Annotated in this window: 107 protein-coding genes and 2 tRNA genes (2 of these 109 running past the window's edge); 75 read left to right on the top strand and 34 right to left on the bottom strand. The window is 45.0% G+C overall.

Annotated elements, in window-relative coordinates:
* Both QQL66_RS08885 and QQL66_RS08880 read left to right on the top strand, forming a co-directional pair.
* A protein-coding gene (locus tag QQL66_RS08885; RefSeq protein ID WP_284380818.1) for an Mpo1 family 2-hydroxy fatty acid dioxygenase crosses the window boundary here: on the top strand, nucleotides 1-324 show its 3' portion. The gene continues 153 nt to the left of window position 1, outside the view; the window shows 324 of its 477 coding nt (coding positions 154-477); its start codon lies off the left edge, out of view; it ends in the stop codon at nucleotides 322-324.
* Nucleotides 325-433: 109 nt separating this feature from the next.
* On the top strand, nucleotides 434-1,471 hold the full coding sequence (locus QQL66_RS08880; protein WP_284380817.1) for a 2-dehydropantoate 2-reductase: 1,038 nt from the start codon (nucleotides 434-436) through the stop codon (nucleotides 1,469-1,471).
* Between the two features lie 137 nt (nucleotides 1,472-1,608).
* On the opposite strand, the gene bioA is transcribed toward QQL66_RS08880, so the two are convergent.
* Entirely contained in the window at nucleotides 1,609-2,961 is a 1,353-nt protein-coding gene (gene bioA / locus QQL66_RS08875; RefSeq protein ID WP_284380815.1) for an adenosylmethionine--8-amino-7-oxononanoate transaminase, read from the bottom strand.
* Between the two features lie 102 nt (nucleotides 2,962-3,063).
* Between bioA and QQL66_RS08870 the strand changes: the two genes are divergently transcribed.
* Nucleotides 3,064-4,287, top strand: a complete 1,224-nt coding sequence (locus tag QQL66_RS08870; protein ID WP_284380813.1) for a saccharopine dehydrogenase family protein — start codon at nucleotides 3,064-3,066, stop codon at nucleotides 4,285-4,287.
* 73 nt (nucleotides 4,288-4,360) lie between these two features.
* Here the strand turns inward: QQL66_RS08870 and QQL66_RS08865 are convergent, their stop codons facing one another.
* Both QQL66_RS08865 and QQL66_RS08860 read right to left on the bottom strand, forming a co-directional pair.
* Nucleotides 4,361-4,924: a nucleotidyl transferase family protein gene (locus tag QQL66_RS08865; protein ID WP_284380811.1), complete on the bottom strand. Its 564-nt coding sequence runs from the start codon at nucleotides 4,922-4,924 to the stop codon at nucleotides 4,361-4,363.
* Nucleotides 4,925-4,964: 40 nt separating this feature from the next.
* Entirely contained in the window at nucleotides 4,965-5,813 is an 849-nt protein-coding gene (locus QQL66_RS08860) for an HDOD domain-containing protein (protein ID WP_284380810.1), read from the bottom strand.
* A 336-nt stretch (nucleotides 5,814-6,149) separates the two neighbouring features.
* On the opposite strand from QQL66_RS08860, the gene QQL66_RS08855 reads away from it, so the two are divergent.
* Together QQL66_RS08855 and QQL66_RS08850 are read left to right on the top strand one after the other, a co-directional pair.
* The gene (locus tag QQL66_RS08855) at nucleotides 6,150-7,307 is read left to right on the top strand and encodes a serine hydrolase domain-containing protein (RefSeq protein ID WP_284380808.1); all 1,158 of its coding nucleotides are present in this window, start codon (nucleotides 6,150-6,152) and stop codon (nucleotides 7,305-7,307) included.
* 287 nt (nucleotides 7,308-7,594) lie between these two features.
* Nucleotides 7,595-8,113: a SixA phosphatase family protein gene (locus QQL66_RS08850; protein WP_284380806.1), complete on the top strand. Its 519-nt coding sequence runs from the start codon at nucleotides 7,595-7,597 to the stop codon at nucleotides 8,111-8,113.
* 372 nt (nucleotides 8,114-8,485) lie between these two features.
* Here QQL66_RS08850 and QQL66_RS08845 read toward each other — a convergent pair whose 3' ends face one another.
* Nucleotides 8,486-9,340 carry a hypothetical protein gene (locus QQL66_RS08845; RefSeq protein WP_284380804.1) on the bottom strand — a complete coding sequence of 285 codons (855 nt, stop codon included), beginning with the start codon at nucleotides 9,338-9,340 and terminating at the stop codon, nucleotides 8,486-8,488.
* Between the two features lie 217 nt (nucleotides 9,341-9,557).
* Between QQL66_RS08845 and fldB the strand changes: the two genes are divergently transcribed.
* Together fldB and QQL66_RS08835 are read left to right on the top strand one after the other, a co-directional pair.
* On the top strand, nucleotides 9,558-10,073 hold the full coding sequence (fldB, locus tag QQL66_RS08840) for a flavodoxin FldB (RefSeq protein ID WP_284380802.1): 516 nt from the start codon (nucleotides 9,558-9,560) through the stop codon (nucleotides 10,071-10,073).
* Nucleotides 10,074-10,150: 77 nt separating this feature from the next.
* Nucleotides 10,151-11,089 (top strand): GGDEF domain-containing protein, encoded by a 939-nt coding sequence (locus tag QQL66_RS08835; protein WP_284380800.1) that lies wholly within the window; start codon nucleotides 10,151-10,153, stop codon nucleotides 11,087-11,089.
* On the opposite strand, the gene QQL66_RS08830 is transcribed toward QQL66_RS08835, so the two are convergent.
* From QQL66_RS08830 to QQL66_RS08805, 6 genes are all read right to left on the bottom strand, one after another.
* Nucleotides 11,086-11,451 carry a DUF2069 domain-containing protein gene (locus QQL66_RS08830; RefSeq protein ID WP_284380798.1) on the bottom strand — a complete coding sequence of 122 codons (366 nt, stop codon included), beginning with the start codon at nucleotides 11,449-11,451 and terminating at the stop codon, nucleotides 11,086-11,088. The two genes, QQL66_RS08835 and QQL66_RS08830, sit on opposite strands and share 4 nt — an antisense overlap.
* 57 nt (nucleotides 11,452-11,508) lie before the next feature.
* Entirely contained in the window at nucleotides 11,509-12,105 is a 597-nt protein-coding gene (wrbA, locus tag QQL66_RS08825) for an NAD(P)H:quinone oxidoreductase (RefSeq protein ID WP_284380796.1), read from the bottom strand.
* Nucleotides 12,105-12,458: an arsenate reductase (glutaredoxin) gene (gene arsC, locus QQL66_RS08820; protein WP_284380795.1), complete on the bottom strand. Its 354-nt coding sequence runs from the start codon at nucleotides 12,456-12,458 to the stop codon at nucleotides 12,105-12,107. Before arsC ends, wrbA begins: the two co-directional genes overlap by 1 nt.
* Before the next feature lie 101 nt (nucleotides 12,459-12,559).
* Complete coding sequence (locus QQL66_RS08815; RefSeq protein WP_284380794.1) at nucleotides 12,560-14,092, bottom strand: PilZ domain-containing protein; 1,533 nt, start codon at nucleotides 14,090-14,092, stop codon at nucleotides 12,560-12,562.
* A gap of 202 nt (nucleotides 14,093-14,294) precedes the next feature.
* Entirely contained in the window at nucleotides 14,295-14,840 is a 546-nt protein-coding gene (locus tag QQL66_RS08810) for a lytic transglycosylase domain-containing protein (protein ID WP_284380792.1), read from the bottom strand.
* Between the two features lie 87 nt (nucleotides 14,841-14,927).
* On the bottom strand, nucleotides 14,928-16,658 hold the full coding sequence (locus tag QQL66_RS08805) for a proline--tRNA ligase (protein ID WP_284380790.1): 1,731 nt from the start codon (nucleotides 16,656-16,658) through the stop codon (nucleotides 14,928-14,930).
* Nucleotides 16,659-16,878: 220 nt separating this feature from the next.
* On the opposite strand from QQL66_RS08805, the gene QQL66_RS08800 reads away from it, so the two are divergent.
* From QQL66_RS08800 to nadA, 20 genes are all read left to right on the top strand, one after another.
* Nucleotides 16,879-18,201, top strand: a complete 1,323-nt coding sequence (locus QQL66_RS08800) for a DUF1329 domain-containing protein (RefSeq protein ID WP_284380789.1) — start codon at nucleotides 16,879-16,881, stop codon at nucleotides 18,199-18,201.
* A 128-nt stretch (nucleotides 18,202-18,329) separates the two neighbouring features.
* Entirely contained in the window at nucleotides 18,330-18,791 is a 462-nt protein-coding gene (locus QQL66_RS08795; RefSeq protein WP_284380788.1) for an HIT domain-containing protein, read from the top strand.
* 47 nt (nucleotides 18,792-18,838) lie between these two features.
* Nucleotides 18,839-20,059: a transglycosylase SLT domain-containing protein gene (locus QQL66_RS08790; protein ID WP_284380787.1), complete on the top strand. Its 1,221-nt coding sequence runs from the start codon at nucleotides 18,839-18,841 to the stop codon at nucleotides 20,057-20,059.
* 82 nt (nucleotides 20,060-20,141) lie between these two features.
* The gene (locus QQL66_RS08785; RefSeq protein WP_284380786.1) at nucleotides 20,142-20,546 is read left to right on the top strand and encodes a hypothetical protein; all 405 of its coding nucleotides are present in this window, start codon (nucleotides 20,142-20,144) and stop codon (nucleotides 20,544-20,546) included.
* A 216-nt stretch (nucleotides 20,547-20,762) separates the two neighbouring features.
* Nucleotides 20,763-22,535 carry an aspartate--tRNA ligase gene (aspS, locus tag QQL66_RS08780; protein ID WP_284380784.1) on the top strand — a complete coding sequence of 591 codons (1,773 nt, stop codon included), beginning with the start codon at nucleotides 20,763-20,765 and terminating at the stop codon, nucleotides 22,533-22,535.
* A gap of 155 nt (nucleotides 22,536-22,690) precedes the next feature.
* Nucleotides 22,691-23,434 carry a YebC/PmpR family DNA-binding transcriptional regulator gene (locus QQL66_RS08775; protein ID WP_284380782.1) on the top strand — a complete coding sequence of 248 codons (744 nt, stop codon included), beginning with the start codon at nucleotides 22,691-22,693 and terminating at the stop codon, nucleotides 23,432-23,434.
* Between the two features lie 10 nt (nucleotides 23,435-23,444).
* The gene (gene ruvC, locus QQL66_RS08770) at nucleotides 23,445-23,969 is read left to right on the top strand and encodes a crossover junction endodeoxyribonuclease RuvC (RefSeq protein WP_284380780.1); all 525 of its coding nucleotides are present in this window, start codon (nucleotides 23,445-23,447) and stop codon (nucleotides 23,967-23,969) included.
* Nucleotides 23,970-24,008: 39 nt separating this feature from the next.
* A complete protein-coding gene (ruvA, locus tag QQL66_RS08765; RefSeq protein ID WP_284380778.1) occupies nucleotides 24,009-24,623 on the top strand; it encodes a Holliday junction branch migration protein RuvA in 615 nt (204 codons plus the stop codon).
* A gap of 85 nt (nucleotides 24,624-24,708) precedes the next feature.
* Nucleotides 24,709-25,722, top strand: a complete 1,014-nt coding sequence (gene ruvB / locus QQL66_RS08760) for a Holliday junction branch migration DNA helicase RuvB (RefSeq protein WP_284380777.1) — start codon at nucleotides 24,709-24,711, stop codon at nucleotides 25,720-25,722.
* A 222-nt stretch (nucleotides 25,723-25,944) separates the two neighbouring features.
* Nucleotides 25,945-26,628 carry a protein TolQ gene (gene tolQ / locus QQL66_RS08755; protein ID WP_284380776.1) on the top strand — a complete coding sequence of 228 codons (684 nt, stop codon included), beginning with the start codon at nucleotides 25,945-25,947 and terminating at the stop codon, nucleotides 26,626-26,628.
* Between the two features lie 62 nt (nucleotides 26,629-26,690).
* Nucleotides 26,691-27,137 (top strand): protein TolR, encoded by a 447-nt coding sequence (tolR, locus tag QQL66_RS08750; protein WP_284380773.1) that lies wholly within the window; start codon nucleotides 26,691-26,693, stop codon nucleotides 27,135-27,137.
* Between the two features lie 8 nt (nucleotides 27,138-27,145).
* Nucleotides 27,146-28,117, top strand: a complete 972-nt coding sequence (tolA, locus tag QQL66_RS08745; RefSeq protein ID WP_284380772.1) for a cell envelope integrity protein TolA — start codon at nucleotides 27,146-27,148, stop codon at nucleotides 28,115-28,117.
* A 5-nt stretch (nucleotides 28,118-28,122) separates the two neighbouring features.
* Nucleotides 28,123-29,457, top strand: a complete 1,335-nt coding sequence (gene tolB, locus QQL66_RS08740) for a Tol-Pal system beta propeller repeat protein TolB (RefSeq protein WP_284380770.1) — start codon at nucleotides 28,123-28,125, stop codon at nucleotides 29,455-29,457.
* Between the two features lie 84 nt (nucleotides 29,458-29,541).
* Complete coding sequence (locus tag QQL66_RS08735) at nucleotides 29,542-30,132, top strand: OmpA family protein (protein WP_284380768.1); 591 nt, start codon at nucleotides 29,542-29,544, stop codon at nucleotides 30,130-30,132.
* 60 nt (nucleotides 30,133-30,192) lie between these two features.
* On the top strand, nucleotides 30,193-31,173 hold the full coding sequence (locus QQL66_RS08730) for a tetratricopeptide repeat protein (RefSeq protein ID WP_284380767.1): 981 nt from the start codon (nucleotides 30,193-30,195) through the stop codon (nucleotides 31,171-31,173).
* Between the two features lie 150 nt (nucleotides 31,174-31,323).
* The gene (gene queE / locus QQL66_RS08725; protein ID WP_284380766.1) at nucleotides 31,324-32,007 is read left to right on the top strand and encodes a 7-carboxy-7-deazaguanine synthase QueE; all 684 of its coding nucleotides are present in this window, start codon (nucleotides 31,324-31,326) and stop codon (nucleotides 32,005-32,007) included.
* A 70-nt stretch (nucleotides 32,008-32,077) separates the two neighbouring features.
* Nucleotides 32,078-32,749 (top strand): 7-cyano-7-deazaguanine synthase QueC, encoded by a 672-nt coding sequence (queC, locus tag QQL66_RS08720; RefSeq protein WP_284380764.1) that lies wholly within the window; start codon nucleotides 32,078-32,080, stop codon nucleotides 32,747-32,749.
* A 129-nt stretch (nucleotides 32,750-32,878) separates the two neighbouring features.
* Nucleotides 32,879-32,954: transfer RNA gene (locus QQL66_RS08715), tRNA-Lys, on the top strand.
* 52 nt (nucleotides 32,955-33,006) lie between these two features.
* Nucleotides 33,007-33,082 (top strand) — tRNA-Lys (locus QQL66_RS08710).
* A gap of 137 nt (nucleotides 33,083-33,219) precedes the next feature.
* A complete protein-coding gene (gene nadA / locus QQL66_RS08705) occupies nucleotides 33,220-34,266 on the top strand; it encodes a quinolinate synthase NadA (protein ID WP_284380763.1) in 1,047 nt (348 codons plus the stop codon).
* Between the two features lie 57 nt (nucleotides 34,267-34,323).
* Here the strand turns inward: nadA and QQL66_RS08700 are convergent, their stop codons facing one another.
* A complete protein-coding gene (locus QQL66_RS08700; RefSeq protein ID WP_284380761.1) occupies nucleotides 34,324-35,769 on the bottom strand; it encodes a M48 family metalloprotease in 1,446 nt (481 codons plus the stop codon).
* A 143-nt stretch (nucleotides 35,770-35,912) separates the two neighbouring features.
* On the opposite strand from QQL66_RS08700, the gene QQL66_RS08695 reads away from it, so the two are divergent.
* Both QQL66_RS08695 and QQL66_RS08690 read left to right on the top strand, forming a co-directional pair.
* On the top strand, nucleotides 35,913-36,173 hold the full coding sequence (locus QQL66_RS08695) for a sulfurtransferase TusA family protein (protein WP_284380759.1): 261 nt from the start codon (nucleotides 35,913-35,915) through the stop codon (nucleotides 36,171-36,173).
* Nucleotides 36,166-37,245 (top strand): AI-2E family transporter, encoded by a 1,080-nt coding sequence (locus QQL66_RS08690; RefSeq protein ID WP_284380757.1) that lies wholly within the window; start codon nucleotides 36,166-36,168, stop codon nucleotides 37,243-37,245. The genes QQL66_RS08695 and QQL66_RS08690 overlap by 8 nt, the downstream gene beginning before the upstream one ends.
* 53 nt (nucleotides 37,246-37,298) lie before the next feature.
* Here QQL66_RS08690 and QQL66_RS08685 read toward each other — a convergent pair whose 3' ends face one another.
* Nucleotides 37,299-37,766 (bottom strand): peroxiredoxin, encoded by a 468-nt coding sequence (locus tag QQL66_RS08685; RefSeq protein WP_284380755.1) that lies wholly within the window; start codon nucleotides 37,764-37,766, stop codon nucleotides 37,299-37,301.
* 134 nt (nucleotides 37,767-37,900) lie between these two features.
* Nucleotides 37,901-38,431: a glycine cleavage system transcriptional repressor gene (locus QQL66_RS08680; RefSeq protein WP_284380754.1), complete on the bottom strand. Its 531-nt coding sequence runs from the start codon at nucleotides 38,429-38,431 to the stop codon at nucleotides 37,901-37,903.
* A gap of 220 nt (nucleotides 38,432-38,651) precedes the next feature.
* Here QQL66_RS08680 and dapA point away from each other — a divergent pair, with 220 nt between their 5' ends.
* The 3 genes from dapA (at nucleotide 38,652) to QQL66_RS08665 (ending at nucleotide 41,517) form a co-directional block, all read left to right on the top strand.
* Nucleotides 38,652-39,530 (top strand): 4-hydroxy-tetrahydrodipicolinate synthase, encoded by an 879-nt coding sequence (dapA, locus tag QQL66_RS08675; protein ID WP_284380752.1) that lies wholly within the window; start codon nucleotides 38,652-38,654, stop codon nucleotides 39,528-39,530.
* Between the two features lie 14 nt (nucleotides 39,531-39,544).
* Complete coding sequence (bamC, locus tag QQL66_RS08670) at nucleotides 39,545-40,660, top strand: NlpB/DapX family lipoprotein (protein WP_284380751.1); 1,116 nt, start codon at nucleotides 39,545-39,547, stop codon at nucleotides 40,658-40,660.
* Between the two features lie 86 nt (nucleotides 40,661-40,746).
* Complete coding sequence (locus tag QQL66_RS08665) at nucleotides 40,747-41,517, top strand: MBL fold metallo-hydrolase (RefSeq protein ID WP_348524839.1); 771 nt, start codon at nucleotides 40,747-40,749, stop codon at nucleotides 41,515-41,517.
* Between the two features lie 119 nt (nucleotides 41,518-41,636).
* Here the strand turns inward: QQL66_RS08665 and QQL66_RS08660 are convergent, their stop codons facing one another.
* Entirely contained in the window at nucleotides 41,637-44,048 is a 2,412-nt protein-coding gene (locus tag QQL66_RS08660) for a Lon protease family protein (protein WP_284380749.1), read from the bottom strand.
* A 114-nt stretch (nucleotides 44,049-44,162) separates the two neighbouring features.
* Entirely contained in the window at nucleotides 44,163-44,765 is a 603-nt protein-coding gene (locus tag QQL66_RS08655; RefSeq protein ID WP_284380747.1) for a YigZ family protein, read from the bottom strand.
* Nucleotides 44,766-45,051: 286 nt separating this feature from the next.
* Here QQL66_RS08655 and QQL66_RS08650 point away from each other — a divergent pair, with 286 nt between their 5' ends.
* A complete protein-coding gene (locus QQL66_RS08650) occupies nucleotides 45,052-45,963 on the top strand; it encodes a hypothetical protein (RefSeq protein WP_284380746.1) in 912 nt (303 codons plus the stop codon).
* Nucleotides 45,964-46,136: 173 nt separating this feature from the next.
* Here the strand turns inward: QQL66_RS08650 and QQL66_RS08645 are convergent, their stop codons facing one another.
* Nucleotides 46,137-47,624 carry a 3-oxoacyl-ACP reductase gene (locus QQL66_RS08645; RefSeq protein ID WP_284380744.1) on the bottom strand — a complete coding sequence of 496 codons (1,488 nt, stop codon included), beginning with the start codon at nucleotides 47,622-47,624 and terminating at the stop codon, nucleotides 46,137-46,139.
* A gap of 137 nt (nucleotides 47,625-47,761) precedes the next feature.
* Between QQL66_RS08645 and QQL66_RS08640 the strand changes: the two genes are divergently transcribed.
* Nucleotides 47,762-47,998 (top strand): CDGSH iron-sulfur domain-containing protein, encoded by a 237-nt coding sequence (locus tag QQL66_RS08640; RefSeq protein WP_284380743.1) that lies wholly within the window; start codon nucleotides 47,762-47,764, stop codon nucleotides 47,996-47,998.
* 21 nt (nucleotides 47,999-48,019) lie between these two features.
* Here QQL66_RS08640 and QQL66_RS08635 read toward each other — a convergent pair whose 3' ends face one another.
* Nucleotides 48,020-48,772, bottom strand: coding sequence for a tRNA-uridine aminocarboxypropyltransferase (locus tag QQL66_RS08635; protein ID WP_284380740.1), 753 nt, complete (start codon nucleotides 48,770-48,772; stop codon nucleotides 48,020-48,022).
* A gap of 145 nt (nucleotides 48,773-48,917) precedes the next feature.
* On the opposite strand from QQL66_RS08635, the gene QQL66_RS08630 reads away from it, so the two are divergent.
* Nucleotides 48,918-50,021 carry a phosphoribosylaminoimidazolesuccinocarboxamide synthase gene (locus tag QQL66_RS08630; RefSeq protein WP_284380739.1) on the top strand — a complete coding sequence of 368 codons (1,104 nt, stop codon included), beginning with the start codon at nucleotides 48,918-48,920 and terminating at the stop codon, nucleotides 50,019-50,021.
* 93 nt (nucleotides 50,022-50,114) lie between these two features.
* Here the strand turns inward: QQL66_RS08630 and QQL66_RS08625 are convergent, their stop codons facing one another.
* Nucleotides 50,115-50,930: a DUF1338 domain-containing protein gene (locus QQL66_RS08625; RefSeq protein ID WP_284380737.1), complete on the bottom strand. Its 816-nt coding sequence runs from the start codon at nucleotides 50,928-50,930 to the stop codon at nucleotides 50,115-50,117.
* Nucleotides 50,931-51,110: 180 nt separating this feature from the next.
* Nucleotides 51,111-51,923, bottom strand: coding sequence for a crotonase/enoyl-CoA hydratase family protein (locus QQL66_RS08620; RefSeq protein ID WP_284380736.1), 813 nt, complete (start codon nucleotides 51,921-51,923; stop codon nucleotides 51,111-51,113).
* Nucleotides 51,924-52,253: 330 nt separating this feature from the next.
* Between QQL66_RS08620 and QQL66_RS08615 the strand changes: the two genes are divergently transcribed.
* Genes QQL66_RS08615 through QQL66_RS08605 form a run of 3 tightly spaced genes read left to right on the top strand, consistent with a single transcriptional unit; the run spans nucleotide 52,254 to nucleotide 55,089 of the window.
* Complete coding sequence (locus QQL66_RS08615) at nucleotides 52,254-52,763, top strand: TIGR03546 family protein (RefSeq protein WP_284380735.1); 510 nt, start codon at nucleotides 52,254-52,256, stop codon at nucleotides 52,761-52,763.
* A 10-nt stretch (nucleotides 52,764-52,773) separates the two neighbouring features.
* Nucleotides 52,774-54,450, top strand: coding sequence for a TIGR03545 family protein (locus QQL66_RS08610; RefSeq protein WP_284380734.1), 1,677 nt, complete (start codon nucleotides 52,774-52,776; stop codon nucleotides 54,448-54,450).
* A 3-nt stretch (nucleotides 54,451-54,453) separates the two neighbouring features.
* The gene (locus tag QQL66_RS08605) at nucleotides 54,454-55,089 is read left to right on the top strand and encodes a nucleoside 2-deoxyribosyltransferase (protein ID WP_284380732.1); all 636 of its coding nucleotides are present in this window, start codon (nucleotides 54,454-54,456) and stop codon (nucleotides 55,087-55,089) included.
* Between the two features lie 106 nt (nucleotides 55,090-55,195).
* On the opposite strand, the gene plsB is transcribed toward QQL66_RS08605, so the two are convergent.
* Nucleotides 55,196-57,727 (bottom strand): glycerol-3-phosphate 1-O-acyltransferase PlsB, encoded by a 2,532-nt coding sequence (plsB, locus tag QQL66_RS08600; protein WP_284380731.1) that lies wholly within the window; start codon nucleotides 57,725-57,727, stop codon nucleotides 55,196-55,198.
* 417 nt (nucleotides 57,728-58,144) lie between these two features.
* On the opposite strand from plsB, the gene QQL66_RS08595 reads away from it, so the two are divergent.
* Genes QQL66_RS08595 through QQL66_RS08585 form a run of 3 tightly spaced genes read left to right on the top strand, consistent with a single transcriptional unit; the run spans nucleotide 58,145 to nucleotide 61,727 of the window.
* Nucleotides 58,145-59,062 carry an ABC transporter ATP-binding protein gene (locus tag QQL66_RS08595; protein WP_284380729.1) on the top strand — a complete coding sequence of 306 codons (918 nt, stop codon included), beginning with the start codon at nucleotides 58,145-58,147 and terminating at the stop codon, nucleotides 59,060-59,062.
* 1 nt (nucleotide 59,063) lies between these two features.
* On the top strand, nucleotides 59,064-59,792 hold the full coding sequence (locus QQL66_RS08590; protein WP_284380728.1) for an ABC transporter permease: 729 nt from the start codon (nucleotides 59,064-59,066) through the stop codon (nucleotides 59,790-59,792).
* Between the two features lie 12 nt (nucleotides 59,793-59,804).
* Complete coding sequence (locus QQL66_RS08585; protein ID WP_284380726.1) at nucleotides 59,805-61,727, top strand: GldG family protein; 1,923 nt, start codon at nucleotides 59,805-59,807, stop codon at nucleotides 61,725-61,727.
* Between the two features lie 86 nt (nucleotides 61,728-61,813).
* Here QQL66_RS08585 and QQL66_RS08580 read toward each other — a convergent pair whose 3' ends face one another.
* A complete protein-coding gene (locus QQL66_RS08580) occupies nucleotides 61,814-62,014 on the bottom strand; it encodes a SlyX family protein (protein WP_284380724.1) in 201 nt (66 codons plus the stop codon).
* A gap of 282 nt (nucleotides 62,015-62,296) precedes the next feature.
* Between QQL66_RS08580 and QQL66_RS08575 the strand changes: the two genes are divergently transcribed.
* Nucleotides 62,297-62,761, top strand: coding sequence for a cold-shock protein (locus QQL66_RS08575; RefSeq protein ID WP_284380723.1), 465 nt, complete (start codon nucleotides 62,297-62,299; stop codon nucleotides 62,759-62,761).
* 156 nt (nucleotides 62,762-62,917) lie between these two features.
* Here the strand turns inward: QQL66_RS08575 and QQL66_RS08570 are convergent, their stop codons facing one another.
* A complete protein-coding gene (locus QQL66_RS08570) occupies nucleotides 62,918-63,484 on the bottom strand; it encodes a hypothetical protein (protein ID WP_284380722.1) in 567 nt (188 codons plus the stop codon).
* A gap of 262 nt (nucleotides 63,485-63,746) precedes the next feature.
* Between QQL66_RS08570 and QQL66_RS08565 the strand changes: the two genes are divergently transcribed.
* Nucleotides 63,747-64,100, top strand: a complete 354-nt coding sequence (locus QQL66_RS08565) for a DUF4112 domain-containing protein (protein ID WP_284380986.1) — start codon at nucleotides 63,747-63,749, stop codon at nucleotides 64,098-64,100.
* 326 nt (nucleotides 64,101-64,426) lie between these two features.
* Here the strand turns inward: QQL66_RS08565 and QQL66_RS08560 are convergent, their stop codons facing one another.
* Both QQL66_RS08560 and QQL66_RS08555 read right to left on the bottom strand, forming a co-directional pair.
* Entirely contained in the window at nucleotides 64,427-66,049 is a 1,623-nt protein-coding gene (locus tag QQL66_RS08560) for a HAMP domain-containing sensor histidine kinase (RefSeq protein WP_284380721.1), read from the bottom strand.
* Entirely contained in the window at nucleotides 66,046-66,582 is a 537-nt protein-coding gene (locus tag QQL66_RS08555) for a YfiR family protein (RefSeq protein ID WP_284380720.1), read from the bottom strand. Before QQL66_RS08555 ends, QQL66_RS08560 begins: the two co-directional genes overlap by 4 nt.
* Before the next feature lie 419 nt (nucleotides 66,583-67,001).
* On the opposite strand from QQL66_RS08555, the gene lepA reads away from it, so the two are divergent.
* The 8 genes from lepA to acpS all read left to right on the top strand — a co-directional run bounded on the left by lepA (nucleotide 67,002) and on the right by acpS (nucleotide 73,670).
* Nucleotides 67,002-68,801, top strand: coding sequence for a translation elongation factor 4 (gene lepA / locus QQL66_RS08550; protein ID WP_284380719.1), 1,800 nt, complete (start codon nucleotides 67,002-67,004; stop codon nucleotides 68,799-68,801).
* A 7-nt stretch (nucleotides 68,802-68,808) separates the two neighbouring features.
* A complete protein-coding gene (gene lepB, locus QQL66_RS08545; RefSeq protein WP_431356907.1) occupies nucleotides 68,809-69,633 on the top strand; it encodes a signal peptidase I in 825 nt (274 codons plus the stop codon).
* A gap of 62 nt (nucleotides 69,634-69,695) precedes the next feature.
* The gene (locus tag QQL66_RS08540; protein ID WP_284380717.1) at nucleotides 69,696-70,067 is read left to right on the top strand and encodes a DUF4845 domain-containing protein; all 372 of its coding nucleotides are present in this window, start codon (nucleotides 69,696-69,698) and stop codon (nucleotides 70,065-70,067) included.
* Nucleotides 70,068-70,090: 23 nt separating this feature from the next.
* A complete protein-coding gene (rnc, locus tag QQL66_RS08535) occupies nucleotides 70,091-70,792 on the top strand; it encodes a ribonuclease III (RefSeq protein ID WP_284380716.1) in 702 nt (233 codons plus the stop codon).
* A gap of 11 nt (nucleotides 70,793-70,803) precedes the next feature.
* Nucleotides 70,804-71,727 (top strand): GTPase Era, encoded by a 924-nt coding sequence (gene era / locus QQL66_RS08530; protein WP_284380715.1) that lies wholly within the window; start codon nucleotides 70,804-70,806, stop codon nucleotides 71,725-71,727.
* An 8-nt stretch (nucleotides 71,728-71,735) separates the two neighbouring features.
* Entirely contained in the window at nucleotides 71,736-72,521 is a 786-nt protein-coding gene (gene recO / locus QQL66_RS08525) for a DNA repair protein RecO (protein ID WP_284380714.1), read from the top strand.
* Nucleotides 72,522-72,561: 40 nt separating this feature from the next.
* The gene (gene pdxJ / locus QQL66_RS08520) at nucleotides 72,562-73,296 is read left to right on the top strand and encodes a pyridoxine 5'-phosphate synthase (protein WP_284380712.1); all 735 of its coding nucleotides are present in this window, start codon (nucleotides 72,562-72,564) and stop codon (nucleotides 73,294-73,296) included.
* Nucleotides 73,293-73,670 carry a holo-ACP synthase gene (acpS, locus tag QQL66_RS08515; RefSeq protein ID WP_284380711.1) on the top strand — a complete coding sequence of 126 codons (378 nt, stop codon included), beginning with the start codon at nucleotides 73,293-73,295 and terminating at the stop codon, nucleotides 73,668-73,670. Before pdxJ ends, acpS begins: the two co-directional genes overlap by 4 nt.
* 22 nt (nucleotides 73,671-73,692) lie before the next feature.
* Here acpS and QQL66_RS08510 read toward each other — a convergent pair whose 3' ends face one another.
* Complete coding sequence (locus QQL66_RS08510; RefSeq protein WP_284380710.1) at nucleotides 73,693-76,620, bottom strand: response regulator; 2,928 nt, start codon at nucleotides 76,618-76,620, stop codon at nucleotides 73,693-73,695.
* Between the two features lie 237 nt (nucleotides 76,621-76,857).
* On the opposite strand from QQL66_RS08510, the gene cysM reads away from it, so the two are divergent.
* The 4 genes from cysM to mazG all read left to right on the top strand — a co-directional run bounded on the left by cysM (nucleotide 76,858) and on the right by mazG (nucleotide 82,530).
* Nucleotides 76,858-77,754, top strand: coding sequence for a cysteine synthase CysM (gene cysM, locus QQL66_RS08505; protein ID WP_284380709.1), 897 nt, complete (start codon nucleotides 76,858-76,860; stop codon nucleotides 77,752-77,754).
* 89 nt (nucleotides 77,755-77,843) lie between these two features.
* Nucleotides 77,844-79,256, top strand: a complete 1,413-nt coding sequence (gene rlmD, locus QQL66_RS08500; protein ID WP_284380708.1) for a 23S rRNA (uracil(1939)-C(5))-methyltransferase RlmD — start codon at nucleotides 77,844-77,846, stop codon at nucleotides 79,254-79,256.
* Nucleotides 79,257-79,411: 155 nt separating this feature from the next.
* Nucleotides 79,412-81,643: a GTP diphosphokinase gene (gene relA / locus QQL66_RS08495; protein ID WP_284380707.1), complete on the top strand. Its 2,232-nt coding sequence runs from the start codon at nucleotides 79,412-79,414 to the stop codon at nucleotides 81,641-81,643.
* Nucleotides 81,644-81,696: 53 nt separating this feature from the next.
* On the top strand, nucleotides 81,697-82,530 hold the full coding sequence (gene mazG, locus QQL66_RS08490) for a nucleoside triphosphate pyrophosphohydrolase (protein ID WP_284380704.1): 834 nt from the start codon (nucleotides 81,697-81,699) through the stop codon (nucleotides 82,528-82,530).
* 138 nt (nucleotides 82,531-82,668) lie between these two features.
* Here mazG and QQL66_RS08485 read toward each other — a convergent pair whose 3' ends face one another.
* Nucleotides 82,669-83,016: a type 1 pili tip component gene (locus tag QQL66_RS08485; RefSeq protein WP_284380702.1), complete on the bottom strand. Its 348-nt coding sequence runs from the start codon at nucleotides 83,014-83,016 to the stop codon at nucleotides 82,669-82,671.
* 344 nt (nucleotides 83,017-83,360) lie between these two features.
* Between QQL66_RS08485 and adk the strand changes: the two genes are divergently transcribed.
* Genes adk through QQL66_RS08465 form a run of 4 tightly spaced genes read left to right on the top strand, consistent with a single transcriptional unit; the run spans nucleotide 83,361 to nucleotide 86,466 of the window.
* Nucleotides 83,361-84,017, top strand: coding sequence for an adenylate kinase (gene adk, locus QQL66_RS08480; RefSeq protein WP_284380700.1), 657 nt, complete (start codon nucleotides 83,361-83,363; stop codon nucleotides 84,015-84,017).
* Nucleotides 84,018-84,068: 51 nt separating this feature from the next.
* Entirely contained in the window at nucleotides 84,069-84,785 is a 717-nt protein-coding gene (gene tsaB, locus QQL66_RS08475) for a tRNA (adenosine(37)-N6)-threonylcarbamoyltransferase complex dimerization subunit type 1 TsaB (protein ID WP_284380698.1), read from the top strand.
* A 23-nt stretch (nucleotides 84,786-84,808) separates the two neighbouring features.
* Complete coding sequence (locus QQL66_RS08470; RefSeq protein ID WP_284380697.1) at nucleotides 84,809-85,618, top strand: undecaprenyl-diphosphate phosphatase; 810 nt, start codon at nucleotides 84,809-84,811, stop codon at nucleotides 85,616-85,618.
* 11 nt (nucleotides 85,619-85,629) lie between these two features.
* Entirely contained in the window at nucleotides 85,630-86,466 is an 837-nt protein-coding gene (locus QQL66_RS08465; protein WP_284380696.1) for a class I SAM-dependent methyltransferase, read from the top strand.
* Nucleotides 86,467-86,572: 106 nt separating this feature from the next.
* Here the strand turns inward: QQL66_RS08465 and QQL66_RS08460 are convergent, their stop codons facing one another.
* The 8 genes from QQL66_RS08460 to map form a co-directional block, all read right to left on the bottom strand.
* Nucleotides 86,573-86,950, bottom strand: coding sequence for a hypothetical protein (locus QQL66_RS08460; RefSeq protein ID WP_284380695.1), 378 nt, complete (start codon nucleotides 86,948-86,950; stop codon nucleotides 86,573-86,575).
* A 267-nt stretch (nucleotides 86,951-87,217) separates the two neighbouring features.
* Nucleotides 87,218-88,369 (bottom strand): succinyl-diaminopimelate desuccinylase, encoded by a 1,152-nt coding sequence (dapE, locus tag QQL66_RS08455; RefSeq protein WP_284380694.1) that lies wholly within the window; start codon nucleotides 88,367-88,369, stop codon nucleotides 87,218-87,220.
* 92 nt (nucleotides 88,370-88,461) lie between these two features.
* The gene (locus QQL66_RS08450; protein WP_284380693.1) at nucleotides 88,462-91,581 is read right to left on the bottom strand and encodes a beta strand repeat-containing protein; all 3,120 of its coding nucleotides are present in this window, start codon (nucleotides 91,579-91,581) and stop codon (nucleotides 88,462-88,464) included.
* Between the two features lie 237 nt (nucleotides 91,582-91,818).
* Entirely contained in the window at nucleotides 91,819-92,847 is a 1,029-nt protein-coding gene (dapD, locus tag QQL66_RS08445) for a 2,3,4,5-tetrahydropyridine-2,6-dicarboxylate N-succinyltransferase (RefSeq protein ID WP_284380692.1), read from the bottom strand.
* 41 nt (nucleotides 92,848-92,888) lie between these two features.
* Nucleotides 92,889-93,239 (bottom strand): ArsC family reductase, encoded by a 351-nt coding sequence (locus tag QQL66_RS08440; RefSeq protein WP_284380691.1) that lies wholly within the window; start codon nucleotides 93,237-93,239, stop codon nucleotides 92,889-92,891.
* Between the two features lie 53 nt (nucleotides 93,240-93,292).
* Entirely contained in the window at nucleotides 93,293-94,495 is a 1,203-nt protein-coding gene (dapC, locus tag QQL66_RS08435; protein ID WP_284380690.1) for a succinyldiaminopimelate transaminase, read from the bottom strand.
* Between the two features lie 76 nt (nucleotides 94,496-94,571).
* Complete coding sequence (locus QQL66_RS08430) at nucleotides 94,572-97,256, bottom strand: [protein-PII] uridylyltransferase (RefSeq protein WP_284380689.1); 2,685 nt, start codon at nucleotides 97,254-97,256, stop codon at nucleotides 94,572-94,574.
* Nucleotides 97,257-97,321: 65 nt separating this feature from the next.
* Nucleotides 97,322-98,092, bottom strand: a complete 771-nt coding sequence (gene map / locus QQL66_RS08425; protein WP_284380687.1) for a type I methionyl aminopeptidase — start codon at nucleotides 98,090-98,092, stop codon at nucleotides 97,322-97,324.
* Between the two features lie 280 nt (nucleotides 98,093-98,372).
* On the opposite strand from map, the gene rpsB reads away from it, so the two are divergent.
* The 16 genes from rpsB to dnaE form a co-directional block, all read left to right on the top strand.
* On the top strand, nucleotides 98,373-99,104 hold the full coding sequence (gene rpsB / locus QQL66_RS08420) for a 30S ribosomal protein S2 (protein ID WP_284380685.1): 732 nt from the start codon (nucleotides 98,373-98,375) through the stop codon (nucleotides 99,102-99,104).
* Nucleotides 99,105-99,196: 92 nt separating this feature from the next.
* Entirely contained in the window at nucleotides 99,197-100,057 is an 861-nt protein-coding gene (gene tsf / locus QQL66_RS08415) for a translation elongation factor Ts (RefSeq protein ID WP_284380683.1), read from the top strand.
* Between the two features lie 106 nt (nucleotides 100,058-100,163).
* Nucleotides 100,164-100,895, top strand: a complete 732-nt coding sequence (gene pyrH / locus QQL66_RS08410; RefSeq protein WP_284380682.1) for a UMP kinase — start codon at nucleotides 100,164-100,166, stop codon at nucleotides 100,893-100,895.
* 94 nt (nucleotides 100,896-100,989) lie between these two features.
* The gene (frr, locus tag QQL66_RS08405) at nucleotides 100,990-101,547 is read left to right on the top strand and encodes a ribosome recycling factor (RefSeq protein WP_284380681.1); all 558 of its coding nucleotides are present in this window, start codon (nucleotides 100,990-100,992) and stop codon (nucleotides 101,545-101,547) included.
* Nucleotides 101,548-101,687: 140 nt separating this feature from the next.
* Nucleotides 101,688-102,434 carry an undecaprenyl pyrophosphate synthase gene (gene uppS, locus QQL66_RS08400; protein ID WP_284380679.1) on the top strand — a complete coding sequence of 249 codons (747 nt, stop codon included), beginning with the start codon at nucleotides 101,688-101,690 and terminating at the stop codon, nucleotides 102,432-102,434.
* A gap of 19 nt (nucleotides 102,435-102,453) precedes the next feature.
* A complete protein-coding gene (locus tag QQL66_RS08395; RefSeq protein ID WP_284380678.1) occupies nucleotides 102,454-103,260 on the top strand; it encodes a phosphatidate cytidylyltransferase in 807 nt (268 codons plus the stop codon).
* A gap of 2 nt (nucleotides 103,261-103,262) precedes the next feature.
* On the top strand, nucleotides 103,263-104,447 hold the full coding sequence (ispC, locus tag QQL66_RS08390; protein WP_284380677.1) for a 1-deoxy-D-xylulose-5-phosphate reductoisomerase: 1,185 nt from the start codon (nucleotides 103,263-103,265) through the stop codon (nucleotides 104,445-104,447).
* Nucleotide 104,448: 1 nt separating this feature from the next.
* The gene (rseP, locus tag QQL66_RS08385) at nucleotides 104,449-105,807 is read left to right on the top strand and encodes a sigma E protease regulator RseP (protein ID WP_284380676.1); all 1,359 of its coding nucleotides are present in this window, start codon (nucleotides 104,449-104,451) and stop codon (nucleotides 105,805-105,807) included.
* 27 nt (nucleotides 105,808-105,834) lie between these two features.
* Nucleotides 105,835-108,444 carry an outer membrane protein assembly factor BamA gene (gene bamA / locus QQL66_RS08380; RefSeq protein ID WP_284380675.1) on the top strand — a complete coding sequence of 870 codons (2,610 nt, stop codon included), beginning with the start codon at nucleotides 105,835-105,837 and terminating at the stop codon, nucleotides 108,442-108,444.
* A gap of 63 nt (nucleotides 108,445-108,507) precedes the next feature.
* Nucleotides 108,508-109,020, top strand: coding sequence for an OmpH/Skp family outer membrane protein (locus tag QQL66_RS08375; protein WP_284380674.1), 513 nt, complete (start codon nucleotides 108,508-108,510; stop codon nucleotides 109,018-109,020).
* 93 nt (nucleotides 109,021-109,113) lie between these two features.
* Entirely contained in the window at nucleotides 109,114-110,145 is a 1,032-nt protein-coding gene (gene lpxD, locus QQL66_RS08370) for a UDP-3-O-(3-hydroxymyristoyl)glucosamine N-acyltransferase (protein ID WP_284380672.1), read from the top strand.
* 19 nt (nucleotides 110,146-110,164) lie between these two features.
* A complete protein-coding gene (gene fabZ / locus QQL66_RS08365) occupies nucleotides 110,165-110,611 on the top strand; it encodes a 3-hydroxyacyl-ACP dehydratase FabZ (RefSeq protein WP_284380670.1) in 447 nt (148 codons plus the stop codon).
* Nucleotides 110,604-111,374, top strand: coding sequence for an acyl-ACP--UDP-N-acetylglucosamine O-acyltransferase (gene lpxA, locus QQL66_RS08360; protein ID WP_284380668.1), 771 nt, complete (start codon nucleotides 110,604-110,606; stop codon nucleotides 111,372-111,374). The genes fabZ and lpxA overlap by 8 nt, the downstream gene beginning before the upstream one ends.
* Before the next feature lie 84 nt (nucleotides 111,375-111,458).
* The gene (gene lpxB / locus QQL66_RS08355) at nucleotides 111,459-112,604 is read left to right on the top strand and encodes a lipid-A-disaccharide synthase (protein ID WP_284380667.1); all 1,146 of its coding nucleotides are present in this window, start codon (nucleotides 111,459-111,461) and stop codon (nucleotides 112,602-112,604) included.
* Nucleotides 112,605-112,708: 104 nt separating this feature from the next.
* Nucleotides 112,709-113,323 carry a ribonuclease HII gene (gene rnhB, locus QQL66_RS08350; protein ID WP_284380666.1) on the top strand — a complete coding sequence of 205 codons (615 nt, stop codon included), beginning with the start codon at nucleotides 112,709-112,711 and terminating at the stop codon, nucleotides 113,321-113,323.
* A gap of 164 nt (nucleotides 113,324-113,487) precedes the next feature.
* Nucleotides 113,488-115,343, top strand: the 5' portion of a protein-coding gene (gene dnaE / locus QQL66_RS08345; protein ID WP_284380665.1) for a DNA polymerase III subunit alpha. 1,651 nt of this gene lie beyond the right edge of the window; only the first 1,856 of its 3,507 coding nucleotides appear in the window; its start codon is at nucleotides 113,488-113,490; its stop codon lies beyond the right edge, outside the window.

Genomic DNA, 115,343 nt, shown 5'->3' with positions numbered 1-115,343 from the left:
GGCGAATCGGTCTGGATAAACTGGGCGACTGTGGCAATGGTGCCAGCCATGATTTTCTATTTTCGTATGTCAGTATCCATCATGGTCGGCATGGCGTTGTTTACCGCAGGATGCTTCTATCTGGCGTATTGGCTGTCTGTCTCTGTTGCGATGCCATTGTGGCAACTGAGCTTACTCATCTTTGTAGTGGCTTGGGTGTTTCAATTCATTGGTCATAAGATCGAAGGTAAAAAACCGTCTTTCTTTAAAGATCTTCAGTTTTTATTAGTCGGCCCTGCTTGGCTGATGGGCTTCATTTATCGTAGTTTAGGTATCAAGTACTAATTAGCGTTCAATCGTTCGCTTCAAGTGTGCGCGATGACTTAAACACCTTACGGCTTTCTTACTCCCGTAACTGAGAGTGAAGGTCTTTCTATATGCGATGAGTGACTCCATGAATAACAACATGACTACGGAACGTATTAAAACAGAGCGCCCTTCGTCTTCAGCTGTTACTAAGTCTGATGGACAGCATTGGGTGATTGCTGGTGCCGGGGCCATCGGTATTTGGATTGGCGCGCACCTGGTAGCGGGGGGACAGAAGGTTACCTTTCTGGCTCGCCCGAAAGTGATTTCAAATATTCAGCAGCACGGTGTTCTACTGACAAGCTGGGCGGGTGAAGAGACACAACTCTCTGCTCTGCAAATGCAGATGACGGAAGACGAATCCTGCTTGGCTGATGCCGATGTGATTGTGGTGGCGGTTAAGAGTAAAGATACCTTTGCGATGGCGGAGCAGATCTCCCGGCACATAAAGCCTCATGCTCGGGTGATCAGTGCTCAGAACGGTATTAACAACGCGTCGGCGCTGAGTAATATCTTACCGGATCATCCGGTGGCTTCGATGATGGTGCCGTATAACGTGTTACCTATGGACGCAGGGCGATATCACTGCGGCACTCAGGGGCATCTGGTGATCGATCGGATCTTTACGGATTTGGCCAAGGTGATCAGGTCTTCGGGGCTGGAAATTCAGACCGCAGATGACATGCATGAAATCTTATGGGGCAAACTGTTATTGAATCTGAACAACCCGCTCAATGCTTTGTCGGGTGTGCCGTTAGTGGAAGAGTTGAGTGATAAACGCTGGCGGAAACAGTTAGCGGATTGCATTGATGAGACCCTGACGATTCTCGATGAACTGGGCATTCAGCCTAAAGTTCAGGCGCCCATTCCTGCCAGTTGGTTGCCGGCCATTCTTAAATTACCAACCTTCATCTTTAAACGGGTTGCTAAAAAAATGTTGCAAATGGACCCGTTGGCTCGTTCGTCGATGCAGGAAGATATTATGTTGGGACGTCCAACCGAGATTGACTATATAAATGGTGAGGTCGTTCGGTATGCGAGAAGTCTGGGGATGAATGCGCCATTCAATGAGATGGTGATTTCTCAAATAAAGCGTTTGGAACAAACAGCGCAAAGCGCGTGTTAAGCATAGAGTTTAGTTCGATTTACCTGAAGCCTTTCGGCATTATGGCGATGTACAGAGTCTCTGCACATCGCCTTTTTTTATCCTCTCAATCTCAATTAGTCGACAGAGATCGATGGATGTTGGAGACATCAACATGCCTAGCGAGGGCGGGCAAACCAAGCTTTCATCACACCCGTTATTTTTCTTAATTCTTCAGGGGTAATCACAAATGGAGGCATGGTGTAGATATAACGCTCGAATGGACGAATCCATACGCCTCGTTCTGCTGCGAACTGTTGAATGCCTTGATGGAATTTGGCGTCTTTGACTTCAATGGCACCTGTAGCGCCAAGCACTCGGGTTTCCACAATTTCTTCATGTTCAAAGCCCAGCAGTTCTTCCTTGAGGATCGACTCGATGGTTTCGATGTTGCCCAGGAAGTTGTCTCGTTCGAAAATCTCAATGGCTTTCAGGCCAATGGCGCAGGCTAATGGATTCCCCATAAAAGTTGGACCGTGCATGAAGGCTTTCGAATAACTGTCAGAAAGAAACGCTTCAAAGATTTTGGTACTCGCTAGTGTCGCCGCATGGCCAACATAGCCGGCAGTCAGCCCTTTTGCGAGCACCATGATGTCCGGCACAATGTCTGTATGGTTGGTTGCGAAGAGTTTACCTGTTCGACCAAAGCCGGTAGCTACTTCATCAAAGATCAACAAAATGTCGTGCTGTTCGCACAGAGCCTTTAACCGGTTTAGGTATTCTGGTGAGTAAATATTAAAACCACCAGCGCCTTGCATTAGCGGCTCGACAATCACGGCAGCAATACTTTCTCCGTGTGTTTGGAATAGGGTTTCTGCTTTCGATAACTCTTCATCGATTGTTTCAGTCGAGGCATTGAAACCACCCTTAGGTGCAGGTAGGAAAAACTGTTCTGGGGTGATGCCATGAAACATTTTGTGCATCCCTTCTGCCGGATCACAGACCGACATACATGCCGTGGTGTCACCATGATACGCGCGTTCCAATGCAACAATCCGGGTTTTCTTCTGGTTGCCTTGGTTGAAGAAATACTGAAGCGCCATCTTGATGGCTACTTCCACACCGACAGAACCACTGTCGGAGAAAAATACGTGGTTCAAGCCTTCCGGTGTGATCTCAACCAGCTTGCTGGCAAAGGCCTCTGTGGTGCTGTTTTTCAATCCCCCCAACATCACGTGGCTGAACTTCTGTGCCTGATCAAACATGGCCTGGTTCAGTTCGGGGTGGTTGTAACCGTGACTGACACACCACCAAGAAGAAATACCGTCAATGAGTCGTTTACCGTCGCTCATGGTAAGGTAAACGCCGCTTGCTTCTACAACCTCAAGGTTGAGTTCAAGACTCTTCATTTGGGCATAGGGATACCAGAGCTTTGAATATTCAGGGGTGTTTGAACCCTGGCTATTAGCTGCGTGCTTATTCGATGCTTGGCTAGTGGATTCTTGGCTATTATTAGTATCTGGTGTCAGCATGGATTGAATGGACTCGTATGGAAAACGTGTATTTAAGGATAGGACTCATCCCAGCTTCAGCAAAAACCCGGACAGTATATCACTTTAAATCAGAGGGAACGTATGACAGCCCGACGCTATGACATAACTTTGTATGGAGCAACAGGATATACAGGCCGGCTAATTCTTATTTATCTGTGTGAATCATTGCTTGAAAACAGCGCGTTGAAACATCCGGTTTCTCTCGCAATCGCAGGGCGGGATCGCAATAAGCTGGAACTGTTAAAGCAAGAGATGGTAGAAGCGGATCGGGCCAATGAGGCTATCGCTGTTGAAGTGGCGGATTGTCATGACGAAGAAGCATTAATGGGATTGGCAGAAAAGACACAGGTGATGATCTCAGCGGTAGGCCCTTACATGGAATTAGGGGAACCTGTAATCAAAGCCTGCGCGGAAAAGGGGACGGATTATCTCGATATCACGGGCGAAAATGAATTCGTAGACGCTATGTATCCCAAGTACGACATGGTTGCCCGTTCCACCAAGTGTCGTTTAATTCATGCTTGTGGCTTTGACAGTGTTCCCCACGACCTGGGTGTGTTGTTTGCTGTACAACAACTTAGCGAGCAGGTGGGGGAGTTAGTTCGTGAAGACGTGGTGGTGGATACTTTCGTTAACTTGGGTGGGCGAATATCCAGTGGTACCTGGAAATCGATGATTTCCATCATGTCGAGATTGAGGCATTCAATTCACCCTAAACAACTATGGCGGTCTCTTGTGTCGGGTAAGTTTGTTGATGGTCGAACGATTCGAATCGCTCGGCCGCGAATGGAATATCGCTCTAAATTACGAAGTTGGATCGTTCCTTTGCCTAGTATCGATAGTCAGGTGGTACGTCGATCCGCTGAGTTGTTTGAACAATACGGTCGAAGCTTCACTTATGGACACTATTTGCAGATACGTTCTTTGCCTAAGTTGTTAGTGGCTTTGGGCGGTGTGTCCACGATGATTGGTTTATCGCAATTGCCTTGGACTCGGGAAAAATTACTCTCTCTGTTTCCTGAGGGGGATGGCCCCTCTGATGGTGACCGAGAACGGGCTTGGTTTAAGGTGACGGTAGATGCCCGTTGTGGCCCTCATCAGGTATTGGCCAGTGTCCGAGGAGGCGATCCAGGTTATGGGGAAACGGCTAAAATTGTTTCGCAAGCGGCTCTGGCGTTGATTCAGGACAGAGAACATCTGGAGCCTGTTTATGGCGTTCTTACTCCTGCAGCTGCTTTTGGTGAATTGTTGATTGAGCGGCTGATTGCATCCGGCATCCAATTCACTTTATTGGATGAGTACTAGCCAATGCTTACAGGCTAATGGCTACTGACAATGAATACTCGCGTATGTATGTGAGCTTGAGAGATGGTGGCTATTAGTTATCCGTGCTTAATGGGGCGTCCAAATACAAGCCTTCCGATCGAATGACATCCACCACCGAGGCGGTGGTGAAGTTCAGTAGTCGGTCATCTGTTGCGCCTTCGGCTACGGTTTGGCGAAGGCGTGTGCTGCGGATCGGTTGCTGCTCTTCACAGAGGATTTTATTCCAACGCTGATCAATTTCCTGATGTTTGTAGAACTTCTGCCAGGTCTCGGGATTGGCATTATCGGGGCCCATGATAAAGGCGAGTTCTGACGTTCCCAGCTCCTTTTCCAGTCGTGCTAATACATCAAAGGTGTAAATCGGGGAGAACCCTTCATGAAACATTTGCTGTTCGATGTCTGATACGTCAATAGGGCAGGGAATCTGAGACTGAATGTCATGCACGAAGCCTAAGAGCATTCGATATCTAAGTTCGAATGGCAGCATTTGTTTGCCAAAGGCATGACTGGCGGAAGGCACTAAGAGAATGGTTTGGCATGAGCGAGATGCCTGAATAATCGCGTTTTTATGTCCTAATGTGGGAGGATTAAATGCGGAACCAAAAATACCAATCATAGCTGCTTACCCGTGTGACTAAGCAGCTACTCTACTGGGATTAGATCAAGCTTTCCATATATTCGGAAAACTCTTCGTAGGTGGCTTCCTCCATCATCAATTCTTCACGGGCTGAATCGTGGAATTTCAGAAACTCCATGCTCTCCGGCACTTTAATCATTCTCACTTCTTCCATATGGGCCGTAGCCGTACGAACCACTGAAATAAGCGCTCCTAAATCATCGACGCCAGAAGGCGTGATGTTGGTATCGTGAAGATGATAAATGGATTTACAGACACGCTCGGGAAGACTCCATAATTCGGCCACAATGAACCCGACCACTGAGTGATTGGTATTCATTAATCGTGCTTCCAGCTCGTGGGTAGTCAATGGATAAGCCCGTGCTTTTTCATACAAAATTTCATACTTCAGATTGCCTTGTGATAACAACATGCAACCTATGTTTGAAAACAGTCCGGCCAAGTAGGCTTCGTCCCGATCAACATGGCCTGACGCACTGGCTAGCCAAGCGGACCCGGCAGCAATCATCAGACTTTCATCCCAAAGTTTGGCGTGGAATTCATTCATTGGGTTTAAGGAGGCTTTAAGTGCTACGGCAATGGTTATTTCATTTAAGCGCTTTATACCCAGCACTTTCACCGCGTGAAAAATTGTAGTGACGTCTTCAGACAGACCATATAGGGGGGAACGGGCTGCTTTTAACACTTCACCGGTCAACGTGGCATCCTGGCTGATTAAACTGGTGATTTCGTCAATACGCAGATGGGGTTCCTGGAGTAAGCGTTGCACTTCGGTAATGATGTCCGGCACCGAAGGCATTCTTAACTTACGTATGACTTCATAGGCGGCTTCCATTTCTTGTTTTGTCGGTATACTTGCTGCACCCATAAATCGTTCTTTCCTCTACCACTTTAAGTACTTGCCTTGCGGTTACGGCGTCGTTCGGTGTTTCTCGTTCAAAACCTTGTATGTGATGTTTAGTAAGATCAATCTACTGGTAATAGTAGTTCAAAGTTTTGAATGAGGCATTTTCAGACAGTGGCAAGACAGTACAAATACTTCATACTTTTAATTTGAGCATTACTCAGCATAGATCAAAAATCCAAGTTTGCGCCTAATAACATGAATTTATCTCGTACAGCTGATTAATTGCTTTAAAAGCATGTCAAAACCATTTGTGGTAAAACAATTTCTCGGAAACAAAAAGTAAGGTGTTGTAACGGTATGTCGATGGTGAATGGATTTGTAACACCCGAATTTTATTCGGTCAGAGAAGCGTTTGAGCAGTTGCTGTTGAGTGATGATAGCCGAGGTGCCTCCTTGGCATTGGTTCACAAAGGCGAGCTGGTGGTTGACCTTTGGGGTGGCATGTCTGATGCCGATGAACAACAAGGTTGGCAGCAAGATACCATCGCCAATGCTTTCTCATGTACCAAGGGCATTGCTGCTATTTGCGTGTTACGGGCCGTGGAACAAGGGCTGTTGAGCCTGAATGACCGGATCATCGATTATTGGCCGGACTTTGCCCAGGAAGGCAAATCGCATCTCAAGGTGTCCGACATCCTTTCCCATAAAACGGGCGTATCTGCTATTGATGCGATGATTCAGGCCGACCATCTTTATGACTGGGATTACATGTGTCATGCGGTGGCAGAGCAAGCACCCTGGTGGCCATACGGCCAACATGGCTATTCACCATTAACCTTTGGTTGGATGATCGGCGAAGTCTTCCGTCAGGCAACGGGTCAGACAATGGGGCAATACCTTCAGAAAGAAATTGTGGCTCCTATGGGGTTGGATTGTTTTATCGGGACGCCGGAGTCGGAGTTCCATCGTTGTGCCAAGATTGAGCGCGGTCGTCCGGTGAAAGGTGATCCAATGGTGGATGGCCTCTTTAAAGAAATTATGAAAAATCCAACCGGAGTGTCGTCGAAAGCATTCGCTAACCCGCCGTCGGCACAGCGGGGTACGAACTCGAAAGCCTGGCGCTCGATGGAATTACCGTCTGCTAATGGACACACCAACGGACGTTCGTTGGCGAAGTTGTACGGAGCGTTGGCGAATGGTGGTTCACTGGATGGTTTCCGTTTGTTAAAACCCGAGTCGCTTTCTTTGTGCTGGTCTGAAACGGCGCGAGGCTATGACCCTGTGTTGCACACCGATACCCGATTCAGTATGGGCTTTATGATGTCTCAGCCCAGTCGCTTGGCGCAGTTTGGTGGCCCTCGATCATTCGGACACCCAGGCGCGGGAGGCAGTATCGGTTTTGCTGATCCCGATGCACAATTGGGCTTTGGTTATGTTCATAATTATATGGGGCCTTATATTCTGGTTGATCCAAGAGCGGAAGGATTGATTACCGCTGTGTATGAATGTCTATAGATTGGCCCTTATGTGGCTCTTGGTTCTGATTATGTGATTCTTAGTCTTGGGTTCGTAACTTGGGACATTGTCATAAAAAAGACATATAGCCTTGATAGGATTCCACACCAATGTGAACAGCCGGTGAGCTTGTTGTTCATATGACTGAGCTGGATTTGTGATTGTCGAAAGAGGTCACGCTTCGACTCGGTTTCCTTGTTGATGTGAGATAATTGTTGGGGGCCAATGAAAATACCTATTTTCACAGCCCCTTTTTTTATTCGCATTATTTACGCAGGATGTTCTATATGAAGCAGTTGATATTGATTCGTCACGCTAAGTCCAGCTGGAAATTCGATGGATTAGCCGATAAGGATCGGCCTCTCAATAAGCGAGGTATTCAAGATGCTCCGATGATGGCATTGCGTACCTCAAAAGCTCTGGAGAAAACCGATCTCTGGTTATCCAGCCCTGCCACCCGAGCAATCCGAACCGCTGAAATCTTTGGCCAGTACTGTAATCGTTCACTGAGTAGTTTGAAGCTCAATGAGCAGTTGTATGATGCCAGTTATTTGCATTTGATCACGGAACTTCGACAGATCAAAAATAAATGGAAGAACGTGGTGCTTTTTGGACATAACCCTGGGCTAACGGATCTCATTTTTACCCTCACCGGGGAAGATCTGGATAACTTACCCACCTGTGGTATGGCATTCATTGAATTTGCACTGGATGATTGGTCTGAACTTGCATCAGATACTGGTAAGCTGACCCGCATCGAGTATCCCAAGAAGTACAAGCAGTTGTCTTCGGGAGTAAGCGCTTAACTCGCATTTACGCACTTTTCTTAACTATCCGTGCTCTTATGTAATGCGATGGTTAAAAAGTGTACTGATGTGACTTGCGTCACATTTGTGTTTCGCTATCTCGTCTACTTTTTAAACAGTGACTACCGACTGAGTCGATAGCTCTCAATCTAAATAACAAAAAATTGGCCTCTGGGTTCCTATGACAAGTGATCATCCTTGTGCAGAACCAATGAAGGTCAGGCACTTAGGAGTAGAGTCATGCAGTACGATGCACAGTGGAAAGTCTTTGTAGCCCATTCAAAAGAAGAACAATTGAATTGCCAAGCCTTATCGCTTTATCTTGAGGATCTACTGGCCATTTGATCATCAAATGGTGTCTTCTCTCGGAATTTAAGCTACTTCAACACACGGATGTGTCACCACCTCCTCATTAACCCTGCTTGAGTGATCCGAATATTCGCCTGCTGTTGCTTGTGTTAACAGTGAATCGTAGTGAGTCTGCATCATAGAACGGATTTTTCTGGCTTCCAGTTCAATCAATTCCTTAGCAAAGGGTTTGTCCCGTAAGGCGGAGGGATGGATGCTGGGTTGATATATCTTGCACATGACGTTCATCTGAGGGATGCAGCCTTTCAACATGTGTGGAATATTGATTAACCGGTTTTGTTCGATGCCATCTCGATAACGTTTGGGCAGCAATCGGGTCATCGGGATGAGCGCTTTGGGAAGGTGAACGGTTTGGCTCCAGTGCTCACTGCCTTGATGTACAAACAATAACAGCGGCGTTTGGGTTTCAATACTGAGTTCAATGAATCTTGGACTTACAAAAGGCTGTAGCGTTTTTCCATCGAAATAATGACAGTTCGTACCTTCCGGTAAAATGATTAAGTCATTAAATGTCTGGTTTAGCAGCAGCTCTTTGAACCCGGGGTAATCCAGAGGGCGATCAAGTTGAGTGAGGTATTGTGTTATCTGCTTATGAATGGGCAGAGAATAAAAACCTCGCCAGGCAACGCCCGTCGGTTTTCGGCCTTGACCACCGTGGGTCAGGAGTAAGTAATGGAATGCCAGTGCTGCAGCCCAAGGGCCATAAAATCCGCCGTGATTCATAATGCAGAGTAGTTTGCTGTGGCGTGTCAGCAGACTTCTTAAACAGTCGGATTCCTCGTTTAATCGTATGTCTTTAATAAACCAGGGGCGGAATTTTTTGCCGATACTTTCTTCAAACTGGGCGATATCCTTCATGGTACGCATCCTTGTGCAGACCGATATTAAATGAATTCCAAATCATTGTTGCGAATAAATATTACGACTCTAAGACATCGGCCAATCTGGCGTGTTTCAGGCATCACTTTGCTGTAGAATGTCGAGCCAAAATATTGGTTCGGGAACTTTTTCTTACCTTAATAAATCTCAACGAGTGAGAAAAATCCCGAGTTATTACGTTTCAATGAGGTGTTGTTTGGCTACGATTGGATTGTTTTATGGTTCGAGTCTCGGAAATACCGAAACGGTTGCCGAGAAGATTCGAGACCTTTTGGAAGGGCACTCAGTTGAAATGCACGACATTGCAGCTGTAACCAAAGACAGTTTTGCTGAGTATGATTATCTGATTTTGGGGATTCCTACCTGGGACTACGGTCAAATTCAAAGTGATTGGGGTGAATTTTGGCAGGAGTTAGGCACGGTTGATTTCTCTGGCAAGCTAGTCGCGCTGTTTGGTCTAGGTGATCAATTCGGATACGCCGATTACTTCCTGGATGCAATGGGAATGCTTCATGATGTGGTGATCGAGCAAGGTGGTGCAGTTGTCGGTTACTGGCCTATTAAGGGCTATGAATTTGAAGAGTCCAAAGCACTGACCGAAGACGGTAAAGAGTTTGTTGGGTTGGCCATCGATGAAGATCAACAACCTGAACTAACCGACGAGCGTGTTGAAGCGTGGGTTGCTCAGATAGAAGATGAGTTTGATTTTTAAAACAGTCTCGCAAGCGTAATGATATATACTCAAGATAATCATTTACCCGTTGGAGACGTCATTTGCTAGAGCCCTCGGTGCAATATCGTTCAGTGATTCGGTTAACCGAAACGCGTGATATCCAGAGTGTGAATACTACTTTTCTGGATATCCTCAATTCGGTGATTCATGGACGATTTGTTCTCTATGTCTTGCAGGGTATTGGACGAGAAAACCGGTTTGTTCTTTCGTCAGAAGTAAACCCGTTTGGTCCGGATGCAGAGAGCATTTTGGCTTTGTTCAATCCTAAAGCCGAAACTCGTCCGAGCTTACCTAAAGATCTGCGTCCTTTCCCTCTGGCCTCTGTTAATGGGCTGCATGCGGTTTTGATCGTAGATCGAAAAGCCCAAATCCAGGATGAAGTTTTTCTCAACTTCATCATCACTGTGTATTGTAATCAATTTAACTTGGTTGAAGCGTGTTCCTACGACGCGCTTACCGGGCTGATGAACCGTGGTGAGTTTGACAAGAAGCTTTACCAACTGTTGGATAATCACGGTCAATCCAATCGACGTAATGAGGCGGTGAACTCCTGTCTGGCGTTACTCGATGTAGATCACTTCAAGCAAATCAACGATAGGTTTGGTCATCTGTATGGGGATGAAGTGCTTCTGCTGTTAGGTCAGCAATTGCCCAAAGTATTCCGTGAGGATGATTGGTTGTTCCGATATGGCGGCGAAGAGTTTGCCATCATCCTGAGAGGGGTGACGGAAGATCAGTGTGAAGCCATTCTTGAGCGTGCAAGGTCTGCAATTGAAGCTTACTGCTTCCCTCAGGTGGGGAAGGTGACGGTCAGTATTGGCTATACTTACGTGGATCAGATCGAAACCAGCAGTGGTCTGATTTCTCAGGCGGATGCCGCTTTATATTACGCTAAGAGTAATGGTCGAAACCAAGTGCAGCGTTATCAAGCGCTGATTGACCAAGGAGCATTAGAAAAAGGCTCCGAGGTCGTTGGCGATATCGATTTGTTCTAATCCGATACCTTATCCATACCACGCATTTTCCAGCGTCCTAGCATCATTGCTGCGGTGAACAAGAGTCCAACTGTTACGCTTTCTGCCAATCCGATGTAATACATTCCCGGAGAGAAGATGTTAACGACGGCAATAATGAAGTAGAGCAGCAGCATAAAGCAGAACCATTGAAAGGTTCTGGACGTTGGCTTTAACAGGAAGGGTACAAACAACAACAGTGGTACTGATTGAATCGCCAGTAGCACCCATTGAATACGTTCAACTTGCTCCGGCATGATCAACTTGTTGTAGCCAAATATGCCAAGCAGAGCGATGAACAGAATCCAAAAGGCAACGTAGGTTTTTTGATAAAAAGGGGTCATAAAGAACTCATTAACTGGGGTTATGTTAGGTGTTGAATACCGGGGTGTCGATATAGGTTAGTTGCTTAACTTCAGCGCAAGCTGTGCCAATCGTTTCCCTTGGGCATAGCACAAAGACTTCTCTTCTTCGCTAAGTGCATGTTCACCCTGAGAACCCGCTAAATGTGAGCTTCCGTAAGGCGTGCCACCCGTTTGAGTGGACGACAGCTCAGAGTGAGAATAAGGAAGACCTGAAATCACCATACCGTGATGAAGCAGCGGAAGCATCATCGTCAGTAATGTGCTTTCTTGCCCGCCATGAAGGCTGCCGGTCGAGGTAAACACTGAAGCTGGCTTGCCTTCCAAGTCTCCGGATAACCAAACCGAGGTGGTACTGTCCAGAAAGTATTTCATGGGGGCGGCCATATTGCCGAAACGTGTTGGACTTCCCAGAATCAATCCGCTGCACTCTCGAAGATCATCAAGTGTTGCATAGAGGGCACCTTGATCGGGAATAGCTGGTTCGGTTTGTTCTGTAGTTGCAGAGACTGCCGGCACGGTACGAAGTTTGGCTTCGATACCGTCTACGGATTCTACGCCTCGTGCAATGTGGTCAGCCATTGTGGCTACGTGACCATTTCGGCTGTAGTAAAGTACCAACACATACGGTTGCATTACAGAATCTCCAACACCTGCTCTGGTGGGCGGCCAATGCGTGCTTGCTCTCCTTTAACCACAATCGGACGCTCGATCAGTTTAGGGTGAGCAATCATTGCAGCCAGAATATCTTCTTCCGTTTTATTGGTATCTTTTAACTCAAGATCTTTGTATTCCTGTTCTTTCGTACGCAGTAATTCACGAGCGCTAATACCTAATTTTGCCAATACGTCTTTAAGCTCATCTTGGCTTGGAACCTCAGTTAGATACAGACGTACCTCAGGAGTAATCCCTTGTTCTTCTAATAGTTGCAATGTTTGGCGGGACTTAGAACAACGCGGATTGTGATAAATGGTTACGGAAGCAGACATATCAAACCTCGAAAGATAAATTTCGAGGTATTCTACTGAATTCTCAGAGAGGGAGAAATGCCTAGCTTAAAGATTAAGGTTTAAAGGCTAAGGCGTTACGGTTAATGCGCTGCATGGAATTTAAAATGATCCAATGAACGAGTGTGGTTCAGTAAGCTACTGGCCTTAATCAGATACCGGCGTTGAGGGTGAATGGTGGTTAATTCATAGGTTCTGCCGCAAAGGTATAGGTGGGGGCTGGTAATGATGGAGTAATCCCGATCGCTGTCTTGATCAACGATAACCACCGCCGGATGTGTCTTTTGAGCCATATCTGAACCGGACAGGCTACGAATGAATCCGGTTCGAATGATCCCCGGAATAAACTTAATACCGACTTTAGAGCCTTTGTATTTGTCTTGGGCAACCCAACGAATGATGCCGGCCATTGTGTCTACTTTTTGGTTTTGGCTCGTTCGAGACAGGTGTATCACTACCAATTGGCCAATAAGTATTTCTTGTTGAGTATTGCCTGCCACCCTTAAGCAGCAACCGTGAGGGCTTGAATCTATTAATTGAACATCGATTAAGGAGTTCTCGCTCTCAATGGTGGCTTTGGAAAGATCTTTATGACAATGATAAAGCCCCATAGTCATAGAGGCTGGAACGGTGCAGCGACTTCTTGTTTCTCCTCGCTTGAATTTTTGTCCCCAGTGATTCAACGCACTATCGAGAACTTCTTCTGCATCCGCCCGGTTTGGATTCAGGATGAAGCCCAGAGAGTGTGTATCAATACCATGATGTAATTGATCTATATGTTTGCTCGCTATGTTGACCAGGTTGTCCGTCAGCAATGTTCTTAGATATTCGGAATCGTTCGAATCCTGAATTCTAGAGATCACTGCATCATTGCGACTGAGGTCGATATCGAAATGAGTACCCTGAATATTTCGCTGATAAGGGATCAGGTCGGCGCAATAACTCCACTTGCTCAAGTAGTGGTTCAGCATCCAGTTTTGCGCGGTTTCCATATGATAAGGATCGGCGGTAAACATCAAGAGTGATTTCTTATACAGCCACTCTAGAGTCATGCCTTTGGCCAGAGTTATGTACTTTTGAGGCATGCGCGTCCATTCCATCTCTTCGGCTAATTTATATAGCCGGTGCATTTCTCCCCAGATGTTTAACGGTTGGATTTGATGCACGCTGTAAAACAGCATGAGTAAGGTCGACATGTAATAGAAAGACGCAAATAAGGCTACAAAGGCACGTTTTTTGTCGTTGTGAGCCAACGCATCCATCAATACTTCTTTGTAGCCGTAGCTCATTTCCTGGGTGAATTCCCGAAAGGCATCTTGTTCCTGAAGGGAACGGGATCTGATGATGCCTAACTGTTCGGGGCATTGAGGGGTATAGAATAAGTGACAGACACCATAGGGAACATCGAACGCTAGCATTAGCTTTAAGCGTAATTGATAAGAAACCTGACTTCGATTGATGACAGACAGAATGTTGACTGATTTCATCACGGCAGAGGGCATATCCGCGAAGGGCAGGTTTCGTAAAATCAGTGCAAGTTCATGTGGATCAGAGTAGAGAGTCCCCTGATCAGATGCATGTACTTTTGGAACGGTCAGTCGTAACGACTGCTGCATATGATCTCCTTATCCCGCAGCATACGGCCTAAAATGTGTCTGATCGACATAACGTATTTCTATTGGAAATAAACCTATTTCAAAGCCTAAAAGTTATTTATATAGAGACTAGACTGAAATGGTGTTGATAGGGTGGGAAAACAGATGGGTGGTATGTAAGAGATAAGCTAGACATTTAAAAAGAGTGAACGGAGTCAAATGATTAGTTAACTTGCCAGTATTTATCCCAGAACTTAAAGACCTTTTCCGGGTACTTGGTTCGACCGAGACTTCCGTTATAGCGAGCTAATCCCCGCTGCAAATTCCCTTTTTCCTTATCGATATAGTACTTCAATATGGTGCAGCCATATCTAAGGTTAGTGGCTTCGTTCATGAGATTGTCGTTTGTACGGCCTAATTCTTTCTTCCAGAACGGCATGACTTGCATGTACCCTTGAGCCCCAACCCGCGACAAAGCAAACCGGTCAAACGCACTTTCCACATGAATAACCGCCATAACCAGCTGAGGGTTGAGCTCTGCAATGCTGGCTTCTTTGTGGATATTAATCAGAAGTTCCATACGGGTTTGATCGTCTTTAATAAAACGTTTCAATCGGCTGGACATATCTGTTAACCAGACGTCAGCATCGAATCGGTCTTTAAAACCGTGATTGGAATTAACGGCCGACAATAATCGCTGTTTGAGTTCAGGATCTGGCTGTTGGCTGGCAGACGTAATAGAAGGGAGCAGCGTCGATAGGGCAATCAATATGACGCAAAAAACGAGATGAAAATACCGCCCTCCCAACAGGAGGGCGTATGTGTTCAATGATGGACTGCTCATTGAAATAATTGTTTATCGCTGGATGGTATCCGTCAAGAACTGAATGATGTCATCTTTTGCGATGTCTTTGGCATCTTCTTCACGACGGTTCTTATACTCAATGGTTCCGTTTTTCAAACCACGGTCACTGATTACGATACGATGTGGAATACCGATCAGATCCATGTCTGCGAACTTAACACCTGGGCTGGTTTTCTTGTCACGATCATCCAGTAGTACGTCGTAGCCCATGTTAGTAAGTTGCTGATAAACACTTTCGGTCAGTTCTTTTACTTCGTCAGATTTACCCATAGGTACGATACCAACCTGGAACGGCGCAATGGCGTCAGGCCAGATCATGCCACGATCATCGTGGTTCTGTTCGATGGTTGCAGCAACAACACGTGATACACCGATACCATAACAGCCCATGATCATCGTTTGAGCTTTACCGTTTTGATCCAGTACATTGGCACCTAAGGCTTCACTGTATTTTGTGCCTAGCTGGAAGATGTGACCCACTTCAATACCGCGTTTGATGGTAAGCGTACCTTGACCGTCCGGGCTGGCATCGCCTTCAACAACATTACGAATATCAACCACCTCGGTGATGTTGGCATCGCGTTCCCAGTTCACACCTGTCAGGTGGAAACCGTCTTTGTTGGCACCAGAAACGAAGTCAGACATAACCGCCGCTGAACGATCAACATAAATCGGCAGATCCAAACCAGCAGGACCGATAGAACCGGCTGAACAACCCAAGGCTTGTTTGATCTGTTCATCGCTGGCAAAGGTGAGAGGTTCAGCAACGGCTTCAATGTGCTCAGCTTTGATTTCATTCAGTTCGTGATCACCACGTACTACCAGAGCAACTAATGGTGCAGATCCTTCGTGATCTTCTGCAACCGCGCCTTCGACGATTAAGGTTTTAACAACCTGATCCGCATTGATGTTGAGGAAGGCTGTCACTTCTTCAATTGTTTTTTGATCCGGTGTCGATACGTCTGTTTTTTCTTGCGTCGGCGCCTGACGTTCGGTGGTTGGTGCTACCGCTTCGGCCTTTTCAATATTGGCTGCGTAAGGGCTGTCAGTACTGAATACGATGTCGTCTTCACCCGATTGAGCCAATACGTGGAATTCGTGAGAGCTTGAGCCGCCAATGCTTCCGCTATCTGCTTCTACAGGGCGGAAATCCAAACCTAGACGATTGAAGATATTGCAGTAGGTTTCGTGCATTTTGTCATAGGTTTGCTGCAAACAGTCTTGTGAAACGTGGAATGAGTACGCGTCTTTCATCAAGAATTCGCGGCCACGCATCAAACCAAATCGTGGACGAATTTCATCACGGAATTTCGTTTGGATTTGATACAGGTTCATCGGCAATTGTTTGTAGCTGGATAGCTCATTGCGCGCGAGGTCAGTAATAACTTCTTCGTGAGTTGGGCCAACACAGAAATCGCGGTTGTGGCGATCTTTAAAACGAAGTAGTTCCGGGCCGTATTGTTCCCAACGGCCACTTTCCTGCCACAGTTCGGCCGGTTGAGCTGCTGGCATCAGTACTTCCAATGCGCCGGACTTGTTCATTTCCTGACGAACAATGTTTTCAACTTTTTGAAGCGTCTTTAAACCCAAGGGAAGCCAAGTGTATAAGCCTGCAGCAATTTTTCTGATCATGCCTGCACGAAGCATCAGCTGGTGGCTGATTACCACTGCATCAGATGGGGTTTCTTTTATGGTAGGAATCAGATATTGGCTTGTACGCATTGGATTTCCTGAGAAATTAACAAATTTAAAGGTTGAACGTTAAACAATCGGCTATTGTAAAAAGACTCATGCATTTGGTATAGCCCTAAGTGCCAAAAAGCAGTGTTTATTTCTGGTGATGGTTACAAAAAGTAAACAAAAGTGCGGCTAAAACTCGATAGAATTCAGACGTTTGGTATCTGGGTTTTGCGAGTCGGCTGTCTTAAGGTAGGTGTAGTAGATGTTTAAAGTGATTGCTTTGTCTGGAATGGCGGTAATGTCATCCGTTCTCTTTTCATCAACGGCTTTGGCTAATGAAACGCCAATGGGAAGCCCGGTAGAAGGCGATGGAAAAGATATTCCTCGCTGGGAAGGTGGGTTAACTACACCGCCTGAAGGGTTTGATGGTGACTATATTGACCCCTTCAAGAGTGACACGGCGTTATTCACCATCACGCACAAGAACGTGAATGAATATGCAGAGTATTTAACCGAAGGCCAGAAAGCGATGTTTCGGAAGTACCCTGACTATAAGCTTCCCATCTATATTTCTCGTCGTACCGCCGCCTATCCTCAAAATGTTTATGATGCACTTGCTTCAAACGAAAAGAATGCTGAACTGTTGCCACGAGGTACCGGGGTTCGGAATTCTGATTTAACCAGCCCGTTTCCAAACGCCCAAACCGGTGAAGAAATGATTTGGAATCATATTCTTCGGTATCGTGGTGAGACCTCAAAAGCGGTCGTTTCTGATGCGGTTGTGTTTGAAACGGGTGCCAAGAAAGTGATGCGTAAAGACATTGAGATTTATGGCGTTTACTTTGATCCAGAGGTTTCTCATTCAGATCGCAAGAACAAAATTTTCTTACGAAAAACCAAAAATCTATTCCCGCCTTCTGTCGCTGGTCAAATTACCTTAGTTCATGAAACTTTGGATCAGGTTTTGTCGCCTCGTAAAGCATGGTATTACGCACCAGGTCAACGACGCGTTCGTCGTACGCCGGATTTGGAATACTCGGATGAATTGTTTAACAGCGATGGCTATAAAACCGTAGATCAGGTGGATTTGTATAACGGTGCACCGGATTTGTATGAGTGGAAGGTAGTCGGAAAAACCAAAAAATACATTCCTTACAACTCGTATCGCATGGTGGGTGAGAACGTTTCTGCCGACTCGTTGTTAGGTGAGAAAACGTTGAATCAGGATTACACACGCTATGAGCTTCATCGGGTATGGCATTTAGAGGCGGTGCTTAGGGAAGGTATTCAGCATCAGTACGCGAAACGCGTCTTTTATATCGATGAGGATACCTGGCAAGTGGCTTATTCTGAGGAATACGCAGAACCACAAGGTGAGGTTTGGCGTTTCAGTGAAGCTCATGCGATTAACTTCTATGATGTGCCGCTGGTGTGGACTGCCGGTAATATTACCTATGACCTTCAAAAGGGCGGGTATTATGCTGAGTGGTTGATTACCAACGAAGATAAACACCCTGAATTTAATACTAAACTGAATAAACGGGATTTCAGTGCTTCAGCCATGAGGCGAGAAGGGCGGCGTTAAGTTGAACTATTCAAGGGGCGCTTCGGCGCCTCTTTTGTTTTTAGAGTCCACGAATTAGGTTGAATACTTGCGAATCCCTTAATGACGTGGAAAATACTTGGAAAAGTAAGCGCTTTAAAGGAGCGAAAATGGACGGTCCAGTAAATTTCGAATTGCATGAACGACTTGAAGCCGATACCTATCACATTGGGGATTTTCCATTGTGTAAGGTGTTGCTGATGAATGATCAGCGTTTCCCTTGGTTTATTTTGGTCCCTAGAAAGGGGCAAATGACCGAGTTATATCATCTAACCGAAGAAGATCGTGTTTCTTATATTCAGGAAACATCGTTTTTATCCCAAAAAATCATGGATGCGTTTTCAGGGCATAAACTGAACGTGGCGACCTTGGGCAATGTTGTTCCTCAATTGCATATTCATCATGTCGTACGTTATCGCGATGATGCCGCGTGGCCTGGTCCGGTTTGGGGATTTGGCGAAGCGGTTCCTTACACTGATGAGGTTTTGAAAGAACGTTTGTCTCGCTTGAGCTTGCTGAAAGGAGAACTGTTTACGCCGACTCAGTTTTTAAAAGATCTGTTGGAAAACTAAGACGGTTTCTTTCTAAAAGGGATGTATGAGCAGTAGGGGAGAGAGCAGTGAATCCTTCAATTCGAAATAAGTCTGGCAAGATTGTTTCTAGACGAATGATGTCAGGCCTGATTTTGTCCGGTTTATTAACGGGTGCTCCAGCGCTCCAGGCTCAGGAAGACTATCAGTTACAGCAAAGCTATCAGCCTCAGGAAGATTATCTCGATGTTGTTCAAGAGTTTGAACAGTATCAAGAAGACACTGAGGCTGAGTTCCGTGCGTTTGAGGAAGCAATGGAATCGGCTTATCAGGATTTTCTGGGAGATATTGAGAAGGAGTGGGGGGACACACGTTTTACCGATCAGTATCAATGGGTTCAATATTCGGGTGATCTGAAACAGCGTACCATCGTTGATTATCAGAATGATTCGGTCGTCATTGAATACATGGATGTGGATTCCAAAGAAGTCACTTATCAGGATGTGACCCAGCAGCTGAACAAAACGCTTCAGACCAACATCCAAACGGCCATCGACAGTGATCCGGTGTTGCAAGCGGCGTCAAGAGCATCCGGCTTGGTTATTGAGGTAGAGGCCGATACTGCGGTGGAGGCTATGCTGCCTTCGTCTTCGGTCAGTAAGAGTACCAACTCTATGGCAGTGGCGGAGGAATTGGTCGATAGCGAGGGTGTGAGCACCAGCTATTTACCCGTTTCCCGACGTTTGACGGTCGTTATTAAATTGCCTGAAGAATTTGGTATGCACAAAGCGGAACGCTATTGGAAGGCTACTGCCGAGTACGCTAAAGCGTGGAAGTTGGAGCCTGCGCTCGTGATGGCAATTATTCACACGGAAAGCAGTTTTAATCCTATGGCTCGCTCCAGAATTCCTGCCTATGGTTTAATGCAGATTGTGCCGAGAACAGCAGGGCGGGATGCTGCCAGGATGATTTTCGGAAAAAGCAAAATGTTAAAACCCAAGTACTTGTTTGATCCGAACAATAATATTCAGGTGGGCGCTGCTTATCTGCATGTGTTGAATCATCGGTATTTAAAAGGGATTTATAACCCGGAAAGCCGGTTGTATTGTACGATTGCGGCCTATAACACGGGTACCGCAAACGTCGCAGCTGCTTTTATCGATCAGAAAAGTATGCAAAAAGCCTATGATCGAATTAATCAGCTGGAACCAAGTGAAGTCTATGACATCCTTGCCACGAGATTGCCGTATCGTGAGACGAGAGATTACCTCAAAAAGGTGGTCGGTAGATATCAACTCTACATCAATTAAAAAGATCGCCTAAAAAGGCGACATCATAATTAAGTTAGATATTTGGATTGAGATAATACCCGCAAGGGATTCGAGGAAATACATGAAGAAACTTACACTGTTTATTACGAGCTGTTTAATTGCTCTTTTGATGGGATGTCAAAGTCAGCCTGTAGCACAGCAACCGCTTCCACCACAAATGCCAGACTGGATTGATAATCCTGGGAATGGGGTGGTTGGATCGTCCGTAACCCATGTAAAAGGGCGTCATTTCCAGGAGCAGCTTGCTATTTCGAGAGCGCGCCAACAATTGGCAGCTCGTCAGGGCGTCGATGTTGAATATGTTCAGATGTCTACCGAGACAGTAACCAATGAAACAGCGAATACCAAAGTAAAACGTGTTGGCTCAGAAGAAGTGTCAACCAAGACCGTTCGGGCGAAGGTTGTGGAGAAGTGGATAAACCCGCTGACCCGAGAAGTCTTTGTTTTGGTTGTTCCCACTAACTGATCGCGGAAATCTGGTGGTTTTTCGTTAATTTTGCTCCAGAAATCCAGTATATAACCGAAAAGTCTGGCTAGCTCTAGCCGGACTTTTTTTTGTTGCCTATAATAGCCTCTTTTTTCCGATTTCTGCCTGCGATTCAGGTCAGGGGATTGGTCTGAATCGAATGAACTGTAGTTACCAAATCATCAAATAAGAAAGAATTGAGTTAGGAATTAAATTATGCGCAGCCATTATTGCGGTGCTTTAAGAAAAGAACATGTAGGACAAGAGATTACTCTCTGCGGATGGGTTCATCGTCGTCGTGACCACGGTGGTGTTATCTTCCTGGACGTAAGAGACCGCGATGGTATTACGCAGGTGGTATTTGACCCGGATCGTGAAGAAAGCTTTGCAACAGCGGACAGCGTTCGTAACGAATATGTGATTCAACTGACTGGTATCGTACGTGATCGTCCTGAAGGGACCATCAATAAAGAAATGCCAACGGGTGAAATTGAAGTACTTGGTCACTCTCTGATTGTATTGAACAAGGCAGAGACGCCTCCGTTCCAGTTGGACGAGCATCAAAGTGTCGGTGAAGACATTCGCCTGAAGTATCGTTATGTGGATCTTCGTCGTCCAGAGATGCTAGCAAAATTACGCCTTCGTTCGAAAATTACTACGGCAATTCGTAATCACCTGGATGGTGAAGGCTTCCTTGATATTGAAACGCCGATTCTTACACGTGCTACCCCAGAAGGTGCGCGTGATTATTTGGTACCAAGCCGTACTCACGCTAACAACTTCTTTGCTCTACCTCAGTCACCTCAGCTGTTTAAGCAGTTGTTGATGGTCTCAGGTATGGATCGCTACTACCAGATCGCAAAATGTTTCCGTGATGAAGACTTGCGTGCTGATCGTCAGCCTGAATTTACTCAGATTGATATCGAGGCATCATTCGTTTCTGAAGAAGACATCATGTCGATCACTGAAGGTATGATTCGTAACTTGTTCAAAGAGACGTTGGATGTTGACTTGGGTGCGTTCCCAAGAATGCCTTATTCAGAAGCGATGGAAAAATACGGCAGTGATAAGCCGGACATGCGTATTCCGCTTGAATTGGTAGACGTTGCTGACTTGATGACTGAAGTTGAATTTAAAGTATTCAGTGGTCCGGCAAAAGATCCAAAAGGTCGTGTAACGGCTCTTCGCCTGCCAAAAGGTGCTGAACTAACTCGTAAGCAAATTGATGAATACACCAAATACGTTGGTATCTACGGTGCGAAAGGTCTGGCTTACATCAAGGTAAACAACAAAGACGATTTGGAAGAAGGTCTACAGGCGCCAATCGTTAAGTTCCTACCAATTGATGTACGTAAAGCGGTTCTTGAGCGTACTGGTGCTGAAAATGGTGACATCATCTTCTTTGGTGCGGACTCAGCGAAGGTAGTAACTGAAGCCTTGGGTGCATTGCGTTGTAAGCTGGGTGAAGATATGGATCTTTACACATGTGCATGGGCACCGCTTTGGGTTGTTGACTTCCCGATGTTTGAAGAAACCTCGGACGGTGGTTTGACCGCTATTCACCACCCGTTCACTGCACCTTCTTGTACTCCGGAAGAATTGAAAGCAAACCCTGCTGCAGCTCTTTCTAAAGCTTATGACATGGTTCTGAATGGTTGTGAGCTTGGCGGTGGTTCTATCCGTATCCACGATCAAACAATGCAACAAGCAGTATTCGAAATTTTGGGTATCTCTGAAGAAGAGCAAGCTGAGAAGTTTGGCTTCTTGTTGGATGCATTGAAGTTCGGTGCTCCACCGCACGGTGGTTTGGCGTTCGGTCTGGATCGTCTTGTGATGTTGATGACCGGTTCTGATTCAATTCGTGAAGTAATTGCTTTCCCTAAAACTCAGAGCGCTAGCTGTATGATGACAGATGCTCCGGGAGAGGTTTCTAGCAAACAACTTCGTGAGTTGAACATCAAATTGAGAAAGTCGGCGACTGAAGAATAAGTTCTTCTTGTCTGATTATCTTAAAAAAGGCTCCTTCGGGAGCCTTTTTTTATTTCTCGGTAGAAAAGATGACTGTATTTTAATACAGTATGCAGCTAGAGTTTCATTACCTGGGTAATTTGTAGCTAGTTTGAGTTGGTGAGGGAGGTCGTAATATGGCAGGACACAGTAAATGGGCAAATATTCGTCATCGTAAAGCCGCCCAGGATGCCAAACGCGGCAAGGTTTTCACCAAAATCATTCGTGAGCTAGTCGTTGCAGCCAAGCAAGGTGGTGGAAATCCTGAAGATAACCCGGGTTTGCGTGCTGTCATTGATAAGGCCCTAAGTGCCAACATGAAGCGTGACACCATAGAAAAAGCCATTCAACGTGGTACTGGCGGTGGTGATGACGCTAATTTGGATGAGTTAACGTATGAAGGCTATGGGCCTGGTGGTGTAGCTATTTATGTGACGGCGCTTTCGGACAACCGAAATCGTACTGTGAGCGACGTGCGTCATGCGTTTACTAAACATGGTGGAAATCTGGGAACAGATGGTTCCGTTGCTTACCTCTTTAATAAAGTAGGTCATATCGTGTTTGGTGAAGGCGCTGATGAAGACCAGATCATGGAGCTGGCCTTGGATGCTGGCGCTGAAGATGTGGTGGGTCATGAAGATGGTACGGTAGAAGTCATTACCGCACCGAACGATTATCTGGCAGTCAAAGAGGCGCTGGCTGAGATAGGCACTGAAGTGCTGTCGAGTGAAATTACTCAGCTGCCGAGTACCAAGGCAGATCTCTCTGTCGAAGAGGGGGCTAAAGTGCTTCGATTGATTGATCGGCTTGAAGATTTGGATGATGTTCAGGATGTCTATTCAAACGCGAACATTCCGGCTGAATCTTATGAATTACTCTAATAGGTTTTAAATGGCGATTATTCTTGGGATAGACCCAGGTTCCCGAATTACTGGTTATGGCGTTATTAATACGTTGGGAGCGAAGCATGAATACGTTGCCAGTGGCTGTATTCGTGTAAAGGGTGAATCCTTATCTGAGAAGTTGAAGTACATCTTTGATGCGGTGAATCAGGTGATAGATACCTACATTCCGCAAGAAATGGCCATTGAGCAGGTGTTCATGGCTAAGAACGCTGATTCTGCTCTAAAGCTTGGGCAGGCCCGAGGCGCTGCAATTGTGGCTGCGACATCACAGGACCTTGAGGTCTATGAATATGCTGCCAGACGAGTAAAGCAATCCGTGGTAGGCAAAGGCAGTGCGGATAAAGTTCAGGTTCAGCATATGGTGACGACCTTATTGAAGTTGCCGGGAGTGCCTCAGGCAGACGCAGCGGATGCTCTGGCCATTGCCCTTTGCCATGCTAATTCCAAACTAAGTATGGTTCGGATGGGTGGCGCGAATGCGGTTCGCAGAGGTCGAGTCAGAACCATTTAGGTTTTAAAATTTTTAACAGAAGATAATTGGTCGTATCGCGTGATTGGACGAATAAAGGGAATACTGGAAGAAAAGAACCCACCGCAACTGTTGGTGGATGTGAATGGCGTGGGTTATGAAATTGAAGCGCCTATGACAACGATCTACCAACTTGGAGAGATTGGGACAGGCGTGGTATTACATACGCATTTGACTGTCCGGGAAGATGCACATTTGCTTTACGGTTTTATTTCGAAACAGGATCGCACTCTTTTCAAAGAGCTGATCAAAGTGAATGGTGTGGGGCCGAAAATGGCGCTGGGGATCTTATCCACGCTGGATGCTGATCAGTTTGTTGGCTGTATTCATGCAGAGGATAGCTCCGCATTAGTGAAACTGCCAGGTATTGGCAAGAAAACAGCCGAGCGTTTGATCATTGAAATGAAAGATCGACTGAAGGACTGGGCGGGAGTAACAATGGCTTTGCCTTTGGAAGCTGCGGCAGGAAATGCACCTGAGATAAATGCCAATGCTGATGTAGAAGCAGAAAGTGCTCTGATTGCATTAGGCTATAAACCCACTGAAGCGACCAAGATGATCAATGCTGTGAAAGGTCAGGCGAGCAGCAGTGAGGAGTTAATTCGATTGGCCTTGAAGAGCTTGTCGAAGCGATAATCCGCTTGTTCGTATTTTTTAGAGATTGTTTTTTAGAAATCGTTCTCTAGAAATATAGGGACAGCAAACCCATTAGGTAAGATAGATGTTAGAACCGGATCGTTTAATTTCAGCGCAGCCTGTAACGCAAACAGAAAATCATCAAGATAGAGCGTTACGCCCCAAACAGTTAGCTGACTATGTAGGCCAGCCTGAGGTTCGGGATCAAATGTCGATCTTTATTGAGGCGGCAAGAAAACGTCAGGAAGCCTTAGATCACACCTTGATATTTGGGCCTCCTGGTCTGGGTAAAACTACCTTAGCGAATATTATTGCCAACGAAATGGGAGTGGATATAAAAACTACTTCCGGCCCTGTGCTTGAGAAAGCGGGGGATTTGGCGGCGATGCTAACCAACCTTGAACCTCACGATGTGCTGTTTATCGATGAAATTCATCGGTTAAGTCCGGCCATTGAAGAAGTTCTCTATCCGGCGATGGAAGATTACCAGCTGGACATCATGATTGGTGAAGGGCCGGCGGCTCGTTCAATCAAGCTGGATTTACCTCCTTTTACTCTGGTGGGCGCCACCACACGAGCGGGGTTGTTGACCTCTCCGCTAAGGGACCGCTTTGGTATTGTTCAGCGATTGGAGTTTTATTCCGTACCTGATTTGACTCATATCGTACAACGCTCCGCCGAGAAATTAGGCATGACAATGGATCCTGGTGGTGCAGAGGTAGTGGCTAGACGTTCCCGAGGCACCCCTCGTATTGCTAACCGTTTACTTCGAAGAGTTAGAGACTATGCAGAAGTGAAATGCGGCGGCATTGTGAATCAGGATGCGGCGGATCAGGCACTGAATATGTTGCATGTGGATCAGCACGGCTTAGACCATATGGATCGTCGTTTATTACTTGCTATGATTGAGAAATTTGATGGCGGCCCGGTTGGAGTTGACAGTTTGGCTGCAGCGATCAGTGAAGAACGTGACACCATTGAAGATGTGTTGGAACCCTATTTAATCCAGCAAGGATTCATCATGCGAACCCCGCGCGGGCGAGTCGTTACCCAAAGCGCGTACCTTCATTTTGGACTTGATCTTCCTGAGCCTAAATAGGGCTCAGGGGATATCCTTCCCCCTTTCGACTGTTAACCTTTGATGAAATTTTCATTCATTTTGACGTGGCTTTGGATGAAGTTTTGCGCGATTCGTGTATATTGTTGTTCCTATCAATGAACTAATCAATGAATCTAGGTTCTTAACCCAAAGACCTAAGACTTCACTTTAAAAATCACTAGTAAAGACAGCCATCATTCTATTGTCGCAAAGGATATAAACATGCAAGATCAACTATCAGTTTGGCATCTGGTGAGTGAGGCATCACTTCTTGTTCAATTGGTTATGCTGATTCTGGTAATGGCTTCAGTTGTTTCATGGGCCATCATCGTTCAAAGAACCCGTACTCTTTCAGCAGCAAAGCGTTCTGCCAGTGATTTTGAAGAGCGTTTTTGGTCGGGAATGGATTTGGCTCAACTGTATCGTGAAGTTTCAACGAATCCTGATCCAGACAGTGGTATGCAGAATATTTTCCGAGCCGGGTTTAAAGAATTCAGCCGATTACGCCAACAGCCGGGTGTTGATCCTGATGCGATCATGGAAGGAACTCAGCGTGCCATGCGTGTTGCCTGTTCTAAGGAAGCTGAAAAGCTTGAAGAAACCTTACCTTTCCTTGCGACCGTTGGATCGACCAGTCCATATATCGGCTTGTTCGGTACAGTGTGGGGGATCATGAACTCCTTCCGTGGTTTAGCAACCATGAAACAAGCCACTCTGGCAGTTGTTGCACCTGGTATTTCTGAAGCTCTGATTGCAACGGCCATTGGATTGTTTGCTGCGATCCCTGCGGTTATTGGTTATAACCGATTCTCAGCGGTGGCAGATGACATCGTTAGCAGTTATGAAACCTTTGCTGATGAATTTTCTGCCATTCTTCACCGTAAAGTGCATGCGGTTCAAGGCTAACGACGAGTTAACGGTGTAGCGCAATCACTTCTGTTGCGCTATCCATCGAAAGGAAAGAAACAATGGCAGCGACTCAACCTATTCGGGGCAGCAATAAAAAGCATCGCCCTATGTCTGAAATTAATGTGGTGCCTTACATTGATGTGATGTTGGTGCTTTTGGTTATTTTCATGGCAACGGCCCCACTATTGACCCAAGGTGTCAGCGTTGAACTACCTAAGGTCGATTCTGAGTTGATTGATGAAACCAAGCAGGCTGATCCTCTGGTTATTTCAATTGATAGAGCCGGAGACTTCTACCTATCCATCAGTGCAGAACAGAAAAAAGCCATTGAGCTGGATAAACTCATCATTCGCATCAAGGCGGCTCGTTCTCAAACTCCGCAAGTAGCCGTGTTAATTCGAGGCGATCAGCAGGTCGCTTATGGCAAAGTTGTTACTTTAATGGCTCAGCTACAGCAAGCCGGAATTGAAAATGTTGGTTTAATTACTGAACCGGCTGAGAGTTAAGTTACGGCATGGATGAGTTAAAGAGCTTCAAACAACCTTTACTGATTTCATTGGCAGTGCATTTTGCGTTTGCACTGTTTTTATTGGTGGATTGGGGCTTCGAGCAAGAGCAGACTAAAAAAGTCGAGCTACCACATGTTGTTGCATCGTTGGTTACTGACGATCCTTTTAAGCAGCAAAAGCAGAAAGATATCGCTGAAAAACGTAAAAAGTGGGAAGCTGAACGTAAACGTAAGGCAGAGCAAGAGCGTAAGCGTGTCGCGGCAGAGAAGAAACGAGTTGCTGATCAAAAGCAAAAAGAAGCAGAAAAAAAACGTAAGTTAGCGGAACAAAAACGAAAAGAAGAAGCCAAACGGAAGGCTGCGGAAGAGAAGAAAAAACAAGAAGCGTTGGCGTTGAAGAAAAAAGAAGAAGCCCGCAAGAAACAAGAAGCTGAACAAAAGCGTTTAGCGGAAGAAAAGAAAAAAGCAGAACAGATAAAAGCTAAGCAAGAAGCCGAGCGGTTAGCTAAAGAAGAGCTGGCTAAACAAGAAGCTGAGTTAGCCAAGCAGGAAGAAGAGCGTAAGCGTAAAGAGCAGGAAGAGAAAGAGCTTAAAGAATTAGAAGCTTTGGAAAAAGAGTTAGCTGAGTTAGAGAAAGAAAAGGCCTCAAAAAAACAATCGGAAGTGAATCAAAAGAGTAATAACAAACCTCTTGATCAGGTTGTGGCGATTATTAAACAATCTGTAATCTCTAATTGGACTATCCCCCCTGGTTCAGAATCAGAACAGGTGATTTGGGTATGGTTGTTTTTTCTGCCTGATGGTGATTTGAGGGATGTTAAAGTAGTTAAATCTTCTGGCAATGTAGCTTTGGATCGAAGTGTCGAGAAAGCTGCGTGGAGTATGGGGAATATCCCTGAAATTCGAGATTTGACTACTGATAATTTTAATAAATTGAACAAAGGGTATGTATTCAATTTTGTACCGCAAAGTAAGTGAAATTTATGAAAGTTAGATTAATACTAATAGTGTTGTTGGTTTTTTGGGGATCATTTGTTCGTGCTTTTGAAGGCGAAGATGGACCTAGAATTAGTATTTTAATCACCAAAGGCGTTGAAAGTGCTATCCCTGTGGCGGTCGTACCGTTTTCTTGGCAGGGTAAAAATGCCTTGCCCGAGGATGTTTCCGGGATTGTCTCTAGCGACCTGTATCGCAGTGGCTATTTTGACTTGTTACCGGTCGGTCAGATGCTCAGTCTTCCGAATAAATCAGAAAACTTCATTTTCTCTGATTGGGAGCGTACCAATCAGGACTTCGTGCTGATTGGGCAAATCGGTTTTGATGCTACTAAATCCCAGTATCAGGTTCGTTTTGAGCTGTTCGATATCTTTCTGGGGCAAAGCGTATTAGCAGAAGTGGTTCCAGGAAAAGAAGAGCAACTTCGTGACATAGCTCATTACATCAGTGACAAGGTTTATGAAAAGATAACGGGCAAGCCTGGCGCGTTTTCTACCGAGATCGCTTATGTAACGGTTGAAAACGTTAAAACTGATCCTGTCTATCAGTTAAATATTGCTGATGCGGATGGTGGTCGGGCACGTTATGTGCTTAGGTCAGATGAACCTATCATTTCACCAAGCTGGTCAAATGATGGGAAAAAGCTGGCTTATGTTTCATTTGAGCGCCGCAAAGGTCAGAAGCTGGGGCGTCCGGCGATTTACATTCAGTACAAGGAAACTGGTAAGCGAGTTCGTGTTTCTTCATTTGAGGGATTAAATGGTGCACCAAGCTGGTCGCCTGATGACCAAAAGCTGGCATTTGTGTTGTCCAGAGATGGAAATCCGGAAATTTATGTTCTGGATCTAAATACCAAAAAGCTGTCTCGTAAAACGCGTCATTACGCAATTGATACAGAGCCAAGTTGGACACCGGATGGAAAAGGCATTATTTTTACTTCTAATCGTATTGGAAACCCACAGATTTACAGGCTTGACCTTGCAACGGATAAGGTTGAGCGCTTAACATACACAGGGGATTATAACGCGAGAGCACAGATGACACGGGATGGTCGTTATTTGGTTATGGTGCATCGCAGTGAGGGAATTTTCCATATTGCAAGGCAAGACTTGCAAACGGGACGAATCAAAGTTTTAACTGAAAGTGATCTCGATGAATCGCCAAGTGTTGCACCCAATGGTGGAATGGTGATCTATGCTACTAAATATAGAGATCAAGGCGTATTGTCTGTAGTATCGATAGATGGTGAAGTAAGTATGCGCTTACCATCAAGCAAAGGTGATGTGCGGGAACCTGCGTGGTCACCTTATTTACGGCGGTAGATTTATACAGAAATAGCCTGCAGTTTGAACTTGAAAAGTATTTAAAATTGAAACTGATAACCTAACTGGATCATGGGAAAGATTATGGACTTAACGCCATTCAAGAAATTTGCACTAGTATCTTTATCTGCTGCGGTATTGACTGCATGTGGTTCTAACCCAACTCAAGAAGAGACTTCTTCTTCAACTGCAGGTACAACGACTACTGCAACTCAAACTGAAAGCACTGGTTCTACCACAACCACTTCAGGTACTGGTGAAGCTTCTGGTGTGAGTGGTCAGACTGTGTCAGGTCAAACTGCTAATTCTATGGCTGAAAATTCAATGTCAGAAGCGAACGCAGCTAAGGATGCTGCAATGGCTGCATTGACCGTTTTCTACTTCGACTTCGATAAGTCAGAAGTAAAAGGTGAAGCGTTGAACGCACTTAAAGCGCATTCTGCGTATTTGAAGCTGAACTCATCAGCTAAAGTACACTTGGCTGGTCATGCTGATGAGCGTGGTACTCGTGAATATAACTTAGCGTTGGGTGAGCGTCGTGGTAAAGCTGTTGCTCAAATCCTGATGGCTGAAGGTGTAGCTGCTTCTCAAATCGAAGTAATTAGCTACGGTGAAGAGAAACCAGCGGATTTCTCTAATCATGCTAAAAACCGTCGTGTTGAATTGAGTTACTAAGCATTTGCTTAGTAACTTAGTTATTCAAACCCTTGTCTCTTTACGACTTCGGTTTTATTTATGAAAAAAAGATTCTATAACGGTCTTTTAGGGGCTCGCGTTGCGAAGCCCCTTTTTAGTGTGTTGGTTTTGGCGGGTCTGGCAACGCCAGTTTGGTCGGTTCAGGTTACTGAGTCATCACCAAGTTACGTAGCGCCTTCTGAGCGAGCACAGCGAGTTGTTCCTCCGGTAATGGAAACACAGCAACAGCTGGCGGAAGCGACTCCTGCTCCTGAACAGACAGCTGCACCAGTTTCTTCTTCAGGTTATTCCCAAGTGTCGAATGATTCGATTACCGCAGCGGATGACAGTGGTGGTGATGTTGAAGAATTTGGGATTATTACTGACTCGGTTGAGCCAGCTAATCCGTTGGCGGATGACCGTAAACTGTTGGTTCAAGAGCTTCAGACCTTAAGGGCGAAAGTTGAGACTCAAGAGCGTCAAATCCGTGAGCTGAAAGAAAAGAGTAAGGCTCTTTATGCGGATCTGGATCGTCGTTTACAGAAGATGGCTGAAAAACTGGTGGCTTTGGAAACGGCACCTAAGGCTGTAGTTACTCCTGTGGAAGATGAAGTTGCTCCTGATCCAACAGAGTCAGTTGTTGCTGAGGGCTCAACGTCTTCAGAAACGGATCAGAGCCGATATCAAAAAGCGAAAGCGATTCTTGATGAAGGTGGGCGTGATACGAAAGCTGCATTGGAGTTTGTGCGCTTATTAAAAGATTATCCCGATACGCCTTTGAAACCTAATGTTTATTATTGGTTAGCCCAGATCTACAAAAGAAGCGGGGAAGTTGAAAAGGCGGAAGGCTTCTATAATCGGGTTTTGGAAGAATATCCAAAAAGCATAAAGGCAGCTTCCAGCTTGTATTCTTTAGCGTCGATGAAATCCAGTCAGGGTTTGAAAGCGGAGGCAGATCAGTTGTTGAAACGTTTGTTGGATGTGTATCCAAATTCTGCGGAAGCTGTTAAGGCTAAAGCCTCTCTTGCTGCTCCAAAATAAAATCTGACTCACTGCGTTTTACCATGCGTTTTGGTCGGATAAGTCGGTGAATACCTAGTAATATGATAAAAGCTTGGTGTTCGCCGGTTTCATATCTTTTCCGCTTCGGTTAATATCGCGCCTCAGTTTTTGTTGGTGAAATATTAATCTATGTCTCAAGCTGCTCCTTCTGACGCTGTTCATTCAGAGTCTCCTAAATTACGAATAACCGAGATCTTCTATTCATTGCAAGGTGAAACTCGTACAGTGGGGTTGCCGACGGTGTTTGTGCGCCTGACGGGGTGTCCTCTACGTTGTCAGTATTGTGATACTGAATATGCCTTTAGTGGTGGTGAGTGGATGTCTCTGGACGAGATAGTAGAGACAATTTCATCCTATCCAACCAAACACATTACTGTGTCGGGTGGAGAGCCGCTAGCGCAACCTAACTGTATTCCGTTATTAGCACGTTTATGTGATCTTGGTTATGAGGTGTCACTCGAAACCAGTGGTGCTATGGACGTTTCAGAGGTTGACGTTCGGGTGAGTAAAATTCTAGATCTGAAAACACCGGATTCAGAAGAATGTCATCGTAACTTATACGACAACATCGCTGCGTTGACGCCAAAGGATCAAGTGAAATTCGTAATTTGTAGTCGTCAGGATTACGACTGGTCGAAAATGAAAGTCGATCAATACTCTTTACTTGAAAGAGTTGATGATGTTTTGTTTTCACCAAGTTTTCATCAGATATCCGCGACAGAGTTGGCCGACTGGATCGTAGAGGACGGGATTCAGGTTCGGATGCAGTTACAGCTCCATAAACTATTATGGAACGATGAGCCAGGGCGTTAAGTGTCTGTGAGGCAGTGGTTTCTGATCGGTAATTAATTGAAATAAGAGTGTGAGTTAAATAGAGGTTGTAATGACAAAGAAAGCCATCGTTTTGGTATCGGGTGGTTTGGACTCTGCCACTGTCTTGGCTATGGCCAAGGAGCAGGGCTTTGAGTGCTATGCATTGAGTTTTAACTATGGTCAGCGACATACATCAGAGCTTCAGGCTGCGCAGCGTGTGGCGGCTCAGATGGGGGTTAAAGAGCATAAGGTTGTGACCTTGAATCTGGATGATATTGGTGGTTCAGCGTTAACCGATGCATCCATTGATGTACCTGAGCATGAAACGGATGGTATCCCGGTAACTTATGTGCCAGCCAGAAATACAGTGTTTTTGGCAATTGCTCTTGGTTGGGCGGAAGTGATTGAGGCTCAGGATATTTGTATTGGAGTCAATGCGGTTGACTACTCTGGCTATCCTGATTGTCGCCCTGAATTTATTGAAGCGTTTGAGCGCACAGCGAATTTGGCGACCAAGATGGGTGTCGAAGGTCAGAAAATTCATATCAACACGCCATTAATGAAGCTCTCTAAAGCCGATATCGTGAAAGCCGGGACAAAACTTGGTGTGGATTACGGACTAACGGTGTCTTGTTACCAGGCGGATGACGAGGGTCGTGCCTGTGGTAAGTGTGATGCGTGTCGATTGAGAGCAGCAGGTTTCGAACAGGCTGGTTTGACCGATCCGACTCGATATCAGTAGTTTTGGTGAAAAGTTGAACGATTAAATCGCGATATTTGGCTGGGTGTTATTTTTTTTTAAAGTTACTAAGTATTTTTTTAAAAAAGTCTTGCATTTGAAAATTTTGACGTTAATATACGCAGCCACTTCGGGTCGTTAGCTCAGCTGGTAGAGCAGTTGGCTTTTAACCAATTGGTCACAGGTTCGAATCCTGTACGACCCACCACGAATTTAAAAGAAGTTGACAGCGTCAGCTTTTAGTATTGAAACCAGATAATGGGTCGTTAGCTCAGCTGGTAGAGCAGTTGGCTTTTAACCAATTGGTCACAGGTTCGAATCCTGTACGACCCACCATTATTCAAGGGAGCTTTGCTCCCTTTTTTCTTGCCTGAAATTTGCCCTCTGGGCTTTCCTGTACTTCGTACAAGCATCAAAACATGCTAAAATCCGAGCCATAAACATCCAAGAATTCTGAAAGTAGATAGAGCTTTATGAGTCAACCACGCATTGAAATTGATTTGGATCGACTGTTTGTTCAGCAGCACTTTGAATCGGCGCCAAAGGTCCTTTCTGAAGAAGAGATTGCAGCCTACAAAGATCGTATTAAAGTGCTATTAAAAGAGCGTAATGCAGTCTTGGTTGCCCATTACTATTGTGATGAGCACGTTCAGGCGCTGGCTGAAGAAACCGGTGGATGCGTAGCTGATTCATTAGAAATGGCTCGTTTTGGTAAAAACCATCCGGCAGACACCCTGTTGGTGGCTGGTGTGAAGTTTATGGGTGAGACTGCCAAGATTCTTAGCCCGGAAAAAACGGTTTACATGCCAACTCTCGATGCTACCTGTTCTTTGGATCTGGGATGTCCAGAAAAAGAGTTCTCAGAATTTTGTGATCAACATCCTGATCGTACCGTGGTTGTCTATGCAAACACCTCAGCAGCGGTTAAGGCCAGAGCTGATTGGGTGGTTACTTCCAGCATTGCCTTGGATGTCGCTGAGCATCTGGCCGCGAACGGAGAGAAAGTAATCTGGGCACCGGATAAACATTTGGGCAGTTATGTTCAGCGTATGTCGGGTGCGGATATGATTTTGTGGGACGGTGAATGCATCGTTCACGATGAGTTCAAAGGCAAAGCGCTTGCCGATCTGAAAAAAGTGTATCCTGATGCGGCCGTATTGGTTCACCCTGAGTCCCCTCAGGCGGTGGTTGAACTGGCGGATGTAGTTGGTTCGACCTCTCAGTTGATTAAAGCGGCGACCGAGTTACCTAACAAACAATGTATTGTGGCAACGGATCGGGGCATTTTTTACAAAATGCAGCAGGCTGCGCCAGACAAGGAGCTGATTGCTGCGCCAACGGCCGGTGAGGGTGCTACATGCCGTAGCTGTGCAAATTGTCCGTGGATGGCGATGAATTCCTTGGAGCGTATCGAGAAGGTGCTCAAGGAAGGCGGTGAAGAAATCTTTGTGGACGAAGAGGTTCGTCAGAAGGCGATGAAGCCGTTACAAAGAATGTTGGATTTCAACGCACCGAAATAACGTATAGAAAGAAGCCTCCGAAATGGAGGCTTTTTTGTGTCAGCTTGTTCAACTTAATTACTGATTGAATTCCGTCTTCAAGGACTCGATGTACTTGATGCGTTCTTCGATGATGGATTTCTCATGGAAATCAAATTCGGCCAGTTTAACTGCACGCATCAGTTGTCGTTGGGCGTTGGTAAAATCGCCATTCAATTGATAGTACTCGGCTGCTGCTTTGTAATAGCCGATTTGATTGTTGTTGATGCGGTGTGCCTCTGCCAAACGTGTCCAGACATGAGGATCGTTTGGTCGGCGGTAGCTGATGTCTTGTAGCAAGAAGGCCGCCTGACGGGCTTTTCCATTCTTACCGTAGGTGTTTGCCAAATACATGGTGATCACATAGTTATCAGGGTTGTCGGCCAGCAGTTTCTTAAGAACGGCTTCTGACTCGTCCAGTTTTTCCTGTTTTGAAAGAATCTCGGCTTTTAGAACATTAAGCGTAATACTCATTGGATGGAGCTTCTGGATGCTGCCGAGTGTCTTTAATGCCGTGTCATATTGTTTATCTTCCATTTGGCAAATAGCTAGCGCATAGAAGGCGCTTTTTTGTTGGATACTCGCGGCGTTAACAGCTTGATCCTGATATTTATTGATGCACTCTTTGGAAGAAGAAATGGTGTGAATTTCCGCTCTGCGTTTCATCAGTTGGAATTCGAAGTTCGTGCGGCTTTGTTTGAGTGTGTACTGGGAGGCTCGGTTTGCACTGTCAGAGATCCGGGACTCGGTCAGTGGGTGAGTCAGTAAGTACTCAGGAGGATTTGTTCCCCAAAAACGCTTGGCCTCGTTCATGCTTTTGAACATGTTCGTCATATCGTGAGGGCTGTAGCCTGACTTGTACAGGGTGTCCATTCCTATACGGTCTGCCTCCTGCTCCATATCCCGGCTGAAAGCGAGTTCAGCCTGAGCGCTGGCTGCATAGGTGGTGGAACCGGCTGCAATGGCCGCAGTGCCCCCCGTTGTTACTGCTAACAGGACGGATGCCAGCAAGCCAACCATGGTTAATGGTCTGCGTTGTTCTGCCTCCTGAACACGGCGGGCAAAGTGTCGTTGGCTGATGTGGGCTAATTCGTGGCTCAGTACTGATGAGAATTCGCCTTCACTGTTGGAATAGAGGAACAGGCCGGTATTCACCCCGATAACGCCACCAGGAACGGCAAATGCGTTGAGGGTGTTGTTATCCACAACGATGGTTTCCAAACGTCGATCTGTGAGCTGGCTGTTCTCTACTAAACGGTAGATGGTGTACTCAAGATAATCGTTGATCAGTGGGTCTTCAAGAGTCGGTGTCTGATTTCTTAGTGCTCTTAACCACCCTCGACCCAATTTATGTTCTTGTTCCAGTGAAATGAAACCTGACGTAGAATCGCCTAGGCTGGGGAGTTGGTTTGAGGCATAGACAACTGACTGAAAAGCAATCAGGAAAACACATAAAATTGCAGAGAAGCGATAGGTTTTGATCATTGGTGCTAGCAGTACCCGATGTTTTTTACTTAGACTATACCAACTGCACGTTTATGTATATCGGCAGCGCTAGGATGCACCTGCAAAGGTGAGAGTGAGTTAGAACAGCGCATTTTATTTCTTTAAATGATAGTAAAGACAAGATGAGTGATCCTTCAGTTCCTGAAAATTACGACGAACTACTTGATGCCAGTGGCTTAAATTGCCCGCTTCCATTACTTAAAACAAAACAATCGCTGAATAAGCTGGCATCAGGTCAGGTGCTGAAAGTGATTGCAACCGATGCTGGGTCTTGGAGAGACATTCAGGTGTTTGTTAATAACTCAGTGAATGAACTGTTGTGCGCGGAGCAGGACAAAGATCAGTACTGCTATTGGATAAAGAAGGGCATCGTGAATGATTAATATTTTAAAACGTTGGGCTGAACAGTACTTTTCAGAGGAAGAACCTGTTGTATTTTTGTTGTTGCTCTTCTTCACGGCTACCTGTCTTTGGTTGTTTGGCAGCATTTTAACACCCGTGATTGCTGCCGTTATTATTGCTTATATGCTTCAGGGATTGGTGAATCTGTTGACAGCCAGAGGGGCGCCGCATGTGCTTGCTGTCTCGATAGCGGTAGTGTTTTTCATGGGGGTGTCTTTAGCGCTCTTACTGGTTTTATTGCCTTTGGTTTGGTCTCAGCTCACTTCCTTTTTTACGGAAGTCCCAAGGTACAGTACTGAATTCCAGTCGTACCTGATTGGTTTAACCCAAAAGTACCCAGGTCAATTAAGTACAGATCAGTTGGACGAATGGTTTGCTTTGGCAAAAGGTGAAATAGGCCAGCTTGGTCAGTTTTTAGTGTCACTCAGTGTGTCCAGTATTCCAGGTGTTATTACCATTCTGATTTATTTTGTGGTTGTGCCATTGATGGTGTTCTTTTTCTTAAAAGATAAGGATTATTTCTTAGCCAGTTTGCAATCCATCTTACCGAAGAAACGCCGGATGCTTGATTCGGTGGGTGAAGAGATGAACGAGCAGATTGCGAATTACATTCGCGGCAAAGTCATTGAAATTGTGATTGTGGGCGTGGCGACTTACATTGGTTTTGCCATTCTGGGGCTTCAATATTCAGTCTTGTTGGCCTTGCTTGTGGGTTTATCGGTTCTGATTCCCTATGTGGGGGCAACGGTTGTTACTGTGCCTGTGGCTGCGGTAGGGTTAATCCAGTGGGGTACGGGCTCAGAGTTTGTGACCCTGATGATTGTGTATCTGGTAATCCAGGCATTGGATGGTAATATCCTGGTGCCGCTGTTGTTCTCTGAAGCCGTTAACCTTCACCCCGTAGTGATTATTGTCGCTGTGTTGTTCTTTGGTGGCTTGTGGGGCTTCTGGGGAATTTTCTTTGCGATTCCTTTAGCAACCTTGATCAAGGCGATCATGACGGCGTGGCCAAAGGTGGCTAGTCATCATGAGTTGGCGGATGGTGCGGAGTAAAGAACAAACAAAGGGAAGGGAGCCACAGGCTCCCTTTTTTCTTGTATGAAGACTTACAGTGCTTTGACTGCTTCAAGCACTTCTTCAACGTGGCCTTTTACTTTCACTTTACGCCACTCGTTCCTCAGAACACCTTCGGAATCAATTAGAAACGTACTGCGTTCGATGCCCATGTACTCTTTGCCATACAGTTTTTTCAACTTGATCACATCAAAGTGGTTACACAGTGCTTCTTCAGGGTCTGAAATAAGTTCGAATGGAAACTCTTGTTTGGCCTTAAAGTTGTCATGACGTTTCATTGAGTCTTTGGATACGCCATAAATCTCAGTGTTGTGCGATTGAAACTCGTTGTATAAATCACGGAAGTTCTGACCTTCTGTGGTGCAGCCAGGCGTACTGTCTTTTGGGTAAAAGTAGATTACTACATTTTTTCCCTTCAACGCTGACAGGGTAACTTTCGTGTCGTTGGTTGCTTCAGCAGTAAAATCTGGAACGGGCTGGCCCACAGCAAGCTCTGTCATAATAGAATTCCTTTGGTAGAGATAAATTTCGATGTGAGATTTTATACGAATAAAACAGGAAGTTGGATGAATTCACCAGGAAATCCTTGTAAGGACTTCCCGGAGAAAAAGTGCTGGTCTAGACGATCGGTGTATTAACGCAATGGCTCGATGATGGCATCCAGATTGCGGTCGTCACAGAACTGAATAAATTCGTCTTTAAGTTGCGCGATGCTTTGAGAGCTCGGGATATTCACTCGCATTGCCAGATTGAACATCTGAGTCCCGGTATGAGGCGCTGCATAGGTGCCTGTGGATAAGTCATCAATGTTGATGTTACGGGTAGAAAAGAAGCCGGTGATATCGGAAACAATACCCGGATTATCGATGGCAATGATTTCTGTCACGTAAGCAATCGTGTCGTGGCAGGTTTCGCGGCCTGTCGTACGTTTTATGATGGTAGTGAGCTGAAGTGCATCTGCTTCGCTTGGCAGTTTATTCTCTAATTCCTGAATACTGTCGTCAGATCCGGAGACCATCATGATGATTGCAAATTCACCGCCTAATACGGTCATTCGGCTGTCTTGAATGTTAGCCCCGTGGTTGGCAATGAGGGTTGAAAGGTCTTTAACGATACCAGAACGGTCTGAGCCAAGTGCGGTGATTACTAAGTTATTCTGTGCCATATACTTCCCACTGTGGTTGAAGGTAACCGATATTCCTGAGAACGGGTTATCTTTCCATGATTTTAGTTTTGGATGAGACAAATAATAGGCGATGGCCAGCGGTTATTAAACTCATCTGTAAAAAAATCCTGCAGAGCTTTGAGAATCCCTCTTGTTTCCCTTGTGTCCTCTTGTTCAGGGCTCTAAAATGACCGGCTTGGAATTCCATCGGAGAGGCCTAATGATTACCGGCAGTATTGTTGCACTTGTTACCCCTATGCTTGATAACGGCAAAGTTGATTGGGGAGCTCTGGATCGCTTGATCGATTTTCACATCGATAATGGAACTGATTCCATCGTAGCGGTTGGTACCACAGGAGAGTCTGCGACTCTTGATGTGAAAGAGCACTGCTTGGTAATCAAACATGTGGTGAACCGTGTTGCAGGTCGTATTCCTGTGATTGCCGGTACTGGTGCGAACAGCACAGCGGAAGCGATTGAGTTGACTGAAACGGCTCATCAATCGGGTGCCGATGCCTGTTTGTTGGTAACACCGTATTACAACAAACCAACCCAGGAAGGTTTGTATCAGCATCATAAAGCGATCTCGGATGCCGTGGAAATTCCTCAGATTCTTTACAATGTTCCGGGTCGTACCGCGTGTGATATGTTGCCGGAAACCGTTGCTCGCATTGCTGAACTAAAAAACGTTGTGGGTATCAAAGAAGCCACGGGTGATTTGGAGCGAGCCAAGCAAGTCATTGATGCTGTGCCGGAAGGTTTTGCGGTTTATTCTGGTGATGATGCCACTGCCTTTGAGCTTATTTTGTTAGGTGGTCACGGCAATATCTCTGTGACGGCGAACGTATTGCCAGCGCAAATGTCACGTTTGTGTCAGTTGGCTTTGGCTGGTAAAGCCGAAGAGGCAAAAGCACTGAATGATGAACTTATGGTTGTTCACAACGCGATGTTCCTGGAAAGCAACCCGATTCCGGTGAAATGGGCATTGGCCGACATGGGGCTGATGGGCCAAGGTATTCGTTTGCCATTAACCGTTCTGGATTCAAAGTACCGTGCACAGGTGCATGACGCGCTAAAAACTGTAGGTGCGGTTAAATAATTAAGGAAATTTGAGTGTCTGTTGTTAATCAGCTCAAGAAAGTAAATGCAGCTGCGATCATGGTCGTCGCTGCATTTTCTTTATCGTCTTGTTCACTTTTTTCTGATTTGGATGAAGAGTACAAGAACGTTCAAGAGACGAGTCCAACCGTTGGATTAAATGGTCAAGCCTCTGAGTTTATCGATCTTTATCCTATTCCAGATCAACAAAAACTGGCTCCAGGGGAATTGATTGCAGAAGTGCCTCGTCCTGAACCTTTGTCATTAACGGATGATAAAGATGGCGTACAACTGCGTAAGCTCGATGATCAACGTTGGATTGTTGTAGCTCAGCCGCCTAACCAGGTATGGCCGTTAGTGCGTCAGTTCTGGGATCTGCATCGCATTGCTGTGGTCTATGAACAACCAAAAGACGGTGTGTTGGAAACTCGCTGGATCAAACGAAATGACGAGCGCCAATCCTTGATGGCGAGAGTCAAAGGACGTGTCTTCCTTGGGGATGATTTGCTCGACAAATACCATGTGTCGGTAGAGCAGGGCATTCGTCGTGGCTTAACGGAAGTCCATTTGGTTCAGCGCTCTGTCGGGCTTTATGAAAGTAATTCTGCTCCGAGTGCCTACGAGCCGAATGAGGCTTGGCCAAAGCAGTCAGAAAACCTTGCGTTATCTGCAGCGGTTATTGATGAGTTAATTACCTTTTTGGCAAAACAAACCGTGACCGGTCAATCAACCTCTTTCTTGGCTGAAGGCATTGTGGGTGATTCCCGAGTGGCGCTAGTGCGTAACGAAGATGATTATCCTATCCTCCAACTAGACGCACGTTTCGATCGTGCATGGGCTTCTGTGGTGAATTCAGCGGATGATTTGGTGCTGAAAGTGACGGATCGTAACCGTTCAGAAGGTCAGATCTTCGTTACTTATAATCCTAGAGCGAAAGAAGACGAACCAGGATTCTTTGCTCGACTGTTTGGTGCGGATGAAATTTCCGAGAGCGATCAGGAGTTGCTATTGAATGTGGTGACCCTTGATGAGTACCGTGTCCAGGTAGTTGTACTGGATAAGGAAGGGAATGTATTGGATGCATCTCAGGCGTTGAAAGTGCTTGAGTTCGTTCAGGATCGCTTGTTCTAATTATGCTGCGAGCACTGATCTACAGTGCTCGCCTTGTCTTACCTTCTGTTCTTAACCCTGAATTGTCATAACCCTTTTGTGTTTATATGAGTCTCATTGAGTTTGCGTCTCTCGGTAGTGGTAGTAAAGGCAACGCCACTTTGGTGAAGGCCGAAGATACTATCATCATGATCGACTGTGGCTTCACCGTTAAAGAAACGGAGATTCGGTTGGCGTCACTGGGCGTTGAACCTTCTCAAGTGACGGCGGTGTTAGTGACTCATGAACATGGGGATCACATTAAAGGCGCTGCGCCCTTTGCTCGTCGATATAAAATTCCTGTGTATATGACATACGGAACGGCCAGAGCAAAGTCGCTGGAAACGCATCAACAGTTAGCGCTTATTTGCAGTCATGAGCCATTCAAGGTGGGAGCACTGAGCATTCAGCCTGTGATTGTGCCTCACGATGCTCAAGAGCCCGTTCAGTTTGTTGTAAAGTACCAGAATAAACGATTAGGTGTTCTGACGGATCTGGGTAGTTATACGCCCTATGTGGTGAACCATTACAAACAGTGCGATGCTTTGTTGTTAGAGTGCAATCATGATCTGACTATGTTGCGATACGGGCCATATCCTCCTTCACTGAAACAACGGGTGGCGGGAAATTATGGTCACTTAAATAATCAGCAAGCAGCTCAGTTTTTAAAGCAAGTGGATCAGGATCGCTTACAGCACTTGGTAGTGTCACATGTCAGTGAACAGAACAATCAAGTGGATCTGGCATTGGACGAGCTGGTTCAAGTCTGTGCCCGAGGGCGAGATTGGATCAAGGTAGCCAATCAGGATGAAGGGTTTAGCTGGTTATCCATTTTGTAATTGGGTTGTGAATCCTGTCTGAACAAAGTTAAAAAAGGCCCTGAACGGGCCTTTTGTTTATCGGTCTTTTTAACGACTGAACGTTTTTTACAACTGAGCATTTTACAACTGTATATGTCTTAGGACTGAGCCTCTTCCTCCTCGTCCTCTTCTTCACCTTCTTCGATTTCGGCCAACTCTTTCAAGCGATCAACCACTTTTCGGTTAAAGGTGTTTTCCGGGAAGACGCCATCGTCGTCTTCTGTACCAGGTTCTGCGCCAGTAAGTAGCTCCAACGCTTCATCCGCATGGCCAACCGCAAAGATGTGGAATATCCCTTCTTCAACGGCTGCGACGATTTTTCGATCCAGCATCAGATTACGAACATTTGACTTAGGAATGATCACGCCCTGGTCACCAGTGAGCCCTCGGGCTTCACATAGGCGGAAGAAACCTTCAATTTTTTCATTCACGCCGCCGATGGCTTGGACTTCGCCATGTTGGTTCATCGAGCCGGTCATTGCCATTGATTGCTTGATCGGTGTTTTGGTGAGCGATGACAACAAGCAGCACAGCTCGGCCAGTGAGGCACTGTCTCCGTCAATATGACCATAGCTTTGTTCCATCGCCAGACTGGCTGACATGGCGAGTGGGAAATCCGTGGTGTATCGGCCGCCCATGTAGCCACTCATGATCATCACCCCTTTGGAGTGAATGGCTTGACCAAGGTTGGCTTCACGTTCGATATCTACAATGCCTCGTGAGCCAGGATAGACCACAGCTGTAATACGAGCAGGTGTACCAAAAGTGGAATCGCCGATTTCAAGGACGGTCAGGCCATTAATTTTACCAATCGCTTCGCCTTCTGTGTCGATCAAGACGGAACCATCCAACATCTCTTCCAGAATCAAGTCTGCGATTCGTCCGGTTCGGTTCTGCTTGGCGGCCAGGGCCTTATCGATGTGTTTGCGATCAATGAGAGCATCGCGAGACAGTTTACGAACCATCTCTGCTTCACCCAAGAGTTCAAAGATATCTCCGATGCGCGCCGATAAATGTCTCTGGTTGTCTGCCAATCGTGAGCTGTATTCCACCATTCGGGCAACGCCTTCCTGGGATAAGTCACGATAGCTTTTCTCATCCACACGGCTTTTCAACAGCTGAGTAAAGAAGGTCAGAGCCGTTGGGGTTCTTGGCAGGCGTTCATCAAAGTCCACCAATACTCTGAATAATTCACGAAACTCTTCATCGTAATCCTGAAGCAGGTAATAGACTTCACGAGACCCAATAAGAATGATCTTTACGTGCAAGGGTAAGCTGTCAGGCGATAACGTAGCCGGACTGAGAAGGCCCATATCTGAATATGGCGATTCCATCGTTAATTTGCGAGATTTAATGGAGCGCTTCAGTGCGTCCCAAACGAAAGGTTCGGACAGTAATTTATCGGCTTCTATGACCAGATAACCGCCATTGGCTTTATGCAGTGCGCCTGGAACAATTTGACGATAGTTTGTAGTCAGTGTGCCTTGATCTGTGGTGTATTCAATCCGGCCAAACAGGTTTCGGTAACTCGGATGACTTTCGTAAATCACCGGGGCTCCGCTGTCTTTGGAGCGGGAGACCATGATGTTCGGCTCGTATTGATCCAATAGCAGAGCGCGTTTCTGGGCGTCTTCCATTTTTTCTAGAATGCGTTCTTCCACTAGCTGATCAATAACGGTCTTCAGCAGGTGTTCACGAGTGCGATCCAGGAACAGTTTGACGCCATTGTACTTGCCGTAGGCTTTTCTCAACGGCTTCAGCAACGGTTTAATGGCTTCATCAATAGTGGCCTGATTCAGTTTTCTTAGCTGTTCGTTGCTCTCTCTACGCCATTGTGGAAGGTTAATAAGCTCATTGTTGAGCATGTCTTCGAGATAGCTGATGGTTTGATGAATTTCTTCCCGATCGTCGTCAGGGAGTTGAGCGAACTCAGTTTCATCCAGCGCTTTGCCTTCACGAATGGGCGTAAAGGTAATGGTGCCTGCTTCTTTGAACACTGCAATATTGGCACGTAAGGCTTCACGCTCTACGTTATCCAGGGCTTTGTCGTATAGCTGGTTGAAGGCTCTGTCGATTTGATTCTTGTTATGTTGATAGGTCGGGTGTTCGAACACGGAAGGAAAGGTGCTCATCAGGTTATCAACAAAACGTTCAAGATCATGCTTGAAGTTATTGGCCAATCCGGCTGGCAGTTCAATCGCCATTGGCTCTTTCGGGTTTTCGAAATGGTTAACGTAGACCCAGTCGCTTGGTGCGTCCTGATCGGTGGCGATGTTGGATAAATAGTCCTGAACGTAAGAAGAACGACCTGTACCATTTTCGCCCATCAGGTAAATGTTGTAGCCAGGTCGATCCATAGCTACGCCGAATTCGATGGCGTTGACCGCGCGTTCTTGCCCAAGAATACCGTCAAAAGGTTCTACTTCACTGGTCGCGCTGAATGAGGCTTCAAGAGTCTTTGTGGCGGCGCTTAATTCGCTTGGCTTAAGGCGTTTAGGGTGTCTTTCCATGTGTGATCCTTACATCAAATGCCTAAAGTGGTAATACCAAGTAGACCGTGTCAGTGTGTTATGACCTTCAGGTGTTCTTGAAGAGGCCATTATTCTTGTGAAGTTTAAGTCTGGCTAAGTATTTTTTATATGGGTGTTTCTTAAATCCTCAACGAAACTCGTGAATTCGTCAAATAAGGATTCATTAATTGAAAGTAATAATTCGGCGTGCTCACCGAAGTTGTGTGCGTCTGGTTGGATCTGATGTTGTTCCAGCCAGCGCTGAACTTGGTTGATCTCTTGATAATTACTGATGAGATTTACTTGTGTCTTATGTTCCAGTGGCAGCCACTCGGCCTGATCCAAAGCTTGTTTAGTGGCCGTTGAATAGGCTCTGACTAAGCCGCCTGCACCTAATTTGATACCGCCAAAGTAACGGGCAATCACTACCGCGCATTCCCCAACGTCCGCATGAGTTAAGACATTGAGCATTGGCCTTCCTGCTGTACCTTTAGGCTCTCCATCGTCACTTTGGTTCCAACCGTGTGCGTCCTTTGGCATCCTGAGAATGTAAGCCCAGCAATGATGACTGGCTTTGGGATGCTCTGCTTGTATCTCTGACAACCAGGTTTTGAAATCCTGTTCATTGTTGATTCGGGCGAGGTAGGTCACGAATCGACTTTTCTTCTCTTCGTATTCATGAATGAGGGACTGTGCAGGTGTGCGATATATTGGCATCAGATAAAAGTGCTAGTTGGCTCGGGGTTGAATGAACGATTTTAGTCGTTCGGCAGAGTGATTCAAAGCATTAGCGATTATTCACTGAAATGAGAAACTTTGTGTGTAAAATGTGAACCCGTTTGTCTGTTTTTGTTTTTGCAAATTTGCGGCTCCTTCAAAGGGCATCTACTCTGAAATACAGGAAGACGGAGATATAAGCTCTAACAAAAACAATCGGTTGCTCGTAGTGCGGCATTCTTAGCCTGTTCTTCGCACAAGCAGTCATGAGTCAGTCGAGGTCTTAATGAAGTCACCAATTTTAGCAATACAACAATTTGACTTAAATGGTTTGGAAAGCCTGAGTGACAGCACTTTGATGTCCTATTTGGACGGAAAATACAGCCCGGTAGAATTAAAAAGTTTTCTTAGATTTAAAAGCCGTATCACTCAAGAGTTAGCTCAACATCCGGTATTTACGGAGAATCATTTTATTAATTGGTTCAGTGAATCCGATTTGACTGATTACGATGTTCAGCATTTCCTCATTCAATTCGCTATTTTTGCGGAGAGTTTGGCGCACGCTCAGTTCAGTCAAATGCAATCAATCGATACGGCTCAGCAAGCGGCTATCCGTGACATGATTTCTGAAAGCTTGTCTCAGGGTGGAGAGCGCGACCTTTTTGGCCAGTTGAGTTTGAATCTGCATGGCGATAGCAACTATTCAGATCTGAAACAGCATCAGATTGAAGGTGGTTTACTGCGTTATATGACGCCACATTACAGCTTGATTGCAAAAGTCGCCGAACACTTAGGGATGCCGTTTGAGCTTTTAGGTCAAAAAGAGTTATCCACAGACAGTACAGATTTTGTCTGTCGTGAGTTAGTGAAGTTTTACAGCCATCCTGATCCTGAAATTTCCTACGCATCGGCGTTTGCAATGGAATTCTGGATGGAACAAGGGTTCTGGGACCATATCCTTGCAGGGTTGATTCGTTATAAGCACATGAAGGGGATTTCTGATTTCCCTGTCGCGGTGTTTACCTGGAACGGACAGCACCATGATTCTTACAAAGCGGCTCGAATGAAAAAACTAGAGCACTTTTATTTCAATCATGTCGTCAATGAAGAACACTTTATTAACGCGGCTGATGACCTTTTGGATACAATTTTATTGTTCTGGGAGGGACTGTATTCCGACCGAAAGTCGATACATTAACCTCATAACCGAGGAGGTGCCAAGTTAGATATGAGATGTATTACAAAGGTATTTTAAGACCAGGCTCTTCTTGATGAGCCGCTTGGAACGAGCCTTTACAAAGGCTCACGTGGGGTCGCCAAGGCGACCCCTACTTCTTTCTGCCTCATCATTTTTTGATGAACTTGCAGTGTTTATGCTCCGACCAAATTCTGTCCACACACCCGCAGTGTATTTGCACGTAAGCCTGATGATGCAGGGTTTGCAAACATGGCTACTGCTTCGGCCACATCCTCTGGTTGTCCACCTTGAGAGAGTGAATTGATTCGACGGCCAATTTCACGGCTAAGGAAAGGAATCGCCTGGGTCATTTGCGTTTCAATAAAGCCTGGCGCAATAGCATTGATGGTAATGCGACGACGTGCCAAGACTTTGTCCATAGCTTCAACATAACCAATCACACCTGCCTTCGACGTTGAATAGTTGGTTTGACCAAAGCAGCCGGCAATGCCGTTGATGGAGGAAATACAAACCACTCGGCCACCCACATTCAGAACCTTGTTGTCGACCAATGCTTCGGTGATGCGTTGAACGGCGGACAGGTTAATGTCGATAACGCTGTTCCAACGTTTATCATCCATTCTGGCCAAGGTTTTATCGCGAGTAATCCCTGCATTGTTTACCAGGATATCGATCGTTTTAGCGCCTTTCTGAACGTCTTTAATCAGTTTATTTAGTGCTTTTTTATCGCTCACGTCTGCGATTACTGCATGTCCACCAAGGCGTCGAGCCAAGGCTTCGAGGTCGTCTTTGCATGGCTCGATGTCTAACAGAATAACCTTGGCACCGTCACGGGCCAACGTTTCCGCAATGGCTTTACCGATACCACGAGATGCGCCGGTAATGAGGGCTGTTTTATCCTGCAATGGTTGACGCCAGTTGATGCTGTCTTTTGTTGGACTGACTTTGGTGATGGTCAGTGTTTGGCCGGTAACAAATGCGCCGCGAGCAGAAAGAAGGTATCGCAAAGGCGATTCAAGCAAGGCTTCTGCTTCTGGTTCAATTAACAGAAGGTTAGCTGTGGCGGCTTTTCCACCAATTTCTTTGGCACAACTGCGAATGAAGCCTTCCAGAGAGCGCATCACGGAAGCTTGTGCCGGTGTTTTACAGTTCTCAGGAGGTAATCCAATTACGACGATACGGGCATGCTCTGCGATGCGAGTAATGGCATTGTGATAGAAGTCGTATAAAGCTGAAAGCTGTTCAGGTGTTTCAATGCTGGTGGCATCGTATACCAATGCCGAATGCTTTTGAGTGGTTTCTGAAAGTGCGCGCAGAGGGTAGCTCTTGCTGGCATTCATCAAATCTTGTTGCTGTTTGTCACCATTCACGAAGAACAGTTTTGCAGAGCTTTTTGCAAGCACACTCAATATGGCTTTCGATACGTCACTCTCTGTTTTGTTACCTGTGCTGGCTGCTCCAAATAATGCTTTTCCTCGAAGAAACTCTTCGCTGGCTTGCTGTTGACGACGCAGTTTAACCGGAACGGGTAGATTGAGAGCCTTCACCAGAGGTTGTGCCCAAGGATGATTTACCACATTTTGGTAAACGTCCCCTTTGGTTGCGGACTTTTGAAATTGACTGAAATTCTTAATGGCTTTCTGAACGTGTCCCTGAGGCATGGTCTGTCCTTCTGGTCTTATCTTATAACGTGTTGTTCTGTGGATTCTTTTAAATGAAGGCAAGTTTAGCACTGGTTCGTATTTATGAGTACCTGAGCTATGGTTAATGACAGGCTTTCTTTATGGAGGGGGAGAATATGAGTGAACCAGTCAGAGCATCAGACGTACCTTTTGGGGTGGAAGTCGAAGCAGGTAAACGTTATTTCTGGTGTGCCTGTGGCCGCAGTCAAACTCAACCTTTCTGCGATGGCTCGCATAAAGGCACCGAATTTGTCCCTGTGAAATACGAAGCGGATGAAACCACGCTGGTTTTCTTTTGCGGATGCAAATCTACCAACAACCCACCGCTGTGTGATGGGTCGCATAATAAATGATAGGGTGCATAATGGCGTGAGCTAGGTAATTGACTCCATCGCTTGATGGAAATGGTTCATTTCCGGCGCTCTTGTCTCCCTCACCGCCTGATAGTGGTGGTTAAACAAGTCAAAATAGCGAGCCAGTAGGTTGGCTTGTCTGGTTTGCTCAAACGCATTTAAGACCATGATTCCCGCTTCCGCTGTGGATAGTTGATGTTCTTTAGGTGCGGTACGCAATTTATACGTTGCCAGTGTTGAAGGCTCTAAAGAAAGGGTGGGGAGGGTATGTAACCACTTACTTAAATACATCTTTCGGGCTTGCTTCCAAGTGCCGTCCAAGAGAATCACTGTCGGTGTTCTTCCTTTACATAGATCGTCGAGTGTGTCTTTTGATGGGGAAGAATACAACTCTCGCTCAGAACGGAACTCCCCTGGAAACAGGATAAAGCATTGGCGCTGAGGATCGTTTAACAGGGCTAACATTTCCTGGTCTGGTTCTGTTCTGGCCCAGAGAAAGGCATGGCAATTTTGTGGAAAACAGTCTGCGATTAAACGGCCGGTATTGGTTGGTTTGAGGATTTCCTGATCGTGCATCAGCAAGACGATATCAACTTCCGACGCCATTGCATGTCGCCAGGAACACAAACACGCCGCCTGGCTTAACTGACAGCTTTGGCAACGAATGACAGAAGCGCCTCTTGCCTGGAAGGGTTTGGTGCTGCTTTTCAGGCGTGTCGCTCTTAACTTTTCAAAGGCATTGATTGCGGTGTGTTTATGGGGTGTTTGAGTCATTTGAATTCGTGTCGCTAGAGAATAAAGTCTGCTATGATTCGCGTTTTTCAGGAGCGCGAGAGTTTAGCCTTTTCAGGGCCTCTATTGCTAACTCTATTGATATCACTAAGCCAGTTTCAGCTTAATCTATTTATAGGAAACCTTCATGAGCCTTGCTGATAAAGTTTTAGCCGTTAACGATGATTTACCGATTCGCACTGATAAGCCTGTTCATAGTGGCAAGGTTCGTTCTGTGTATTGGCTAACGGAAGCCGACAGCAAACGCCTGATCAAAGAGAAAGGCTATGATGTGGCGGAAGATGCACCATTAGCCATCATGGTGATCAGTGATCGTATTTCTGCGTTTGACTGCATTTGGACAGGTGAAGGCGGTATGAAGGGCGTTCCTGGCAAAGGCGCGGCGTTGAATGCGGTCTCGAATCATTGGTTTAAGTTGTTCAAGGAACAAGGTTTGGCGGATAGCCATATTTTGGACATTCCACATCCTTTGGTGTGGATTGTTCAGAAAGCGCGCCCTGTAATGATTGAGGCAATTTGCCGTCAGTACATCACCGGTTCTATGTGGCGAGCGTATGAAAAAGGCGAACGTGAGTTCTGTGGTATTCAGTTGCCTGACGGTTTGCAGAAAGATCAAAAGCTGGATGAAATTTTGATCACGCCTTCCACCAAAGGCATTCTTAAAGGCATTCCTGGCGTGCCTGAAGTGGATGATGTGAACATCACCCGTGACGATATTGCGAACAACTTTGAAGCCTTTAACTTCACCAAGGCGGATGACATTGATCTTTATGAAAAGCTTCTGAAAGAAGGCTTTGGTGTGATCAGCAATGCGTTGGCCGAGTTGGATCAAATCTTTGTCGATACCAAGTTTGAATTTGGTTATGTCACAGATGCGACCGGACACGAAAAACTGATCTACATGGATGAAGTAGGGACGCCGGATTCTTCGCGTATCTGGGATGGCCCACAATTCCGTGAAGGCAAGGTGGTGGAAAACTCGAAAGAAAGCTTCCGTCAGCTGCTATTAAGTCACTTCCCAGACCCAGACATATTGTTGAATAAAGACCGTATGGATGAGCGAAAAGCGCTTGCGGAAGATAATGAGCTGCCATTGGATGTGTTGATGAAAGTATCTGAAACCTATGTTGGGATTGCAGAGAAAGTGATTGGTGGACCATTGAATGTGTCTGACAATCCTAAAGCAGAAATTATTCAGGTATTAAAAGACGAATACGGTTTAATTGATTAGTGATTTGGTTGATTAATCGTTAGATCGATTCATTAAAAAGGGAGCGTTTAATCGCTCCCTTTTTGGTTTTAAACAGACGAATTCTACGTTACTTTATTTCATATTCGTGCTTTCAAAGATCTTATCGGCGTTGCCTTCAATGAAGCCGGCAAACTCTTCGCCATTCTCCATTGGGTAGCGACGAGCGAACTCGTAAAAGCAACTTGGAATTTCCTTGGTTCCTTCCACAAACTCCACCGGGCGTTTTTCGGCCAAGGTCGATGATTGTTCAAGATACAACTCTGGCGTTCCTTTGATTGTTCCGCCCACGTCATTTAGCTGGAAACCTTGTTGTTCAAGAAATGCATTTACATCTTGAAGAGAGTCAAAGCTGGTCAGCGTATTTACTTTCACCGTGAAGTGATTAGCCATGTAGCCATAAACGTACATCCAGGCTGCATATTCTGATTCCTGACGGAGTGCTTCGTAGGTTTCAAAACTGATATCGCCCCAGGTTCGACCTGAGCAATAAAAACTGTCACTGTCCGGCAATGCATCGTCAATTTTGGTAATAATTTCCTGCTCAACAATAGCATTCAGCTCATCGGAACACTCGCTGAGTTTCAGCTCACTGATAAAGACTTTCGGTTGGCTTGGATCGTCTTTATGTGCCAAATGAATCGCATTTAATTTCTTCTCAACGAAGGTGTACTGACCACATCGTTGATAACCGGCATCTTCAAATGCTTTAGCTACTTTATCCAGCCCGACTTTGGGGTGCTGAAAGGTTCGTAACGCGATGTGATCGTTGATCACTTCAGGTTCCCGCTCAGAGAACAAGGCGTGTATTTTAGCTACCGCAGGGTTTAGATTGACGTATTGATTCCAAAGATTTGTGAAGAGAATTTCTGGGGACTTTCCGGAAAGCATGACCACCTCTGACCACTCGGACAATAAACTGAAAGAGCTGAGTATAGTCGGTATTGGCGAAATCGCTCGTAACGCTTTAGAGAAAAGTGTAGTGAATTGTTAAAGAACCGGACGTTGAGGATTCCGGTTCATTTAAAAACTCCTCCTCCGAGAGCAGGAGTTTAAGGCTAAGCGCTTGAATTAGAAGGATGAACGATCCACGAACGGGTCGTTTTTGCCGGATAGTCCATTCTTTAATGCAATGCGTTGATTCTTGCGACCGAGTAAGCGCATTTGAGTCCAGCGCTCCCATAGCAGGGCGGTAACCGGGTTGGCTTTCCAGGTTTTGCGGAATAAGAACTTGGTTGCCGAGATAGCGTCCGGTGATTTTTCTGCAATGGTCTTCGCCAGTTGAATTGCATCTTCCATTGGATTTTCGCTTAGCTTACTGACTAATCCGTATTCATAGGCTTCTTTGCCTGAGAACTTACGACCTGTCATGGTCAACTCTTGCGCGATGTCATATCGAGTAAGCGTCGTCAGGGTCACTGTGCCACTCATGTCTGGAATCAATCCCCATTTGATTTCCATGACAGACAAGCTCGTATCCGGGCGGGCAATACGGTAATCGCTGCCGAGCGCAATCTGTAAGCCGCCACCGAAGCAGTTGCCTTTGATGGCCGTGATCACGGGAACAGGAATGTTACGCCAGATCAGTGCTACTTTTTGGAAATCATTCCACTGTGCCCAAGGGAATTTCAGGAACAGTTGTGGAATCATGCTTGGTTTTTTGCTGACCGCTTTAAAATCCAAACCTGCACAGAAAGAGTCGCCTTCACCGGTTAGGATGACAGCACGAATGCTCTTATCACGAGTGATTTTTTTAGCCGTATCGATGAGCTGTTTGAACATCGGGAGATCAAGCCCATTGTGTTTTTCTGGTCGATTTAAAGATACATAGGCGATGTTATCTTTAACGTCGAAATTGACTCGTGACATTTCTGAAGTTGCCATAGCAAGGATTCCCAATGTTCGGTTTGATTCAAGATCGAGAATACGTTGTGGTACCTAGCTCGATGGTGAATGAATCAAACGGTTGTTTGAAAAACGATTGACGCATGATTTCAGAATTTAATTAAAAATTCCAGTGTAAAGATTTATGCTGACTCGTTATTTCATGGCATTGGCTGTTTGGAAATTGTTTTCGTGAACGATTTCAATAAGATACTCTGTGCTTATATGCGTTACAGGTTTCTGATCGATTTAAACTAAAAGAAGGATCTATCGCCTACACTTATCAAGGTTTGCTTGTGGTGATTAGGTTGGACTTTCGAGGGAGAGAATATGCTTACTATCTTTGCGAAGTTATTGAAGCTATTGAATTCGGATCAAAATCCGAATCATCTGGCGTTGGCCGTGTGCTTTGGTTTGGCAGTCGGGCTAATGCCCGGTTTTTCGGCTTTTTTGTTGATCATCGTTGTTTTGATTTGTGTGCTGAAAGCGAACCTGACGTTGTTCTTCCTGGTTTGGGGATTGTTTGAAGGGATTGCCTATGTCTTCGACCCGGTGCTTCATCAACTTGGTTATCTTCTTTTAACTTCAGACAGCTTGCATTCGTTGTGGACGGGGTTGATTCAGTCGAGTTTCTGGAAATTAACGGCATTTAATAATTCTTTAGTGATGGGCGCTTTGGTTTCTATTCTGGTGTTGTGGGTGCCGGTTTATCTGCTGAGCTTATGGATTGTGAAATCTTACCGTACCAGGATTCAGGCTTTTATTGAGAAGTGGAAAGTAACCCAGTTCTTAAAAGGCAGTAAGTTTTATCGCGTATATCAATCTCTGGCGGGCGAGTAAGGAGTAGAACATGAAAGGAATGATTCGTTGGTCAGGTCTTGGGGTTGCGGCGGTTTTTGTGGTCTTGGCGTTTTTCTTGTTGGAGCCTCTTTTGAAACTTGTGATTGAACAGGCGGGAACACGCGCTTTATCAACACGAGTGACGTTAGACTCAGTGAGTATAGGTTGGTCTGACAGTTCCTTATCTCTGAAAGGTTTGGAAGTTGCGGACAAAGCACAACCGATGCAAAACAAAGTGGAAGTGGATCTGATCGCTCTGCAAATTAATGCGCTGGAGGCGTTATCGGGGCATCTTGTTTCTGATCAGGCAACGTTGGCTGGCATTCAGTTTAATACGCCACGCACATCCTCTGGTGCGGTGGATGACATGGTAACGCTGAGTAATGTAGATGAGAAGGTGGGCTCTGCGTCTGACTCCTTGTCTCTGCCTGGGGTTGATTTACCTGACATGGATGAGCTGGTTTCTAAAGAGAATTCACTCACCTATCAACGATACAAAGCCTTACGAGAATATATCGATACAAATAAGGACGCTTTTGAACAGCGAATTGAAGCGTTAAAAGATAAGAAAAAGCTTGAAGATTACAAAGCTCGCTTGAAAGAAATCAAGAAAGCGAAAGGCTTTATGGGCAAGCTGGAAGCTGTGTCTAAGGCGAAGCAGCTCAAGAAAGATATTGATAAAGACTTAAAAGAAATCAAACGATTGAAGAAAGACTTTAACGCCTCGGTTGCTGAAGTAAAACGTCGTGTTGAGGAATTAAAGAAATCACCACAACAAGAGGCTGATCAGATTCTTGCGAAAGTAGGAATCGAGGGGGGGACACAACAGGTCGCGGAAATGTTGTTTGGGCCTGAATTGAAAGGATATCTCCAACAGCTTAAGTCGTTCACTTCAAGTGAAGGTAAAGCGAGTGATACAACGCCAGAGGATCTTCAACCTGAGCGTGGTCAGGGGATCTTTGTAGCGTTTGAGGAAGAGCAGAAGTTGCCTTTGGTGTGGTTTAAACTGGCTCAACTCAGTGGTGATTTTAACGGATTGGGCATTCCTTTCGCTTTCCAGGGCGAGGCAACTCATCTTACTGATCAGCAAACGCTTACCGGGAAACCAACGGCGGTGGCGCTGGATTTGATTAATGACCAGGTGAAATCTGCCAAGTTAGGTGTAATTGTTGATACTCGCACAGCTCAAAAGATCAGTCTTGATACTCAAATCACCGGTTATCAGGTGAAGGACATGCCATTGTCTGGTGACTTTAATCTTGATCAAGGCTTAGCGGATGTTACCGCCAAGATTAAGCTGGTCGAGGATGCTCTGTCTGGTGATGTGTCGATGGATATGACACAGGTAGGTTTGACTGGCTCAGGTTCTCTTTTTGACAAATACCCAAGCGCCAAAGAGGCATTAGCCACTGTTAATAAGGTAGACGCGACGGCGGTACTATCAGGGTCTATCGATGAGCCAGGCGTGGATATCACCTCAAATCTGGATAAGGTCTTGAGCAACGTTGTCAATAAAGCCTTGGAAGGTCAGATTGCCAGCTACAAAACAGAGCTGACAGGACGCTTGGATGCCATGTTGCAGGAAGAGTTAAAAGATATGGAAGGTTCGAAGTCGGATTATCTGTCTCTCTCCGATGACATTGCAGGAACAGAAGGGCTGTTGGATAACATTTTGGGTGGTCTGTAGAGCATGTCAGAAGCGCGTTATCAAGTGTATCTGGCGGGTGAACTGTTTAGCTACAAAGCCTTAGCGGGGAATCAGCTGCTAGGAAAAGCGATTGAAGATGTTTCTCAAGGGCGTTTTCAGGTGCTTTTACCTCAGGACATTGAAATGCCTTCTGATCGGGCTAAAGACATTCGTAATGCCGATTACGCAGCAGTTATAAACAGCGATTTGATCATTGCTCAGTTTGATGGCTCCGAGCTGGATTCTGGTACCGTAGCGGAGTTTATGCTGGCGAAGCAATTGGATATTCCTGCTGTGTTGTTTCGGTCTGACTTTCGTAAAGCCGGGGATCAGGAATCTGGTGGTGATGCCTGGAATCTGATGGTGTCGCATTTTCCAAGAACCGAGTCTTTGGCGGTAAATGCGATGGCGTTATATCACCAGGCGGATGGTTTAACTCAATACATAGAGCATTTAGCGCATTTGCTGGTGGAGAAGTTAGATGTAGCCGTAGCCTCTGCCCCGTTAGTTGCAATGACGGAAGATCAGGCAATTTTATATTATCGTCAGACTTTAATTCGTTTGGGGATGGTTTCTTATTTGAGTGAGAATGATGTCTCCCGTATCGTTCAAGCCAAGCTATCCAAAAAACTTCTTTAAGCTGCTAATGCAGTAATCATCAATCATAAAAAAGCCCTGACTCTCTTAGTGTTTCAAGTCAGGGCTTTTTTTGAGTCAAACCAAGTCTGTTTGAATAGAAATTCGATTAATCAGATTTCTGCACAGTCTCGTTGGTTTCACTCTCTGTGCTAGTATTTTCTTCGGTTTGAGACTCTTCACTTCCCTGATCTCGCGTGATTTGAAGAATACTGTGTCTCACTTGCGAATTCAGGATCAATCTTGCGTCTTCAGCAATGGTTTCGATTTGTTGATCGAAAGTGAGCTTGTCGTCTTCGGATTTAGTAATCACACCGCGATCCAACAGGATAGACACCAAGTCTCTGAATAATGCTTTGTCGAAGAACTCAGGTGCATTCAGTCCGTGCAGAATAGACAGACGCTCAGCCATAGCGGTGGATTGTTGTTGCAGTTCTTCCGCTGTTAACGCTTCTTGCCCGCGTATACGCAACAACTCAATGGCAATGTAGTAGCGTTCCAATGTTGCCATGATAGGTTGACCCATCAATTGCAGTGTCACGAAATCAGACCCGCCTGGTTCAGGACTCATCAGACAGTTGCCATCGACATGAATCAAGCCTTCATCAACCAAAGCATCAATCCACTGATTGATGTTGTCCTCGATTTCATCTTCACTCCAATGCAGGAACAACTCGTTTTGCAGGTATGGATAAATCCATTTGGAAATACGAACTACATAGCCGCGTTCCAGGCTGCGATTGTTTGAGCTCAGTAAACAAATCAGAGATGGCACTGCTAACAAGTGCAGGATGTTATTTCTATAGTAGGTCAGCAATACGGCCTGGGTTTCATCCATTAAAATGATGTCCCCCAAACTGTGCTTTTTACGATCGATCACTTTCATGCCTTCGGCGTATTTGATCCAATCTTCTCCGGAGCCTTCTGGCAGGGTGATCTGTTCGCTGTAGGGCGCCAACGACAATAGCTTCTTCAGACGATTTAATTGATCAACCAAGACATGCTCACTGAGTGCTTGTTTCGGCGTAGCTAAGAGAACCGCACCGATCATGTTGATTGGGTTGACCGAGACACTACTGTTGATGCTGGTAGCCACTTGTGTGGATAACTGATCAACAAAGGCGTTTAACCAATCCGGGCGATAGTCATCACCATAGTCTTCATCACGCCAGCCTGGACGGAAGTTGTCTAATTCGGTTTTAAGGTCAATGGCATGACCAAAGTTCATACGAACCTTACCGAAAGAATTACGTAAGTGTTTTAGCGCTTTGAATAAACCACCAACGGACTCTTTCTCTTTATTTGCACCACGAAGTTCGCCTAGGTAGGTATTCCCTTCAAGGATCTTTTCGTAGCCCACATAAATAGGCATGAACTTAATAGGTTTCTTGGAATCACGAAGGAAGCTGCGAACAGTCATTGCCAGCATGCCGGCTTTTGGTGTCAATTGACGACCCGTACGACTGCGACCGCCTTCGACAAAGTATTCAACCGAGAAACCACGGGTAAACATGGTGTGCATGTATTCATTGAAAAGACTGGAATACAACGGGTTGCCTTTGAAGGAGCGGCGCATAAAGAAGGCCCCACCACGACGAAGGATGCTTCCAATCACTGGAATATTCAGGTTGATACCAGCGGCAATGTGCGGTGGTTGATAACCGTTCTGATACAAAATGTAGGAAAGTAGCAGATAGTCGACGTGGCTTCGGTGACATGGCACGTAAACAATGGAATTGGCACGTGCGACTTTTTCAAGATTCTCTAAATGGTTGATCTCGATGCCATCGTAAATCTTATTCCATACCCAACCTAATATCACTTCAAGGAAGCGAATAGTCGAGTAAGACATGTTTGAGGCCAGTTCATCTGCGTATTTCAGTGCGCGTTTTTCTGCCTTTTCAATGCTAATACCATGCTCTTCCGCTTCTTTTTGAATCGCCTGGCGCATGACATTACTGTGCAGTAGAGATCGCATCAGGGTACGACGGTGCGACAAGTCAGGCCCGACAATGGCTTCGCGTGAACGACGTTGGTGAACACGAAGGATGCGCTGAATTTTCTTGGCAGTACGTTCAGCTGGCTCTTCGGGCTTCATAATAGAACGCAACGAGATCGGTTTACTGAACTGAACCAAGGTGTCGCGGCCATGAATCAAGACAGTGAAGAATTGTTGAATCTTACCAGCTGATGACCAGTTGTCAGAGAACAGTGAACGGAACAGTGATTTCTCTTTGTCGGGGTTACGTCCCCAAATCACGGTCACAGGTACGACCTGAACATCAAACTCTGCATTCTTTTGTAGGGTTTCGATACTGTGCAGTAACCGATCTGAGGTTACAGGAACCCAACGTTTGCTGAAAATGCTGCCCTGACGCTTATTCAGTGTGATGTAGCTTCGTTTTTCATTAAAGGGCTCGGGTAACGGTGCCCGGATGGAAGGTAATCCCCGGGTGTTACATTCCTGATCAATGACCAATTGGGCGCTTAGGGACGGCCCTCGAATGGCGTAAAGAACAGGTTGATTTGGGTCTAGCCCAAGCTCCTTCGGGCTTCCACCCTGAACGGTGGTTTTCATCCATTTTGCCAGAATGGTTCTAAAGAAACGGAAAATCAGTTCGGCAAGGTTGAAGTTTTTCATGATTCGGTTTTATACCCCAGTCCATGATAAGGCGATAATCGGGCAAGTTTACCTTGAATGTTGTTGAATCCCAATCCTCGAAACCATCTTTTAATAAAATGGTCAGTAATAGCTGATAGTCTTGTGCTTTATCCCACCCGTCTATCCTGTCGCTGGGCGCGTGGAAAAAGAAGACGTGAGGAATTGTGCATAATTCAAGGGTTTATCTTGAAAAATAATCAAATAAGCCCAATGATATTGCGCACTTAAGGCCAATGATGGAGTGCCATGCTAACCTGTTTTGATGATCAGTTTAGTTCACTCACGGGCTAGCACGGAATGAAATAAGTACTAGGGCACGTCTGAGCATATTTGCTCAGGTTTAGAGGTCTCCTAGAAACAACAGATAGAAATAATAACGAAGTCACGGAGAGGTCAATGATAACGGTCAAACAGTTGACGAAAACATTTGGCTCATTCACCGCGGTTAATAATCTTTCTTTTGATGTAAAACCGGGTGAAGTTCTTGGGTTTCTTGGTCCGAATGGGGCCGGTAAATCCACTACGATGAAGATGATTACAGGCTTTCTGGCGCCAACGGCTGGAACAGTCGAGGTCGATGGTCATGATATCTCGAAGGATACATTGGCCGCACAGAAGCTCATTGGGTATCTACCTGAAGGTGCGCCCAGTTATGGTGAAATGACCGTTGAGGCCTTTTTGAAATTCATTGCCGAAGTCCGTGGTTTTACCGGGAGTGAAGCACAGACTCGCATCGAAAAGGTTATTAATGAAGTGGAACTGGGTTCCGTCCGTAATCAGCCGATTGAAAATTTATCCAAAGGCTTTAAGCGTCGTGTTGGATTGGCGCAGGCCATCTTGCATGACCCTAAGATTCTGATTCTGGATGAGCCGACCGATGGTCTGGACCCTAATCAAAAACAGCACGTTCGTGAGCTGATCGAAAACCTGTCTAAAGACAAGATTGTCATTGTGTCTACTCATATTTTGGAAGAAGTTACAGCGGTTTGTTCCCGAGCGATGATTATTGCCAACGGTGCAAAAGTGGCTGATGGCACACCAGCTGAACTTCAGGCGATGTCTAAGTATCACAACGCAATTTCTCTTCGATTTGCTGAAGAGGTGAACTCTGACGTGTTGGCTTCTATTAATGGTGTTAAAGAAGTGTTGAGAGAAGGGGACTGGATTACCTTGATTCCTGAGCAAACATCGGGGCTGTTGGATGCAGTCAATGCTGCACTCGATGAGAAAGGTCTTCACGCAGAAGAGATTTTTGTGGAGCGAGGTCGTTTGGATGACGTCTTCCGAAGTGTGACAAGGGAAGGGGCGAAGTAATATGTTGAATGTGGTTATTAAACGAGAAATCGCGAGTTATCTTGCGACGCCGCTTGCGTTCATTTTTACGGTTATTTTCCTGGTTTTGAACGGGGTATTTACCTTCTATTTAGGAAACTTCTATGAGCGAGGCCAGGCGGATTTATTTTCGTTCTTCAGTTTTCATCCTTGGCTTTATTTGTTCTTAGTGCCCGCACTGGCGATGCGTCTTTGGTCCGAAGAGCGTAAGACAGGCACCATTGAGCTGATTATGACACTTCCGATACCTACTCGGGATTTGATTGTCGGTAAGTTCCTGGCCTCTTGGTTATTCATTGGCGTGGCGTTGATGCTGACCTTTCCGATTTGGATAACGGTCAATTATCTAGGTCAGCCTGATAACGGTGTGATTCTGGCCAGCTATTTAGGCAGTTGGTTTATGGCGGGGGGCTTCCTTGCGATTGGGTGCTGTTTATCAGCCACTACAAATAATCAGGTGATTGCCTTTATTTTGAGTGTTGTCGTCTGTTTTGTGTTTATTGTAAGTGGCTTCCCTATGGTACTGGATGCCTTCCAGGGATGGGCACCCGCTTGGCTGATTGATGCGGTGTCTTCATTGAGCTTCCTGACACACTTTAATGCGATTTCCAGAGGCGTTTTGGACATCAGGGATGTTCTTTATTTTGCTTTGGTGATTTCCGTTTGGTTAGTTGCGACGGCAATCGTGATTGATATGAAGAAAGCAGAGTAAGGGAGAGACGACATGCACAGTAAATTATTTTCTCGTACCGGGTTAGTGGCCCTTGCAGCCGTCTTTTTGGTATTGGTGATTGCCATCCAATGGTTGTTCTCAGGTGCGCGCGTAGATTTAACCGAAAATCATTTGTACACCATCTCTGATGGCACAAAAAACATTGTTTCCAAGCTTGATCAGCCAGTAACTCTTAAACTCTATTTTTCTCGTAAAGAAACCGAGGGCCTGCCGGCTATTCGTGATTATGCGAAACGGGTTCAGGAGCTTTTGGAAGAGTACGTTGCTTACTCGGATGGTAAGTTGTCACTTGAGGTGATTGATCCTATTGCGTTTTCTGAGCAGGAAGACGAGGCAACGACGTATGGATTACAAGGTGTTCCATTGAATGCGGGCGGCGCAAGCTTGTATTTTGGGTTGGTTGCAGCTTTGGATTCGACCTCATCGGATGGGGTGAAAGAACTTAAAAATACTCAAGTGATTCCATTTATTCAGTTGGATCAAGAAGAATACCTTGAATATGACATGAGTAAGCTGATTTATACGGCTGCACATCCTGAACTTCCAGTGATTGGTCTTTTGTCTACATTGGATGTGAATGGTGGGTTTGACTTCATGACTCGTCAACAGAAAGAGCCGTGGATGGTCTTTGAGCAAATTAAACAGCTTTTCTCATTGAAGGAGTTGGAAGATTCTGTCTCGGTAATTCCTGAGGATGTGGATGTTTTAATTTTGGTGCACCCTAAAGAGTTGAGCGACCAAACCCTGTTAGCCATTGATCAATACGTGTTGAAAGGTGGCAAGTTGATGGTGTTTGTTGATCCTAAAGCGGAGCAGGAACAGCCTCTTTCGCCAATGGATTCAACCGACGGGTCTGACTTTAAACTGTTGTTTGAAAGCTGGGGTGTTCAGCCGAGCAGTGGCCAATTTGTGGCTGATGCTCAGTATTCAATGGCTGTGAATTTGTCTCAATCGCAGCGTCCGGTAAGACATTTGGCTCTATTGAATCTGGTTAATGATGGTCAATCTGATGTTATTGCTAAGGATGATATTACCACCTCTGACTTAGAGAGTGTCACGTTCTCTTCGGCATTGGCCTTGTCTCAATTGGAAGACGCAACGACTACCTTTACGCCTTTGTTGAAGTCTTCGATTCAAGCGATGTTGATGGATGCCAATAAATTAGCAACGTTAACTGACCCGACAGAGCTGTATAGTGAATTTGAACCTGCTAATCAGGCATTTGTTTTGGCAGCGAGAGTGACTGGGCCTGCAATGACGGCATTCCCTGAGGGCATTGAAGTAGTGAGTTCAACGGATGAAGCTCAAACAGAAGAAAGCGTTGAGCCTAAAACTGAAACCATCATGCCGGAAGTGAAGGAAAGTAACTCAATTAATGTGATTCTGGTTGGTGATACAGACATCCTTTCTGATCGTTTATGGGTTCAGGTTCAGAATTTCTTTGGTCAAAGAATCCCGACGCCTTGGGCCGATAACGCAGGTTTTGTTATTAACTCCCTTGATAATCTGGCGGGTAGCGAAGACTTGATTGATATTCGCAGCCGTGGCCGTTATACACGTCCTTTTGAAGTGGTTGACGCGCTGAAACGGGATGCTGAAGAAAAGTTCCGAACTCAGGAAGAACAGCTTGAACTGCAATTGCAGGAAACCGAGCAGAAACTGAATGAACTTCAACCAGCGGGAGCGGAAGGTGATACTCAGCTAACTCCAGAGCAACAGCTAACGTTGGAAAACTTTATTCAGGAGAAACTGGATATCCGTAAGCGACTAAGAGAAGTTCGCTTGAATCTGGATCAGGATATTGAAGCCCTCGGTGCGCAATTGAAACTGATCAATATCCTACTGATACCTGTGATGTTGACCGTTATTGCAGTGTTTGTTGTGATAACTCGCCGTAAAAGCAGACAGCGCTAATCATTTACATTGTTGGATAGTGAAAAGCCCTTGTCCATTGATGGATAAGGGCTTTTTTTATGCTGGGAATTCTTCAGCAAAAACGATCAATAATGGGGTGGTGGCGCGTCGTTTTCTGCTAATGGAATAGAACTCTCAACAGAGGAGATCTTATCTTTCAGTATGCGAATATAGCTGTGCAGCTTTTCAATTTCTTTTTGCTGTTCTATGACGATTTTATTGATGGTTTCTAGAGTGTCTTCCTGAAAAGCCAGACGAGTTTCCAGATCTTCTACTTTGCTGCTCATAAATTACCTGCTATAAATTGCATTCTGCAATATTTTGTTTTGTAAAAGATTTTTTTACAATCATATAGTGCTATAGTCCTTACCTGATCTTAATGTGGTTGATCATTTTGGTCTCAACACGACAATGCATTAGGTGAAAACCTCGTCTTGGTAAGGCAAGGTGCGTCGGAATTCAATCCCGATGGTACTTATTATAATCAATTGAGCCTCATGGTGCTCTTGCTGTGTGGTTGCTGTTGATTAATAGAATTTTGTTTTTAGTGAAATGAGATGGTAGTTAGTATGAGTAATAGTGATTCTTCTAAAAATATAATAACGACGATTGTCACTGCTGTAGTCGCTCCTCTTGTAGGCGGAGCAGTGCTTTTTGCTTTAGGTATGCTTCCTGAAGCACTTACCCTAGAAACTCTTGCAATCGGCTATGTAGTGTTTGTGCTTTCCATTCTTTTAGTTGAGTTTGTGTTAAGTGCAGTTTTATCTTCTAGTCCGTCTGAAGGTCGTGGTAAAAGCCGTTACGTTACTGAGCAAGAAGATGTTCGTGAAACAGGTACGGTTAAGTGGTTCAATGTTTCAAAAGGCTTTGGTTTTATTACCCGTGATCAAGGGGAAGATATTTTTGTACACTTCCGTTCTATCCGTGGTCGTGGACACCGTTTTCTTAAAGAAGGCCAGAAAGTTAAGTTTGATGTAATCAAAGGTGATAAAGGTCTTCAGGCGGATGATGTTGCTATTCTAAAGCAGCAATAATTCGATCCTTTGAAAAGCCTCGAAAGAGGCTTTTTTTATGCTTGAAATTTGGATGATTGCATTCTTTCAGGCAAAAAAAAGCTGGCCAAATTGGCCAGCAAAACAAGGGAAATTACCGACTAGAAGGGAAGGTAATTCTTTCAAAAAGCAGGTCGATTAACGGCCTAGCTTGCTGTTCACTTGCTCTTTTAGGGAGCTTGCTTGTGCAGTAAGTTGCTCTAGTTGCGCGTTAACTTTTTCACGGTAAGGTGCAACTGCAGTTTCAACCTGGCTACGGTATTCGTTTACTTGAGACATAACTTTTTGGGTGTAGCCGTTTGCTTGCTCGATGTAAGGATTAACAGTACCTTCAACTTGCTCTTTGTAAGCAGCTACTTTAGGTTTTGCTGATTCTACTGCTTGCTCAACTGCTTTGATGGCTTTTAGTTCTGCCAGAGCGCTAAGCATATGAGCATTCCAAGAAAAACGGTTACGAACGTCATAGGTTGCAATATCAATGTTGGTTACCAACTCACGAAGAGAGTGGTTGTTTTGCTTGATTTCAACTAGCGCATCTTTCAATGTGATTGGAGCATCACCTTCAACGTTTACACCTAGGTCTTTAAGGATTTTGCGAACTTCAACGCCGGCTTTCTCAAACTGCTCGTTCAATACAGTTTGAATTTTTGTTTGTGCTGTTTTGGCTTGTTCAAGTTGGCTGTTCAAGGTCTTTTGTATGCTCATAAGATAGTCTACTCGCTTAGTTTTACACAACATGCCCGGTAACCTGGTATAAGTTTCTGGTTTTGAAGTGGTTATCGGTCTGCTTTGACAAGAGTTTGAGTCACTTGGACCTTCTTGTTATTCCTTGACCTTAAAAAGTAACCACCGGACTTTAACAATATGAGCACAATATAATTGTAAAAATTAGAATGTTCCTACTAAGGGGATAATTTGGGTACTATCAGGCTCTTAATGAAATTGAAAACCGGGAATGTTGAGTGTGATGCAATCGGAAGATGACCTGAAACTGAGCCTTAAACGACTTAATCGATTTTCACGGATAATGGAAACTCAATGGCGAATACCATTTACAAAAATTCGCTTTGGTTTGGATTTTCTTATTGGCTTGGTTCCTGTTGTAGGGGATGTCCTAACAGGGCTGTTGAGTCTTTGGTTAATCAAAGAGAGTCTGCGCTACCAACTGCCAAAACGTATCTATATCAAGATGGTTCTGAATGTACTGTTGGATGTACTGGTGGGCTCAATTCCACTTCTTGGGGATTTCTTTGACTTAATGTTTAAAGCCAATCGACGTAACTTAAAACTGGTAATTGAACACTTAGAGTCGTCTAAATAACTTTAGCTGTATGTGGTCACTCCCTAAATAGCTTTTTATAGAGCGTTCTTCCCACGGAGCGAGATATGGTGGATAAAACCAAAACGCCAGCAATAAGCCAAATCAAGCTGTCTTGGTCATTAATTGGAAAGAAGCTTTTGGCTATTACAACGACTGTTAGAATAATGGCAACGGAAAAGAAGCTTATGAATAGGTTTTCTTTAACAGACATGAGTCAGTGTTCAACGTATTGGTGTGTTTGAAGGGGAATAGTAAAACAACCGGTAACGATAAAACAGGGTTATGTAAAAGCAGGGTTGTATAAAACAGGGTTGTATAAAACAGCGTTACACAGTTCCTGCTTTTACTTTTTCCCAAGGGATCATAATGATGAAATGCGCTCCCTGTTCGGCGGAATTATCCAGTTCAATGCTTCCGTTTAAGGCTTGGGTGACTAAGTTGTAGATAATGTGTGTGCCTAAACCACTACCACCGGTATCCCTGTTTGTGGTGAAGAACGGATCGAAGATCTTCTGGGAAATGTCCGCAGAAATCCCTTTGCCAGAGTCTTTATAATCAATAACTAAGGTATCTTCTTCCAGTTTGGCAGAGATAAGAATGAGCCCGGTATCTGAAGGATTGAAGCCATGAATGATGGAGTTCATGATGAGATTGGTAAATATCTGGGAAAAGGCACCAGGGAAGCTGTTTAAGAACAGACTGGCATCCACATTCAGTTCCAGTGTCAGGTTGGTTTTACGTAGTTCTGGTCGTAGAGATGTAATAACGTCACTGAGATAGTTTTTGAGGTTAAATAATCGTTTTTCTTCGCTGGATTGATCCACCGCGACCATCTTGAAACTTTTAACCAGTTGGGCGGCTCGTTCAAGATTTGAGAACACCAGGTTATGGCATTCTTTGAGATTTCTTAGCGCATTCTCAAAGTTACTCTTACTGAGCTTGCCTTGATAAAAAGGTTCCTCTAATTCACTGATGATGTGTTCCAAGTGAGAGATCGCTGTAATGCCGATACCAATAGGGGTGTTAATTTCGTGAGCAACGCCGGCAACTAGGCTCCCTAGAGATGCCATCTTTTCCTGTTCAACCATTTGCTTTTGAGTGTTTTGGAGCTGTTGCAAACTATCCGTCAATTTTTGGTTGGCATTCTTTAGCTCATTGGTTCGCATTTCGACTTTTTTCTCAAGACTTTGATTGAGTCGAATGATTTCGTCTTCTTGTTCTTTTCTTTGCAAATCGTAGCGTTCTAATTCATCCAGCATACGGTTAAACGAACGGCTTAGCATGCCTAGCTCATCGTCCGATATCACTTCGGCACGTAAACCGTAATCCTGTTCTTTTGCTACTTTAGAGGTTGTCTCGGTAAGGATTTCTATCGGTTTTGTCAGCGCTTTCTGAGCGATGTTTGATATATAAAATGCAATCGCCAGTGCTGAGGCCACTGCAATGATGGTTAAGAACACGCTGTTGAATACTTGATTGTGCAAGTCTTTTAAATCAACAGTCAGAACGGTGTATCCAATAATACTGCCATCCAGTGTGATAGGTTCGAAGATATAGGCGTGTTCTTCTCCTAGATCCAGATCACTTTGATCAATGATTTTGTTGAAATTCTCCACGGACACAGAAGGGCCAAAAGTGGCAAAGACACTCAGTTCCTGAGTGAATTCATCTCGTTTTAAAATAGTGGCTGCAAGAATGTTTGGAGACACTTTAAGCGAGGCAAGGAGTTCATTTACGGCGTCTGTTTGTTCGAAACTGATACCTGCCGCAGATATCTGACCAATTAACTTAGCCTGAAGCCGTGATTGGGTGATTAGGTTTTCTTTCTGTTGAGTGACGATATTGATTTGTTGGGGTGTAACACTCACAACAACTGCGAGGATACTAACAGCAATAATGACGTAGAGTACTTTTCGTTGGAACGTTAATTTACTGAACCACTTGCTCATAAGTGTTTCCTCGCGAGTGATAGCAGCGCTGCATTGATATCCAATTGAGAGTCGTCCAGGTGTTGTTGATTAATGAAAAAGACCAGTTTGCCTTGTTGAATGTCGAGATAGATAAGACTCTCTGTTTTGTGCTCATTATGAGGTGAGCTGATCAGAAGTGTTGTGGTTTTATTCAGTTTTGCTTCCAGAGACTGTGCGGAGACAGTATCAAGATAAACCAGATGGCACTTGGGATCGTTGTTCTGGGGTAAGCTGGTTTGGTAATGATAAATCTGAAGGGTTCGGCCGTTAGATTGTTTTCCTGATACTCCTTTGCTTAATAGGCGATTTAGTGGTGCGAGTTCGTTACCCAGTAAACAAATATTAAGGTTTGAGCTTTGTTCAAAAAGATGATCAGGCCATTGAATAAATTTGGTGAACTTGTACAGATAAGCGGCTTCGATCTTTAGCATCTTGTTCTTATCAATGGTCTCGCTCAACACGGTTGAGGGGCAAAGAATAAATAAGGCTAACAGCGAATATAAGGTAGGCACCAATAGTGCCTTACTGCTAAGTAGATTTTTTACGGGGGTGCTAGAACTACCGTGATAATGGCCAATTCTTTGGGGAGAGGGCGGATTAGTGAAAAACAAACTCGTCATAGTAGGCAGTATTAAGATTGATTTCCAAACATGGATTTAAATCTATGACCTTATCCCCGTATCGCTATGTATTGTTTTGAAAGAGAAATAATCCACTAAGTATAGTCGAGAAGCCACTGATTTCTAGCTGAATCGCCCTCATTAAGCACTGCGCTTATGCTGAATTATATCTCTAAAGATTGATTTTTCATCGCTCAGGAAACACTGAATGTCGTTTTTTCTGATTATTTTCGCATTTGTGGTGAGTGGGCGGTCTTTTTAGTTTAAAATGCTCCGCTATTTGTTAAAAGTCGAAGTACGGCGAGGGTTTTGTGAGTTCTTTGGATCATATTCGTAATTTTTCAATTATTGCTCATATCGATCATGGTAAGTCCACGATTGCAGATCGTTTTATCCAGATCTGTGGTGGACTAAGTGAACGTGAGATGGCAGCACAGGTTTTGGATTCTATGGATCTTGAGCGTGAGCGTGGAATTACGATTAAGGCTCAGAGCGTGACTCTTAATTTCAAAAGCCAGGATGGTAATACGTATCAATTAAATTTCATTGATACGCCGGGACACGTTGACTTTTCCTATGAAGTATCCCGTTCATTAGCGGCGTGTGAAGGTGCCTTATTGGTTGTTGATGCCGCTCAGGGTGTGGAAGCACAATCGGTTGCGAACTGCTATACCGCAATCGAACAAGGTCTCGAGGTTGTTCCTGTTCTGAATAAAATGGACTTGCCTCAAGCCGAGCCTGATCGTGTTAAATCAGAAATTGAAGACATTATCGGTATTGAAGCGGAAGATGCTGTTCCTTGTAGTGCAAAAAGTGGTTTAGGCATTGAAGAAGTGCTTGAGGCGCTGGTTGCCAAGATTCCTGCCCCTGAAGGGAATGTCGATGCCGATCTCCAGGCGCTGATCATTGACTCCTGGTTTGATAACTATCTTGGCGTGGTTTCCTTGGTTCGTGTTAAGAACGGTACCTTAAAAAAAGGCGATAAGATCTCTATTAAGTCGACGGGGCAAGTCCACTCTGTTGATCGTATTGGTATCTTTACACCTAAGCGTACAGACACCGGAATATTAAAAGCCGGTGAAGTGGGCTTTATTTGTGCAAGTATCAAGGACATTCAAGGTGCGCCTGTAGGGGATACCATCACCCATCAAAAAACACCGGATGTTCCTAGTCTGCCAGGTTTCCAGAAGGTGAAACCTCAGGTTTACGCAGGGCTTTTCCCTGTGAGTTCGGATGATTACGAAGATTTCCGGGAAGCGTTGGCGAAGTTGACGTTGAATGATGCGTCTCTTTTCTATGAGCCGGAATCGTCAGATGCTTTAGGTTTTGGTTTCCGTTGTGGCTTCCTTGGGATGTTGCATATGGAGATCATTCAGGAGCGTCTTGAGCGCGAATATGATCTTGATTTGATCACAACTGCTCCGACTGTGGTATATGAAGTAGTTACCACAAAAGGTGAAACCATTCTGGTTGATAACCCGTCCAAGTTACCAGCAACAGCGTCTATCGCTGAAATGAGGGAGCCGATTGTTCGCGTGAATATTCTGGTTCCTCAGGATTACTTAGGGAATGTCATCAGCTTGTGTGTTGAAAAGCGCGGTATTCAAAAAGATATGCAGTTTGTCGGTGGCCAGGTAGCTCTTGCCTATGAAATCCCAATGAGTGAAGTGGTGATGGATTTCTTCGATCGTTTGAAATCCGTTAGCCGTGGTTTTGCGTCTCTTGATTTTACCTTTGAGCGTTTCGAGCCGTCAGACATGGTCCGATTAGATGTTCTTATCAACGGTGATCGTGTTGATGCTTTGGCGATTATTGTTCACCGCGCGATCAGTCAGAGTAAAGGTCGCGCATTGGTGGAAAAAATGAAAGAGTTGATTCCACGTCAAATGTACGATGTGGCAATTCAGGCGGCGATTGGTAACCAGGTGGTTGCTCGAACCAATGTAAAAGCATTACGTAAAAATGTAACGGCTAAATGTTACGGTGGTGACGTGAGCCGTAAGAAAAAATTGCTTCAGAAGCAGAAGGAAGGTAAAAAGCGTATGAAGCAAGTGGGTAATGTAGAAGTACCACAAGAAGCATTCTTAGCAGTATTAAGGGTAGATGACTGATATGGATATCGATTTTCCACTGGTTTTGGTGGTATTAACGTTTGCGTGTGCACTGGGATGGGTATTTGATTTTCTAGTGTTGAGAAAGCCTAGAAGTCTGCAATTGGCTCAGGCTCGAACTGATATGGGGCTTTCTCAAGATCAAGAGCTTAGCAACGATCAACAACATATTCTTGATAAGATCGCAAAAGAGCCATATTTGGTTGAGCTGAGTAAGTCATTTTTTCCAGTTTTCTTTGTTGTTCTGGTCGTTCGGTCTTTTCTTGTTGAGCCGTTTCAGATTCCCTCTGGCTCTATGTTGCCTACCTTGAAGGTTGATGACTTCATTCTTGTAAATAAATTTGAGTATGGGGTGCGTCTTCCGGTTGCCGGAACCAAAGTGATTCCTTATAAGGATCCCGCTCGTGGCGATGTAATGGTTTTCAAATTTCCAAATAATCCAAAAATTAACTTTATTAAGCGCGTGGTTGGACTACCGGGAGACAGGATTCGTTACCAAGACAAGCAATTGTTTATTAACAACCAGTTGATTGAGACGCAATTGGCGCAGGCGCCAAGCTTGCAAAATCGTATGGGACGCTATACTGAACAGTTAGGAGCGGTGTCTCACTCCATTTACAAAGCCAACTCATCAGCGCGAGTAAATAAGACTTGGGTGGTACCTGAGGGGCATTACTTCGTTATGGGCGATAACCGAGATAACAGTAATGACAGTCGCTTCTGGGGCTTTGTTCCAGATAATTTGGTAGTTGGTAAGGCATTCGCTGTATGGATGCACTGGGAAAGTATCTTTAGCTTGCCTACGTTTGGTGAGAACCGTTGGATAGAGTAATAGCCATTAAGGTTTTTCAATTCAAACTGAGTAATTCATTGTTAGATATGTCGAGGTGAAGGATGAATAGCCGTAATCAACAGGGTTGGACAATGTGGTCGCTGGCTTTTTCTTTGTCAATCATAGGCTTTTTTGCTTGGATTGGGTTAAAGATCTTTCCTCTGTATATGGATAACAGCACTATTCATTCGGTTTTAGAACCGTTAGCTCAAGATCGAACATTAGTTGATGAGTCTTATGACTCCATTAGCAGAACTATTTTAAAGCGATTGAGTATCAATAGTATCAGGTGGATACAAGATAAGGATATCGAATTCGTAGAAGAAGATCAGTACACCCAAGTCCGCATAGATTATGAAAAGCGTATCAAGATGGTTTCAAATATTGATCTGATAGTGACCTTCGAGAACCACGTTAATTTACCCAATAACTAGGATTAATTCTTTTAAATTCTTTAATGACAAATCAATACATTTCTTTATATAACCAGTTAGGTTACCACTTCCAGGACGAGGCTCTGTTGGAGCTGGCTCTTAGTCACCGAAGTGTCGGTGGTAAAAACAATGAACGTTTAGAGTTTCTCGGCGATTCCATATTAAATTATGTGATCGGTGAGGATCTCTATCACCGTTTTTCTGACGCTCAGGAAGGGCAGCTCAGTCGTCTTCGTGCTCGCATGGTGAAAGGCGCAACCTTGGCTGAATTAGGCCGTGAATTTGGCTTGAGCGAATACATGAAAATGGGGTCGGGAGAGCTCAAAAGCGGTGGCTATCGTAGAGATTCCATTCTGGCTGATGCAGTTGAGGCCATTATTGGCGCCATCCATCTTGAAAATCATGGCGATATGGCGGCATGTAAACGCGTTATCCTTAACTGGTATCAGTCTCGCTTAGAAAAACTATCCGTTAAAGACACGTTGAAAGATCCTAAAACGCGTTTGCAAGAGTTTCTGCAATCTAGGCAACAACCTTTACCTCAGTACGAGGTTGTCAATGTTAAGGGACAGGCGCACCAGCAGACTTTCTTTGTGGAATGTCGTGTGGAGAGCTTGGAAGAGGTTGCTTATGGAAAAGGAACCAGTCGAAGAATTGCTGAACAGGTGGCAGCTGGTGAGGCACTTATTCTTTTGGGTGTGGACACTCGAGAAGAGAAACAATAGGCGTAGGTGCAATGACCATCGAAGACCAAACTCAAGAACCTCAACAGCGGTGTGGCTATGTTGCTATCGTCGGACGTCCGAATGTTGGGAAGTCGACGTTACTGAATAAGATCTTAGGTCAAAAGATTAGTATTACCTGTCGTAAGCCACAAACCACCAGACATCAAATCATTGGTGTGAAGACCGAAGGTGATGTGCAGGCGGTATATGTTGATACTCCAGGACTGCATCTTAACAAAGAGAAAGCATTGAACCGCTTTATGAACAAAGCGGCATCATCAGCGCTTGAAGGCGTAGATGTGGTTGTTTTTATTATTGATCGCACAGCCTGGACTGAAGAAGAAGACTTTGTTCTGGATAAGATCAAACGTTCAGGTATTCCGACGATTCTAGCAATCAATAAAGTGGATTGGTTAGAAGATAAAGAGTCTCTATTGCCTTTCATGCAAGAGATCAGTCAGAAACATGATTTTGTTGAAATGATCCCTATCTCCGCGAAAACCGGGCGACAAGTAGATGTTTTGGAAGAGAAGGTGGAATCGTTCCTTCCAGAGAGTATTCACTTTTATCCGGAAGATCAGCTAACCGATCGAAGTTCCCGCTTTTTGTCGGCAGAAATTGTGCGAGAAAAAGTTATGCGTTCTTTGGGTGAGGAAGTACCTTACCAAATGACCGTGATGGTAGAGCGTTTCAAGGTCATTAAAGGGCGTATCCACATTGACGCGGTTATCTACGTGGAAAAGCAAGGTCAGAAGCTCATCCTGATAGGTAATAAAGGCGGTCGGATCAAGCAGATTGGTATCGATGCGCGTCAGGATATGGAGCGGTTGTTTGATAACCAAGTGGTGCTTAAGCTTTGGGTTAAAGTGAAAAGTGGTTGGTCTGACGACGAGAGAGCTCTTCAAAGCCTGGGTTATTTTGATCAGTTGGATTGATTCTTTCTATGCGAGAGCGAGTAGACTTTGAGTCCGCTTGCCTGATTCATCACCGGGTAGTGGGTGAACAGGATGCTGTCGTTACTGTGTTTTCAAGGCGCTATGGGCGCCTTTCTTTGTGGGTCCAGGGAAAGTTAAGTCAACCTGGATCCATTCCTTTATTCAAGCCAATGCTGATTTCCTGGCGGAGCAAAGGAAGTTCTCATCAGCTCATTAAGTTGGAAGTTGATTCGGCATACCCCACCTTATTAAAAGCGGAACTGACTTCTGAATATTTATTCAGTGCGTTCTATGTCAATGAATTGATACAGCACTTTCTGCCAGAGTTGGCTGATTCATCATCTTTGTATGATGATTATCTCTGGTATTTGGAGTCGATGGCACAAAGAGTGTTCATCGAGCCTGTGTTGAGAATCTTTGAACGTCAATTGTTGATTAGTTCTGGTTGGTTGAATGACTTGTCGGTTGATTTGCTGACCGGAGAGGCGATTCGCGCTGATGCATATTACATTGCAGTCAATCATGAGCATTATGGTGTTGGGGTAACACTATTGAGAGCAGAGCCTCAAACGTATCACTCAGCTCAAGTCAGTAACGAAATTGAAGCTACTAAGACCTCACAAGCTTGCCGAATTCTTGGGGCGACGTTAATAGCATTCAATTCAAATAATCTGTCGAATCAGGTGTCTTTAAATGAAGTTAAAGGGCTGATGCGATGGTTTATCCGTTGTTTATTGAATGGAAAACCGTTAAAAAGCAGATCTCTATTCAAAAGTTTTAAACTGACATTATAAACTTACGACTTGTACATCAATTTAAACAGGGCAGACATTCATGACCAATAAAATTCTTCTTGGCGTCAATATCGATCATATAGCAACCCTACGCCAAGCTCGTGGTACTCAATATCCTGATCCTGTCTATGCGGCGGCTATTGCAGAAGAAGCAGGCGCTGATGGCATCACTGTTCACTTGAGAGAAGATCGTCGACACATTCAGGATCGTGACATTTATGTCTTGAAAGAGACTCTGACGACTCGAATGAATTTAGAGATGGCAATCACGGATGAAATGGTTGCTATTGCAGAGAAAGTTAAGCCGGCTCATTGCTGCTTGGTGCCTGAGAAACGTGAAGAACTGACCACCGAAGGTGGCTTGGATGTGGTTGGCAACGAAGCTCAGGTTGCAAGTGCTGTTAAACGTCTTGCTGAGGCGGGCATTGAAGTTTCGTTATTCATCGATCCTGAGCCAGCACAGCTGGAGGCCGCAGTTCGATGCGGTGCTCCGGTAGTAGAGCTTCACACTGGTGCCTATGCCGAGGCGGAATCTCATGATGTTGAGTTAGCTGAGCTTAAACGAGTAGAAAGTGCCGTTAGATTTGGCTTGGATAAAGGTTTGATCGTTAATGCTGGTCATGGCCTGCATTACCACAATGTACAGCCTATTGCTGCGATCCCGGGGATTAATGAATTAAATATTGGTCACGCGATCATAGCTCGTGCAGTATTCAGTGGCCTTTCTGAGGCCGTGACAGAAATGAAACGCTTGATGCGTGAAGCGGCCGTATGATTGTAGGAATTGGCACCGATATTTGTGACATTGCTCGAATGGAGCGTGTTATCAAACGTCAGGCAAAGTTTGTTGATCGTGTTCTTACTGAGCCAGAATTGGCTCAGTATCATCAACGAAAAACGCCAAGTGTCTTTCTGGCAAGCAGGTTTGCGGCAAAAGAGGCTGCCCTTAAAGCATTAGGTACCGGGCTCGCTCAGGGAATCAGTTGGAAGGATGTGGAAGTCAGTAACCTGGCATCCGGGCAACCCGTCCTTACATTTTCTGGGCGTGCCAGTGAGATTGCTCAAGAAAAAGGGGTGTCAATTATTCACCTTTCGCTTTCTGATGAGCAATCTCATGCCATTGCATTTGTAGTACTTGAATCAGACTGATCTTGATTACTTTTGATAACGTTTATTTTTGATCAGTCACGATCCAGTCAGATGCACTTACCCAGGCTTTAATGGTGTCTACCTCGGCCAGAAATGCTTGATAATACTCTTCGATTTGTACGTTCGGTGCATCTTCTTTGATTGCACTTTCAAAGTTATGACAGATTTCCCTCAATTTAGGCACCCCTGTATATCGGGTTCCGCCGTGTACTTTGTGGACGCTGTTCAATAAGTCATTTCGTGATCCATTAGCCAAGGCTGAGGTAATAGGAGGAATGTCTCGATCAAAGCTCGCAACCAGCATGCTGAGCATATCTTTGGCGAGATCTTCCTTGTTGGCTGCCAGTTTCAAACACTCCTCAATATCCACGCTGTTACCGTTCATCTCAGAGTTGTCTTGTGTAGGATTTTCCTGAGAAGCGTTTTCGTGTCGGATTCCTTGCTGAGTGCTGATTTGAGTTCCTGGTAGTTCAAGTTTTGGTCTATTCGGTTCAAGTAATATTGGCGTATTTGTCGCTTGCGAGGTAGCACCAACCCCTTTATCTACCCACTTGGCAATGGTTGCGGATAACTGATCCTCAGATACAGGTTTTGTTAGATAATCGTTCAGACCTGCTTGGATCAGCGCTTCTTTCTCGCCGGAAAGTGCATGGGCGGTTAGTGCGATGATCGGGATTTGTAGGTACTTACGTTCGTCGAGACTTCGAATGGTTTTGGTTGCTTCAACGCCATCCATTACCGGCATTTGAATGTCCATAAAGACCAGATCCGGCACTTCAATTTGAACCTGTTCTACGGCTTCGGCGCCATTTTTGGCTTCGGAAACCTTATGGCCTAAATCTTCGAGCAGTGTTCTTAACAGTTTTAAGTTTGCTTCGTTGTCATCCACAGCAAGAATATGAATGCCTTTTTGAGGTACTTTTGAATGCTCAGGTAAGTGTTCATGCACATTATGTTTATGAAGTTGTGCGGGATAGAAGAAATTATTTATGAGTGTTTCATGCAATTTCGCTGAAATAATCGGCTTGGTTAAGCAAGAAACATTCAGCAACTGAAAGCGCTGAACCGTTTGTTGATCCGTGGTATTGATTAACACAATGATAGGAAGGTTCAGGTGTTCCTGGAGTCGCCTTATGGTTTCAATGATTTGCTGACTTTCAAGTTGGTCCTGGCCTACTCCCATAATGATGGTGTCGAAGGGGGATTGGCTCTCATTTGCCTGGAAGGCCAGCTCTTCAAGGATGTCCAGGTCATCGACTTCATCTGCGTCCATTTCCCACTGCTGAATACAATGAGACAGGGCCAAACGTGCTGTTGGGTGAGTATCAAAAATAAGCGCACGTTTCTCCATAAGACGATTTACTTCATATATGGTATTACTCTCTTCGGCTTTTTGAATCTTGACTGTAAACCAGAAGGTTGACCCTTGGTTGAGAGCACTTTCAACGCCGATATCGCCGCCCATGTGTTCCACCAGTTTTTTCGAGATCACAAGCCCGAGGCCGGTTCCACCATATTGTCGGGTGGTGGAAGTGTCGGCTTGAGTAAAGGCTCTGAACAGCTCTTGCTGCTGATCTTCTGTCATGCCGATTCCAGTATCCGTGACCGATATCTTCAAGGTGACGGTGTTCTGTTTTTGCTCCTCCAGCATAGTGCGAACAATGACACTGCCTTTGTTGGTAAATTTGATGGCGTTGTTGACCAGGTTGGTGATGATTTGTTTAAGGCGTAACGGATCACCGATTAAATCGCCGGGTACATCGCTGTAGACCAAGGATACAAGTTCGAGTCCTTTGTCCTGACCGGCAGGTGCCATCATGGTCAGTACATCTTCTACCAAGTCCCTGAGATTCATTGGCGTCTTGTCGAGCACCAATTTACCGGCTTCAATTTTCGAGAAATCCAGAACGTCATTGATAATGGCGAGTAGGCCTTCGGAGGACTTCTTAATCGTGTTGATGTAGTCCAGTTGTCGAGCAGTAAGCTGGGTTTTTAAAATAAGGTTGGTGAATCCGATAATCCCGTTCAACGGTGTTCGGATCTCGTGACTCATGTTTGCCAGGAATTCAGACTTAATCTGGCTCGCTTTAAGTGCTTCTCGACGAGTCAGGTTTAGTTCCACGTTCTGGATTTCGATTTGTTCGAGGGTTTGTCGGTAATCTTCGGTGGCCTGATCAATGCTCTGCTGCATTTCGTCGTATGCTGTTTTCAGGGAGGAGGCCATGGAGTTAATCCCGCTTTCCAGAATACGTAACTCGCCTCCGGATTCTGAATTGATTCGAACGTCCAGATTGCCTTGCTTAATACTTTCCACCGCTTGCGTCAGTTTTATCAGCGGGGTCGTAATTTCCCGGCTGAATCGAATGGTAATGATGGTACACACTAAAATGCCACTGAATAACAGCAGGCAGGAAGTTAACAAAGCCTGATATTTCTTGAGTTCGGTATTGGTTAAAGACAGTTCCAATTCGGCCCAACCGATTTTCTCTGAAAACAGTTCGTCTTGTTTGAAGCCAATGGCGGATAAGTCGAGATTTTCATAGCTGGCGAGGTTTTGAGCGAAGATAGGCGTGATCAGTCGAATGGAGTCTTGAAAATGGCGGATTTGAATTTCATTAGGTAGTTCGTCTCTGTCATCAATGATTTTCATGTCTGGGCCAGAGTGAACAATCTCATTTTGGAATCGGTTGTAAATGCGGGCAGAACGAACATCCAGTTCGTTGAGAGTGCTGTTCGCCACCTTCTGAAGAACGTCTTTATTATTACTCACCAGACCATATTCACACGCTGGGGCAAGCTGACGAATAGTGGCTAAGCCACGCTGTTCTACCAGCGTATCCAGATCATCCAATCTGACCTTAATGAAGTATCCGCCCAGAACACAGGAAATCGCGATCAGAGGCAGAAGCGTAATAAGCAGGATGCGAGATTGTATGCCCCAATTTTTCATAGGAATGCTCATAATTTGAAAATTTATAATAATCTTGTATAAAAATAGTGCTTTATATTCTTATTAGTGAGTAATAAAACAGCGTATGATATCGACCTGAATGATAACTCTAACGCACTCATTCTGTTTAATGAATGTTGTTTAACATTAACTTTAAACTAAATGAGACCTTTTCAGAGACTCCTCAATTGATAGTTTCGGGTGATATCACCCTACCTAGGCAGATAGGATTAGTACATGAGCCAGGATTATCCAACGATTGAACAATGCGTCGGTAATACCCCTTTAGTTCGTCTTCAGCGATTAAACCCAAACCCAAGTAACGTTGTTCTGGTGAAACTGGAAGGCAACAATCCGGCTGGATCAGTGAAAGATCGACCTGCATTGTCGATGATTCAACAAGCCGAAGAACGTGGTGATATTAAACCGGGCGATTGTTTAATCGAAGCAACCAGCGGTAATACGGGGATTGCGTTAGCGATGGCGGCGGCGATTAAAGGCTATCGAATGATTTTGATCATGCCGGATAATATGAGTGAAGAGCGTAAGCTGGCGATGACGGCCTATGGTGCGGAATTAATTACCGTAACCAAGGAAGAAGGCATGGAGGCGGCTCGGGATCTTGCATTACAGATGCAAGACGAGAAAAAGGGCGTCGTGCTTAATCAATTTGGTAATACAGATAATCCGTTAGCCCACTATAAAGGGACTGGCCCGGAGCTTTGGCAGCAAACCAATGGTCAGATCACCCATTTTGTCAGTTCAATGGGGACGACAGGTACGATCATGGGGACGTCTCGCTATTTGAAAGAAATGAATCCGGACATCCGCATTGTTGGACTTCAGCCTCAGGAAGGCGCAGCGATTCCTGGAATTCGCCGTTGGCCGATCGAATATTTACCTTCCATCTATGAAGATTTTCGTGTGGATGAAAAGGTCGACATGTCTCAAGAGAAGGCGGAGCAAGTCATGAAAGATCTCGCTAAGAAAGAAGGGATCTTCTGTGGTGTCTCTTCAGGCGGAGCGGTTGCGGCTGCGCTGGAATTGTCTGAGCGAGTCAATAATGCGACCATTGTCGCCATTATTTGTGATCGGGGTGATCGATACTTATCAACCGGTGTCTTTAACGACTAGTTGCTATTCTTTAGATCATTCAAGAAATCCCAAGGTATGGCCTGATCTAATGATCAGGCTTTTTGTTATCTCATCTGTGAATTTCCATTATGGCAAAATCTACTTCCGGTTTTAAAAATAAACGTCGTGGTGGCTATCGTAAGCCCGCTAACAATATTCAGACATCAGGTAAACAGGGAGGCAGTTCCAGTGGCTCCCCTCAATTCATTGAAGTCGATGTCGATCGGTTATCTTATGACGGAAAGGGGATAGCTCGCTTTAATGGACGTGCGTGTTTTATCCCTGATGCATTACCGGGAGAAAAGGTTAAGGCGCAGATTACCGCAGCGAACAATAAGCGAGTAGAAGCAAAGCTCATCAAGGTTTTGGAGGCCAGCACTGAACGGGTTACACCGCAGTGTCCTGTCTATGAAGAGTGTGGTGGGTGTGATTTACAGCACATGAGTCATCAATCCCAAATAGCTCATAAGCAAACCGTTGTTGAGCAATTGCTGCTTCGCGGAACCGACCTGGAACAGGTAAGCTGGCATGAGCCAATTGTCAGCGAGAATCAAGGTTATGGATATCGTAGGAAAATTCGCCTCGCCTGTTATTACGATGCGTCATGTCAGGTGCTCAAAGTAGGGTTCCGAGCCGCCCGAAGTAAGAAAATTGTCCCTGTCTCTGACTGTGCGATTGTTACTAACGAAATGAAAGCCTTATTAAAGGCGGTATACGGTTTAGTAGAGCAGCTCCATCAGGATGTCACCAAAACAAGCGTACTTCGTCAATTTGCCCATATTGAGTGCGTTGCTGATCAAGACAGTCAGTCGGTCTGTTTCCGACTATTGGAGAGGTTGCCTGAACCAGTTGAGTCGATTGTCAGTCAATGGGCTGAGACAAATGAGCTGAATCTTTGGTTCCGAGTGGGGAATGAGCCTTTAACCCTGAAACGGGGTATGGAATCCGTCTCTTGCCTGAAAGATGGCGTAAAGCTTGCCTACTCTCCAGAAGATTTCTTGCAGGTGAACGCCGGGGTTAATGACAACCTGGTGCAGCGTGTGATGGAAGTCTTGAATATTCAGGCCTCAGATCGGGTGTTGGATTTGTTCAGTGGCTTGGGCAACTTTACTCTATCCAGTGCGAAACGCGCCAAGCGTGTAAAAGCCGTTGAAGCGATAGATGTAATGGTAGAAAAGTCACTGGATAACGCCAGGTTGAATCAGTTAGAGAATGTCGACGCGGAAGTTCAGGATTTATTCGATGAAGCAGCGTTGCAATGGCTTGATGATTCGTGTGATTGTCTGATTTTAGACCCGCCTCGAGCGGGTGCGGAACTGATCTCGCAGCATGTAGGTCGAACCAAAGCAAGACGCATCGCTTATGTCTCTTGCAACCCACAGTCGTTGGCTCGGGACAGCCAGTGGATTTTGCAACAAGGGTATCAATTGGACAGTCTGACCTTATTGGATATGTTTCCTCAGACATCTCATATTGAAACGTTGGCGGTTTTTACAAAATAAAGTTCTGTTGACTCAGAACCTGAATTGCTCGGTTTGATTTGATAGACTGGCGAAACTTTGAAAGATCACGATACTGAAATACACATGAAAATTAAGGCGTATGGTGTAAGTCTTCATGTGGAAGTTAGACGCGCGCCCTAAGGAAGTAATGGATTATGGTTACAGTTCGACAAGATCAACCTCTAACTACGGATGGGCATCTCGATGCCGATCAATGGCTGCAACTGCTGTCAGATAAGGTTGAAATCCAAGACATCGCTCAGATTCGGTATGCCTGTCATGTGGCGGAGGTAGCCCAGTTTAGCTCCGAATTTGGCGAAAACACCTGGCCTGAAGGCTATGGTTGCATGAACGTCGGCATTGAAATGGCTGAAATTCTGGCTGACCTGCAATTGGACCAGGACACTCTTGTCGCCGCTATTGTCTATCGTGCTGTTCGTGAAGAACGATTATCCATTGAGCGGGTTCGAACTGAACTTGGTGAGACGGTTGCCAACCTGATCGAAGGTGTTTTGCAAATGGCCGCCATTGGAACGCTGGTTTCCCCTACCAATAATATTGTACTTGGCCAACAGCAGACCCAAATGGATAACATCCGGAAAATGCTGGTGGCAATGATCGACGACGTACGAGTTGCTCTGATCAAGCTGGCAGAACGGACGTGTGCCATTCGTGCGGTTAAGAATGCCGGTCGTGAACGTAAGATGCGTGTGGCGAGGGAAGTGTTTCATGTGTACGCCCCTCTCGCACATCGATTAGGCATTGGTCACATCAAGTGGGAATTGGAAGATTTATCTTTCCGCTATCTTGAGCCGCTTTCTTACAAGCGCATTGCCAAACTGTTGGAAGAGAAGCGATTGGATCGCCAGAAGTACATAGAAAATGTTATCGAATTGCTTCAACAGTCTTTGGAGCGGATGAACATCGATGCTGAGATCAGCGGTCGGGTGAAACATATTTACAGCATCTGGCGGAAGATGCAGCGTAAGAAGATTCCGTTTGATCAGGTCTATGATATTCGAGCCGTTCGTATTCTGGTGAAAGAAGTTCGGGATTGCTATGCCATCCTTGGGGTCGTGCATTCATTGTGGAAGCACATTCCTCAGGAGTTTGACGATTACATTGCCTCGCCTAAGCCAAATGGTTATCAGTCATTGCATACGGCTGTAATCGGACCGTCAGGACGTTCGGTAGAGATCCAGATTCGTACGTTTGACATGCATGAAGATGCAGAGCTGGGAGTTTGTGCTCATTGGCTATATAAAGGCACTGATACCAAGTCCAAAAAAGATGCCTACGAAGAAAAAATTATGTGGCTTCGTCAGGTGCTTGAATGGCAAGACGATATGGGCTCTCTGGACGGGCTTGGGGATGAACTGGATCTGGGGGTCGCCCAAGACCGGGTGTATGTGTTCACCCCGAATGGCCATGTGGTGGATCTTCCTTCGGGGTCAACACCGTTGGATTTTGCCTACAAAGTACACACCGAAGTAGGCCATGCCTGCCGTGGTGCCAAGGTGAATGGGAAAATTGTTCCTCTGAACTACAAAGTGAAGACTGGGGAACAGATTGAAATTCTGACCGCAAAAGAGGCCAAACCGAGCCGTGACTGGCTGAACTCGGATTTGGGATATCTGAACTCTGGTCGGGCTCGTGCCAAAGTACAGCACTGGTTTAAAGAGCAGGCAAGAGAACAGAACATCATTGATGGTCGTGAGCTGTTGATTCCTGAGCTTAAGAAAGTTTCTCTACAGAAGATTGACCTGGAAAAATTGGCCAGTCTTTTGACCATTCCTTCCGAAGAAGAGTTGTTTGCTCGTATTGGTGCTGGTGATTTACGACTTGGGCAAGTGATACATGCAGCCCAGTCCTTCCTTAAGCCTGTGAAGCCGGAAGAGAAAGCGGTTGAATTGTCTCAACCTAAACCAAGAGGTAATGAAGATATTCAGGTGCTTGGGGTGGGCAGTCTTATGTCGACTTTGGCATCCTGCTGTAAGCCTGTACCTGGTGACCCTATTGTGGGCTACATCACCCGAGGAAAAGGCGTCAGTATTCACCGTCAGGATTGTCCTAATGTCTTGTATCTTCAGAAGACAGACGATGAACGTATGATTTCTGTGGATTGGGGGCATGAGCCTACGGATACCTATCCGGTTGATATTAAGATTACGGCGTATGATCGCCCCGGCTTATTACGTGATATCACGTTAATTCTGGCGAACGAAGGAATTAACCTTACTGCAATGCATACACAATCTGATAAGAGTGAAAGCATTGCTACCATGATTATCACGGCGGAGATCAGTGATCTATCCGACTTAAGTCGAGTGATCACCAAAATTGATCAGCTACCAAACATTATTGATGCTCATCGTCACAGTGATTAGCTGGATGGTTAGATCGATAATAAGGCTCGTAGAACATAAGAACTGGATTGGCTGTGACCGAACAAAAATACAACCTTGATGACTTGATTCATTTGATGGATCGATTGCGCGATCCCGAAGGCGGTTGCCCGTGGGATCTCAAACAGACCTTTGACACTATTGTTCCTCATACGTTGGAGGAAGCGTATGAAGTGGCCGAAGCCATTGCCAAGCAGGAGTGGGGGGAACTCAGGAAAGAATTGGGTGACTTGATCTTTCAGGCAATTTTTTACAGTAAGTTGGCAGACGAGCAAGGTTGGTTTGATTTTCATGATGTGATTGATGGCTTGGTGTCTAAAATGCTTCGCCGTCATCCTCACGTGTTTCCTGACGGGCGCTTACGTGGCCAGAGTCAGGATAATGCCTCAATATCTGATGAGACACTGCATCAGCAATGGGATGCCATTAAAGCCCGGGAGCGTAGCCTAGCCTCTAAAGACGGTGCGCAATCAGCGAGTGCACTCGATAATATCACTGATGGATTGCCAGGGTTGATCAAGGCTTGGAAGCTTCAGAAGAAAGCCTCTAAGGTCGGTTTTGATTGGGATGATTTGAGCGGGGTAAAAGAGCAGTTAATCTCCGAGTTGAAGGAAGTAGAAGAAGCACAAGATCCAGATCATATTGAAGAAGAGATTGGGGACTTGCTGTTTTGTTGCGTGAATCTGGCCAGGCATCACGGTGTTCATCCTGAATCTGCTTTGATGAAAGCCAACCTGAAGTTTGAACGCCGATTTAGAGCTATGGAAAGGTTAGCAGAAGAGCGACAACAGGATTTCACTGCCTTAACTCTGGATGAAAAAGATCAACTGTGGCGCGATGTAAAAGCGTTGGAAAGAAAATCGGGCTGATTGAAACAGAAAAGAGATGAGAGTGATCTTCCGGCATGGCACGACCAGAAGGCTCTCATCATGAAGGGAGACGAAAATTCGTTGCTACCCACTACCTGCGACCCGCTGCTACCTGGTAATACAGGTCTTGGGGGTAGGTTACTGCTCAGGGCAGTTGGCAGCATTCTTTAGACGCTTAATGTGCTCTCTGGTCAGTTGTAAGTAGCGGGGTGTTAAACCGCTGTCTTCGTAAATAGGGTCACCTTCCTCATCCGTAGCCACAACTTTACTCCCTTTGATATAAGGGAAAGACGCTTCGACTTCATCTAGTGCAATGTGCAGTAATTCTCGAATGATGTCCTCCGAGTCGAGTTTGGGATAGAGATCTGCCAATGCATTTATTCTTGCGGCATCCTGCCGGGAAAGTTTGACTGAATATTCTTTGTCATCGAGTGTTTGAGAGGCGTGGTTCTGCCATTCCTGCAGCAGAGATTGTAATCTTTTCATGGTTACCTACCTTACTTTGATAGTCGTGCAGTGTGTCTCTTGATGTACTGGATGTATGGGTGAGTCACCAACTGCAAAAAAGCTCCATGAGATCTGATGATCTTCATTAAAAGTTTAGTTCAAAGCTGTGAGCCTTCTATCGTATTTAAGGTTGAAAATGTAGAAATTAGTAACCCTTGTGTGGAAATGTAATTTCAATGACTTAATTTGTGAGTAGAAAAGATCTCAACACGAGCAAAGATTGAGTCAGCTCACGTTAACTTGGCTTTGAACCAAGCGTGACTAGCTTATCGGGATATAAAGACCTATAATTCCTGCCAATTTTATTTAACTAGGGGAACCCCATGCGAGTCATTTTGTTAGGCGCACCAGGCGCTGGTAAAGGGACACAGGCACAAAATATCACCAAAGAATTTGGTATTCCTCAAATCTCTACGGGTGATATGTTACGTGCTGCAGTTAAGGCTGGTACACCATTGGGCCTTAAAGTGAAAGAAGTTATGGAAACTGGTGGTCTGGTATCTGACGACATCATTATTGCGCTGGTTGAAGAGCGCATTCAACAAGATGACTGTAAAAATGGTTTCCTATTTGACGGTTTCCCTCGCACTATTCCTCAAGCAGAAGCAATGAAGCAAGCAGGTGTTGACATCGACCATGTTTTGGAAATTGATGTTGAAGACGAAGAAATCGTTAAGCGCATGAGTGGCCGTCGTGTTCACGAAGGTTCTGGTCGTGTTTACCACGTGATCTACAATCCACCTAAAGAAGAAGGTAAGGATGACGAAACCGGTGAACCTTTGATGCAACGTGATGATGATCAGGAAGCGACAGTACGTAAGCGTCTTGCTATTTATCATGAACAAACCAAGCCTCTAGTGACGTATTACTCTGAGTGGGCTGCTTCTGGTGAAGCAAATGCGCCTAAGATTCATAAAGTGGCTGGCGTTGGTGAAGTTTCTGAAATTCGTGATCGTGTAATGAACTCGTTAAACGGTTAATGTTGCAATGATCCTGAAAGGTCTAAAAGTCTCTGCTTTTAGACCTTTTTTATGTCTGCCTATTACTATTCTTTAATCTTTATGAAATCTACTTTACTCGCGATTGATACGTCGACGGATGCCTGTTCGGTGGCGTTACTGCATAACGGTACAATTCACTCTGATCATCAGTTACTCCCTCGGGAACATACCCAGAATATCCTGCCAATGGTAGAGAGCTTACTGGCTAAACAGGGTGTTGCGGTATCGCAATTGGATGGCCTTGTAGTTGGCGCTGGCCCTGGTTCTTTTACTGGATTAAGAATCGCTTTTGGCGTGGTCCAGGGCTTGGCTTTCGCAATTAATAAGCCTGTGGCAGCTGTGTCTACATTAACTGCCTTGGCAATTCGAACTCGCATGTTGAGTGCTCATGATTCTGGCGAGCTGATTGCGACGGTGGATGCCCGGATGAACGAGTTGTACTGGGCAAAGTATCGCTATTCAGAAACGGCATTTGAGTTGTTGTCTGAGCCGTCTGTGTCCAAACCAACAGATGTCAATATCGAGAATATTCAAGCGATGTCGGGCACTGGGTTGGTGTATCGTGACCAATTTTCTGCCGCAGTTGATGACGTGGAATTCTTCCCGGAAGAGCGACCTCGTGCTGAAGACATGCTGACGTTCATTCAGGAATTTCCTGAGCAAGTATTGTGGCAATCTGCTGATCAGGTGGAACCGTTATACGTTCGAAATGATGTGGCGAAAAAGAAAGCCGATCAGAAAAAATAAGACTTAGAGTACAAGGAGTGTGTATGGCTTGGTTCCAACTGGTTCTATTAGCTGTTATTCAAGGGTTAACTGAATTTCTGCCGATCTCAAGTTCGGCCCACCTGATTTTACCTGCTCAGCTTTTAGGGTGGCAGGATCAAGGGTTGACGTTTGATGTCGCGGTGCATGTAGGGACATTGCTGGCGGTGTTGATCTATTTCCGCAAGGATGTATTCAAGATTGCAATGGCGTGGTTTGGTAGTTTTGTAGGAAAGGGTGTAACCACCGAAGCTAAAATGGGGTGGTGGATTATCATTGCTACTATCCCTGTGGTGTTATGTGGCGCGACATTGAACGATTTTATTGAAACGCATCTTCGCTCTATTGTGGTGATCGCGGCGGCTTCAATTTTCTTTGGTTTGGTTTTGTTGTGGGCTGATAAGGCAGGTTCAAGAAAACAACCAATGGAGTTGCTGGGAATAAAAGGAGCATTAGCTGTAGGTTTGGCCCAGGTTTTTGCTTTGATTCCCGGGACATCGCGCTCTGGTGTGACGATGACTGCGTCGTTATTTCTTGGTCAAACGCGTGAAAGTGCTGCCAGGTTTTCTTTTTTACTTTCGATTCCCGTTATTCTTGGTGCTGGTCTGTTCAAAGGGAAAGATCTTATTGAACAAGGAAGTGATGCTTCCATGATGGTGGCTGGTAGTGGAGCCTTGTTAGCAGCAATCAGTGCGTATATTTGTATTAAACTATTTTTAGCCTTTATTAATCGCATTGGTGTTTTGCCATTCGTAATTTACCGCTGTGCCCTGGGAATCATTCTTCTGGGAATCGCATTCATCATTCCTGCTTAGGTTATTACTTAATGTCGACTGTCTATAAGCTGAAACCTGAACAAGTGACCGAGTCTCTTGTGGTGCTGTATGCACCGCATAGAGAGGCCCAGGCGACCAAGTTTGTTGAGGCTTTCGGCGGTCAGGCATTGGTTATCCGACCACAGCAAACGCTGGATTTAACCTCGTTGGACCCTGATAAGCATCTGGCTTTGGTGTTTGATGAAGCGGTTTCTTTACAGTCAACCGGTCCAAAACCACCTGGCCCTGTGTTCGTTGCCTTTGAAGGTAACGCCATGGTTCATCGTTTAAAGCACGGGGGCGGTAAAGGCGAGCAAGTCGCAAAAGCGGTTGGATTGAGTAAAGTCTCTGGAGATCGACAATTAACGGTTCTGGATGCCACTGCAGGCTTAGGCCGGGATAGCCTGATTCTTGCTGCTTTAGGGTGCTCAGTAACCATGTTTGAGCGTAATCCCGCCGTTCGGGAATTACTTCAGGATGGTTTGGATAGGGCTTCAATTGCCAGTGATGTAACGGATGTGGTTGAGAGAATGTCGTTGCGTAAGGAAGACTTTATTTCAGCCAGCAGCGACATAGAAGATGAAAGCTTTGATGTTGTCTATCTGGACCCTATGTTCCCGGATCGGTCAAAGACGGCGTTAGTGAAAAAGGAAATGCGCGTATTTAAGCAACTGATTGGTGGTGATGAGGACGCCGATGAGTTGTTTGAGCCAGCTTACCGAATTTCAAAGCACCGGGTGGTGGTTAAGCGTCCTAAAGCCGCTCCTTTTCTGGCTAACAAGACCCCGAGTTTACAAATAAAAGGTAAATCAGGGCGGTTTGATATTTATACCAAAAAAGCGTTCTAGCTCGTAGGTTTGCTCATTACGAGCAATGTTTTTTACGAGCTATGGTCTTAGCGAACTGCACAGCACCTTTGGAAAATAGCTCTGAACAACTCTACCTGAGCGCAACTTATTTTTTCCAAAGAATCTCTTCCGTGTTGCCATCCGGTAATACTTTTAACCACTCATCTGGGTCTTGATCTTCATCCCAGCCACTGCGAATGCAGCGAATTTCGGTATTAAGTTCCTGGGCCATTTGTTTCGCACACGTGATGTCGTCTTCCCAGGGGGTATCTGGCGTATCAAACCAGACGCTGTTCCAGGCTTTTCCTACAACTGCTGGCATGATCATTACCGGTAATGATTTACCTTGGCATTGGACTTGGTAGTGCTGAAGGCCGCCTTGTAATTTCCCCTGATACTCTGTTGTACCCAGTGCTTGCTCAAACCAGTTCACAAGCTCTTCTTCGGATTTGTTTTTGACGTAGACTTCGATGTCTGGATACATAAATTATTTGCCTCTTAAACGAGAGAATATCAGTGCGAGATAATGAATGAATGCATAAGCGCCACCTGCACAGGCTAAAATTAACCCGACTAAGGCAATGATCTCTTGGCGGAGCGATGGCTCTATTTTAGATTCAGCGTAGAAAATAAGCAGGGCACCGCAAGCGAAAATGAACACTGCACAAACAAAGCGCTGAAATATTACATGATCCGGTAGGTTTCGAGCGCTTAGTAAGGTTAATAATTTTCGCTTGTCTGGCATGGACGATTAAGCTTCTGCGAGTAAATCGATCAGGATTTGCTGATAAACGTCTGTAAGTAGGTTGAGGTCTTCCGCATTCACGCACTCATTAATTTTATGAATGGTCGCATTTGACGGACCAAGCTCAACCACGTGTGTCCCAGTCGGTGCGATAAAACGACCATCCGAAGTACCGCCGGACGTTGAAAGCTCTGGCTCATACCCTGTCACTTTTTTCACGCTGTGCTTAACAGCATCAATTAGTGAACCGCCAGATGTTAAGAATGGGCGACCAGACAGCATCCATTTTAATTCATATTTAACACCGTGCTTTTCAAGGATTGAATCGGTAAGTTCCATTAATTGCTCGGCAGTCACTTCAGTGCAGTAGCGGAAGTTGAAGACCATTTCTAGCTCGCCAGGAATCACATTGGTAGCGCCTGTTCCACAGTTAATGTTGGTAACCTGGAAGCTGGTCGCCGGGAAAAACTCGTTGCCATTATCCCAAACCTGATTGGTAAGTTCGGCTAAGGCGTTAGCGATGCTGTGAATAGGGTTGTCTGCAAGGTGCGGGTAAGCCACATGACCTTGTTGACCTTTTACTGTTAGATAACCGTTTAATGAACCGCGACGGCCGTTTTTCACTACGTCGCCCAATTGATTGGTGCTGGATGGCTCGCCCACGATGCACCAGTCAATGTGTTCGTTACGTGCTTGTAAATGCTCAACCACTTTTACGGTGCCGTTCTTGGCAGGGCCTTCTTCATCACTGGTGATCAAAAAGGCAATAGAGCCCACATGATTCGGATGTTCTTCAATGAAGCGCTCAACCGCAACAATCATCGCCGCCAACGAGCCTTTCATGTCTGCTGCACCACGTCCGTACAACATGCCGTCTTCTTTGATTTCAGGCTTGAACGGATCTGTATCCCACTTCTCTAATGGACCGGTCGGAACCACATCTGTATGACCTGCAAAGGCTAAAACAGGTTCACCTTCGCCACGACGAGCCCAGAAGTTATCCACCTCTTCAAAACGCAGTTTCTCGATCTTAAAGCCTAGTTTTTCAAGACGCTCAATCATTACGTCCTGGCAGCCTTTATCGTCAGGAGTAACAGAATTACGACGAATCAAATCAACGGCTAATTCAAGGGTTGGGGAAAGATCGGTTGAGGACATGGTTTTCTCGCAAGCTAAGTAGGATTAAGGGCGAGATTTTACAGGAAGTTGGGGAGAAAAGAAAAAGCCCCTCGGTGAGGGGCTTGGAATTATTAAAAGGGAGTTACTACAGTATAGGAGGCTGACCTGCTAGTTCCGTCAGGTGTTTGGTATTCAATTGATAACTGGCCAGATACTTGATTTACACTAGTGGGTCTTGCAAGAGTCACAGAATATGCACTTGGGTTTGTAGAGTTGCTAGCTGTTTGAGAACTGCCTGCGGTCACATCACAATTTGAACAGGTGAACGTTATTTCAGAACCTGCAGGTATATTATTACCATTGTTATCGGTGATTAATATATAGACCGTCTCTGAGGAGTTTGTAGTACTTAATTCAATACCATTTACTAATTCAGTACCATTATCATATTGTGGTACGTCACCTGTTAAATTAGTGATGTCTGTAGAAACTTCGTCAGACGAAGGAGGGTTGCCTGATTGCTCATATTCATAGTTTCCTGCTAGCGGGTCGCTATCTCTAATATAGAAAATTCCATCATCTGTCGATATAACAAACGTATCTTCATCCCAGACATAGGTTAAGCTGGCACAATGACCTTCAGCAATAGCTGCTTGGCTACATAAAGCACCGTTAAACAGACCGTCTGGTCCGTCATAGGTAAGATTTGAATTGAAGTCTACAAATGCCTCTGTGATGTCATCACTATCATCGCCTGGTGTCGGATCATTAGCATCAATTTGATCATTGGTATACACACCATCTTCGTTGATGTCTGCAAATGGTTCGCCCATGTCATCAAATGCTTCACTGACACTTGAGTCGATAACTGAGTCACCGTTAATATCTAAATTTCCATCTAGAGTGCCATCACCGTTAGTATCTATACAATTGGAGCATTCAACGTCAAACACTCCATTACCATTAGAATCATAAAAGGTTTCTTCACCAATGGCATAAGCCAGAACATTCGTTCGACCGAATCGATCGTTTTTGCCTCTAGATAGAGGGGCGATGTTTGTTCGTACGCTTCTGTTAAGGTCTACATCTGGATTATCTCCAGAGCTTAACCAGGTTAGAGTACAACTGCCTTGAGTTGCTTCACTTTGGTTGGTCACTTCGCATGAAGCTTGGGCATTATTATTATTCACTGAACCTACACGACCGCCTTTGTCGGCAATGACAGTAAATGTGGTTCCTGATACAACCGGGTTGCCAAAGTGATCTGCTGCGCTAAGAGTGATGGTATTTTGAACGTTTGCGCCGTTATATGCTTGTACTGCAAAACTTTCCAGGGCTTGAGAAAAGCTATCCTGATCCGGTAAACCTACGCCAATATTTAATTGTTCTGACACAGTCGATATCGTAGTTGCGCCAACAGTCATGTTTGCTTTTACTCGAACAGGGGTTGGTACAGTGCCTGAAGTAATTGTTACTGTTACTTGTCCATTAGCATTGGTGTTTGCAGAAGCAGGAGAGAACGTAATACCACCAACATCGGTTGTTAGTTCGAAATTAACCGTTTGCGAAGGAACGGCATTACCTCCGCTGTCTGTAGCTGTAAAGGTGATATCAGATGTTTCTGAGCGTCCTAAGCCGCTGGTGTTTTTGAGTGCTAGCAACGTTTCAGTAATGTTAGTCATTGATAGACTGGTTGCTGATGACGATGTGGTAGTAATAATAGCGGTATTGTCTGTTGTGCTACCGGCTGCTCTGGTTGCTTGGAATGGCTGTCCACCAATAGTTGCGTTTGCAGTGATTACATCATTTCCTGTACAAGAGATGTTTGTATAAGTTGCCACAGCAATCCCACTGATAGCTGTTACCGGAGAATCGACACTAGCATTTCCAGCAGATATACAGCTCGAAGTAAAGCTGACTTGATAAGACTCTGTAAATAACGTGGCCGGGCTATCGCCCTTGATTGCAGCAACTTCAAGCACCGTTGTGCTTCCGGCAGATAATGAGGTTGTATCTATCTCAACAACTGACTCTTCAAAATTGTTGATAATCGTGTTGTCAGTTCCGACAATTGCGCCAAACTGTATTTCATCAGCAATGATGTTGAAGTTAATTGAGTTGCTAGTATTCTCTCCGTTATAAGTAGATACAACACTTCCGTTTCCAGATATAGAACCTGGAATAATATCAAGAACGGCTTGACCGTTGGAATCTGTAATAACGTCTAAAGATTGGCCTGTAATCGTACGGGTTGTGCCCGGAAAAGTATATTCTAAGATCCCTTGTCCTGTAATAGTTACGTTTACATTTGCATATTGTAATGCGCTACCCTGGGTTAAACCGACGGTGAGAATACCGTTGTCTGTGGTGGTAATATTTCTTGTATCCTCCTTTGAGGATAGGGCGAAATCTTGAGTGACTGTTACAGCTGTAGTGGTTGTATCTACATCGTCACCCGCTGTCGCAAAAGAGGCTCCTTTAGAAACTCCACTAATAGTTGCGGTTGCGGTGCCAGCACCTGCTGTATCTCCTGCAGAAAGAATGACGTAAGCAATACCATTGCTATCGGTTAAAGCTGTTGATTGGTTAAGTACCCCAAGATCAGTTGAAAAACTTATGACAAATCCTTCAACGCTCTCAGTTGCTGAGGTGGTTGATAATTGAGCTTCAATTACGGCTCTAACATCGCGAGTAATTTCTTCGCCGGAGTTAAATGGCGTTTTAGATTGCGGGGTAGCAGTGTATGCCGCAGCTTTGTAGATATTAACTTCAAGCGTTGCGTTAGCTGGTAGTGATGAAGAGTCACCTTCATCGCCAAGAGCGTTATAGGTTGTGGTATCAAACGCTCCTGTGTCAACGACAACAGCTGCCGTTCCAGCACCAGCCTCTGTACCTGCAAAAATTTGGATACTTGCTACGCCACTTGAATTAGTTACCGCACGTCCTGAGCTTGGATTTAATCGTCCATAAGGCTCAGTTAAAGAGAAGTTTACAATACGGTTAGCATTGTTAGAGCCAGAAAGAGAGGCTACCAGAAATGCAGAGCTGGCGTCTGAAATGTTAACGATAGGATTACCAGCAGAGTCTTGTAGAACAAGATCAACGCTGGAACTAGATGAGCCACCACCGATATTCCCATCATTCGGGTCAACACCACCACCGCCGCCACCGCCGCAGGCTGCTAATATCCAAGCAAACAAAATATAAAATAAACTTTGGTAACCACACCTTAACATTCTTTTATTCTCCATGGTTTTCCCTGCGCAGGCTTTAATATGGGACTAGCAGATAATGATAGTTCAATTTAACAGATGCTACTTAATTCAATTTTGAGACGCAACGCAAAAAACATGAAAATTCAGATGGTTGGTATATAAATATAGAGTGAAATGTTAAGTATGAACCGCTGAATGGTCTTTCGGACAGGATAAAAAATCCCCGGCAGAAGGCCGGGGATTGAGTAGGGTATTGAATTACTTGGGTAAAACTTAGTTGTTTGCGTGCAATTCTTCGTTAAGCTCGATGGCTGTTTTGTTGGTTTTACATTCCACAGCACCGGTTTGAGAGTTACGACGGAATAATAGGTCGTTCTTGTTTGCAAGGTCGCGCGCTTTAACCGTTTCAACCGCTTGGTTTTGGTCATCCAGCATAATAACCTTGGTACCGGCAGTAATATAAAGGCCCGCTTCAACCGTACAACGGTCACCTAGTGGAATGCCAATACCGGCGTTTGCGCCGATTAAGCTGTTTTTACCCACTGCAATGATGATGTTACCGCCGCCAGACAAGGTACCCATTGTTGAACAGCCACCGCCCAGGTCACTGCCTTCGCCTACCATGACGCCAGCAGAGATACGGCCTTCAACCATAGACGTGCCTTCGGTACCTGCATTAAAGTTCACGAAGCCTTCGTGCATGATGGTGGTGCCTTCACCAATGTAAGCGCCAAGACGTACACGTGAAGTATCCGCGATACGTACACCGGCTGGAACTACGTAATCCGTCATTTTAGGAAACTTATCCACAGATTGAACCTGGATTAACTCGCCTTTAGCACGAGCTTCAAGTTGTTTTTGAGCAAGTTCTGTCAGGTCGATCGCACCTACATTGGTCCATGCGACGTTTGGAAGTAGACCAAAGATGCCAGCCAGATTAACGCCGTGTGGTTTTACCAAACGGTGTGATAGAAGATGAAGCTTTAAATACACTTCTGGAGTTGAGCTTGCTTGTTCGTCTGATTCAAGAACAACTACAACCGCTGGCGCTGATGATTGAGCAGCTGTTTTTGCAATGTTAGCTTGAGTTGCTTCGCCTGCTGATTCCAAAGCGCTTGCCAATGCGGTAAGTGCTTCAGTTGAAGCTTCGATTGTTTGATTGCCTTTGGTATAACCAATCGCAGCTTTTGCTGCGTCAATGATGCTGTCCGCTGGATTTAGCACAGGTGCTTGGAAAAACGTTTCCAGCCACTCGCCTTTAGTGTTTTTGGTGCCGATACCGATTGCAAATGAAAATGCCATGTTAACTCCTGTTGAATTCGGATAAACGTGATTTAAAAAGATTAGGACTCAAAAAGGGCTTGGTAGTCAGCTTCTTTGAATCCAAGAATAGTTTGATCGTTATGCTCTAATAGCGGACGCTTAATAATGGATGGGTTGTCTAGGATGACTTCAACCGCTTTTTGTTCGTTCATGTTGTTCTTTAGATCGTCATCCAGCTTACGCCATGTCGTGCCGCGTTTATTGATAACGTTTTCCCAGCCTAAGGTTTCAATCCACTGCTTGGCTTGCTCTTCAGAGGGTGCTTCTTTTTTGTAATCCTGAAATTCATAACTGACACCCTTAGAATCAAGCCATTTAAATGCTTTCTTCATCGTGTCGCAGTTTTTAATGCCATATATTTTAGTGGACATGCTTTAACCTTTGGTGCTTTAGATACATTCTGGTTTGGGATTTAACTAATATGTTATGACTTGTTGAGTCGTTCGATCAGGCTTCGAATCCGCTGAGCTGCTTCCAGGCATTCATCCACTTCTGCGACGAGCGCCATTCGGATTCGTCCTTCGCCCGGGTTTATACCATCAACGGTTCTTGATAGGTAGCTGCCAGGTAAAACCGTGATGTTTTCTTCAGCAAACAACCTTTGTGCAAACTCTTCTTCATTGATTGGAGTTTTGGGCCAAAGATAAAAGCTGGCATCCGTTTGTTCGATGTCCATAACAGGGCTTAGAACTTCAAGAACTTGCTTAAATTTCTGCTTGTACTGGCGACGATTTTCCAAAACGTGTTCTTCATCATTCCACGCGGCGATGGAGGCTAACTGAGTATGAATGCCCATTGAGCAGCCATGATACGTGCGATAAAGCAGGAAGTTTTTCAGAATGTCCTGATCTCCGGCAATAAAGCCTGATCGTAGACCGGGAAGGTTTGAACGCTTGGAAAGAGAGTGGAATACCACGCAGTTTTTAAAGTCGTCTCGGCCTATTTGGGCGCAGACTTCCAATAAGCCTGTTGGTTTGTTGGCTTCATCCGTATAAATCTCGGAATAGCATTCATCCGAAGCAATGATGAAGTTATGTTTGTCAGATAATTCAATCAGTTGCTCTAGAGTGCTGCTTGGTATCACTGAGCCAGTAGGGTTGCCTGGTGAGCAAAGAAATAGAATTTGGCAATCGTTCCAAACGCGCTCTTCCACTTGGCTGAAATCAGGGATGAAGTGATGATCTTCCAGGCAAGGCAGGAAGTGAGGGGTCGCCCCACTTAGGTAAGCTGCCCCTTCGTAGATCTGATAAAACGGGTTTGGGCTGACAACCAGCGGGTTGCTGGCCGTACGATCAATTGCTGCTTGAGTGAAAGCAAAAATTGCTTCGCGTGTTCCGTTAACCGGCAAGACCTGAGTTTCTGCATCGCATTGGTTGAGTTTAAAACGTTGGATTAACCAATTTGCGATGGCTTCTCTTAACTCGGGTAAACCCTTGGTGCTTGGATAGCGTTCCATTTCTGGTAAAGCGTTAACCAGTGTATCCAAAACAAACTGCGGTGCAGGGTGCTTGGGCTCGCCAATTGATAGTGCAATGTGCTTTTTATCTGCTGGCGGTGTAATGCCTTCTTTAAGTTTGGCAAGTTTTTCAAATGGGTAAGGCTGAAGCTTATCTAGATCTGGGTTCATTTCGAGTCCTTGCTGGTTTCTTTTGCGTTAGTTAGTCATGCAAAAGAAACCGTGTTCGTTCTTATTTTGATTGAGCTTATTGATTGTTGGAGTGCTCGTCTAATGTCTTGCAAAGTGTGTGTTGAAGCTGGATGCACACGTCAGGATCACTGATCGGTGTATTTTCTGTGTCAGTGATGTAGAAAATATCATCAATTTTTTCACCGAGGGTTGTGATCTTGGCGTTCTGTAGTCTCACGTCAAAGTCGACAAAAACTCTGCCAATCATGGCAAGAATACCAGGGCGATCAGGTGCAGTGACTTCAATAACGGTCACTTGCTTGATGGCATCATTGTGAATGATCACTTCTGTCGGCATCTTGAACTGTTTCAGTTGTCGCGGAGTGCGCTTTCTGATCAGCTCTAAATAGTTGCTTGGATCTTGTAATGCAACGATTAGGCTGGCTTTGATTTCTTCAATACGAAGACTGTTTTCTCCAATCGGAGAGCCAGAGTCATCAAGCACGATAAAACTGTTTAGCGTGAAGCCGCTTTCGGAGATGATGATCTGAGCATCCTGAATGTTCAGATTGAGGTTTTCCATCACCGACGCCGTCACTGCAAACAAGTGCTTCTCGTCTTTTGTGTACACAAAAATTTCGGTGCCACCTTCGTGTTCACGATCGGTGGTTTCCCTTAACTCAATGAGTGGTTGAGAGGGATTTTTGTGAGAAAGAATGGAGGAAACATGCCAGGCAATTTCCGTTGGTGTATTACGGAACACATAGTCTTGCCCAAGCTGAGACAATAACTCCCGAACTTGTGCTTCGGTGTAAGGCATGTCGAACATGAGTTCCAGTACAGAGTCTTCTCGATCCTTCAGGTACTCTTGTGGATTAATCGGGTTTTCCAGTCCACGTCTAAGAGCACGCCAGGTCTCGGTATATAGTTGACGCATGAGCGAGGCGCGCCAGCTATTCCATAGTGTCGGGTTGGTGGCATTGATGTCTGCTACGGTGAGCAAGAATAAGTAATCCAGGTGATTTTTATCCTGAACTTTTTCAGCAAATTCCAGTATCACATCGGGATCACTGATGTCTTTACGTTGGGCAGTCATGGACATTAATAGATGATTTTCTACCAGCCAACTCACCAGATCAGTTTCCCACTTATTCAATCCGTGGCGTTCACAGAATTTACGCGCATCTACGGCACCAAGTTCTGAGTGATCTCCGCCTCTTCCTTTAGCTATGTCGTGGTAAAGGCCGGCAATATAGCAAAGTTCTACTTTCGGAAGTTCATGGATGATTCGGCTAGCCAGCGGGTACTGATCACGGTTATCTGCGAAACGGAAGCGACGAAGGTTGCGAACCACTTGCAGGGTGTGGGCATCAACCGTGTAAATATGAAATAGGTCGTGCTGCATTTGCCCTGTGATTCCAGCAAATTCAGGTAGGTAACGACCAAGAATTCCCCACTTTCTCATACGCCATAATTGGGTGACTAATCGGGTGGGAGTACGCATCAACGCCATAAATATGCTGGTGTTAATCGGGTCGGCACGGAAATTATCATCGATTAAATGGCGATGATTGCGTAGATTGCGAATGGTTGTGGCACGAGCTCCTTTAACCCCTTCGGTACGAGCCATGATAAGGAAAATCTCAAGCATGGCGGAAGGTTGTTCAGCAAATACTTTCGGATGTTTGACTTCGATAAAGTTGTTTCGGATTACGAAACGTTCGTTCAATTCGACTACTTCATCGGGTTCGTCCGCCATTAGAATGGTTTCATTGAAGTGCTGAATGATCACGTCGTTAAGTTCGCCAAGCTGTAAGACCGTTCGGTAATAGCGTTGCATTAACTGTTCGACGGCTAAACGACTACCGGTATCTTGATAGTCAAACAGTTCGGCGATTTTTCGTTGGTGATCGAACAACAGTCGGTCTTCTGGGCGACCGGCAATCATGTGCAGTGCATAGCGGACGCGCCAGAGAAATTCCTGACCTCGTTGCAGCATATCCAGTTCTTCTTCATTGAGTACGCTAAGACGAACCAGCTCATCCATGGAGTTAGCCCCGTATTGGCGTTTGGTGATCCACATGATGGTTTGGATATCACGCAATCCGCCTGGAGACGCTTTGATGTTCGGCTCGAGGTTGTACTCTATGTTGTTGAACTTTCTATGGCGTTGCTGTTGCTCTTCCCACTTGGCCTTAAAGAAGGCCTTGCTGTCCCAGATAAATGATGGGCCTGTGAGTGAGGTCATCTTATAAAGGATGTCGCTGTTACCTGAAATCGCACGGGATTCCATGAGGTTGGTAGTAACAGTGATGTCTTTCTGAGCTTCTTCCTGGCATTCGGTTATTGTGCGAACGCTATGCCCAATATTGAGATTCAGATCCCAGAGCAAGGTCAGGAATTGTTCAATGGCTTGTTGGTGGTTTTCCGGCGGTTCTGAATCGAACAGGATTAAAACGTCGATGTCAGACTTCGGATGCAGTTCGCCTCGGCCATAACCACCTACAGCGATGAGCGCACATTGATCCACTTCGTGGAGGTTACTGTGCTCCCATGCCTTGATCAGAACCTGGTCGATTAACCAGGCTCGATCATAAATGAGATGGTGAATATCATCGCCTGATTCAAAGCGAGCATTAAGCGCGGTATCTCCATCGGCGATCATCTGTTTGAGTGTGCTGATGATGGAGTTGCCAAATGAAAGTGAATTTTCGAAATAGTCTTTGCTGAAAAGTCCTGTGTCTGGCGAGTACGTGCTCATATTTATGCTCTGCTAAAAAGCTACCCAAGTAATAGGGTTGAAAATCAGGCAATGAAGAGTGCTTATTAGAAGCTCTCTTCTTTGCGTTTGGTCAAGACTTCAACACCGTCAGATGTCACGGCGAGAGTATGCTCCCATTGTGCTGAAAGTTTGTGGTCTTTGGTGACTACTGTCCAGCCGTCAGGCAGTAATTTTGTGTGGCGTTTTCCAGCATTGATCATGGGTTCGATGGTGAAGGTCATGCCTTCCTGGAGTTCCATGCCTGTTCCTGGTTTGCCGTAGTGCATAACCTGAGGATCTTCATGGAATACTTTGCCAATGCCGTGACCACAATATTCACGTACAACTGAATAGTAGTTGGATTCTGCGTGCTTCTGAATAGCGTGGCCAATGTCTCCCAGTCGTACACCCGGCTTGACCATTTCGATGCCGATGTAAAGGCATTCTTGAGTGATGCGGGCTAGTCGCTCGGATTGAACCGTTGGTTTTCCAACAAAAAACATCTTGCTGGTATCGCCATGATAACCATCTTTAATTACGGTGACGTCAATGTTGACCACATCACCGTTCTTTAACACTTTTTTGTCGCTAGGAATGCCGTGACAAATAACATGGTTGACCGATGTACAGATGGATTTTGGGAAGCCCTTATAGTTAAGAGGGGCTGGAATCGCATTTTGTACATTAACAATGTAATCGTGGCAGATTTGATCAAGTTGACCAGTGGTGACACCAGGTTTGACGTGCTCTTCGATCATTTCAAGAACTTCAGCCGCTAGGCGACCGGCAACACGCATTTTTTCGATCTCTTCTGGTGTTTTAATGGTGACTGACATGAGTTTTGGAATTTCCTAGTTAATCCAGTTTGATTTGGTCAGGTATTTTAGCGAAGGTGGCGAGTAAAAGACAGGGTGAAGAGAAATTGTAAGAGATCTCGTTAGTTGGTCTTTGGCTTGGGAATGATGTGCTTTAATTATGGTTGGTAATGTGGTATAAAGTGCCGCCCGTTGAAAAGCGGGTAAATAACACACGCGCAGCGTTAATTCAGGTCCGGGTGCCGAATGGTTGGATTTGGAGGTTGTGCGGAGGTATAACCCAAATATTAAGGTATTTAAAATGTCTCAAGTTTCTATGCGTGATCTGCTAAAAGCAGGCGTACACTTCGGTCACCAGACTCGTTTCTGGAATCCAAAAATGGGTAAATTCATTTTTGGTGCTCGTAACAAGATTCATATCATTAACTTGGAGCACACTGTTCCAGCGTTCAATGAAGCTCTTGATGCAATCAAAAAAGCAACTGGCAACAAGAACAAGGTTCTTTTTGTTGGTACTAAGCGCCAAGCTGGTAAGATCATCAAAGAAGAAGCTCAGCGTTGTGGTATGCCATACGTAAACCATCGTTGGTTGGGTGGTATGCTGACAAACTACAAGACAATTCGTCAGTCTATTCGTCGTTTGCGTGAACTTGAACAGCAAGCTCAAGACGGTACTTTTGAACAGTTGACTAAGAAAGAAGCTCTTTTGCGTCAGCGTGAAATGGCTAAACTGGAGCTGGGTATCGGTGGTATTAAGGATATGGGTGGTCTTCCAGATATCCTTTTTGTTGTTGATGTTGATCATGAGCGTATCGCTGTAAACGAAGCGAACAAATTAGGTATCCCTGTAGTTGGTATCGTTGATACTAACAGTGATCCTGATGGCGTTGATTATGTTATCCCTGGTAACGATGACGCGATTCGCGCAATTCAGCTATATGCTAAAGCAGTTGCTGATACTGTTCTTGAAGCAACAGAAGCGTCTGCTGATGAGTTTGTTGAAGTTAAAGAAGAGGCAGCAGCGGCAGAATAATCTGTCACTGAAGTTTCATATCTTTTTCTGAGAATAGGGGGCATCGCCCCCTATTTCTGATTTATCGTTAAAATTTTTTGAGGTTGATAGACATGGCAATTTCAGCTGCACAGGTTAAAGAGTTACGTGAGCGTACTGGTTTGGGTATGCTTGAGTGTAAAAAAGCACTTAAAGAAACTGATGGTGATATCGATCTAGCGATTGAAAACCTTCGTAAGAATTCAGGTTTGAAAGCGGCTAAGAAAGCTGACCGTACTGCGGCTGATGGTGTGGTTGCGGTTAAGGTTGCAGAAGACAACTCTTATGCTGTTGTTTTAGAAGTTAACTGTGAAACAGACTTCGTTGCTCGTGACGAAAGTTTCCTAGCGTTGACTAATCGTGTTCTTGATAAAGCATTTGCTGAGAGGACGACTGATATTGAAGCGATCATGGCGGGTGAGTTGGAAGAAGTTCGTCAAGAATTGGTTCAAAAAATCGGTGAAAACATGACTGTTCGTCGTGCTGTTATCGTTGAAGGTGCAATGGTTGATGGTTATGTTCACTCAAACAACCGTATCGCTTCTGTAGTTGCATTAACTGCAGGCGAAGCAGCGTTGGCTAAAGACATCGCTATGCACATTACTGCGGTAAATCCTCGCGTTGTTAAAGGCGAAGATATGTCTGCGGAAGCGGTTGAGAAAGAGAAAGAGATCATTAAGGCTCAGCCTGATATGGAAGGTAAGCCAGCTGAAATCGTTGAGAAGATGATGGTTGGTCGTATTAACAAGTTCTTGAAAGAAAATAGCCTTGTTGAGCAGCCTTTCGTTAAAAACCCAGAGTTGACAGTTGGTAAGTTGGCTCAGCAAGCGGGTGCTGAAGTTCTTTCTTTCACTCGCTTTGAAGTGGGTGAAGGTATTGAAGTCGAGAAGAAAGACTTCGCTCAAGAAGTTGCTGAGCAGTTGGCTGGTAGGTAATTATTTACTGATCCTAAAAGCTGTATCAAAAAAAGCGCCTGTTGGCGCTTTTTTTTTGAAATCGTGTATACTTGCGCGTGATTTTAAAACTGTGAGAAATAGGTTTATGCCAGTCAAAGACAGTCAAGCAAAATACAAGCGTATTCTTCTTAAGTTGAGTGGTGAAGCCCTTATGGGGGATGGGGACTTTGGGATTGATCCTAAGGTTCTTGATAATATGGCCCTGGTTGTGGGGCAGTTGGTTGGTATTGGTGTTCAGGTTGGTCTTGTTATCGGTGGTGGGAACATCTATCGCGGAGCTGCATTAAGTGAAGCTGGTTTAGATCGTGTGACGGGTGATCACATGGGCATGCTGGCAACGGTAATGAACGGTCTGGCGATGCGTGATGCGCTTGAACGATCTAATATCTCTTCGCATGTAATGTCTGCTATTCCTATGAGTGGTGTAGTGGAGCATTATGATCGTCGTAAGGCAATGCGTTATCTAAGTATGGGTGATGTGGTGATTTTCTCGGCTGGAACCGGGAATCCATTCTTTACTACTGATTCAGCGGCGTGTTTACGTGGCATTGAAATTGACGCTGATGTGGTGGTTAAAGCGACCAAGGTAGACGGTGTTTATACGGACGATCCGGTAAAAAATCCGGATGCTGTTAAATTTGATCGTTTGTCTTTCGATGAAGTTCTGGAACGCAAGTTGGGTGTTATGGATTTAACGGCCATTTGTTTGTGCGATGAACACAATATGCCAATTCGTGTGCTTGATATGAATAAACCAGGGGCATTGTTGAATGCGGTTACTGGTGGTAATGAAGGCACAATCATCGAAAGAATGTAGTTGTTCGTTGATTATCTAGGGTTTCTCTAGACGAAAAAAATATTGAAAACGTTCGAATTGAATAATCGAATGAGACTGAATTAAAGAGGTTACTATGATTAATGAAATTAAGCAGGATGCTGAAGCGCGCATGACTAAGTCTCTTGAAGCTTTGTCTCAAGCTTTTGCTAAGATTCGTACTGGTCGTGCTCACCCAAGCATTTTGGACTCTGTAATGGTTTCGTACTACGGGTCTGACATGCCTTTGCGTCAAGTGGCAAACGTCAACGTAGAGGATGCTCGTACTTTGGCTGTTGTGCCATGGGAAAAGCCAATGGTTCCTGATATTGAGAAGGCAATTATGAAAGCCGACTTAGGTCTGAACCCAACTACCTCAGGTGAAGTTATTCGTGTTCCTATGCCGGCGTTGACGGAAGAAACGCGTAAAAACTACATTAAACAAGCGCGTGGTGAAGCTGAAACAGGGCGTGTTTCAATTCGTAATATCCGTCGAGATGCAAATTCAGACATTAAGGATTTGTTGAAAGAGAAAGAAATTACAGAAGATGATGCACGTCGCGGTGAAGATGAGATCCAGAAAATTACGGATAAGTATATTGCCCAGGTAGATGCTGATCTTGCCAAGAAAGAAAAGGATTTGATGGAAATCTAATTTTCCATTCGGATCTATAAAGAATGCAGGTGTTTTGATCGATTTCTTTAAGATAACGGATCATCACCTGCACTTTTGTATCTGAGGATGTAGTTAGCGTCATCCATCATGTTAAGTAGTTTAAAGGTGTGTCTCAAACCATGAGTTCTGATATAGCTGCTTCGGCGACTGTGCCTAATCATATTGCGATTATTATGGATGGTAATAATCGTTGGGCTAAAAAGCGTCACCTGCCTAAGTTGGCTGGTCATAAGGCCGGCTTGGATGCGGTTAGAAATGTTGTTGAGACGTGTTTGAAGCATGATGTCCAGTATCTCACTCTGTTTGCGTTCAGCAGTGAAAACTGGAATCGCCCTGAGGATGAAGTAAAGGGCTTGATGTCTCTGTTTTTGATGGCGTTAAAGAATGAAGTAAGAAAGCTTCATCGAAATAATATACGTCTGAGAGTGATGGGAGATAAAACGCGATTCAGCGAAACTCTGCAGGCACACATCCAGGAAGCTGAAGAGAAAACCGCAAATAATGATGCAATGACCCTGGTTATTGCTGCCAATTACGGTGGTGAGTGGGATATTGTAAATGCAGCTCAGCGATGCGCTGAGGATGTAAAAAAAGGGAAGATTGAGTCTCATCAAATCTCCCGAGATTATTTTGAACAGTATATCGGGCTACCTGATGTACCTGCACCAGATCTGTATATTCGAACTGGTGGAGAAACACGAGTAAGTAACTTTATGCTATGGCAAGCCGCCTATTCAGAACTGTATTTCAGTGATCTGTATTGGCCGGACTTTCAGGAAGAAGCCCTTTTGGCTGCCATTGCTGATTTTAGTCGTAGACAACGCCGCTATGGGATGACCAGTGAGCAGGTAGAAAGCAAGAGTTAAGGGAAACAGGAATTTAGGAATGTTAAAACAACGCGTAATTACGGCTTTATGGTTAGCTCCTTTAGCAATCGGGGGGATATTCTTCCTGCCGTATGATTATTTTGCTTTGTTCACTGCTGCTATCGTGATGTTGGGGGCTTGGGAGTGGGCTAATCTTGCAGGATTTAAAGATCAGGCCGCCAGAGTTGGTTTTTCAGTACTTGTAGGTGGGTGTCTGTATGGGTTGTACACGCTGCCTGAACTGGGAATTCTTTCGGTTGGATTGGCCTGGTGGGTACTGGCTTTGGTGTTTGTCCTAAGTTATCCAGGGATGTCGAAGGCTTGGTCTTCAGAATGGGTCCGCCTGGTATTTGGGTTGTTTATTTTAATTCCTTGCTGGAAAGGGTTGTTGTTACTTAAACAGCAACAGAACAGTGAACTTGTTCTTTTGTATATTTGTTTAATGGTCTGGGGAGCGGATGTTGGTGCTTATTTCTCTGGGCGTAAATGGGGTGTTAGTAAGTTGGCTCCTAAAGTGAGTCCTGGTAAGTCCTGGGCCGGTTTTTGGGGTGGAATGGTTAGTGCCTTAATTATTGGGTTAGGTGTGGGCTTGTATGTTGATATGTCTCCCGCTCAATTGGCTGTATTGATGTTGATTAGCTCTATTACTGTGGCCGTTTCTGTGTTGGGTGACCTGACCGAAAGCATGTTTAAACGTTTTCGTGGGATTAAGGACAGCAGCCAGCTTCTGCCTGGTCATGGCGGCGTGTTAGATAGAATTGATAGTTTGACTGCTGCGGTTCCTGTGTTTGCTCTTCTGTTGTTGGTTTCTGGTATAAGTTTTTAAGTATGCAATCTAGTGTTCAGCAAGTCTCTGTTTTAGGAGCTACCGGAAGTATTGGGTTGAATACCTTGGATGTGGTTCGTCGACATCCAGATAAATACCAAGTATTTGCACTCAGTGGTCATTCTCAAGTAGAACAGCTGGCTCAGTTATCTCATGAGTTTCAACCGAAGTTTGTCGTTATTTCTGATGAGCAGCACGCTGCACGTTTAAAGAGTTTATTATCTGGGCAACAAACGGAAGTGCTTTCTGGTGCGTCAGCTTTGGAGTTGATTGCCAGTCATGACGATGTGGATATCGTTATGGCGGCCATTGTCGGGGCGGCAGGACTTCTGCCAAACCTTGCTGCGGCAAAAGCGGGTAAAAAGGTACTTTTGGCAAATAAAGAATCTTTAGTCATGTCCGGGCAACTGTTTATGGAGACGGTTGCTAATAGTGGTGCAACGCTCTTACCTATTGATAGTGAACATAATGCAATCTATCAGTGTTTACCTAATGGTCAAATGTCTCCTGACCTGGGTGTGGATAAAATTCTGTTAACGGCCTCAGGTGGTCCGTTTAGGATGTTCAGCTTCGATCAGCTCAAAACCGTGACGCCTGCTCAGGCGGTGGCTCATCCAAATTGGTCGATGGGGCATAAGATTTCCGTGGATTCTGCCTCGTTAATGAATAAAGGACTGGAGTTTATTGAAGCGTGCTGGTTGTTCAATTGCAGTGCTGAGCAAGTGGATGTGGTTGTGCATCCTGAGAGTGTTATTCATTCTATGGTGTCCTATGTAGATGGCTCTGTGTTAGCTCAATTGGGAAATCCTGACATGAGAACACCAATTGCCTATGGAATGGCTTGGCCGGATCGTTTGGAATCGGGTGTGAAACCTTTGGATTTGTTTGAAGTGGCCCAGCTGAATTTTGAGAAGCCAGATACAGAGCGTTTTCCATGTTTGAAGTTAGCGAAGCAATCCTTTATGGAAGGTGGTTGTGCGCCTGCTGTTCTGAATGCGGCCAATGAAGTAGCTGTGGATGCCTTTCTTAACGATCGTATCTCGTTTTTAAGTATTGCGGATGTGGTTGAGGGAACTCTAAATGATATCGAGAATCAAAAAGCAGAATGTCTTGAGACAATTTTGAGTGCGGATTTAAGAGCGAGAGCGAAGGCTTCAGAGCTTCTGCAAAGCATTACCGGAAAATAATATGATGCAAATGCTGTTTGCAACCTTAGTGACTTTAGGGTTGTTAATTACCTTTCATGAATTTGGGCACTTTTGGGTGGCTCGAAAGTGTGGCGTAAAAGTATTACGTTTTTCTATTGGTTTTGGTAAGCCGTTGATCCAATGGACAGACAAGCAAGGTACTGAATACGCAATTGCAATGATACCCCTTGGCGGATACGTCAAGATGTTGGATGAGCGTGAGTCTGAAGTTTCATCCTCGGAGTTAGATCAAGCCTTTAACCGTAAACCCGTTTTACAGCGAATTGCTGTGGTAGCTGCCGGACCAATTGCTAACTTTTTGTTGGCGATTGTTTTGTATTCGTTGGTCTTTGGTTTGGGTAGTACAGTGGTCAAGCCTGTTATTGGTGAAGTGCCAGTTGAGTCAATTGCAGCAAAGGCCGGTTTAAAAGCAGGACAGGTTATTACTCGTGTTGACGGCAAAAGCGTTCAGGATTGGACTCAGGTTCAATTGGCTTTGGTGCGGCGGATTGGTGAAAGTGGTGTTCTCACAATCACGGCGACACAGGGAGAAGGTTGGACAACAGAACATACTCTTACTCTTGATCGTTGGCAGGAAGGGGTGAAAGATCCAGATCCTTTTGGTTCATTGGGGATTCATCCTAAGCGTCTTGCTGTTCCAGCCGTAATTGATCAGGTGTTAGAAAACAGTGCTGCTTTAAAAGCAGGGCTGCAGTCGGGTGATTTGATCAAGTCCATTGATGGTAGCTTGATTGGTGACTGGCGTGAATTGGTTGAAATAGTTAAGTCGAGTCCGGGTAAAGCTCTGGTACTTGATGTAGATCGTAACGGTCAGTTAATTTCTATAACGTTGACTCCAGATGCTAAGGACGGGGACAAGGGTAAGATCATCGGCTTTATGGGAGTGATGCCTAAAGCAGTCTCTTGGCCAGAAGAGTATTTGGTAGAGGTCGAATACGGGGTTTTTGGTGCGCTTCTTAAAGGCATGCAAAAAACCTGGGATATGTCCGTCCTGACGTTGGAATCCATCTGGAAGATGCTTGGTGGTTTGATCTCTATCGAGAATATTAGCGGACCAATCACGATTGCCAAAGTTGCCGGTGATTCCGTGAGTTATGGTTTGGTTCCTTTTCTATCGTTTCTAGCCTATGTGAGCGTTAGTTTAGGGGTGCTAAATATGTTGCCTATTCCTGTACTCGATGGTGGACATTTAGTGTATTACCTAATAGAGTTGGCCCGGGGTAAACCTTTGTCTCAGAGCGTTCAAGAGCTGGGATTGAGATTGGGTGTTGCTCTCATCGGTAGTTTAATGATCTTTGCCGTCTTTAATGATATAAGCCGCTGGTTTATTGGAAGTTAACCCTAATCTATCAGGGAAGTTGTTTGCGTGCTGAAAACTAGTTTACGTTACCTGACTTTTGTCTGTCTGTTTCTACCTGTTATTTCTTTTGCTTCAAGTTTCACTGTCACTGATATCCGGGTTGATGGTCTTCAACGGGTGACGGCGGGTAGTGTCTTTGCGTCTTTTCCTGTTTCTGTTGGCGATACTGTTGATTCGGCTCGTTTAGCAAAAGCCTCTAAATTACTCTATCAAACCGGGTCCTTTGATGACATTAAGCTGAGTCGTGAAGGTACGATTCTAATTATTGAAGTGAAAGAGCGCCCGTTTATTTCTGGCATCGAGTTTGATGGAAACTCATCAATTCCTGATGAGGAGTTGAGTAAAGGTCTGGAGCAAGCAGGGTTGGCCGAAGGTCGTCTCTTTAAGCGAATGACCATTGATTTGATTGAGCAAGAGCTAGAACGTCAATACATAGGTCAGGGGCGTTACGATGCCGATGTAAAAGTGAATATTGAAGAGCTGGCCCGAAACCGTGTTGCTCTGAAGATCGACATCAAAGAAGGCACCATGGCTGCAGTAACTCACATTAATATTGTGGGTAATGAAGAATTTGATGATGAAAAGTTGTTAAACCAGTTTGACCTATCAGAGAAAGGCTGGTTGTCGTGGGCAACCGGGTCCGGAAATTATTCTCGTGAACAACTTTCAGGGGATCTTGAAAAGCTAAAGTCCTGGTATATGGATCGTGGTTATATTGATTTTAGTATTGAGTCCACTCAAGTTTCGATCAGTCCTGATAAGTCACAGATCTTTGTAACCATCAATGTCTTTGAAGGTGAGCAGTACACTGTTAACGAAGTGAATCTCGCTGGTGATATTGTTGTTACCGAAGAAGAAATACGTCGCCTTATTCTTGTCGAAAAAGATCAGACCTTCTCACGTCAATTGGTGACGTTGAGTGCAGATTTCATCACCAAACGCTTGGGCAACGAGGGTTATACCTTCGCCAACGTGAATGGCATTCCTCAAAAAGTCGGGGATGAAAAGAAGGTGGATGTGACTTTCTTTGTTGACCCTCAAAAACGCGCGTATGTTAGACGAATTTCCTTTAAAGGGAACGACAAAACCAAGGATGAGGTTTTGCGCCGTGAAATGCGTCAAATTGAAGGTGGATGGGCATCTACTGATAAGATTGAACAATCGAAGACTCGTTTAGAACGTTTAGGTTATTTCAAGACTGTAAACGTTGAAACACCGCCTGTGTCAGGAACCACAGATCAGATTGATGTTGTTTATACCGTTGAAGAGCAATCTTCTGGTAGCTTAACCGCCAGTGTGGGCTTCTCTCAAACCAGTGGTCTGATCTTAAGTGCTGCGGTTAGTCAAAATAACTGGATGGGAACGGGGAATCGTGTGTCATTCGGTGTGTCTCGCAGTGACTTCCGTTCCAGCGTGAATTTCTCATATACCAATCCATATTTTACTGTAGATGGTATTAGCCGTGGTTTTAGCTTGTTCTACCAAGAGACAGATTATAGCGAAGCGGATATTTCCAGTTATCAGACTGACAGATACGGCGGCGGTATTAACTTTGGTTACCCAATCAGTAATATTGAACGCATTGGTATCGACTTTGGTGTGTCCAGAACCAAGTTGACGTTGGGTGATGAGCCAGCACAGGAAATTTCTGGTTCTCCGAATCCTATCGATGGGATCGATTATTATGTGAATGATCAATATTATCAACCTAATACAGGTCTTTCTAATACTCCTCCTCAAACTTCAGATCCTTCGGTTCTAAATAGTATTGTTTGTCGTTATGGAGAGGTTCCTTGTAATATTGGTTACTTTGATCCACCTTCGGAAGAAGCTCAAGGCTTTGTTGATGAAGAGGGGGATACCTTTAATGATTTCTCCATTACTACGTCTTGGACTCGTTCTACCTTGAACAGAGGTTTGATGCCAACCAGTGGTTCGTCGCAATCCTTAGCGCTAGAGCTGTCAACTCCTGTCAGTGATGTTCCTTTTTATAAGCTGACCTATAAAGGTCAGATGTTTAAGCCGTTAACTAAATCTCAGGAATATATTTTTAGATTGCGTACTGAGTTAGGGTATGGTGATTCTTACAATGCTAGCGCAATGCCATTTTGGGAGCATTATTATGCCGGTGGTATCGGTTCTGTTCGTGGCTTTGCCTCAAACTCATTGGGGCCTAGGACTACGCCAGCTGAACAATATAAGCGTATTAGCGCTAAAACCGATGTTTCATGTAAAGATTCCGTGGAGGAATGTGAATATGTGGCGGCGTATCAAGTGGACTCGGATGGCAATTATGTTACCGAGCAGATTGGCGATGATGATCCCTTCGGTGGTAACTTATTAGTCGAAGGTTCTGCTGAATTAATTTTCCCATTACCGTTTGTAGAAGACCAAAGCTCATTCAGAACGGCTTTCTTCTTGGATGCGGGTCAAGTGTATGATACTAATCGAGAAGAATATGAGTTTGCTGTAGATGAGATCAGAGCAGCAGCGGGTATTTCCTTCTCTTGGGTAACGCCTATTGGTCCATTATCATTCAGCTTGGCAAAAGCACTTAATGCGAAGGATGATGACGATACTCAGATCTTCGAATTTGCACTGGGTCGACCTTTCTAGGTTAACAAAGTGCTTGAATATTGAATTAACGAAAAACGATAAATACAACGAAAGGACGGACTTGTGAAAAAAATTATATCGGCTCTAGTTATTAGTGTGCTTTCTTTGGCTTCTTCTGTTGCTTTTGCGGAGTCAAAAATTGCAGTAGTGGATATCTATCGTGCACTGATGAATTCTGAAGCGGCTAAAGCAGCGGTTGCTGAACTTCAAAATGAATTTAAAGCAGAGCAAGATCAATTAAGTCAGTTGGAGCAGGAAATCAGAACGCTTCAAGAGAAAGGTCAGAAAGATGGCATGCTAATGTCTGATGAGGATAAGCGTCGTTTGTTTGAAGAAATTCAGAGTAAACAGTCTGATGCGAAACACATCATTCAGAAAGTTCGTAAGATGCAAACCAATCGTGAAAAAGAATTCTTGGCTCAGAATAAGCCAATGATTGATGCGGCGTTAAAAGAATTGGTTGATGAATTGAAAATTGATCTTTTGTTGACACGTGAAGCTACGCTATGGGTTAGCCCTAGCATGGATATTACTCTTAAATTACTAGAGAAGTTGAACACCAAAGAAACCAAGTAATTTAAGTCAGTCCATATAGCGCACTTAGCCGAGGCTAGGTGCGTTTGTGTGTCTAGCTGGTGCAAAATTCTGAAGAAAGATCAGAGGCTTTATATGAGTAAAACGCTTCAACAAATTGCTGAGTTTCTAGGTGCGGAACTTAGAGGTGATAGTGGTCTTGAAATTCAAGGGTTGGCTCCCTTGGATAAGGCCAAAGACGGTGATATTACATTTTTATCTGATACCAAATATGTTTCTGTTCTTTCAGACTGTAAAGCATCAGCCGTGATCTTACCTGAGAAATTTGCAGATCAATTTCAAGGTGCTGCACTGATATTAGATAATCCATATTTGGCTTTTGCCAAGTTATCTCATTTATTTGATCCTACACCTAAGCTGTCTTCAAGTATCCATCCAACAGCTGTGGTATCTGATACCGCAACCCTTGGCGAAAACGTTCACATAGGGCCTTACGTTGTTATTGAAGATGGTGCTGTTATTGGTAGAAACACTCAGCTGATGGCCCATGTTGTGATTGGAGCAAATAGCCGGTTAGGAGATGACTGCCGTTTGTATCCTCGTGTAACTGTTTATCATGGGGTAGAGATTGGTAATCAGGTAATTATTCAATCGGGCGCTATTATTGGTAGTGATGGCTTTGGCTATGCTAATGAGAAAGGTGAGTGGCATAAAATTGCTCAAATCGGTGGTGTGAGGGTTGGTAATCGAGTTGAAATCGGTGCTAATACAACCATTGATCGTGGTGCCATTGAAGATACGATAATTGAAGATAATGTGATTCTGGATAATCAGATCCAAATCGCTCATAACGTAAAAATTGGCTATGGCACGGCAATGGCTGCTTGTTCTGGCGTTGCTGGTAGTACAGAAATTGGGAAGTATTGCATTATTGGTGGTGGCTCGTGTATTTCTGGACATTTGAAAATTGCTGACGGCGCTCAAATGACAGGTATGGCTGCGATTACTGGTAACATTAAAGAGCCTGGCGTTTACTCGTCTGGTACAGGCTACCAAGAAACCAAACAGTGGCGTAAGAGTGTGGTTCGTTATCGTCAACTGGATGATATGGCTCGTACTTTAAAAGTGTTAGAAAAAGAGCTGGCAGAACTGAAAGCATCAAAATAAACCGGTAAGGGTGGACGATATGGATATCGAAGAGATCAAAGAATATTTACCTCATAGATACCCTTTCTTGTTGGTTGATCGCATCACGGAAATTGATCAGGACAATAAGATTATCAAAGGCTATAAAAACGTGACTGCGAATGAACCTTTTTTTGAAGGTCATTTTCCCGGCCACAGTATTATGCCAGGAGTGTTAATTCTTGAATCCATGGCTCAGGTAGCCGGTGTTTTGGCATATCAGTTACAAAATAAAAAGGCATCGGAAGGATTTTTATATTATTTTGCCGGTGCCGATAAGGTTCGATTCAAACAGCCGGTCTTTCCCGGAGATCGTTTGGAACATGAAGCAGAGTTCATTGAAGAGCGTCATCATCTGCTAAAGTTTAAATGTCGAACCATAGTGAATGAAAAAGTCGCATGTGTGGCGGATATTATGTGTGTAGAAAGGCAGGTAACCCTTGATTGACCCTAGAGCAATAATTGACCCAAGCGCTGAAATCGCTGATGGCGTAGAAATTGGACCTTGGACGATAGTAGGTCCAGATGTGACCATTGGCGAAGGAACCGTCATTAGTTCTCATGTGGTGATTAAAGGTCCTACGGTCATTGGTAAAAATAACCGTATATATCAGTTTTCGAGCATTGGTGAAGACTGTCAGGATAAGAAATACGCGGGCGAACCAACGCAGTTAACGATTGGTGACAACAACATCATTCGTGAAGGCGTAACGATTCATCGTGGTACCGTTCAGGACGAAGGCATTACCATCGTCGGTTCTGGTAACTTAATTATGTGTAATGCTCACATCGCTCATGATGTAATTGTTGGCGACAACTGTATTCTTGCAAATAATGCTATGGTGGCTGGCCACGTACATGTTGGTGATTTTGCGATTCTTGGTGGTGGCACGGGTGTTCATCAATTTGCAAAAATTGGCGCTCATGCGATGATCGGTGGTGGCTCTGCGGTTAACCAAGATGTGCCAGCCTATGTTATTGGTAACGGCAATCCAATGAAGCCAGCTGCGATTAACCTTGAAGGGCTTAAGCGCAGAGGCTTTGAAAAAGAAGACATCAAGCTGCTTAGAAACTGCTATAAAGTGGTTTACCGTCAAGGATTGCGTTTGGAAGAAGCGTTGAAAGAAATCGAACCGATTGCTGCAGAACGACCGGCAGTAAAAGTATTTTATGATTCAATTCTTGCTTCCACCCGGGGAATCGTACGATAACCTATAAAACAGCCGCCTATTAGGCGGCTTTTTCTTTTCTCATAAAGTTCAGTATTTTTTGAAGAGCAATAACGTTAAGACAATATGAATAAACCTCTACGGATAGGCATGATTGCCGGAGAAGCATCTGGTGACATCTTAGGTTCTGGCCTGATTAAAGAGCTTCGTGAAACTTACCCTGATGCGATTATAGAAGGCATCGGTGGCCCATTGATGATTGAGCAAGGGTTTAACACTCATTTCCCAATGGAGCGTTTATCCGTAATGGGGTTGGTTGAAGTACTGGGACGGCTAAGAGAGCTGATTGGTATACATCGGAAAATGTATCGCCATTTCAAAAAAAATCCGCCGGACGTCTTTATCGGTATTGATGCGCCTGACTTTACTCTTCGGATGGAACGAAAGCTCAAAAAACTGGGTGTACCAACCGTGCATTATGTCAGTCCTTCGGTTTGGGCTTGGCGTAAAAAGCGCATCTTTAAAATTAAAGAAAGTACTGACCTGATGCTTACTTTGTTGCCCTTTGAGAGTAAGTTTTATCAAGCGCATAACATGAAAGAGTGTTTTGTGGGTCATCCCTTGGCGGATGATATTCCTATGGAACCGAGCCGAACAGAGGCTTGTTGTGCTCTTGGCTTGGATTCGCAACGACCGGTTGTTGCCATTCTGCCGGGCAGTCGCGGTGGCGAAATCAAATACATTGGTGAAACCATGCTACGGGCCGCTGATTTAATTCACCAGAAGTTACCTGATGCCCAGTTAGTACTGCCAGCGGCGAATGAGATTCGTCGAACTCAGCTTGAAGCGTTGCAGCAAATGGTGGGTGTGGGTCAACAGATCAAAATGGTGGATGGCCAAAGTCGAACCGTGATGGCCGCAGCAAATGTCATTGCTTTGGCGTCTGGTACGGCTACCTTGGAAGCTGCGCTTCATAAACGCCCGATGGTAGTGGTTTATAAAATGGCACCTTTAACGTATGCCATTGGTAAACGTATTGTGAAGGTGGATTACATTTCCCTTCCGAATTTGCTGGCCAATAAGCCGTTGGTTCCTGAATTAATACAGGATGAAGCAACACCCGAGGCTATTTCTGAAGAAGTGATTGATCGTATTAATCATCCAGAAAAATACGAGTCGGTAGTACAGGAGTTTCACCAGATTCATGAGCTTTTACAGCAGGGTGGTAACACCAAAGCAGCCCGCGCTGTATTGGATTTGATTGGCCGATAATGGGTCGACCAATGGTTTGACCTCTCATTCGATCGAGAAATTAGCTCGAGTAACTAGCTCGAGTAACTAGCTCGATGAATTATTTTGGGATTGAAGTATAAATTATGGTGAAGGTTGTTTTAGAGCCTTTTATTCCTGAGTATCCGGGTTACTTGGTGGCGGGGGCTGATGAAGCGGGTCGTGGCCCTCTGGCAGGGGATGTGGTTGCGGCGGCGGTCATTCTTGATCCCAATAAACCTATTGTGGGGTTGGATGATTCTAAGAAACTGTCCGAAAAAAAGCGCGAAGCCTTGTTTGATCAAATTCAGGAACATGCGCTGAGCTTTTCGATTGCTCGTGCCTCTGTTGAGGAGATCGATCAGCTCAATATTCTTCACGCCTCTATGTTAGCGATGAAACGCGCGATTGAATCTCTGTCCGTTGCGCCAGAGTATGCGTTGATTGACGGAAATCGTCTCCCACCAAAATTACCTTGCCCTGCGGAAGCCGTGGTGAAAGGGGATGCCCGTCATGCAGCGATTGCGGCCGCCTCTATCCTTGCAAAAGTGACTCGGGATAGGGAGATGGTTGCTCTGGATCTTGAATACCCTGAGTATGGGTTTGCAAAGCACAAAGGTTATCCCACCAAAGTTCATATGGACGCGATAGAAAAGTATGGTGTGACCAAACATCATCGTAAAAGCTTTGCGCCGGTTCAGAAAAACTTGTCTTTGTTTTAAGTCTTCTCTGTTGAGTTTTTCTGCTGAGAGCAGGAACACTTGGCTGTGTATTTTTAGCGAATGAATGTATCGCATGGCTTATCCCCTTAGGGGGGATATGGTATTCTTTCGCTCTTATTTTAATTGCCCGCTTTTATTCTATCGATCTTTCCTGGAGAGCTTGAATGTCATCCGCCCCCTTTGTTCATTTGCGTGTTCACTCTGAGTTTTCGCTGATTGATGGCATCGTCAAAATTAAGCCACTATTGTCGACAACGGTTGAGCAGAATGCACCGGCTGTGGCTTTGACGGATCAGGGCAATTTGTTTGGTTTGGTAAAGTTTTATAAAGGGGCTCAGGGAAGCGGCTTAAAGCCGATTATGGGTTCCGATGTCTGGTTGGAGAATCCAGACTCTCCCGATGAACCGTTTCGTGTGTGCTTGCTGTGTATTAATGAAAAAGGCTACCGAAACCTGACAGAGCTGGTCTCAGATGGCTATCTTATTGGCCAAAGAAATGAAGTCCCCATCGTCAGTAAAGCCTGGATTGAAGAAAAGCATGAAGGCTTGCTTCTTCTCTCTGGTGGTAAAGATGGTGATATTGGTGCTGCATTAATTAAAGGCAATACAGCTCTAGCTCAAAGCAGAGCCGAATACTGGGCTAAGTTGTTCGAGGGGCGTTTTTATCTTGAGTTACATCGTTGTGGTCGAGATGGTGATGAGGTCAGTTTACAAGGTTCAATGGCCTTGGCTCAGCAACTTCAATTACCCGTTGTTGCTACGAACGATGTTCGATTTATTAAAGAAACGGACTTTGAAGCGCATGAAGCCCGCGTGTGTATTAACCAGGGTTATACGCTGGGAGATCCTCGCCGTCCCAAGAATTACACGGAAGAACAATACCTCAAGTCTCCGGAACAAATGTCAGAATTGTTTTCTGACATTCCAAGTGCACTTCAGAATACTCTTGAAATTGCCAAGCGTTGCAGTTTGGAAGTAAAGCTAGGTACCTACTATTTACCTGAATACCCAATCCCGGAAGGGAAAACTATGGATGAGTTCTTCCGTGAGTTTTCGGCTCAGGGCTTGGAAGAACGTCTTGAAATTATTCTGAGGGATGTGGATAAAGACAGCCCTGAGTATCAGGAGCGCCGTAAAGAATACTATGATCGGTTGGACTTTGAGCTGGATATTATTCTCCAGATGGGGTTCCCCGGTTACTTCCTGATCGTAATGGACTTCATTCAATGGGCGAAAGATCATGATATTCCGGTAGGGCCAGGGCGTGGTTCCGGTGCCGGTTCGTTGGTTGCCTATGCTCAGAAAATTACTGACCTTGATCCACTTGAATACGACTTGCTGTTTGAACGTTTCTTAAACCCGGAGCGGGTTTCCATGCCCGACTTTGATATCGATTTCTGTATGGAAAATCGTGATCAGGTGATTAAGTACGTATCCGAAAACTATGGTAAGGAAGCGGTGTCTCAGATCGTTACCTTTGGTACCATGGCCGCGAAGGCGGTGGTTCGGGACGTGGCCCGCGTACAAGGTAAATCCTATGGTTTGGCAGATCGCTTGTCTAAGTTGATTCCGGCCACACCGGGAATGAAGCTTAAAGATGCCATTGAAGAAGTGGCAGAGCTTAAAGAATTCATTGAAACGGATGAGGAAGCCCAAGAAATTTGGGAGATGGCGCTTAAGCTTGAAGGTATCACTCGTGGTACCGGTAAGCACGCCGGCGGTGTGGTTATTGCGCCGACTAAATTGACCGACTTCTCGCCAGTGAACTGTGACCCTGATGGCACAGGTGTGGTAACCCAGTTTGATAAAGGCGACGTAGAAGAAGCGGGGCTTGTAAAGTTTGACTTCTTGGGACTTCGGACCCTAACCATCGTAGATTGGGCGCTTAAAACGGTAAATGCTAAGCGAGCCAAAGAAGGGCTTGATTCGATCGACATTAACTTGATTCCATTGGATGACCCTGAATCCTTTGCGCTGTTAAAACGCGCTGAAACAACCGCTGTATTCCAGTTGGAATCCCG

This window comes from Litoribrevibacter albus (genome assembly GCF_030159995.1).
Taxonomy (GTDB): Bacteria; Pseudomonadota; Gammaproteobacteria; order Pseudomonadales; family Litoribrevibacteraceae; genus Litoribrevibacter; species Litoribrevibacter albus.
Note: the sequence above shows the minus strand (reverse complement) of the source record. Positions and strands in the feature narration are given on the sequence as shown.

What these genes read in the sequence shown, in the direction of transcription:
- QQL66_RS08880 (WP_284380817.1), top strand. Translation starts at nt 434, where the DNA reads ATGAATAACAACATGACTACGGAACGTATTAAAACAGAGCGCCCTTCG.
- bioA (WP_284380815.1), bottom strand. Translation starts at nt 2,961, where the DNA reads ATGCTGACACCAGATACTAATAATAGCCAAGAATCCACTAGCCAAGCA.
- QQL66_RS08870 (WP_284380813.1), top strand. Translation starts at nt 3,064, where the DNA reads ATGACAGCCCGACGCTATGACATAACTTTGTATGGAGCAACAGGATAT.
- QQL66_RS08865 (WP_284380811.1), bottom strand. Translation starts at nt 4,924, where the DNA reads ATGATTGGTATTTTTGGTTCCGCATTTAATCCTCCCACATTAGGACAT.
- QQL66_RS08860 (WP_284380810.1), bottom strand. Translation starts at nt 5,813, where the DNA reads ATGGGTGCAGCAAGTATACCGACAAAACAAGAAATGGAAGCCGCCTAT.
- QQL66_RS08855 (WP_284380808.1), top strand. Translation starts at nt 6,150, where the DNA reads ATGTCGATGGTGAATGGATTTGTAACACCCGAATTTTATTCGGTCAGA.
- QQL66_RS08850 (WP_284380806.1), top strand. Translation starts at nt 7,595, where the DNA reads ATGAAGCAGTTGATATTGATTCGTCACGCTAAGTCCAGCTGGAAATTC.
- QQL66_RS08845 (WP_284380804.1), bottom strand. Translation starts at nt 9,340, where the DNA reads ATGAAGGATATCGCCCAGTTTGAAGAAAGTATCGGCAAAAAATTCCGC.
- QQL66_RS08830 (WP_284380798.1), bottom strand. Translation starts at nt 11,451, where the DNA reads ATGACCCCTTTTTATCAAAAAACCTACGTTGCCTTTTGGATTCTGTTC.
- wrbA (WP_284380796.1), bottom strand. Translation starts at nt 12,105, where the DNA reads ATGCAACCGTATGTGTTGGTACTTTACTACAGCCGAAATGGTCACGTA.
- arsC (WP_284380795.1), bottom strand. Translation starts at nt 12,458, where the DNA reads ATGTCTGCTTCCGTAACCATTTATCACAATCCGCGTTGTTCTAAGTCC.
- QQL66_RS08815 (WP_284380794.1), bottom strand. Translation starts at nt 14,092, where the DNA reads ATGCAGCAGTCGTTACGACTGACCGTTCCAAAAGTACATGCATCTGAT.
- QQL66_RS08805 (WP_284380790.1), bottom strand. Translation starts at nt 16,658, where the DNA reads ATGCGTACAAGCCAATATCTGATTCCTACCATAAAAGAAACCCCATCT.
- QQL66_RS08800 (WP_284380789.1), top strand. Translation starts at nt 16,879, where the DNA reads ATGTTTAAAGTGATTGCTTTGTCTGGAATGGCGGTAATGTCATCCGTT.
- QQL66_RS08795 (WP_284380788.1), top strand. Translation starts at nt 18,330, where the DNA reads ATGGACGGTCCAGTAAATTTCGAATTGCATGAACGACTTGAAGCCGAT.
- QQL66_RS08785 (WP_284380786.1), top strand. Translation starts at nt 20,142, where the DNA reads ATGAAGAAACTTACACTGTTTATTACGAGCTGTTTAATTGCTCTTTTG.
- aspS (WP_284380784.1), top strand. Translation starts at nt 20,763, where the DNA reads ATGCGCAGCCATTATTGCGGTGCTTTAAGAAAAGAACATGTAGGACAA.
- QQL66_RS08775 (WP_284380782.1), top strand. Translation starts at nt 22,691, where the DNA reads ATGGCAGGACACAGTAAATGGGCAAATATTCGTCATCGTAAAGCCGCC.
- ruvC (WP_284380780.1), top strand. Translation starts at nt 23,445, where the DNA reads ATGGCGATTATTCTTGGGATAGACCCAGGTTCCCGAATTACTGGTTAT.
- ruvB (WP_284380777.1), top strand. Translation starts at nt 24,709, where the DNA reads ATGTTAGAACCGGATCGTTTAATTTCAGCGCAGCCTGTAACGCAAACA.
- tolQ (WP_284380776.1), top strand. Translation starts at nt 25,945, where the DNA reads ATGCAAGATCAACTATCAGTTTGGCATCTGGTGAGTGAGGCATCACTT.
- tolR (WP_284380773.1), top strand. Translation starts at nt 26,691, where the DNA reads ATGGCAGCGACTCAACCTATTCGGGGCAGCAATAAAAAGCATCGCCCT.
- tolA (WP_284380772.1), top strand. Translation starts at nt 27,146, where the DNA reads ATGGATGAGTTAAAGAGCTTCAAACAACCTTTACTGATTTCATTGGCA.
- tolB (WP_284380770.1), top strand. Translation starts at nt 28,123, where the DNA reads ATGAAAGTTAGATTAATACTAATAGTGTTGTTGGTTTTTTGGGGATCA.
- QQL66_RS08735 (WP_284380768.1), top strand. Translation starts at nt 29,542, where the DNA reads ATGGACTTAACGCCATTCAAGAAATTTGCACTAGTATCTTTATCTGCT.
- QQL66_RS08730 (WP_284380767.1), top strand. Translation starts at nt 30,193, where the DNA reads ATGAAAAAAAGATTCTATAACGGTCTTTTAGGGGCTCGCGTTGCGAAG.
- queE (WP_284380766.1), top strand. Translation starts at nt 31,324, where the DNA reads ATGTCTCAAGCTGCTCCTTCTGACGCTGTTCATTCAGAGTCTCCTAAA.
- queC (WP_284380764.1), top strand. Translation starts at nt 32,078, where the DNA reads ATGACAAAGAAAGCCATCGTTTTGGTATCGGGTGGTTTGGACTCTGCC.
- nadA (WP_284380763.1), top strand. Translation starts at nt 33,220, where the DNA reads ATGAGTCAACCACGCATTGAAATTGATTTGGATCGACTGTTTGTTCAG.
- QQL66_RS08700 (WP_284380761.1), bottom strand. Translation starts at nt 35,769, where the DNA reads ATGATCAAAACCTATCGCTTCTCTGCAATTTTATGTGTTTTCCTGATT.
- QQL66_RS08695 (WP_284380759.1), top strand. Translation starts at nt 35,913, where the DNA reads ATGAGTGATCCTTCAGTTCCTGAAAATTACGACGAACTACTTGATGCC.
- QQL66_RS08690 (WP_284380757.1), top strand. Translation starts at nt 36,166, where the DNA reads ATGATTAATATTTTAAAACGTTGGGCTGAACAGTACTTTTCAGAGGAA.
- QQL66_RS08685 (WP_284380755.1), bottom strand. Translation starts at nt 37,766, where the DNA reads ATGACAGAGCTTGCTGTGGGCCAGCCCGTTCCAGATTTTACTGCTGAA.
- QQL66_RS08680 (WP_284380754.1), bottom strand. Translation starts at nt 38,431, where the DNA reads ATGGCACAGAATAACTTAGTAATCACCGCACTTGGCTCAGACCGTTCT.
- dapA (WP_284380752.1), top strand. Translation starts at nt 38,652, where the DNA reads ATGATTACCGGCAGTATTGTTGCACTTGTTACCCCTATGCTTGATAAC.
- QQL66_RS08665 (WP_348524839.1), top strand. Translation starts at nt 40,747, where the DNA reads ATGAGTCTCATTGAGTTTGCGTCTCTCGGTAGTGGTAGTAAAGGCAAC.
- QQL66_RS08660 (WP_284380749.1), bottom strand. Translation starts at nt 44,048, where the DNA reads ATGGAAAGACACCCTAAACGCCTTAAGCCAAGCGAATTAAGCGCCGCC.
- QQL66_RS08655 (WP_284380747.1), bottom strand. Translation starts at nt 44,765, where the DNA reads ATGCCAATATATCGCACACCTGCACAGTCCCTCATTCATGAATACGAA.
- QQL66_RS08650 (WP_284380746.1), top strand. Translation starts at nt 45,052, where the DNA reads ATGAAGTCACCAATTTTAGCAATACAACAATTTGACTTAAATGGTTTG.
- QQL66_RS08645 (WP_284380744.1), bottom strand. Translation starts at nt 47,624, where the DNA reads ATGCCTCAGGGACACGTTCAGAAAGCCATTAAGAATTTCAGTCAATTT.
- QQL66_RS08640 (WP_284380743.1), top strand. Translation starts at nt 47,762, where the DNA reads ATGAGTGAACCAGTCAGAGCATCAGACGTACCTTTTGGGGTGGAAGTC.
- QQL66_RS08635 (WP_284380740.1), bottom strand. Translation starts at nt 48,772, where the DNA reads ATGACTCAAACACCCCATAAACACACCGCAATCAATGCCTTTGAAAAG.
- QQL66_RS08630 (WP_284380739.1), top strand. Translation starts at nt 48,918, where the DNA reads ATGAGCCTTGCTGATAAAGTTTTAGCCGTTAACGATGATTTACCGATT.
- QQL66_RS08625 (WP_284380737.1), bottom strand. Translation starts at nt 50,930, where the DNA reads ATGCTTTCCGGAAAGTCCCCAGAAATTCTCTTCACAAATCTTTGGAAT.
- QQL66_RS08620 (WP_284380736.1), bottom strand. Translation starts at nt 51,923, where the DNA reads ATGGCAACTTCAGAAATGTCACGAGTCAATTTCGACGTTAAAGATAAC.
- QQL66_RS08615 (WP_284380735.1), top strand. Translation starts at nt 52,254, where the DNA reads ATGCTTACTATCTTTGCGAAGTTATTGAAGCTATTGAATTCGGATCAA.
- QQL66_RS08610 (WP_284380734.1), top strand. Translation starts at nt 52,774, where the DNA reads ATGAAAGGAATGATTCGTTGGTCAGGTCTTGGGGTTGCGGCGGTTTTT.
- QQL66_RS08605 (WP_284380732.1), top strand. Translation starts at nt 54,454, where the DNA reads ATGTCAGAAGCGCGTTATCAAGTGTATCTGGCGGGTGAACTGTTTAGC.
- plsB (WP_284380731.1), bottom strand. Translation starts at nt 57,727, where the DNA reads ATGAAAAACTTCAACCTTGCCGAACTGATTTTCCGTTTCTTTAGAACC.
- QQL66_RS08595 (WP_284380729.1), top strand. Translation starts at nt 58,145, where the DNA reads ATGATAACGGTCAAACAGTTGACGAAAACATTTGGCTCATTCACCGCG.
- QQL66_RS08590 (WP_284380728.1), top strand. Translation starts at nt 59,064, where the DNA reads ATGTTGAATGTGGTTATTAAACGAGAAATCGCGAGTTATCTTGCGACG.
- QQL66_RS08585 (WP_284380726.1), top strand. Translation starts at nt 59,805, where the DNA reads ATGCACAGTAAATTATTTTCTCGTACCGGGTTAGTGGCCCTTGCAGCC.
- QQL66_RS08580 (WP_284380724.1), bottom strand. Translation starts at nt 62,014, where the DNA reads ATGAGCAGCAAAGTAGAAGATCTGGAAACTCGTCTGGCTTTTCAGGAA.
- QQL66_RS08575 (WP_284380723.1), top strand. Translation starts at nt 62,297, where the DNA reads ATGAGTAATAGTGATTCTTCTAAAAATATAATAACGACGATTGTCACT.
- QQL66_RS08570 (WP_284380722.1), bottom strand. Translation starts at nt 63,484, where the DNA reads ATGAGCATACAAAAGACCTTGAACAGCCAACTTGAACAAGCCAAAACA.
- QQL66_RS08565 (WP_284380986.1), top strand. Translation starts at nt 63,747, where the DNA reads ATGCAATCGGAAGATGACCTGAAACTGAGCCTTAAACGACTTAATCGA.
- QQL66_RS08560 (WP_284380721.1), bottom strand. Translation starts at nt 66,049, where the DNA reads ATGAGCAAGTGGTTCAGTAAATTAACGTTCCAACGAAAAGTACTCTAC.
- QQL66_RS08540 (WP_284380717.1), top strand. Translation starts at nt 69,696, where the DNA reads ATGAATAGCCGTAATCAACAGGGTTGGACAATGTGGTCGCTGGCTTTT.
- rnc (WP_284380716.1), top strand. Translation starts at nt 70,091, where the DNA reads ATGACAAATCAATACATTTCTTTATATAACCAGTTAGGTTACCACTTC.
- era (WP_284380715.1), top strand. Translation starts at nt 70,804, where the DNA reads ATGACCATCGAAGACCAAACTCAAGAACCTCAACAGCGGTGTGGCTAT.
- recO (WP_284380714.1), top strand. Translation starts at nt 71,736, where the DNA reads ATGCGAGAGCGAGTAGACTTTGAGTCCGCTTGCCTGATTCATCACCGG.
- pdxJ (WP_284380712.1), top strand. Translation starts at nt 72,562, where the DNA reads ATGACCAATAAAATTCTTCTTGGCGTCAATATCGATCATATAGCAACC.
- acpS (WP_284380711.1), top strand. Translation starts at nt 73,293, where the DNA reads ATGATTGTAGGAATTGGCACCGATATTTGTGACATTGCTCGAATGGAG.
- QQL66_RS08510 (WP_284380710.1), bottom strand. Translation starts at nt 76,620, where the DNA reads ATGAAAAATTGGGGCATACAATCTCGCATCCTGCTTATTACGCTTCTG.
- cysM (WP_284380709.1), top strand. Translation starts at nt 76,858, where the DNA reads ATGAGCCAGGATTATCCAACGATTGAACAATGCGTCGGTAATACCCCT.
- rlmD (WP_284380708.1), top strand. Translation starts at nt 77,844, where the DNA reads ATGGCAAAATCTACTTCCGGTTTTAAAAATAAACGTCGTGGTGGCTAT.
- relA (WP_284380707.1), top strand. Translation starts at nt 79,412, where the DNA reads ATGGTTACAGTTCGACAAGATCAACCTCTAACTACGGATGGGCATCTC.
- QQL66_RS08485 (WP_284380702.1), bottom strand. Translation starts at nt 83,016, where the DNA reads ATGAAAAGATTACAATCTCTGCTGCAGGAATGGCAGAACCACGCCTCT.
- adk (WP_284380700.1), top strand. Translation starts at nt 83,361, where the DNA reads ATGCGAGTCATTTTGTTAGGCGCACCAGGCGCTGGTAAAGGGACACAG.
- tsaB (WP_284380698.1), top strand. Translation starts at nt 84,069, where the DNA reads ATGTCTGCCTATTACTATTCTTTAATCTTTATGAAATCTACTTTACTC.
- QQL66_RS08470 (WP_284380697.1), top strand. Translation starts at nt 84,809, where the DNA reads ATGGCTTGGTTCCAACTGGTTCTATTAGCTGTTATTCAAGGGTTAACT.
- QQL66_RS08465 (WP_284380696.1), top strand. Translation starts at nt 85,630, where the DNA reads ATGTCGACTGTCTATAAGCTGAAACCTGAACAAGTGACCGAGTCTCTT.
- QQL66_RS08460 (WP_284380695.1), bottom strand. Translation starts at nt 86,950, where the DNA reads ATGTATCCAGACATCGAAGTCTACGTCAAAAACAAATCCGAAGAAGAG.
- dapE (WP_284380694.1), bottom strand. Translation starts at nt 88,369, where the DNA reads ATGTCCTCAACCGATCTTTCCCCAACCCTTGAATTAGCCGTTGATTTG.
- QQL66_RS08450 (WP_284380693.1), bottom strand. Translation starts at nt 91,581, where the DNA reads ATGGAGAATAAAAGAATGTTAAGGTGTGGTTACCAAAGTTTATTTTAT.
- dapD (WP_284380692.1), bottom strand. Translation starts at nt 92,847, where the DNA reads ATGGCATTTTCATTTGCAATCGGTATCGGCACCAAAAACACTAAAGGC.
- QQL66_RS08440 (WP_284380691.1), bottom strand. Translation starts at nt 93,239, where the DNA reads ATGTCCACTAAAATATATGGCATTAAAAACTGCGACACGATGAAGAAA.
- dapC (WP_284380690.1), bottom strand. Translation starts at nt 94,495, where the DNA reads ATGAACCCAGATCTAGATAAGCTTCAGCCTTACCCATTTGAAAAACTT.
- QQL66_RS08430 (WP_284380689.1), bottom strand. Translation starts at nt 97,256, where the DNA reads ATGAGCACGTACTCGCCAGACACAGGACTTTTCAGCAAAGACTATTTC.
- map (WP_284380687.1), bottom strand. Translation starts at nt 98,092, where the DNA reads ATGTCAGTCACCATTAAAACACCAGAAGAGATCGAAAAAATGCGTGTT.
- rpsB (WP_284380685.1), top strand. Translation starts at nt 98,373, where the DNA reads ATGTCTCAAGTTTCTATGCGTGATCTGCTAAAAGCAGGCGTACACTTC.
- tsf (WP_284380683.1), top strand. Translation starts at nt 99,197, where the DNA reads ATGGCAATTTCAGCTGCACAGGTTAAAGAGTTACGTGAGCGTACTGGT.
- pyrH (WP_284380682.1), top strand. Translation starts at nt 100,164, where the DNA reads ATGCCAGTCAAAGACAGTCAAGCAAAATACAAGCGTATTCTTCTTAAG.
- frr (WP_284380681.1), top strand. Translation starts at nt 100,990, where the DNA reads ATGATTAATGAAATTAAGCAGGATGCTGAAGCGCGCATGACTAAGTCT.
- uppS (WP_284380679.1), top strand. Translation starts at nt 101,688, where the DNA reads ATGAGTTCTGATATAGCTGCTTCGGCGACTGTGCCTAATCATATTGCG.
- QQL66_RS08395 (WP_284380678.1), top strand. Translation starts at nt 102,454, where the DNA reads ATGTTAAAACAACGCGTAATTACGGCTTTATGGTTAGCTCCTTTAGCA.
- ispC (WP_284380677.1), top strand. Translation starts at nt 103,263, where the DNA reads ATGCAATCTAGTGTTCAGCAAGTCTCTGTTTTAGGAGCTACCGGAAGT.
- rseP (WP_284380676.1), top strand. Translation starts at nt 104,449, where the DNA reads ATGATGCAAATGCTGTTTGCAACCTTAGTGACTTTAGGGTTGTTAATT.
- lpxD (WP_284380672.1), top strand. Translation starts at nt 109,114, where the DNA reads ATGAGTAAAACGCTTCAACAAATTGCTGAGTTTCTAGGTGCGGAACTT.
- fabZ (WP_284380670.1), top strand. Translation starts at nt 110,165, where the DNA reads ATGGATATCGAAGAGATCAAAGAATATTTACCTCATAGATACCCTTTC.
- lpxB (WP_284380667.1), top strand. Translation starts at nt 111,459, where the DNA reads ATGAATAAACCTCTACGGATAGGCATGATTGCCGGAGAAGCATCTGGT.
- rnhB (WP_284380666.1), top strand. Translation starts at nt 112,709, where the DNA reads ATGGTGAAGGTTGTTTTAGAGCCTTTTATTCCTGAGTATCCGGGTTAC.